General features: G+C 69.8%; 78 protein-coding genes, 2 tRNA genes and 1 other RNA gene. 26 read left to right on the forward strand and 55 right to left on the reverse strand.

The window, feature by feature from the left end:
• Positions 1–692: 692 nt before the first annotated feature.
• On the forward strand, positions 693–881 hold the full coding sequence (locus CKO41_RS06685) for a hypothetical protein (protein WP_200253644.1): 189 nt from the start codon (positions 693–695) through the stop codon (positions 879–881).
• Positions 882–977: 96 nt separating this feature from the next.
• Here the strand turns inward: CKO41_RS06685 and nudB are convergent, their stop codons facing one another.
• From nudB to amrS, 4 genes are all read right to left on the reverse strand, one after another.
• Positions 978–1,517, reverse strand: coding sequence for a dihydroneopterin triphosphate diphosphatase (nudB, locus tag CKO41_RS06690; RefSeq protein WP_200381630.1), 540 nt, complete (start codon positions 1,515–1,517; stop codon positions 978–980).
• On the reverse strand, positions 1,510–3,288 hold the full coding sequence (gene aspS / locus CKO41_RS06695) for an aspartate--tRNA ligase (protein WP_200381631.1): 1,779 nt from the start codon (positions 3,286–3,288) through the stop codon (positions 1,510–1,512). The genes nudB and aspS overlap by 8 nt, the downstream gene beginning before the upstream one ends.
• A gap of 135 nt (positions 3,289–3,423) precedes the next feature.
• The gene (locus CKO41_RS06700; protein WP_200381632.1) at positions 3,424–3,750 is read right to left on the reverse strand and encodes an FmdB family zinc ribbon protein; all 327 of its coding nucleotides are present in this window, start codon (positions 3,748–3,750) and stop codon (positions 3,424–3,426) included.
• Between the two features lie 463 nt (positions 3,751–4,213).
• Complete coding sequence (gene amrS, locus CKO41_RS06705; RefSeq protein WP_200381633.1) at positions 4,214–5,308, reverse strand: AmmeMemoRadiSam system radical SAM enzyme; 1,095 nt, start codon at positions 5,306–5,308, stop codon at positions 4,214–4,216.
• A gap of 162 nt (positions 5,309–5,470) precedes the next feature.
• Between amrS and amrB the strand changes: the two genes are divergently transcribed.
• The 5 genes from amrB (at position 5,471) to CKO41_RS06730 (ending at position 10,488) form a co-directional block, all read left to right on the forward strand.
• A complete protein-coding gene (gene amrB, locus CKO41_RS06710; RefSeq protein WP_200381634.1) occupies positions 5,471–6,262 on the forward strand; it encodes an AmmeMemoRadiSam system protein B in 792 nt (263 codons plus the stop codon).
• Complete coding sequence (amrA, locus tag CKO41_RS06715) at positions 6,249–6,893, forward strand: AmmeMemoRadiSam system protein A (RefSeq protein ID WP_200381635.1); 645 nt, start codon at positions 6,249–6,251, stop codon at positions 6,891–6,893. The genes amrB and amrA overlap by 14 nt, the downstream gene beginning before the upstream one ends.
• 26 nt (positions 6,894–6,919) lie before the next feature.
• Positions 6,920–9,355, forward strand: a complete 2,436-nt coding sequence (locus CKO41_RS06720) for a Lon protease family protein (protein ID WP_200381636.1) — start codon at positions 6,920–6,922, stop codon at positions 9,353–9,355.
• Positions 9,352–10,137 carry a universal stress protein gene (locus CKO41_RS06725; protein ID WP_200381637.1) on the forward strand — a complete coding sequence of 262 codons (786 nt, stop codon included), beginning with the start codon at positions 9,352–9,354 and terminating at the stop codon, positions 10,135–10,137. The genes CKO41_RS06720 and CKO41_RS06725 overlap by 4 nt, the downstream gene beginning before the upstream one ends.
• A 186-nt stretch (positions 10,138–10,323) precedes the next feature.
• Positions 10,324–10,488, forward strand: coding sequence for a hypothetical protein (locus CKO41_RS06730; RefSeq protein ID WP_200254222.1), 165 nt, complete (start codon positions 10,324–10,326; stop codon positions 10,486–10,488).
• 202 nt (positions 10,489–10,690) lie between these two features.
• Here the strand turns inward: CKO41_RS06730 and CKO41_RS06735 are convergent, their stop codons facing one another.
• Positions 10,691–11,209, reverse strand: coding sequence for a hypothetical protein (locus tag CKO41_RS06735; RefSeq protein ID WP_200381638.1), 519 nt, complete (start codon positions 11,207–11,209; stop codon positions 10,691–10,693).
• Between the two features lie 12 nt (positions 11,210–11,221).
• Positions 11,222–11,803 (reverse strand): hypothetical protein, encoded by a 582-nt coding sequence (locus CKO41_RS06740; protein ID WP_200254226.1) that lies wholly within the window; start codon positions 11,801–11,803, stop codon positions 11,222–11,224.
• A gap of 292 nt (positions 11,804–12,095) precedes the next feature.
• On the opposite strand from CKO41_RS06740, the gene CKO41_RS06745 reads away from it, so the two are divergent.
• On the forward strand, positions 12,096–12,350 hold the full coding sequence (locus CKO41_RS06745) for a hypothetical protein (RefSeq protein WP_200254228.1): 255 nt from the start codon (positions 12,096–12,098) through the stop codon (positions 12,348–12,350).
• A 46-nt stretch (positions 12,351–12,396) separates the two neighbouring features.
• A complete protein-coding gene (locus tag CKO41_RS06750; RefSeq protein ID WP_200381639.1) occupies positions 12,397–12,981 on the forward strand; it encodes a hypothetical protein in 585 nt (194 codons plus the stop codon).
• 421 nt (positions 12,982–13,402) lie between these two features.
• Here CKO41_RS06750 and CKO41_RS06755 read toward each other — a convergent pair whose 3' ends face one another.
• The 5 genes from CKO41_RS06755 to CKO41_RS06775 all read right to left on the reverse strand — a co-directional run bounded on the left by CKO41_RS06755 (position 13,403) and on the right by CKO41_RS06775 (position 15,923).
• Positions 13,403–13,726 (reverse strand): type II toxin-antitoxin system RelE/ParE family toxin, encoded by a 324-nt coding sequence (locus CKO41_RS06755; protein ID WP_200381640.1) that lies wholly within the window; start codon positions 13,724–13,726, stop codon positions 13,403–13,405.
• Entirely contained in the window at positions 13,726–13,986 is a 261-nt protein-coding gene (locus tag CKO41_RS06760; protein ID WP_200254232.1) for a type II toxin-antitoxin system ParD family antitoxin, read from the reverse strand. Before CKO41_RS06760 ends, CKO41_RS06755 begins: the two co-directional genes overlap by 1 nt.
• A 478-nt stretch (positions 13,987–14,464) precedes the next feature.
• Complete coding sequence (locus CKO41_RS06765; RefSeq protein WP_200254234.1) at positions 14,465–14,893, reverse strand: type II toxin-antitoxin system VapC family toxin; 429 nt, start codon at positions 14,891–14,893, stop codon at positions 14,465–14,467.
• Entirely contained in the window at positions 14,890–15,129 is a 240-nt protein-coding gene (locus CKO41_RS06770; protein WP_200254236.1) for a FitA-like ribbon-helix-helix domain-containing protein, read from the reverse strand. Before CKO41_RS06770 ends, CKO41_RS06765 begins: the two co-directional genes overlap by 4 nt.
• 717 nt (positions 15,130–15,846) lie before the next feature.
• Positions 15,847–15,923: transfer RNA gene (locus CKO41_RS06775), tRNA-Arg, on the reverse strand.
• A 497-nt stretch (positions 15,924–16,420) separates the two neighbouring features.
• Between CKO41_RS06775 and CKO41_RS06780 the strand changes: the two genes are divergently transcribed.
• On the forward strand, positions 16,421–16,852 hold the full coding sequence (locus CKO41_RS06780) for a hypothetical protein (protein WP_200381641.1): 432 nt from the start codon (positions 16,421–16,423) through the stop codon (positions 16,850–16,852).
• A 22-nt stretch (positions 16,853–16,874) separates the two neighbouring features.
• On the opposite strand, the gene CKO41_RS06785 is transcribed toward CKO41_RS06780, so the two are convergent.
• Positions 16,875–17,933 (reverse strand): 3-deoxy-7-phosphoheptulonate synthase, encoded by a 1,059-nt coding sequence (locus CKO41_RS06785; protein ID WP_200381642.1) that lies wholly within the window; start codon positions 17,931–17,933, stop codon positions 16,875–16,877.
• Between the two features lie 195 nt (positions 17,934–18,128).
• Here CKO41_RS06785 and recQ point away from each other — a divergent pair, with 195 nt between their 5' ends.
• Together recQ and CKO41_RS06795 are read left to right on the forward strand one after the other, a co-directional pair.
• Entirely contained in the window at positions 18,129–19,940 is a 1,812-nt protein-coding gene (gene recQ, locus CKO41_RS06790) for a DNA helicase RecQ (protein WP_200381643.1), read from the forward strand.
• Positions 19,941–20,204: 264 nt separating this feature from the next.
• The gene (locus CKO41_RS06795) at positions 20,205–20,654 is read left to right on the forward strand and encodes a hypothetical protein (RefSeq protein WP_200252539.1); all 450 of its coding nucleotides are present in this window, start codon (positions 20,205–20,207) and stop codon (positions 20,652–20,654) included.
• Positions 20,655–20,846: 192 nt separating this feature from the next.
• Here CKO41_RS06795 and CKO41_RS06800 read toward each other — a convergent pair whose 3' ends face one another.
• The gene (locus CKO41_RS06800) at positions 20,847–21,410 is read right to left on the reverse strand and encodes a cytochrome b (protein ID WP_200252537.1); all 564 of its coding nucleotides are present in this window, start codon (positions 21,408–21,410) and stop codon (positions 20,847–20,849) included.
• A 187-nt stretch (positions 21,411–21,597) separates the two neighbouring features.
• Positions 21,598–22,866, reverse strand: a complete 1,269-nt coding sequence (locus CKO41_RS06805) for an AmpG family muropeptide MFS transporter (protein ID WP_200252535.1) — start codon at positions 22,864–22,866, stop codon at positions 21,598–21,600.
• 215 nt (positions 22,867–23,081) lie between these two features.
• On the opposite strand from CKO41_RS06805, the gene CKO41_RS06810 reads away from it, so the two are divergent.
• Together CKO41_RS06810 and CKO41_RS06815 are read left to right on the forward strand one after the other, a co-directional pair.
• Complete coding sequence (locus tag CKO41_RS06810) at positions 23,082–24,047, forward strand: recombination-associated protein RdgC (protein WP_200381644.1); 966 nt, start codon at positions 23,082–23,084, stop codon at positions 24,045–24,047.
• A 57-nt stretch (positions 24,048–24,104) separates the two neighbouring features.
• Positions 24,105–24,617: a DciA family protein gene (locus tag CKO41_RS06815; protein ID WP_200381645.1), complete on the forward strand. Its 513-nt coding sequence runs from the start codon at positions 24,105–24,107 to the stop codon at positions 24,615–24,617.
• On the opposite strand, the gene lpxC is transcribed toward CKO41_RS06815, so the two are convergent.
• The 20 genes from lpxC to CKO41_RS06915 form a co-directional block, all read right to left on the reverse strand.
• A complete protein-coding gene (lpxC, locus tag CKO41_RS06820; protein ID WP_200252529.1) occupies positions 24,611–25,522 on the reverse strand; it encodes a UDP-3-O-acyl-N-acetylglucosamine deacetylase in 912 nt (303 codons plus the stop codon). The genes CKO41_RS06815 and lpxC overlap by 7 nt on opposite strands.
• Before the next feature lie 211 nt (positions 25,523–25,733).
• Positions 25,734–26,918 carry a cell division protein FtsZ gene (gene ftsZ / locus CKO41_RS06825; RefSeq protein WP_200252526.1) on the reverse strand — a complete coding sequence of 395 codons (1,185 nt, stop codon included), beginning with the start codon at positions 26,916–26,918 and terminating at the stop codon, positions 25,734–25,736.
• A gap of 122 nt (positions 26,919–27,040) precedes the next feature.
• Positions 27,041–28,276 (reverse strand): cell division protein FtsA, encoded by a 1,236-nt coding sequence (gene ftsA, locus CKO41_RS06830; RefSeq protein WP_200381646.1) that lies wholly within the window; start codon positions 28,274–28,276, stop codon positions 27,041–27,043.
• A gap of 5 nt (positions 28,277–28,281) precedes the next feature.
• Positions 28,282–29,073, reverse strand: coding sequence for a cell division protein FtsQ/DivIB (locus CKO41_RS06835; RefSeq protein ID WP_200252520.1), 792 nt, complete (start codon positions 29,071–29,073; stop codon positions 28,282–28,284).
• Positions 29,066–29,989: a D-alanine--D-alanine ligase gene (locus CKO41_RS06840; protein ID WP_200252517.1), complete on the reverse strand. Its 924-nt coding sequence runs from the start codon at positions 29,987–29,989 to the stop codon at positions 29,066–29,068. The genes CKO41_RS06835 and CKO41_RS06840 overlap by 8 nt, the downstream gene beginning before the upstream one ends.
• Complete coding sequence (murB, locus tag CKO41_RS06845) at positions 29,986–30,879, reverse strand: UDP-N-acetylmuramate dehydrogenase (RefSeq protein ID WP_200252514.1); 894 nt, start codon at positions 30,877–30,879, stop codon at positions 29,986–29,988. The genes CKO41_RS06840 and murB overlap by 4 nt, the downstream gene beginning before the upstream one ends.
• A gap of 148 nt (positions 30,880–31,027) precedes the next feature.
• Positions 31,028–32,461: a UDP-N-acetylmuramate--L-alanine ligase gene (murC, locus tag CKO41_RS06850; protein ID WP_200252511.1), complete on the reverse strand. Its 1,434-nt coding sequence runs from the start codon at positions 32,459–32,461 to the stop codon at positions 31,028–31,030.
• Positions 32,458–33,537, reverse strand: coding sequence for an undecaprenyldiphospho-muramoylpentapeptide beta-N-acetylglucosaminyltransferase (gene murG, locus CKO41_RS06855; protein WP_200381647.1), 1,080 nt, complete (start codon positions 33,535–33,537; stop codon positions 32,458–32,460). Before murG ends, murC begins: the two co-directional genes overlap by 4 nt.
• Complete coding sequence (ftsW, locus tag CKO41_RS06860) at positions 33,522–34,712, reverse strand: putative lipid II flippase FtsW (protein ID WP_200249462.1); 1,191 nt, start codon at positions 34,710–34,712, stop codon at positions 33,522–33,524. Before ftsW ends, murG begins: the two co-directional genes overlap by 16 nt.
• A complete protein-coding gene (gene murD / locus CKO41_RS06865) occupies positions 34,709–36,085 on the reverse strand; it encodes a UDP-N-acetylmuramoyl-L-alanine--D-glutamate ligase (protein WP_200381648.1) in 1,377 nt (458 codons plus the stop codon). Before murD ends, ftsW begins: the two co-directional genes overlap by 4 nt.
• Positions 36,085–37,167: a phospho-N-acetylmuramoyl-pentapeptide-transferase gene (gene mraY / locus CKO41_RS06870; RefSeq protein WP_200381649.1), complete on the reverse strand. Its 1,083-nt coding sequence runs from the start codon at positions 37,165–37,167 to the stop codon at positions 36,085–36,087. Before mraY ends, murD begins: the two co-directional genes overlap by 1 nt.
• A gap of 3 nt (positions 37,168–37,170) precedes the next feature.
• On the reverse strand, positions 37,171–38,535 hold the full coding sequence (locus CKO41_RS06875) for a UDP-N-acetylmuramoyl-tripeptide--D-alanyl-D-alanine ligase (RefSeq protein ID WP_200381650.1): 1,365 nt from the start codon (positions 38,533–38,535) through the stop codon (positions 37,171–37,173).
• Positions 38,532–40,073 (reverse strand): UDP-N-acetylmuramoyl-L-alanyl-D-glutamate--2,6-diaminopimelate ligase, encoded by a 1,542-nt coding sequence (locus CKO41_RS06880; protein WP_200381651.1) that lies wholly within the window; start codon positions 40,071–40,073, stop codon positions 38,532–38,534. Before CKO41_RS06880 ends, CKO41_RS06875 begins: the two co-directional genes overlap by 4 nt.
• Positions 40,070–41,833 (reverse strand): peptidoglycan D,D-transpeptidase FtsI family protein, encoded by a 1,764-nt coding sequence (locus CKO41_RS06885; RefSeq protein WP_200249468.1) that lies wholly within the window; start codon positions 41,831–41,833, stop codon positions 40,070–40,072. Before CKO41_RS06885 ends, CKO41_RS06880 begins: the two co-directional genes overlap by 4 nt.
• Positions 41,820–42,113: a cell division protein FtsL gene (gene ftsL / locus CKO41_RS06890; protein WP_200249469.1), complete on the reverse strand. Its 294-nt coding sequence runs from the start codon at positions 42,111–42,113 to the stop codon at positions 41,820–41,822. The genes CKO41_RS06885 and ftsL overlap by 14 nt, the downstream gene beginning before the upstream one ends.
• Positions 42,110–43,042 (reverse strand): 16S rRNA (cytosine(1402)-N(4))-methyltransferase RsmH, encoded by a 933-nt coding sequence (gene rsmH, locus CKO41_RS06895; RefSeq protein ID WP_200249471.1) that lies wholly within the window; start codon positions 43,040–43,042, stop codon positions 42,110–42,112. Before rsmH ends, ftsL begins: the two co-directional genes overlap by 4 nt.
• A gap of 14 nt (positions 43,043–43,056) precedes the next feature.
• Entirely contained in the window at positions 43,057–43,512 is a 456-nt protein-coding gene (gene mraZ / locus CKO41_RS06900) for a division/cell wall cluster transcriptional repressor MraZ (protein ID WP_200249473.1), read from the reverse strand.
• A 278-nt stretch (positions 43,513–43,790) separates the two neighbouring features.
• Positions 43,791–44,168, reverse strand: an RNA gene (gene rnpB, locus CKO41_RS06905) — RNase P RNA component class A.
• A gap of 69 nt (positions 44,169–44,237) precedes the next feature.
• Positions 44,238–44,990: an adenosylcobinamide-GDP ribazoletransferase gene (locus CKO41_RS06910; RefSeq protein ID WP_200381652.1), complete on the reverse strand. Its 753-nt coding sequence runs from the start codon at positions 44,988–44,990 to the stop codon at positions 44,238–44,240.
• Positions 44,990–45,619 carry a histidine phosphatase family protein gene (locus CKO41_RS06915; protein ID WP_200249477.1) on the reverse strand — a complete coding sequence of 210 codons (630 nt, stop codon included), beginning with the start codon at positions 45,617–45,619 and terminating at the stop codon, positions 44,990–44,992. Before CKO41_RS06915 ends, CKO41_RS06910 begins: the two co-directional genes overlap by 1 nt.
• Positions 45,620–45,758: 139 nt before the next feature.
• On the opposite strand from CKO41_RS06915, the gene CKO41_RS06920 reads away from it, so the two are divergent.
• The 3 genes from CKO41_RS06920 to CKO41_RS06930 all read left to right on the forward strand — a co-directional run bounded on the left by CKO41_RS06920 (position 45,759) and on the right by CKO41_RS06930 (position 48,268).
• Complete coding sequence (locus CKO41_RS06920) at positions 45,759–46,223, forward strand: MaoC/PaaZ C-terminal domain-containing protein (RefSeq protein WP_200381653.1); 465 nt, start codon at positions 45,759–45,761, stop codon at positions 46,221–46,223.
• A gap of 122 nt (positions 46,224–46,345) precedes the next feature.
• Positions 46,346–47,233 carry an ABC transporter ATP-binding protein gene (locus tag CKO41_RS06925; protein ID WP_200249479.1) on the forward strand — a complete coding sequence of 296 codons (888 nt, stop codon included), beginning with the start codon at positions 46,346–46,348 and terminating at the stop codon, positions 47,231–47,233.
• A 3-nt stretch (positions 47,234–47,236) separates the two neighbouring features.
• On the forward strand, positions 47,237–48,268 hold the full coding sequence (locus CKO41_RS06930) for an ABC transporter permease (protein WP_200249480.1): 1,032 nt from the start codon (positions 47,237–47,239) through the stop codon (positions 48,266–48,268).
• Between the two features lie 7 nt (positions 48,269–48,275).
• Here the strand turns inward: CKO41_RS06930 and CKO41_RS06935 are convergent, their stop codons facing one another.
• The 5 genes from CKO41_RS06935 to hemA form a co-directional block, all read right to left on the reverse strand.
• Positions 48,276–49,022: a HesA/MoeB/ThiF family protein gene (locus CKO41_RS06935; protein ID WP_200249512.1), complete on the reverse strand. Its 747-nt coding sequence runs from the start codon at positions 49,020–49,022 to the stop codon at positions 48,276–48,278.
• A 43-nt stretch (positions 49,023–49,065) separates the two neighbouring features.
• On the reverse strand, positions 49,066–49,473 hold the full coding sequence (locus CKO41_RS06940) for a hypothetical protein (RefSeq protein WP_200249481.1): 408 nt from the start codon (positions 49,471–49,473) through the stop codon (positions 49,066–49,068).
• A 75-nt stretch (positions 49,474–49,548) separates the two neighbouring features.
• On the reverse strand, positions 49,549–50,406 hold the full coding sequence (gene prmC / locus CKO41_RS06945) for a peptide chain release factor N(5)-glutamine methyltransferase (RefSeq protein WP_338113704.1): 858 nt from the start codon (positions 50,404–50,406) through the stop codon (positions 49,549–49,551).
• Positions 50,407–50,423: 17 nt separating this feature from the next.
• Complete coding sequence (gene prfA, locus CKO41_RS06950) at positions 50,424–51,506, reverse strand: peptide chain release factor 1 (protein ID WP_200249483.1); 1,083 nt, start codon at positions 51,504–51,506, stop codon at positions 50,424–50,426.
• Entirely contained in the window at positions 51,503–52,774 is a 1,272-nt protein-coding gene (gene hemA / locus CKO41_RS06955; protein ID WP_200249484.1) for a glutamyl-tRNA reductase, read from the reverse strand. The genes prfA and hemA overlap by 4 nt, the downstream gene beginning before the upstream one ends.
• A gap of 198 nt (positions 52,775–52,972) precedes the next feature.
• Here hemA and CKO41_RS06960 point away from each other — a divergent pair, with 198 nt between their 5' ends.
• The 6 genes from CKO41_RS06960 (at position 52,973) to pth (ending at position 58,160) form a co-directional block, all read left to right on the forward strand.
• Entirely contained in the window at positions 52,973–54,709 is a 1,737-nt protein-coding gene (locus CKO41_RS06960; protein ID WP_200381654.1) for a tetratricopeptide repeat protein, read from the forward strand.
• Positions 54,706–55,560, forward strand: coding sequence for a 4-(cytidine 5'-diphospho)-2-C-methyl-D-erythritol kinase (ispE, locus tag CKO41_RS06965; protein ID WP_200249488.1), 855 nt, complete (start codon positions 54,706–54,708; stop codon positions 55,558–55,560). Before CKO41_RS06960 ends, ispE begins: the two co-directional genes overlap by 4 nt.
• A 5-nt stretch (positions 55,561–55,565) precedes the next feature.
• A tRNA-Gln gene (locus CKO41_RS06970) sits at positions 55,566–55,640 on the forward strand.
• A gap of 128 nt (positions 55,641–55,768) precedes the next feature.
• Complete coding sequence (locus tag CKO41_RS06975) at positions 55,769–56,722, forward strand: ribose-phosphate diphosphokinase (RefSeq protein ID WP_338113705.1); 954 nt, start codon at positions 55,769–55,771, stop codon at positions 56,720–56,722.
• A gap of 173 nt (positions 56,723–56,895) precedes the next feature.
• On the forward strand, positions 56,896–57,513 hold the full coding sequence (locus tag CKO41_RS06980) for a 50S ribosomal protein L25/general stress protein Ctc (protein ID WP_200249489.1): 618 nt from the start codon (positions 56,896–56,898) through the stop codon (positions 57,511–57,513).
• Positions 57,514–57,572: 59 nt separating this feature from the next.
• A complete protein-coding gene (pth, locus tag CKO41_RS06985) occupies positions 57,573–58,160 on the forward strand; it encodes an aminoacyl-tRNA hydrolase (RefSeq protein WP_200249490.1) in 588 nt (195 codons plus the stop codon).
• 63 nt (positions 58,161–58,223) lie between these two features.
• Here the strand turns inward: pth and pdxH are convergent, their stop codons facing one another.
• The 9 genes from pdxH to CKO41_RS07030 form a co-directional block, all read right to left on the reverse strand.
• Positions 58,224–58,859: a pyridoxamine 5'-phosphate oxidase gene (gene pdxH, locus CKO41_RS06990; protein ID WP_200381664.1), complete on the reverse strand. Its 636-nt coding sequence runs from the start codon at positions 58,857–58,859 to the stop codon at positions 58,224–58,226.
• 202 nt (positions 58,860–59,061) lie between these two features.
• Positions 59,062–60,405, reverse strand: a complete 1,344-nt coding sequence (locus CKO41_RS06995; protein ID WP_200381655.1) for a phenylacetate--CoA ligase family protein — start codon at positions 60,403–60,405, stop codon at positions 59,062–59,064.
• A 109-nt stretch (positions 60,406–60,514) separates the two neighbouring features.
• Complete coding sequence (locus CKO41_RS07000; protein WP_200381656.1) at positions 60,515–60,952, reverse strand: ACT domain-containing protein; 438 nt, start codon at positions 60,950–60,952, stop codon at positions 60,515–60,517.
• A gap of 96 nt (positions 60,953–61,048) precedes the next feature.
• Entirely contained in the window at positions 61,049–62,383 is a 1,335-nt protein-coding gene (locus tag CKO41_RS07005) for a phenylacetate--CoA ligase family protein (protein WP_200381657.1), read from the reverse strand.
• Between the two features lie 10 nt (positions 62,384–62,393).
• Complete coding sequence (locus tag CKO41_RS07010) at positions 62,394–62,894, reverse strand: 2-oxoacid:acceptor oxidoreductase family protein (RefSeq protein WP_200249494.1); 501 nt, start codon at positions 62,892–62,894, stop codon at positions 62,394–62,396.
• 65 nt (positions 62,895–62,959) lie between these two features.
• On the reverse strand, positions 62,960–64,597 hold the full coding sequence (locus CKO41_RS07015; RefSeq protein WP_200381658.1) for a thiamine pyrophosphate-dependent enzyme: 1,638 nt from the start codon (positions 64,595–64,597) through the stop codon (positions 62,960–62,962).
• Positions 64,598–64,688: 91 nt separating this feature from the next.
• Positions 64,689–66,068: an alginate export family protein gene (locus CKO41_RS07020; RefSeq protein WP_200381659.1), complete on the reverse strand. Its 1,380-nt coding sequence runs from the start codon at positions 66,066–66,068 to the stop codon at positions 64,689–64,691.
• Positions 66,058–66,228 (reverse strand): symporter small accessory protein, encoded by a 171-nt coding sequence (locus CKO41_RS07025; protein WP_200249500.1) that lies wholly within the window; start codon positions 66,226–66,228, stop codon positions 66,058–66,060. Before CKO41_RS07025 ends, CKO41_RS07020 begins: the two co-directional genes overlap by 11 nt.
• Before the next feature lie 71 nt (positions 66,229–66,299).
• Positions 66,300–68,138 (reverse strand): sodium:solute symporter family protein, encoded by a 1,839-nt coding sequence (locus CKO41_RS07030; RefSeq protein WP_200249501.1) that lies wholly within the window; start codon positions 68,136–68,138, stop codon positions 66,300–66,302.
• 257 nt (positions 68,139–68,395) lie between these two features.
• Between CKO41_RS07030 and CKO41_RS07035 the strand changes: the two genes are divergently transcribed.
• Entirely contained in the window at positions 68,396–68,713 is a 318-nt protein-coding gene (locus CKO41_RS07035; RefSeq protein ID WP_200381660.1) for a hypothetical protein, read from the forward strand.
• On the opposite strand, the gene mtgA is transcribed toward CKO41_RS07035, so the two are convergent.
• On the reverse strand, positions 68,695–69,378 hold the full coding sequence (gene mtgA, locus CKO41_RS07040; protein ID WP_338113706.1) for a monofunctional biosynthetic peptidoglycan transglycosylase: 684 nt from the start codon (positions 69,376–69,378) through the stop codon (positions 68,695–68,697). The genes CKO41_RS07035 and mtgA overlap by 19 nt on opposite strands.
• A gap of 349 nt (positions 69,379–69,727) precedes the next feature.
• Here mtgA and CKO41_RS07045 point away from each other — a divergent pair, with 349 nt between their 5' ends.
• Together CKO41_RS07045 and CKO41_RS07050 are read left to right on the forward strand one after the other, a co-directional pair.
• The gene (locus CKO41_RS07045) at positions 69,728–70,588 is read left to right on the forward strand and encodes a lysophospholipid acyltransferase family protein (protein ID WP_200381661.1); all 861 of its coding nucleotides are present in this window, start codon (positions 69,728–69,730) and stop codon (positions 70,586–70,588) included.
• Positions 70,582–71,232 (forward strand): GNAT family N-acetyltransferase, encoded by a 651-nt coding sequence (locus CKO41_RS07050; RefSeq protein WP_200249505.1) that lies wholly within the window; start codon positions 70,582–70,584, stop codon positions 71,230–71,232. Before CKO41_RS07045 ends, CKO41_RS07050 begins: the two co-directional genes overlap by 7 nt.
• Positions 71,233–71,567: 335 nt before the next feature.
• On the opposite strand, the gene CKO41_RS07055 is transcribed toward CKO41_RS07050, so the two are convergent.
• Together CKO41_RS07055 and chlG are read right to left on the reverse strand one after the other, a co-directional pair.
• Positions 71,568–72,764, reverse strand: coding sequence for a geranylgeranyl diphosphate reductase (locus CKO41_RS07055; protein ID WP_200381662.1), 1,197 nt, complete (start codon positions 72,762–72,764; stop codon positions 71,568–71,570).
• A gap of 72 nt (positions 72,765–72,836) precedes the next feature.
• Positions 72,837–73,751 (reverse strand): chlorophyll synthase ChlG, encoded by a 915-nt coding sequence (gene chlG, locus CKO41_RS07060; RefSeq protein ID WP_200249508.1) that lies wholly within the window; start codon positions 73,749–73,751, stop codon positions 72,837–72,839.
• 191 nt (positions 73,752–73,942) lie between these two features.
• Here chlG and glgX point away from each other — a divergent pair, with 191 nt between their 5' ends.
• On the forward strand, positions 73,943–76,030 hold the full coding sequence (glgX, locus tag CKO41_RS07065) for a glycogen debranching protein GlgX (protein WP_200249509.1): 2,088 nt from the start codon (positions 73,943–73,945) through the stop codon (positions 76,028–76,030).
• Between the two features lie 152 nt (positions 76,031–76,182).
• Here the strand turns inward: glgX and CKO41_RS07070 are convergent, their stop codons facing one another.
• The 4 genes from CKO41_RS07070 to CKO41_RS07085 form a co-directional block, all read right to left on the reverse strand.
• Entirely contained in the window at positions 76,183–78,336 is a 2,154-nt protein-coding gene (locus CKO41_RS07070) for a heavy metal translocating P-type ATPase (RefSeq protein WP_207143837.1), read from the reverse strand.
• 119 nt (positions 78,337–78,455) lie between these two features.
• Positions 78,456–78,872 (reverse strand): hypothetical protein, encoded by a 417-nt coding sequence (locus tag CKO41_RS18605; protein ID WP_242464034.1) that lies wholly within the window; start codon positions 78,870–78,872, stop codon positions 78,456–78,458.
• A 255-nt stretch (positions 78,873–79,127) separates the two neighbouring features.
• Positions 79,128–79,511: a magnetosome protein MamC family protein gene (locus CKO41_RS07080; protein ID WP_200249510.1), complete on the reverse strand. Its 384-nt coding sequence runs from the start codon at positions 79,509–79,511 to the stop codon at positions 79,128–79,130.
• Positions 79,504–80,256 (reverse strand): hypothetical protein, encoded by a 753-nt coding sequence (locus CKO41_RS07085; RefSeq protein WP_200381663.1) that lies wholly within the window; start codon positions 80,254–80,256, stop codon positions 79,504–79,506. The genes CKO41_RS07080 and CKO41_RS07085 overlap by 8 nt, the downstream gene beginning before the upstream one ends.
• Positions 80,257–81,309: the final 1,053 nt, after the last annotated feature.

Raw genomic sequence — 81,309 nt, forward strand, 5'->3', positions numbered from 1 at the left:
TAGTCGTCGAACGGCGTCCCGCGCTGGCGTTTGGTCGCGGCGCGCTGACGCTTGCCGGCGAGGCGTCGCTCCTTCGCCGCGCGGGTCGGGCGGGTTGGCTTGCGCGGAGTCGGGGCGCGGCCGGCGCGGCGGATCAGGGCCGTAGGTCGGGTTAGGCGCGCTGGCACGGCGGTCCGGACAAAACAAAGGATTGCGCGCGCCGTAACCCGACAGGGGCCTCGGAGTGCGCCACGGTGTCGGCCGTCGGGTTACGCCCCCGCGGGGGGGCTAACCCGACCTACGAGCCGCGGCGCCGTGCGAGGGGGCGGGGTTGGGCGCTCTGGCACGGCGATCCAAATAAAACAAAGGATTGCGCGCGCCGTAACCCGGCAGCGGCGTTACTCGGAGCCGCGTTGCCGGCTTTCGGGTTACGGCGCGCGGGGCTAACCGGGCCGCGTGCGCCGCGCGGTCATTGGCACGGCCGTGCGGGATGGGCCTCCGCGGCCGCCGTCTCGACCGCTGCGAGAGGCGAGCATTCGCCTGAGCGCCAACCCAGTCGAGGATCGACCGCCAACCCTTCACCCTCAACGAAAAAGGCCGCAGAACGGATCAGCCCTGCACCCTCCAAGGCCGGCGCTGGACGCACGGGGGAAAACCCTGCAACATCGCCGCGATCGACGGCCACACCTCGGACCTGACAGGCGCATCGAGACATGAGCAGAACGCCCAAGTTGCACCTCATCCTTCTCCTGGCATCGACCCTGCTCCTGTCGGGGTGTGCGAACCTGAACCGCACCGAGCAGCGCATGGTCTCCGGTGCGGCCATCGGCGGGGTCGTCGCGGGACCGGTCGGCGCCGGCGTCGGCGCCGGCATCGGTTATGTCGTGGAGAGGTTCGATTGAGGGACGGGATCGGCGCGCACCGGAGATCCCTTCGACCTGCCGATGGTACGCTGTGCGGAGCCCGCGCAGAGACGGCCGCGTCGAGCGGGGCGGACCTCAGGGCCGCGCGATGAGGCCGGCGACGACCTGAATGGCCAGACGATTGGTCCAGGAGCCAGTCGAGGCCGCGGCGCGCGCCGCCGGCAACCAACGATATTCGACGTGCTCTCGGGGCCGCAGCCGCACGATGCGCCGCTGCGCGAGCGGCAGTGCGAACCAGTGCTCGCAGTTGTAGTGCACACCGGGGGCGTAGCGGCTACGACGCCACCTGGGCGGGATCGCGAAGCGCTCGGTGTGGTCCAGGTCGATGAGCGCCGCCGGCGCCGAGATCCCGGTCTCCTCGCGGACCTCGCGGATCGCCGCCGCGCGCGGCGTCTCGCCGCGCATCAGGCTGCCGGTGACCGACTGCCAGAACCCCACCGGCCAGGTACGGCGCAGCAGCAGGAACTCGCCGGCCGCCGTGACGATGACGACCAGGACGGACTCCGGGCGCTTGTAGTCGGCGACCGCCCCGCCCTCGGCCGCCGGGCCGGTGGGGAGCGGCCCTGGCTCCGGGGCCTCCTCGACGTCCGGCGCGCCGCCGTTCGGCTCAGGCACGCAGCTTGACCCGCAGCGACAGCTCGTTGAGCTGCACCGGGTCGACCGGGGACGGCGCCGAGGTCAGCGGGCAGGCCGCACTCTGCGTCTTCGGGAAGGCCATCACGTCGCGGATGGAGCTGGCGCCGGTCATCAGCATCACCAGCCGATCCAGACCGAAGGCGATGCCGCCATGGGGCGGACAGCCGTACTTGAGGGCCTTGAGCAGGAAGCCGAAGCGGTCCTCAGCCTGCTCGTCGCTGATGTTCAGCAGGCGGAAGATGCGCCGCTGCACCGCCTCGCGGTGGATACGGATCGAGCCGCCGCCGATCTCGGTGCCGTTGAGCACCAGGTCGTAGGCGCGCGACTGACAGGCCCCCGGGGCCTCCTCGAGCAACCCGAGCTGGTCCTCCTTCGGCGCCGTGAACGGGTGGTGCAGGGCCATCCAGCGCCCGGTCTGGGCGTCGCGCTCGAACATCGGAAAGTCCACGACCCACAGCGGGTGCCAGCCCTCGGCCATCAGCCCGCGGTCCTGCCCGAGCTTGACGCGCAGCGCGCCGAGGGCCTCGTTGACGACGCTCGCCTGGTCGGCGCCGAAGAAGATCAGGTCGCCGTCGACGGCGCCGGTGCGGGCCATGATGCCCTCGACCGCGGCATCCGGCAGGAACTTGAGGATCGGCGACTGCAACCCGTCGCGCCCCTTGCCCGCCCAGTCGTTCACCTTGATGTAGGCGAGCCCCTTGGCCCCGTAGATGCCGACCAGCTTGGTGTAGTCGTCGATCTCCTTGCGGGTCAGCTCGCCGCCGCGCGGCAGGCGCAGCGCCGCGACGCGCCCCTCGGGGTCCTGCGCCGGGCCGGCGAAGACCTTGAAGTCGACGTCGCGCACCAGATCGGCGATGTCGACCAGCTCCAGCGGCACGCGCAGGTCCGGGCGGTCCGAGCCGTAGCGGCGCATCGCCTCGGCATAGGTCAGGCGCGGCAGCGGGTCGGGCAGCTCGACGTCGAGGATGGCGCGAAAGAGGGCGCGCATCATCTCCTCCATCAGCCCCATCAGCTCGTCCTCGGTCATGAAGGAGACCTCGATGTCGAGCTGGGTGAATTCGGGCTGGCGGTCGGCGCGCAGGTCCTCGTCGCGGAAACAGCGGGCGACCTGGTAGTAGCGATCGAGACCCGACATCATCAGCAGCTGCTTGAAGAGCTGCGGCGACTGCGGCAGGGCGTAGAACTCGCCCGGGTGGACGCGGCTCGGCACCAGGTAGTCGCGGGCGCCCTCGGGCGTGGACTTGGTCAGGATCGGCGTCTCGATGTCGAGGAAGCCGTGGCCGTCGAGAAAGCCGCGCAGGACCTGGGTGACGCGACTGCGCAGGCGCAGCCGCTGCTGCATCTCGGGGCGGCGAAGGTCCAGATAACGGTAGCGCAGGCGCAGCTCCTCGGAGACCTCGACGCCGTGCTCGTCGAGCTGCATCGGCGGGGTCTCGGCGGCGTTGAGGACCGTGAGCTCCGTCCCGAGCACCTCGACCTCGCCGGTCGCGAGGTCCTCGTTCTCGGTGCCGGCCGGGCGGCGACGCACGCGCCCGACGACGCGCAGCACGTACTCGCTGCGCACCTGCTCGGCGGTCGCGAAGACCTCGGCGCGGTCCGGATCGAAAACGACCTGCACGAGCCCCTCGCGATCGCGCAGATCGACGAAGATCACGCCGCCGTGGTCACGGCGCCGGTGCACCCACCCGCACAGGACCACCTCCTGATCGACCTGTTCGCCCCTCAATTGCCCGCAATAGTGACTGCGCATGGTCTCCGCCCGCCCGTTTCAAAATGGAGCGGCCACGGCATCCGCCGTGGCCGCTGCAAAACGATTTACGATACCGACGCCCAGCCGGGCAGGCAAGCGGGGGCGACGGCCCCGACTGGCCCGCCTCGGCGCGCCTCAGCCGGAGGCAGCCGGCGAGGCGGCGGCCGGCTTCGCATCGGCCGTCTTGGCGGCGTCTTTCTTCTCGCCGCCCGCCTTCTTCTCGGACGCCTTCGCCGCGTCCGCGGGCTTCTCGCCGCTGTCGTGGAGATTCTTGCGATTGGCGTTCTTGAAGTCCGTCTCGTACCAACCGCCACCCTTGAGGCGGAAGCCGGCCGCCGAGATCTTCTTCTTCAGCGTCGCCTGACCGCAGGCCGGGCAGTCCGTCAACGGCGGGTCGCTGATCTTCTGCAAGGCCTCGAGCTCGTGACCACAGGACTCGCACCTGTATTCGTAAAAGGGCATTTGGGCACCTCTGACAGCGCACTTGATAAGGGAGAGACGGCGGCGAATTATGCGACAGCGCGGGGAATTTTCAAGTAACGCACACCATATCGCATGCAAATCCGATGCCCCATCGGACGCGCAAAGGCCCCGCGCACTGCCGGATCCCGAGGCAAGCAGGCAAGGCCGGGCGGGCGCCCCGAACACGCATGCAAGCGTGGCGGCACGCCCGCATGCTCGTTAAGCGAAGTCGCGCAGCGCCGTAGGTCGGGTTAGCCCTTCGGGGCCTAACCCGACAGCCGGCAACGCGGCTCCGAGCAAGGCCGCCGTCGGGTTACGGCGCGCGCAATCCTTTGTTTTCCTGGACCGCCGTGCCGGCGCGCCTAACCCGACCTACGGGCCTGCCGGATCCCGAGGCAAGCAGGCAAGGCCGGGCGGGCGCCCCGAACACGCATGCAAGCGTGGCGGCACGCCCGCATGCTCGCTAAGCGAAGTCGCGCAGACGCACGGGCACGCGGCGGCTGCCCCAGGTGCCGGGCCGCCCGCCGAAGACGCCGGCACAGACCGCCCCGCATCGATTGCAGCAGCCGCCCTCGGTGAGGTTCCACTCCGAGAGCTCGTACCAGTCCCGTCCGATGAGCCGTTGACCGCACTGGTGGCAGTAGGTGCTGCCGCCGTCTTCGTCGTGGACGTTGCCAGTGTAGACGTAGCGCAGACCGTTCTCGCGGGCGATCGCCCGGGCGCGGTTCAGGGTGCTCGCCGGGGTGCTCGGGGAGTCGCGCATCTTGTAGTCGGGGTGGAAGGCGGTGAAGTGGAGCGGGACGTCGGGCCCCAGGTGCTCGCGGAGCCACCGCGTCATCGCGTCCAACTCCTCGTGCGAATCGTTCTCCCCCGGGATCAGCAGCGTCGTCAGCTCGACCCAGACATCGGTCTCGCGGACCAGGTACTCCAGGGTATCGAGCACTGGCTCAAGGTGGGCGCTGCAGAGCTCGTGGTAGAAGCGCTCGCTGAAGGCCTTCAGATCGACATTGGCCGCATCCATCCAGCGGAAGAATTCGGCGCGCGGTTCCGGACGGATGTAGCCCGAGGTCACAGCGACGGTCTTCACGCCCCGCGCCCGGCAGGCGCGCGCGACATCGACCGCGTACTCCAGGAACACGATCGGGTCGTTGTACGTGAAGGCCACGCTGCGACAGCCGAGCGACTCGGCGGCCCGGGCGATCGTCTCCGGGGCCGCCGCGTCGGCGAGCGTATCCATCTCGCGCGACTTGCTCATGTCCCAGTTCTGACAGTAGCGGCAGGTCAGGTTGCAGCCGGCCGTGCCGAACGAGAGCACCGCCGTCCCGGGCAGAAAGTGATTGAGCGGCTTCTTCTCGATCGGGTCGATGCAGAACCCCGACGAGCGCCCGTAGGTCGTCAGCACGATCTGCCCGCCCTCGCAGGCGCGCACGAAGCAGAGTCCGCGCTGACCCTCATTGATTCGGCAAAGGCGCGGGCACAGGTCGCACTGGATCCGCCCATCGTCGAGACGGTGCCAGTAGCGGGTTGGCACGACGGAGTTGACCACCTCGGCCATCATGAACGCCTCCCCCCCGGCGAACACCGGAGACAAACGCAGCCACCGCTGTCTACAAGTGTGGGATACGGGACGTCGATTGCAACTCGCCGTCGCCGGCACCATCCCGACCTATACTGTAATCAGCGCGAGGCGAGGCCTCGCCCAGATGCGGAGAGCAACACCATGTCAATGGTACGACCGGCCGCCGTGGCGGGTCGCTTCTATCCCGGCGATCCGCGCGAACTCAAGCGCGTGGTGGACGACTACCTGACCGAGGCGATGCCGCAGACGCAGGCACCGCCGCCGAAGGCCCTGATCGTGCCCCACGCCGGCTACATCTACTCGGGCGCCATCGCGGCCGAGGCGTATGCCTCGCTCGCGGCGGCGCGCGCGACCATCTCCCGGGTCGTCCTCCTCGGCCCGGCCCACCGCGTCTTCGTCCGCGGGTTGGCGGCGAGCGGTGCCGAACGCTTCGAGACCCCCCTCGGCGCGGTGCCCCTCGACCGGGCCGCGATCGACCGCGCCCTGACCCTGCCCCAGGTCACGATCATGGACGCGGCCCACGCCGAGGAGCACAGCCTGGAGGTCCAACTGCCGTTCCTCCAAGAGGTGCTCGCGGCCTTCACGCTGGTGCCCTTCGTCGTCGGCGATGCGAGCCCCGAGGAGGTCGCCGAGGTCCTCGAGCTGCTCTGGGGCGGCCCCGAGACCCTGATCGTCGTGAGTTCCGATCTCAGCCACTACCACGACTATGGCACCGCGCGGCGCCTCGACACCGCGACCTCGCACGCGATCGAGACGCTGCATCCGGAGGACATCGGCGAGGAACAGGCCTGCGGCCGCCAACCGGTCAACGGCCTCCTCGAGGTCGCCCGCCGGCGGGGGCTGCGGGCCGAGACGCTCGACCTGCGCAACTCGGGCGACACGGCTGGCCCGCGCGACCAGGTCGTCGGATACGGCGCCTATGTCTTCCATTGATCGGCCGGGCATCCCCGGCCCCGCCGGGGATGCCTACGCGGCCGCCGACCGCCGCCTCCTGCTCGGGCTCGCGGCCCGCTCGATCGCCCACGGACTCGACCGGCGCGTCCCGCTCGTGCCCGACCCGCGCGACTATCCGAGCGCGCTGCGGGCGGCACGCGCGACCTTCGTGACGCTCGAGATCGGCACCGCGCTGCGCGGCTGCATCGGCGCCCTGGTCGCCCGCCGTCCGCTCGTCGAGGACACCGCCCGCAACGCCTTCGCGGCCGCCTTCGAGGACCCCCGCTTCCCGCCGCTCGCGGCGGGCGAACTGCACCGGCTCAGCATCCAGGTCTCGGTGCTGAGCCCGCCCGAGGCCCTGCCCTGCACCTCGCGGGCCGACCTCCTCGCGCAACTGCGCCCCGGCCTCGACGGCCTGATCCTCGAGGAGCGCGGACAGCGCGCGACCTTCCTGCCCTCGGTCTGGGAGCAGCTCCCAGACCCGGGCGAGTTCCTCGCGCACCTCTGCCGCAAGGCCGGTCTGCCGAGCACTCACTGGTCGGGCAGCCTCGCGGTCTCGCGCTACACGACCGAGTCCTTCGCGGCCCCCGCCGCCGAGTTGCTCGAAGACAACCACGGGCAGTTGGAGTAGGCTGTCCCCATCGTCGGACCCGCCCCATGCCCGTCACGCCGCTCTCCCCGAACGCTCTCTATCGCCGCTGCGATCCCGACCAACTCGGCTTCGCGACCACCGCCGAGCTCGAGGCCGGCGACGCCCTGATCCCCCAGGAGCGCGCGCGACACACGATCGAGTTCGGCATCGGCATCCGCCACTCGGGCTACAACCTGTTCGCCCTCGGCCCGTCGGGGACCGGCAAGCTCGCCCTGATCCGCCGCACCCTCGAGGAACGGGCCACCGCCGAGCCCGTGCCGTCCGACTGGTGCTACGTCTTCAACTTCGCCAACGCCCACCGGCCGCGTGCCCTGCGCCTGCCGCCAGGCCGCGGCAACACCCTGCGGCGCGACATGGAGCAGCTCGTCACCGACCTGCATCGCGCCATCCCGGGCGTCTTCGAGAGCGACGAGTACCGCACGCGCTCTCAGGCCCTCGAGGAGGAACTCGAGGAACGCCAGGAACAGGCGATGGGTGCGCTCCGCGAGATGGCCAAGGAGAAGGATGTCGTCCTGCTCCAGACGCCGACCGGCTTCACGCTGGCGCCGATCCGCAACGGCAAGCCGCTCGGCCCCGAAGAGTTCCACGCCCTGCCGAAGAAGGAGCAGACCCGCATCGAGGCCGACATCGACGCCCTCCAGGCGGAGATGCGCAAGGTCATGCACCAGATGCCGGTCTGGAAGAAGCGATCCGACGAGCAGATCGAGGAACTCAACCGCGAGATGGCCGGCGGCGCCGTCCGCTCGCTGATCGAGACGCTCGGCGAACGGTACCAGGACCTGCCGGCCGTCGTGGCCTATCTCGACGAGGTCCAGGCCGACGTCGTCGAACACTTCCGACAATTCCTGCCGACGCAGGATAAACAGCCGCCGTTCCTCGCCGGCTGGACGCCACCGAACGGCGACGGCCCGCCCTGGCACCACCGCTACCGGATCAACGTGCTGCTCGGCCACGATCAGAACGGCGGTGCACCCGTCGTCTACGCCGACCTACCGGCCCATCACCAGCTGGTCGGGCGCATCGAGCACCGCGCCCACCTCGGGGCGCTGGAGACCGACTTCACGATGATCCGCGCCGGTGCCCTGCACGAGGCCAACGGCGGCTACCTGATCCTCGATGCGCTGAAGCTGCTGCTCCAGCCCTTCGCCTGGGAGACCCTCAAGCGGCTCCTCCAGGCCGGCGAGATCCGCATCGAGTCGCTCGCCCAGATCACCAGCCTGATCAGCACCCTGTCGCTCGAGCCCGAGCCGATCCCGCTCGATGTGAAGGTCGTGATGCTCGGCGAGCGCCACATCTACTACCTCCTCTGCCAACTCGACCCCGAGTTCCGCGAGCTCTTCAAGGTCGCCGTCGATTTCGACGACGAACTGGTGCGCGACCCGGCCAGCGCCCTCGGCTACGCCCGCTTCGTCGCCGCCGAGGTGCACCGCGCGGCGCTGCGTCCGTTCGAGGCCGCGGCGGTCGCGCACGTCGTCGAGCACGGCGCCCGGCTCGTCGACGACAACGAGCGCCTCACCAGCCACATGCGCTCGATCGGCGACCTGCTGCGCGAGGCCGACTACTGGGCCGGCGCGAGCGATCACGCGCTCGTCACCGCCGCCGACGTCGAGCAGGCCATCAGGGCCCGCATCGAGCGCGCCGATCGCATCGCCCGCCGCCTGCGCGAGGAGACGACGCGCGGCACCATCCTGATCGATACCGACGGCGAACGGATCGGGCAGGTCAACGGGCTGGCCGTCATGGCGCTCGGCGACTTCGCCTTCGGCCACCCCAGCCGGATCACGGCCCGCGTGCGCCTGGGCAAGGGCGAGGTGATCGACATCGAGCGCGAGGTCAAGCTCGGCGGCCCGCTGCACACGAAGGGGGTGCTGATCCTCCAGGGCTTCATCGCCGGACGCTATGCCCTCGAACACCCGCTGTCGCTCTCGGCCAGCCTGGTCTTCGAACAGACCTACGGCGGCGTCGACGGCGACAGCGCCTCCTCGGCCGAGCTCTACGCCCTGCTCTCGGCCCTCGCCGAGCTGCCGATCTGCCAGTCGCTGGCCGTCACCGGCTCGGTCAACCAGCGCGGCGAGATCCAGGCGATCGGCGGGGTCAACGAGAAGATCGAGGGCTTCTACGACACCTGCGCCGCGCGCGGCCCCGTCACCGGCCAGGGGGTCCTGATCCCGGCGGCGAACGTCAAGCACCTGATGCTGCGCGCCGACGTGCGCGAGGCGGCCGCCGCCGGCCGCTTCGCCATCTACCCGGTCACGACCGTCGACGAGGGGATCGAGCTCCTCACCGGGATGCCGGCCGGCACGCGCGGCGCGGATGGGCGCTGGTCGCCGGGGAGCGTCAACGCGCGGGTCGAGGCACGGCTGGTCGGATTCTCCGAGCGGCTGCGCGCGCTGCGCGGCGGCGACACCCAAGCGCCACCGACCGCCGAGCCGCCGCGATGAACGACGCCCCGGCCCGAATCCGGCGCATCGCGGTCGCGCTCGATGCCTCGCCGCACAGCCTGCGGGGTCTCGCCCTCGCGGCGCACATCGCCGCTGCCTTGGGCGCCGAGATCGAGGGGGTCTTCATCGAGGACACCGAGCTCTTGCGCTCGGCCGGCCTGCCCTTCCTGCGCGAGGTCCGGGTCACCACCCTGGGCGAGAGCACGCTCGACGCCGCGCGCCTGGAACGGGAGTTGCGCGCCGGCGCGCGGCGGATGCGGACGCAACTGGAGCGCTCGGCCGCCGAGCTCGGCATCGCCTGGTCGTTCCGCGTCTGGCGCGGCGACCTGGCCGCCGAAATCCTCGCCGCGGCCGTCGACGCCGAGCTCTTCGCGCTGGCGCGCATCGGCCGCTTCGCCCCACTGCGCCGGCCCAGGCCGCCGCGGGCCGCCGGCACCCTGATCGGCGTCCTCGTCGAGCACCACCCGGCGGCAAGCCGGGCGCTGGCCACCGCGATCGCACTCGGCCGACGGGGCACGGCGAACCTGATCGTGGTCCTCCAGGCCGCCGACGTCGACGAACTCGAATCGCTCCGCGCTCAGACCCTCGCCGAGCTCGGCGACCTCGGCGCCGACACGCGGCTGATCGCCTGCGACGCCGATGCCGCCGCGGCCCTGCCCGCGATCGTCGCGCGCACCGGCATCGACCTGCTGCTCCTCGACGCCGCCAGCGGGCTCTTGGCCCGACCATCCCTTTGGACCAGCCTCGAGGCACTCGACTGCCCGGTCTTGATCGGGCGCTGAGGGTCGCGCCCGGGAACTCGGCTCGGGAGGTCGGGAGGCATGACCTCGCAGACGCCGAGGTCGCACGAACGCCAAGGGAAGCGGCTGGAGCGAGGGAACCAACATGATGCCGAGGATCAGGCCGTCGCGGGCAGCAGGATATCGATCTCGAAGGGGCCTGGAGACGCTGGCCGAGTCCTGCGCCCCGTGACACCCGACACCGCAGAAAGCCCTTTCTCGGCGAACACCGCTTCAGACGCGGCCATCACCAAGATCACCTTCGACAGGTTGAAGTTCGCCCGCTCACCTGGAAAAGGGGCCAGGGTTCAAGATCTCGATCCGCCGGGCGGACGATTCAATAACGACCGGTAGATCCTCTCGGAACAAAAAAACGCGACACACGCGATAAGGCTGAATAGACACAGGAGCATTTGCTGTATCGTCGCAACCTTCGTGTATTTCGTGGTTTCTTGTCGTCCTCGCCCTCGTCTCCGGCATGCCGCTGGCGCTCCGCACCCCGGGCTCCGGGCCTCGCACCTCGGACATCTTCAAGGCATGAAGGGCCTCATGCCGCTCATCGGCCGCGCGAACTGGCCATATTCTCTCGCATCACGGACACGCCGCCGGCCATGGCCCCCACCCGCTGGTCGATGATGCCCATGCCGTAGGCGACCTCCTGCATGCTCTGCTGGATCTGGTCCATGTCCACCGCGATGCCGTCCATGTTGGCGCGCACCGCGGGCATGGTGTCCGCGAGCGAGCCCATGTGGGCATCGATGCGATCCATGTGCTCCATGTGGCCCTCGAAGGCCTGCATGTGCAGGGTGATGATCGCCATGTCGGCGTCCACGTTGACCAGATGGGCGTGCATGGACTCCATGTTGCTCACGATGCCGTTGAAGTCCTGGTACAGGACGCGGACGTAGTAGACGTTGAACACCGCCAGGATCACCAGCAGGATGGAGGTGATGACGATCACCGTGTCGGTGATGCGGAAGTGGCGTAAGCGCTGGTCGAGGTGGTACTGGGTCTCCCGCCCCAGGCCGGCGATCACGTCGACGACCGCGCGTCTGGGGTCTTCGCGCTGGGGCATGGTCGCGCCCTCCTACGGGAAGGGAATCATACGGTTCATGGTCCGGGCGGGGCGGGAGATGTCGATCATCTGCCCGCTCATCGTCTGGACCTCCAGGTTCATCAGGTCCATGTTGACCGAGATGTTGCGCACGTTGGTGCGCACCGCGGACAGGGCCATGTCGATGTCGTCCACGCTGCCGTGCATCGCATCCATGTCGCGGCGGATGCTGGTCATCTCTCGGTCCATCAGGGCCATTCGCGCCTCGACCGAGGAGAGCAGGGCGACGCGCTGCTCCATGGAGCCCATGTGGCCCTCGATGCGGTGCATCTGGTCCGACACCGAGATGAAGTGCTTGTTCATCTCCGCCACCACGCCGGAGATGCGGGTGATCTGGGAGCTCAGCGTCAGGAGCAGGACCAGGATGGAGACGGCGATCAGGCCGAGGACGATGATGCCGGCCTGGATACTGTAGTTCAGCCGGTCGCCGAGCCGGTTCTTGATGTCGATCTGGCTGAGGATGATGCCCTCGAACGAGCTCAAGGCCCGCCGGAACTGCTGCTGGAGGATGATGTCGTCCTCCGGCATCTTCGACGACCGCGTTTCCTCTGCCATCTAGACGACTTCTCCTCGGTGACCCGTCTCACTGTCGTGCTCGGCCGGGTCGTGCTCGGCCGGCGTTTGGCCGATAAGCGAAGTGTAGAGGATACCGCCCCGGGCGTGCGGGAGGCTTGCTCGTTTTTCTGAGGCGACGTCGATGATCGGCCATCCCGGTCGAGATCGGCACGCGGGCCGAGTGGCGCGATGCTCGGACCGCTTCAGGACAGCCGGCAGCGGAAGTCCTCGAAGCCGAAGCGCCTGATGATCCGCAGCGCGTCCGTCTCGGAATTCCAGCTGTTCATAAGTCTTGAAGGATTGCCCGGATCGCAATTTTTCAAGGTCCCCTCAGGATTTCGAGGCCCGCTCGGAGGCCAAGTACGAAGGGCAGCGCGTCGACGGCACCCATGCCGTTAACGGCACCATCTACCTCGAGACCCGCAGCGAGGACTTTCAGTGCTCTTACAACCCGGCCGGCGACACGATGGTGGACTTCTACGCCGAGGGCAAGTCCCAGCCGACCTTCGTCAAGGGCGGCGGCAGCCCGCACATGAGGGCACCTTGAGTCGCTGAGGACGCGCCCCGGCAACGCCCGCAACACCGGGCGCGACTTGCCCGTCTATCGCAAGTACCGCCTCGGCGACAAGGGCGTGATCTTCGACTTGCCGAACGAGACCATCCGCGTCTACCGCTCTGTCTATCTCGCGCTTGCCGTCGGGATGCCGCTTGCGGGGTGCGCAGATCAGGTCGGCGAGTACCTGCCGGTATCGGCCATCGCTCAGGGCCGCTTCGTCACCGACCAAGCGGCGCTGGCCGAGTGGCGCGGACAAGAGGTCCACCTCTGGGGCTTCGTCGACCAGGGCAACCTCTACGGGGACGCGGACGCCAAGCGGGTCCTCGGCGAGTGGTGGAGCGGGGACGGACCGGACCCCGATCACTGGCGCTTCGACCTCAAGGCGCAGGCCGATGATCCGGTGGGACGCTCGTTGCCGGTGCTCGTCCCCAACGATGCGGGGCGGGAGGACCTCCTCGAACGCTTCGTGGCCGATGCGCGTGCGCGCAGGGCCACGAAGATCTTCCTGACGGGCAGGCTGTTCACGTACCTTGCGCCCACGCAGATCCTCGACCGAACTGGCCTATACCTCGAGCTGCGCGCATCCGACGACATCCGGCTCGATCCACCGAACGCCAATTGAGAAGCGGACGGCGCAGGCATCGGACTGAACGATATGCCCTTCCCTGCCACAGGAAGGGGTATTGACCTGCCCGAGCGATGTCGGCCGCTGGCCGACTCCAAGCCCCTGAGAAGACGCTCGGCCGAACCCCTCAGCTGAACGTCGGGACCTGTCAAGGGTTATCCGAGCATGGTTGTGTTCGCGACGGCTAAGGGACGTCAAGCGGCCGCCCGACAGATCGAAGTACTTGACCCTGGCCCCTTATACCCCACGAAGAAGGCGCCGGCTTCGCTCGGATCATCGAGCGGCTCGTCGCGGAAAGCGGGAAAGCAGACATGGCAGTCGACCGGGCGGTGCCGTCGGACACCAAGGATTGGAACGCGGCTCTGTGCGCGAGGGCTCCGACCTCGGCTCCCATGCAGCGAGGGGGGAGAGGCCGAGCCTAATCCGTCTCGATCCCCAACAGGTCCCACCAGTCCCGCGAGCCGTGCAGTACCCGAACCACGGAGATCCCGTCCGTGCGCGGCAGATAGAAGATCAGATAGCCCCTGAAGTCTCGGACCGGCCACTTCCTCATCCCGGCCAGGGCGGGATCATGTGTCCGAATCTGGGAGCCCATCATCGGCTGCTTGGCCAAGACCTCGAAGCTGGACCGGGCACTGTCCAGAAATCGCTCGGCGGTGTCCTGCCCGGCCATCTCGGCCAGATAGACGAAGTGCTCGACCAGATCCCGCCGTGCCGTCGCCCGCCGATAGACCCGGCCCATCAGCCTCGTTGCTTGCGCGCGGCCAGGCGGTTCGTGGCCTCCGCGCGGATCGCCGTCCAGTCCTCCGCGGCCAGTGGCGCCTCGGGACTGTTCAGCCCTTCGAGAAGCGCCGACTCCAGCGCCTCCTGAGCCTTGCGCCGCTCGTCGGCACGAATCAGCTCGCGCACGTACTCGCTCGCGCTGCTATAGCGCCCCTGGGCCACCTGCCCGTCAACGAACGCCTTGAGCGGTTCGGGCAGGGAAATGTTCATGGTCTGCATCGGGCACCTCCTTTTGCCCTCAGGTTGGCACTGTCGCCAAGGGTTGGCAAGTCTTGCCATGTGACGCGGGTTTTCGGTTAGGCAGGCGTCGAAGACGGCGGCGCCCCGTACTTTCGCATGCGAAAAATCCCCGCCACCACGCCGGAGATGCGGGTGATCTGGGAGATCAGCGTCGGGAGCAGGTGTTGCTTCCAACATTATCTCGTCACGGATAAGATTCGCTCACCTGACTTTCGCTGATCTTTTCGCACTGCGGCACCGGCCGACAGGCGGTGCAAGGGTCCGGAATCGAGAACCATCGCTCCCGCTGACAACAAGGGACTGAGCGGCCGCTCCGGACGCATAGCGGCCTGTCGCAGTCAACCCTGTGACTCTGGCCGGCCATTTGCTGCCGCCCAGCCGCGTTGATTCAGCGGCAGGTCGCAAGCGCACAGCGGACGCTGGAGTTGCGCTCCGCGGGCAGGTGCGAACCGCTGGATCAATGAGCCTGCCAAGTCCAGGGGTTGATGACGACAACACCCGCCGCTTCGAACGGTTGGATGTCGCGCGTCGCCACCGCGAATCCATGGGTAGCGGCGATCGCCGCGATGTAGCCGTCGGCTGGTGCGATGGCTATGCCGGTGGCCCGCGCCCAGGCACGCAGGCGCGCATAGGACTGGGATGCAGGCTCATCGAAGGCCAGGATACGGCCAGCGAATAGAGGCACGACACGCGTTTCGAGACTGGTCTGAAGCAGTTCCCGGCGCTTGCCATCGGGCAGCACCGCAATGCCAAAGCGCAGTTCCGCGAGGCTGATCGTGGAGAGGTAAAGCGTCTCAATGGCCTGTGCATCGAACCATGCCCGCACATTCGGGTTACCTGATGCCTTCAAGGGCTCGGAAACCACGTTGGTATCGATCAGGATCATCCCAGATCCACCGGCTCGCCCCTTGTCCTGTCGCGTTCGATTTCCAGGTCCGCGCCACCCACTTCGCGGCCGATTTCAGCCAGCAGGGAACCGAGCTTGACCCGCTCATCCGGTCTGACAGCACTTTCGAGGATGGCTCGGATTTCCGCCTCGGTGCTGCGGCCATGGGCCGCCGCCCGCGCCCGCAAGGCGCGATGCGTTTCTTCGGGCAGGTTACGAACAGTGAAGGATGCCATGGTCTTCGGTACCCAGGTTGAGCAAGAGTGATTGCACTATAGCGCAAACGATATCACTCGTGGACAAGAGGGCTCTACCCGGCCCCAAACTGCCGTCTCGCTTCACGTTTCGGCAACGTGCGCTGGTATCTCGGCCCCGCGTGCCGCCCCAACGTCACTCCTCTGCAGTCCCTCTTCCATTTCCTCGCGCCCTTCACGGCCACGCCTAGTGCCATGTCCGTTGTCGAACCCTCAGCTGTCGCTCGGAGCCGTCGGCTCAGCGACAGCAACGGGTCGTAAGCACGCGCCTAGGCTCAGGGTCGTGGGTGACCGCAAAGCGCGTTTACCGGACGCTCAGGTCCGATGAGTCAGTGACGGGAATTGGCCGGTTGCTGCCCTTCGGGTAACCACCGGCTAGGAGATCCATGTGACATCAACCATCAATCATCATGGCGCACGAATCCACTAGGGGTAGTCACGATCCGCTCAGGCACGCCTTCGGTATATCTGGCGTTCTCCAAGGCTGGACGAAAGCCGCGCATGCTGAGCTTTCAGGGACATGGTTTCCCTACCCCGCCGCCGTCCCGAGTTCGATTGGCGTTAGCCCGACATCCTCGTCAGTGAGATCCTCATCGACGGGGACGACGCAATGCTTCGCGGAAGCCGTGACCGCTCGGTCGGGGCGGGCGATGGCCGAGGGGAATCGGATCGGTTCAGGCGCCCGTCTTCCTCGGTGAATGGTGCCCTCGGCGGGATTCGAACCCACGACCTATCGCTTAGGAGGCGATCGCTCTATCCTGCTGAGCTACGAGGGCGGCTGAGGTCTGCGCGGCGCGCGGGGCGGTGCGACGGGGAGGCCATCGGTCGACGGGCCGTCGCGCAGCGCGTGGGCATCAGTATATGCCAGGAGCCGCGACCGGTCACGGCAGGGCGGCGGCAGGCCAGGGCCGAGCCGTGCTCCGCCCTTGTCGCGAGGGGCCTGGACGGTTGACGGGGGATCCTCGGCGGGGTGCGCTGGCGACCCCGCCTCGCAGCGTGTGGGGGCCGGCTTGCCGGCGATCGCCCGCAAGCGGGCTCCTACCCGCGCCGGCGAGGCCTGCCGAGTCCGCCGGCACACCTCGTCTGCGTTCTCCCGCAGATCAGAATGGATCCGCACTGGACGGCCGGCGCTTGTTGCGAATCCGCATTGCCGCCGGCGGGCACACGCAGATAATCGTTATCAATCCCAAACCCTACCTCCGGCCTCGGTCTCGGCCACCGCGCGATCGCCCGCGCCAGTGCCGGCCGGCCCATCGCAAGAAGGTCGTACACCATGGATCGATTCACGCGCAACTATACGATCGCCCTCGGGGCGATCGTCGTCGGCCTGCTCCTGTTCTGGCTGTTATCGAGCTGGAATCCGCGTGTCGGCGAGCTCAACAAGGTCCTCGCCGCCGACGCCGAACTCGCCACCTATCCCTATCCGTTTCGGGTCGTGGACTTCGACGACGGCGTGGCGACCCTCTCCAGCCCCCGCTCGTTCGATCTGCCGGCGATCACCTTCCTCGGCGTGATCGAGCCGTCGCTCGCGAACAAGGCCCAGGACGACCCGGCGATGATCGCCGCCCAGAACCGGCTGATCCATCACCAGAAACGCGCCCAGGCACTGGTCGAGGGACAGCCCGATGTCGCCAGCGTGCGCTGGGAGCTCGATCGCAACTGGTATGTCCAGCGGGGGATCGATATCGCCTCCCTGTTGCGCTGACCGCGACAGGGGCGGGCGTGGCTCAGCGCACCTCCCGCCGCCGCGCCGCCGCCTGTGCCAGCTCCTGCAGGAGCGGCGCAGTGTCGGGCCAGCCGATGCAGGCGTCCGTGATGCTCTGCCCGTAGACCAGGTCCTCGCCGGGGTTGAGGTCCTGACGGCCGGCGACCAGGTGGCTCTCGATCATCACGCCGATGATCCGGCGGTCACCGCGGGCGATCTGCCCGGCCACGTCCCGGCCGATCTGGAGCTGCTTCTCGGGGCGCTTGCGGCTGTTCGCATGGCTGAAGTCGATCATGATCTTGGGCACGAGCCCGGCCTCGACGATCTCCTCGGCGGCGATGTTGACGCTCTCGGTGTCGTAATTCGGCCGCTGGCCACCGCGCAGGATGATGTGCGTGTCCTCATTGCCGCCCGTCGTGAAGATCGCCGACTGGCCCTCCTTGGTCACGGACATGAAGACGTGCGGGCGTGCGGCGGCGTGGATCGCGTCGATGGCGACCTTGACGGTCCCGTCGGTCGCGTTCTTGAAGCCGATCGGGCAGGACAGCCCCGAGGCGAGTTCGCGATGGCCCTGGCTCTCGGTCGTGCGCGCCCCGACCGCCCCCCAGCTGATGAGGTCCGCGACGTACTGCGGGCTGATCAGATCGAGGAATTCGGTCCCCGCCGGGATCCCCGTCTCGGCCAGGTCGAGCAGCAGCTTGCGGGCGAGGCGCAGCCCCTTGTTGATCTCGAAGCTGCCGTCCAGGTTCGGATCGTTGATCAGGCCCTTCCAGCCGACCGTCGTGCGCGGCTTCTCGAAGTAGACGCGCATGACGATCATGAGGTCGGCGGCGAGCGCCTCGCGCACCGGCCGCAGGCGCTCGGCATACTCGATCGCCGCGAGCGGATCGTGCACCGAGCAGGGGCCGACGACGACGAGCAGCCGGTCGTCCTCGCCGTGGAGGATCCGCTGGATCTCCTGACGGGCAGAGAAGACGGTCTCGGCCGCCGTCTCGCTGACGGGCAACTCCTGCTGGAGGACCTTGGGCGGCACGACTTGGGTGATGTCGCGGATACGCAGGTCGTCTGTTTCGCGTCGCATGCTCGGGGCCGGGAAGTGGAGATGAGGCCCCAAGGATAACCGAATCGGGTCCGCACCTGGCGGCCCGCGGCTCGCGAGGCCGGTCGCCCTCCCGTAGAATGCCCGCCACCAGGGGCGCCCGCGCGTCGGCAGCGCAGGGATCCCATCCGGCCCGCACGCCGCCCCGAATCCGTCCCTCGCTCCCTTGCGTCCTCGATGGCACCCACACCGCGCGACATCCTGCACTCGGTCTTCGGCTACCAGGGCTTTCGCGGCCAGCAGGAGGCGGTGGTCGCGCACGTCGTCGCCGGCGGCGATGCCCTGGTGCTGATGCCGACCGGCGGCGGCAAGTCGCTCTGCTATCAGGTCCCGGCCTTGGCACGGGCCGGCACCGGCATCGTCGTCTCGCCGTTGATCGCGCTGATGCACGACCAGGTCGAGGCCCTGCGCCAGAACGGCGTGCGGGCCGCCTGCCTGAACTCGACCCTGGGCCTCGAGGAGGTGCGCGCGACCGAGCAGGCCCTCCTGCGCGGCGAACTCGACCTCCTCTACATGGCCCCCGAACGGCTCGTCACCGAACGGACGCTCGACCTCCTCGGGCGCGCCCGCCTGAGCCTCTTCGCGATCGACGAGGCGCACTGCGTCTCCCAATGGGGGCACGACTTCCGCCCCGAGTACACCCAGCTCGGGCGGCTGGCCGAGCGCTTCGCCGGCGTCCCGCGCCTCGCCCTGACCGCCACCGCCGACGAGCCGACCCGCCGCGACATCCGCGCCGGGCTGCGCCTGGAGCAGGCCCGCGCCTTCATCGGCGGCTTCGACCGCCCCAACATCCGCTATCGAATCGGCCAGTTCCCGGATGCCCGTGGCGCCCTGCTGCGCCTGATCGAGGACGAGCACCCGCGCGATGCCGGCATCGTCTACTGCCTGTCGCGGCGCAAGGTCGAGGCCATGGCCGCCTGGCTCCAGGAGCGCGGCCTCAGGGCCCTGCCCTATCACGCCGGCCTACCCGCCGAGACCCGCCGCCGCCACCAGGAGCGCTTTCTGCGGGAGGACGGCGTCATCATCGTCGCGACGATCGCCTTCGGCATGGGCATCGACAAGCCCGACGTGCGCTTCGTCGCCCACCTCGACCTACCCAAGAGCATCGAGGCCTACTACCAGGAGACCGGCCGGGCCGGCCGCGACGGCCTGCCGGCGACGGCCTGGATGGCCTACGGCCTCCAGGGCGTGCTGACCCTGCGCCAGCTGCTCGAGGCCTCGACCGCCGAGGAGCGCCACAAGGCGATCGAGCGGCGCAAGCTGGAGGCCATGCTCGGCCTCTGCGAGATCACGAGCTGCCGACGCCAGGCGCTCCTGCACTATTTCGGCGATCCCCTCGATGCCCCCTGCGGCAACTGCGACAACTGCCTGGAGCCGCCGGCGACCTGGGATGGCACGCTCGCCGCCCAGCAGGCCATGTCGGCCATCTACCGCACCGGCCAGCGCTTCGGCGTCAACTACCTGATCGACGTCCTGCGCGGCTCGGACAACGCCCGCATCCGCGACCTCGGCCACGATCGGCTGAAGGTCTTCGGCCTGGGGCGGGATCTCGCGGCGACGAGTTGGCGCTCGGTCTTCCGCCAGCTCGTGGCCCGCGGGCTGGTCAGCGTCGACGTCGAGGGCCACGGCTCGCTGCGCCTCAGCGACGCGGCCCGCCCCGTCCTGCGCGGCGAGGAGACGCTACAGCTACGACGCGACCCCGCGCCCGGCAAGCGCCGCCGCGGCGAGCGGGCGGCGCCGCCCGACGAGACCGACCGCCCGCTCTGGGATGCGCTGCGCGCGCGGCGCCGCGAGCTCGCCGCCGAGCAGGGCGTGCCGCCCTACATGATCTTCCACGATGCGGTCCTGATGCAGATGGTCGAGCTGCGCCCGCGCGACCTCGCCCAGCTCGCCCGCCTCGACGGGGTCGGCGAGCGCAAGCTCGCCCAATACGGTGCGGACTTCCTCGCCGTGCTGAGCGCGCACGAGGCGCCCGGCGCACACCGATGACCGAAGGCGGCCTTGAATTTCCCGGCGCGCCCCTTCAGAAAGGGTTCAGAGATATTCGATCCGGCACCGCGATATTGCGAGTCCGGGTGCCCTGCCCTGTTGATCGCGCCCTCGGTATGTCGTAATGTCTCAATCGTTCGCCCTGGCGTAGGCATAAGTATTCGTTAATAAAACGACATCCTACGCCGGTCTCGCGGCTCGCCCCGAGCCGCCCCTCGCCCCAGGACAGCCGATATCGACGTGCCCCTTCTTCTGGAGAACGACATGGGCATCTTTGCCGACTTGCACGAACAGAATCACAAGATCACGGAGCTTTCGAACGTCTTCTTGTACCTGATCCAGGATCGCGCCATGTGCGATACCCGGATCGCCTGCGACATCTTCTTGGATTATTCGAAGACCGTGAAGGAGCACATCGAGCTGGTCGACCGCAAGCTCTGCGGCAAGCTCATCTCGCACCCGGACCAAGCCGTGAAGAACACGGCCGATCGTTTCCTGTCGGGTTCGTCCGAGATCAAACGCATCTTCGCCGCATATCTGAAGCAATGGTGCTCGGAGTCGCGGCGGGAGCTGACGATCCGGCGTCACTACGACAAATTCGTCGCGGACACCCAGCTCATGTTCGCACTGGTCCTCAACCGCATCGAGCGCGAGACCGAGCACCTCTACCCGTTGATCCGCCGGCTGGAAGGGGACGACCAGAAGGCGGCCTGAGTCGGCCGCCGGCTCATTCCCGACCTGCGCCGGGGGACCTGTCTCGCGAGCATCCGCCGACGATCGGGGCGCTGATCGGCGGCCATCGGCGCCTGCCCTCGCGCGAGACACCCGCCGTCGACGACGGCGAGGTCCCGCGAGACCGCTCGGCCGCAACCCCCCAAGATCGGGTGCCCGGCCTCTTTCGCCCGCCTATTCGGCCGACGCCTCCGGCTTCGGGTTGCCGACCATCCGGCCCATCAGCGCCTGCCGGTCGAAGACGAGGTGCTTGAACATCCCCAGGATGTGCAGGGCCAGAGCACCCATCAGGACGTAGGCGATCACCATGTGGGCCTGTTCGAGGATCTCGTGCAGGTTCGGCATCTCACCGGTCGGGCTGGCGATGCTGAACAGCCCGAACGGCGCGATCGCGACACCCTTGGTCCAGACCGTCAGGGGCCCGGTGATCACCATCAGGACGAGCGCGAGCATCAGGATGCCGTGGACGATATCGGTGGTGACCTGGAACAGCCGCGCCTGCGGAAACGGCTGGGTGCGTCGGCTGACGGCACGCCAGAGCACGCGCAAGACGACGAAGACCGCGGTCAGCGCACCGATGGCCATGTGCATCTGGAACCAAAAGGTCTTCTGATCACCTTTTGGCAAATCGGCGAAGTACAGCCCGATGCCGAGCATGACGAGCACGAGCAGCGCGACGAACCAGTGGTTGAAGCGCGAGATCAGACCATAGCTGGTCGGTGTATCGGTCAGGGTCATGGCTGGAAGACCTCCCTTCGGGTTGAGGAGATGGGGCAACACACGGAGAATCGGAGACCACTGCGACGTTGGGTTACGGCGCGCATCCAGCGCTTTACCAAGACCTTGAGGCCCGAGATGGCGCGCCTAACCCAACTTACGTGGCTCGTTACTTCGCGGGCCTTGCCTAGGATCTGGCGTCGCTATTCTAGCCGGAAACTACATCGCCACGCGGGCTGCGCGGCGCCGCCCAGGCTTTGAAGTGGCGCAGGATCAGAAGCCCGGGGATCGCGATCAGGGTGCAGAAGACGAAAAACCCGACCCAGCCGAACCCCTCGGCGAGATAGCCGGTCGGCGCCGAGGCCAACACCCGCGGCACCCCCATCAGGCTCGAGAGCAGCGCGTACTGGGTGGCCGTGAAACGCCGGTCGGTCAGGGCCGCCATGAAGCCGACGAAGGCCGCCGTGCCCATGCCACCGCTCAAGTTCTCGAAGGCGATCACACCGGCGAGCGCCCACGTGTCGGGGCCGATCACCGCGAGGAGCGCGAAGCCCGCGGTCGAGACCGCCTGCAAGAGACCGAAGTGCCAGAGCGAGCGGTAGAGGCCGATGCGCAGGATCAGGAGCCCGCCGAGCAGACCACCGCCGATCGTGGCCCAGAAGCCGAACAGCTTGACCACGGCCCCGATCTCGCTCTTGGAGAAGCCGATGTCGAGATAGAAGGGCGTCGTCATCGCGCTGGCCATCGAGTCGCCGAGCTTGTAGAGCAGGATGAAGGCGAGGATCCAGAGCGCCCCGTCGCGGCGGAAGAACTCGACGAACGGCTCGACGACGGCGGCGCGCAGCGAGCGGGGCCGCCCCTCCAGCAGCGGCGGCTCGGGGGCCAGCAGGGTCGTGACGATGCCGATCGCCATCGTCAGACCGAGCAGCAGGTAGACGGTCTGGAACGACACGAAATCGGCGAGGATCAGACCCCCGCCGCCGGCGAGCAGCATCCCGAGGCGATAGCCGTTCACATAGAGCGAGGCGCCGAGCCCCAGTTCGTCGTCGGCCAGGGCCTCGCGCCGGTAGGCGTCGACGACGATGTCCTGCGAGGCCGAGAAGAAGGTCACCGCCAGCGCACAGCCGGCGACCAACCAGGGGTCGGCGGCCGGATTGGTCAGACCGAGGGTGACGATCGCGACCATCAGCAGGGTCTGGAAGACCAGCAGCCAACCGCGCCGGCGCCCGAGGAAGGGCGGCGTGAAGCGGTCGGTCAGCGGCGCCCAGAGGAACTTCAGCGTATAGGGTAGCTGCACCAGGGCGAAGAGGCCGATCGTGCCCAGATCGACGCCCTCCTCGGTCATCCAGGCCTGCAAGACCGAGAGGGTCAACAGCAGCGGCAGCCCGCAGGAGAATCCCATCACGGCGGCGACGGCCATGCGTCCGCTGAAGACGGTCTTCCAAACGGACGGCGAGCGGGCCAGGGTCTCGGTCATGACGGGTCCTTGCAGCAGTGGAGGTGGCGAGATCGTCGGGCCGGGCGACGCACGGCGGCGATGGACCGACAATCGTCCGTCGCGACGCCATGGTAAGGCCCTCGCCCGCTCCGGGGCGAGCGCCCCGAACGGAGGCGCGATCGCCGAGCGAGATGACCCGAGCGCGCGCCGGCCGTTTTCGCGATAATGGCGGGTTTTCCGCCAAGGGGATCGAGATGCTCAAGAATGCCCGACTGTTTCGCCTTCAGGAGCCGTTCGCATTGGACGCTGCGGCCCTGGAGGAGCAGCTCGCCAGCCGCCGCTTCCGACCTTGCGGCCCGCTGGAGACGGTCACCCTCGGCTGGACCGCGCCCTGTCCTGCGCAGGACGGCGACGGGGCGCTGGTCCACACCCTCGGTGGGCGGGCGCTGCTGATCTGCGCCCGGCGCCAGGAGCGGCTCTTGCCCGCCAGCGTCGTCGCCGAGGTCCTCGACGAGCGAGTCGCCGAGATCGAGGCCGAGGAGGTCCGAAGCGTCGGGCGGGCCGAGCGCCGCCGCCTGCGCGAGGCGATCATGACCGAATTGCTGCCGCGCGCCTTCACCCGCTCACGGCGCGTCCTCGCCTATGTCGATCGCAGCGCCGGCTGGTTGGTCGTCGACGCGGCGAGCGACAAGGTCGCCGAGGAGTTGGTCAGCCTGCTGCGTGAGACGCTCGGCTCGCTACCGGCCACGCCGCCGCGCCCGGATGAGGTGCCGACGGCGCGCCTGACGGGCTGGGTGGCCGGCGGCGCCGGCCCGGACGGCTTCGAGCTCGGCGACGCCTGCGAGTTGCGCGACCCGCAGGACAGCCATTCGGTCGTGCGCTGCCGCGGCCAGGACCTCGCAGGCGAGGAGATCGCCGCCCACCTGCACGCCGGCAAGCAGGTCGTCCAGCTCGCCCTCGCGTGGGCCGAGCGGCTCGACTTCGTCCTCACCGACGACCTGGCACTGAAGCGCCTGCGCCTCGCCGATGGGCTGCTCGATGACGTCGCGGACGGCGATGACGAGGACCCGGTGGTGCGCTTCGAGGCCGAGCTGACGATCCTCGTCGCCGCGCTCGGCGAGGTCATCGAGCAGCTCGCGGCCCTCTTCGCACTCGGCCACGCCGCCGGGACCGCGGGCGAACCCGCCCCGCCGGCCAATGAGCCCCGACCGCCGCACTGACGCCTGCCCTGGCCAAGCGATCATCACCGCACCCCGTCCCGCCCGAGCCAACCCAGAATGACCAAACCGCTGCGCCACGTATCGGGCTTCCTGCGGCCGAGCGCCGCCCTGGTGGCCCAGCTCGAGGAGATCCGCCGCGATCAGGCGATGCTGCGCGAGGCACGGCGCGCGCTACCGCCGTCGCTGCGCGAGCACTGCCGACGGGCCGTCTTCTCGGGGGATTCGGTGACGCTGGTCGCGGAATCGGCGGTCTGGGCGACCCGCCTGCGCTTCATGGGCCCGGAGATCCTCGCCCGGCTGGCCGAGGTGCACCCCGGCCTGCGGCGTTGCCGCGTGCGGATCGCCCCGGAAGCGAGCCCGATGCGCGATGCGCGCCGGGCACTGCCCCGACCGCGGCCCTCGCCGGGCACCGCGCACCACCTGGCCGCGACCGCCGAGATGCTGACCGACCCTGGACTGGCCGCGGCCTTCCGCCGGCTGGCCGCGAGCGCGGCCCGGGCGACGGCCGCCGCGGCGGCGGCCGGGGCGAGCGAGGCCCGCCCCGGCGACGGATCGGCTGAGGATCAGTAGGCCGGAACCGGCCGCCGATAGGCGCTCGGCACGACGGCCTCGTCGTCGAAGGTGACCTCCTCCCAGGCCGCGCGGTCGGCAAGCAGCGTCCGCACCAGGCGATTGTTCAGCCCATGGCCGGTCTTGTGACCGCGGAAGGCACCGATCAGCGGCCGGCCGAGCTGATAGAGATCGCCGATGGCATCGAGGATCTTGTGCCGCACGAACTCGTCGTCGTAGCGCAGCCCTTCCTCGTTGAGGACCCGGTAGTCGTCGACGACGACGGCATTGTCCAGGGTGCCGCCCAGGGCCAGGTTCTGTTGGCGCAGCGCCTCGATGTCGCGCAGGAAGCCGAACGTGCGCGCCCGGCTGACCTCCTTGATGAAGGAGGTCGTCGTGAAATCGATGCAGGCACGCTGCGCGCGCGAGACGAAGGCCGGGTGATCGAACGCGATCGACAGATCGACCCGGAAGCCCTCGTAGGGCTCGAAGACCGCGTACTTGTCGCCGTCTTCGACGACCACGGGCCGCTTGATGCGGATGAAGCGCTTGGGCCGGTCCTGTTCCTCGATCCCGGCGGACTGGATCAGGAATACGAACGGACCGGCGCTACCGTCCATGATCGGCACCTCCGGTGCCCCGACATCGACATAGGCGTTGTCGATGCCGAGACCGGCGAACGCCGACAGCAGGTGTTCGACGGTCGCGACCCGCACCCCGTCGCGCACGAGCGTCGTCGACAGCCGGGTGTCGCCGACGTGTTCCGGGTGTGCCCCGATCAGGACCGGGGGATCGAGGTCCACGCGGCGAAAGACGATCCCGGTGTCGGGCGCCGCCGGGCGCAGGGTCAGATACACCTTGTCACCGGTGTGCAGCCCCACCCCCGTCGCCCGGATCACGTTCTTCAGTGTTCTTTGCCTGATCATCGCGCGCCAACTCCCATCGCCGCCTGACTGTGCCGAACGTCCCAACCGGCATCTCGCGCCGTGCGCGAGCACCGATCGAGGACGCATCACCCCACGACGGACGGCGCCTCGCGCCGGGCCTTAGGGTTTTCCCTAGCTTTTATCAGCAACCGAAGCGCAATGCAAGCAAATGGACTGAATTGTTTTGTAATCCCGCTCGAGGGGTTTCCCGTCAATCGGCCTGGCGCCGCAGGAAGGCGGGGATGTCGAGATAGTCGAGATCCGAATCGCCGCCGTTCCCCTCGGCCACTCGGTGGCCCTCGCTGAATTGGCCGCGCCGATAGACGGCCGGGCGATCCATGTCGCGGTAGTCGGGACCGGCGGCCGAGGGCCGCCCTTCCTTCGCGACCAGGCGCACCGGGCGCTCCTTCTGGCCCGCGGGACGCCGGGCCGCGCCACGCTCACGCCCGAGCCCGGTCGCGACGACGGTCACGCGCAGTTCCTCGTCGAGGGACGGGTCGATGACGGTGCCGACGACGACGTTGGCCTCGTCGTCGGCGAAGTCGCGCACCGTGTTGCCGACCTCGTCGAATTCACCGATGGAGAGGTTGGTCCCGGCGGTGATGTTGACGAGGATACCGCGCGCCCCGGAGAGGTCGATATCCTCGAGCAACGGGCTGCTGATCGCCGCCTCGGCGGCGAGCCGGGCACGGTTCTCGCCGGAGGCGGCACCGATGCCCATCATCGCCTGGCCCATCTCGGCCATGACCGTCTTGACGTCGGCGAAGTCGACGTTGATCAGGCCGGGCCGCGTGATCAGCTCGGCGATGCCCTGGGTGGCGTTGAGCAGGACGTCGTTGGCCGCACGGAAGGCGTTCAGCAGGCTGACCTCCTTGCCGAGTACGGCGAGGAGCTTCTCGTTGGGGATCGTGATCAGCGAGTCGACGTGCTCGGCGAGCTCCAGGATACCATTGTCGGCGACCTTGCGCCGCCGACCGCCCTCGAATGGAAAGGGCTTGGTCACGACGGCGACCGTCAGGATGCCGAGTTCCTTGGCCACCTCGGCGACCACGGGGGCCGCGCCCGTGCCGGTACCGCCGCCCATGCCGGCGGTGATGAAGACCATGTCGGCCCCTTCGAGCGCGTCATGGATGCGTTCGCGGTCCTCGACGGCGGCCTGCTTGCCGATGTCCGGGTCGGCACCGGCACCGAGCCCCTTGGTGATGCCGGCGCCCAGTTGCAGGACCGTCTTGACGTTGCAGCCACGCAACGCCTGGGCGTCGGTATTGGCGCAGATGAACTCGACGCCGTCGATGGCCGCCTCCACCATGTGGTTGACGGCGTTGCCCCCGCCGCCACCGACACCGATGACCTTGATAACCGCATTCTGACTATGAGTATCCATCAGCTCGAACATGATCAGTCTCCTCTTGCGCTCGCGTTGACCTTGTTGCGTTGCCCCTTCACCCGACCCGCCGGATCCGCAGGATCCGACACACCAACGAACCACCGTATCCCGCCGCCGTCGGGCGGCGACCGTCAGAAGTTGCCCTGGAACCAGCTGCGCATCCGCGTCCAGATGCGCTTGAAGCCGAGCGGCTGCCCCATCTCGGCGTGCCGCACGAAGCGGTGCTGGCGTGCATACATCAACAGCCCCACCCCCGTCGCATAGCTCGGATCGCCGACCACCTCCTGCATGCCCAGGAAGTGCTGGGGCACGCCGAGGCGCACCGGGATGTGGAAGATCTCCTCGGCCAGCTCGACGAGCCCGTCCATCTTCGAGCTGCCGCCGGTCAGGACCACGCCGCCGGCGACCAGGTCCTCGAAACCGCTGCGCCGCAGCTCGCCCTGGAGCAGCGACAGGAGTTCTTCGTAGCGCGGTTCGACGACCTCGGCCAGCGTCTGGCGCGAGAGGCGCCGCGGCGGGCGCTCGCCGATGCTCGGCACCTCGATGTACTCGCTGCCCTCGGCGAGCCGCGACAGGGCGCAGGCGTGGCGCACCTTGATCGATTCGGCATACTGGGTCGGCGTGCGCATCGCCACCGCGATGTCGTTGGTCACCTGGTCGCCGGCGATCGGGATCACCGCGGTATGGCGGATCGCCCCGTTCGTGAAGACCGCCATGTCGGTCGTGCCCCCGCCGATATCGACCAGGCAGACCCCGAGCTCCTTCTCGTCCTGGGCGAGGACCGAGTAGCTCGAGCTCAGCTGCTGGAGGACCAGGTCGTCGACCTCCAGGCCGCAGCGGCGGATGCACTTGACGATGTTCTGCGCCGCGCTGACGGCGCCGGTGATGATGTGCACCCGGGCCTCGAGGCGCACGCCGCACATCCCGATCGGCTCGCGGATCCCCTCCTGGCCGTCGATGATGAACTCCTGCGGCAGGATATGAAGGATCTTCTGGTCCGCCGGGATCGCCACCGCGCGGGCGGCATCGATGCAGCGGTCCACGTCCGCCTGGGTGACCTCGCGCTCCTTGATCGCGGTGACGCCGTGCGAATTCAGGCTGCGGATGTGACTACCGGCGATGCCCGCGTGGACCGAGTGGATCTCGCAGCCGGCCATCAGCTCGGCCTCCTCGATCGCCCGCTGGATCGACTGCACCGTCGACTCGATGTCGACGACGACGCCGCGCTTCAGCCCGCGAGACGGGTGCGTACCGACGCCGATGATCTCGATCTGCTCGTCGGCCTTGAGCTCGCCGACGAGGGCCGCGACCTTCGAGGTCCCGATATCCAACCCAACCAACAGATTCTTGTCGTTTCTACGTGCCATCTGGCTCAGCTCCGCCCCCGTGAGATTCCCTCGCCCGTGCCCGCCGCCGCGGAGCGCACCCTCGCACCGCCCTCGACCCAGCGGACCGCCAAGCCGTTGGCATAGCGCAGGTCCACTGCGACCGGCAGCCCGGCGAGGCGCAGCGACGGATAGGCCTGTATGAAGCGCGCCACGCGCTCGTCGATCGCGCGACTGCCGAGCGCCAGCTCCATCCCGTTGTGCAGACCCATCCGCCAGGCCCCGCGGGCATCGAGGGCCAGCGCCGCGATCTCCAGATTGAGCGGCGCGAGCCGCTCGCGCCATTCGAAGTACCGCGCGACGACGCGCCCCGCCTCCCGATCATCGCCGACGAGCAGCGGCAACCCGTCGGGGATCGTGTCCGGATCCGGGCGAAAGACCTCGCCCGTGGCCGTGACCAGCCCGTCGGCCCCCCAACGCGCCATCGGCCGGTGCTCGATCACCCGCAACTCCAGTCGCTCGGGCCAGACCCGGCGCAGGCTCACTGCGGCGACCCAGGGCAGGGCCTCGACCGCCTCCTTGATCGCCGCCAGGTCCACCAGGACGATGCCGCCCGTCAGCTGGGCAGCGACCGTCTCCTGGAGCACCGATAGCGAGTGGCGGTGGACCTCGCCGTCGATGATGACGGCGCGCACCGGCAAGACCTGCGGCTCGGCCCAGCGGAGCAGGGCGAGGCCCTGGACGCTGACGGCGATCAGCCCCGCGACGAAGAGCCAGCGCAGCGCCGCCCGGCGCCGCCCGAGTCGGTTGTCGTGCGCGATGTCGTCTTCTTCAGTCATGGCCGAGCGTCGTCTCCAGGATGCGCCAGGTCAGCTCGTCGAACGACAGGCCCCGCGCCCGGGCCGCCATCGGCACCAGGCTGTGATCGGTCATCCCCGGGATCGTATTGATCTCCAGCAGGAACGGCCGGCCTTGGTCGTCGACCATCAGGTCGACCCGCCCCCAACCGCGCGCACCGACCGCGTCGAAGGCCTCGAGCGCAAGGTGTCGCAGCACCGCCTCCTCGGCCTCGGGCAGCCCGCACGGGCAGAGATAGCGGGTCGTCTCCGCCTGGTACTTGGCCTCGTAGTCGTAGAAGGCGCGCGGCGTCTCCAGGCGGATCAGCGGAAGCGCCTCGTGCCCGAGGACCGCGCAGGTGTATTCGGCGCCCGTAATCCACCGCTCGGCGAGGACCTGAGCATCGAAGACCGCTGCCCCCCGCCAGGCCTGCACCAAGGCTTTGCGATCCTCGACCCGGGCCATGCCGATGCTCGAACCCTCGTGGACCGGCTTGACCATCAACGGGAAGCCCAGATCGGCCGCGGCAGCGAGATCCGCCTCCTCGCGCAGCAGCGCGAAGTCGGCCGTCGGCAGACCGAGACCGCGCCAGAGGAGCTTGCAACGGTACTTGTCCATGCCGAGCGCCGAGCCGAGGACGCCGGAGCCCGTATAGGGCAGACCGAGCGTCTCCAGGGCACCCTGGATCTGGCCGTCCTCGCCGCCGCGCCCGTGCAGCGCGATGAAGGCCCGCGCGAAGCCGCCCTCGCGCAGCCGCTCCAGGACGTCGGGGCCCGGGTCGAGCGGCTCGGCGTCGACGCCCCGTTCGCGCAGCGCGGCCAGCACCGCATGCCCGCTCTTCAGCGAGATCTCGCGCTCCGCCGAGCGCCCGCCGAGCAGCACCGCGACCTTGCCGAAGACCGCCGGATCCTGCGTCATTCCCCGTCGCCTCCCACCTGATGGACCTCGGGCACGAGGCGCACCCCTGCGGTGCGCTCGACCTCGTCCTGGACCAGCTGCATCAGCGCGCGGATGTCGCGGGCACTGGCACCGCCGGTGTTGATGATGAAATTGGCATGCTTCGCCGACACCTCGGCACCGCCGATGCGCCGCCCCTTGAGACCGGCGCCCTCGATCAACCGCGCCGCATGGTCGCCGGCCGGATTGCGGAACACCGAGCCGCAGCTCGGCAAGCCGACCGGCTGGCGGCGCGCGCGCGCCACGAGGAGTTCGGCGATCCGCGCCCGAGCCGCCGCGCCATCGCCGGGGGCGAGGCGCAGTTCGCAGGCGACGAACCATTCTCCGGGCGGCCCCTGCACCTGCCGATAGCCGACGACATAGTCCGCCGGCGTGCGGGTGCGCAGCTGGCCGAACCGGTCGATCGTGCGCACCTGCGTGACGCTCGACCAGGTCTCGCCACCCCAGGCCCCGGCGTTCATCGCCAGCGCCCCGCCGAGCGTGCCGGGGATCCCGGCCAGGAACTCGATCCCCACCAGGTCGTGGCGGATGGCGAAGCGCGCCGCCTGGGCCGAGGCGACCCCGGCCTCGGCATAGAGCCCGTCGCGCTCGGCGCTCAGCGCAAGCCCCTTGAGCGCCCCCTGGGTCTGAATCACGGTCCCGGGGAAGCCGGCATCGTCGACCAGCAGGTTGCTGCCGAGCCCCAACCACAGCAGCGGCTCGTCTGGATCGAGCCGACCCAGAAAGGCGGCCAGGTCCTCGATGTCCGCCGGACGATAGAAACGCCGCGCCGGACCACCGACCCGCCAACTCGTGTGGCGGGCCAGTGGCTCGTTCTCACGCAGCTCCCCCCTGAGATCCCTCTCGCTCATCGCTTCCTCGTACGCCCCAGAAAGACACGGTACGGGTCTGTGACCCGCACCCTCGAGACAGCGCGGCGCGGGGCCGGCGCGAGCGACCGAATCCCAGTGCACAGCGGCTCGCCGCAGCCCATCCGCAACGCTACCCGGCAGCGCTCGCTCATGATGCGTCCCCCTCGATCAGCCGCCCCGGCAGCCGGCCCATCAGGGTCCCGATGTCGCCGGCCCCCATGATCAGGACCAGATCGCCGTCGACGATCAGGTTGTCGAGGAGGCGCAGGACCTCGTGCGGATCGCTGGCATAGACGGGGTCGAGCTCGCCGCGGGCGCGGATCGCACGCATCAGCGTGCGCCCGTCGGCCCCGGGGATCGGCGCCTCGCCGGCCGGATAGACCTCGCAGAGGACGAGCAGATCGACGCTGGAGAGTACCTGGACGAAGTCCTCGAAGAGTTCCTGCGTGCGCGTGTAGCGATGCGGCTGGAACACCAGCACGAGACGCCGCTCGGGCCAGCCGCCACGGGCCGCCGCGACGGTCGCGGCGACCTCGCGCGGGTGATGGCCATAGTCATCGACCAGGACCAGGTCACGCCCCGCCCGGTCGGTCAGCGCGCGGGTCACGAAGCGCCGGCCGATGCCCTGGAAACCGGCCAGGGCGCGAGCGATCGCGTCCTCGTCGACGCCCAGTTCCAGCGCCACCGTGATCGCCGCCAGCGCGTTCAAGACATTGTGGCGCCCCGGCAGGTTGAGCTCGATCGGCCACCCCCCGGGCAGGTCGGCGCAGTGCACCTCGAAGTGCATCCGCAGACCCTCCTGACGGATCCCGACGGCCCGCACGTCGGCCTCCGCACGGGTGCCGTAGGTGCGCACCGGGCGCGAGATCGTCGGCATCAGCGCGCGCACCTCCTCGTCGTCGATGCAGAGCACCGCCAGACCGTAGAAGGGCAGGTGGTGGAGGAACTCGCCGAAGGTCCGCCGCAGCCGTTCGAAGTCGTTGCCGTAGGTGGCCATGTGATCGGCATCGATGTTGGTCACGACCGCGATCGTCGGCTGCAGGTGCAGGAACGAGGCATCGCTCTCGTCGGCCTCGGCGATCAGGTACTTGGTCGTGCCGAGCCGGGCATTGGCCCCGGCGCTGTTGAGCCGTCCGCCGATGACGAAGGTCGGGTCGAGCCCGCCCTCGGCGAGGATGCTCGCGATCAGACTCGTCGTCGTCGTCTTGCCGTGGGTGCCGGCCACCGCGACGCCATAGTAGAAGCGCATCAGTTCGGCGAGCATCTCGGCGCGGCGCACGACCGGCAGGCGCGCGGCGCGCGCCGCGCGGATCTCTGGGTTGGTCTCGTCGATCGCCGAGGAGACGACGACCGCGTCGGCGTCAGCGACCTGCTCGGCACGGTGGCCGATCGAGACCGCCACGCCACGCTCGGTGAGCCGCTCGGTGACCTCGCCCGCGCGCAGGTCCGAACCCGAGACCTCGTAGCCCAGGTTGGCCATCAGCTCGGCGATGCCGCTCATCCCCGACCCGCCGACGCCGACGAAGTGCAGGCGCCGGATGCGACCCATTCGCGAGGCATCGTGTTGGCAATGCGGATTCATCGTCTCGTCACCTCCCAGCAGGCCGCCGCGATCCGCTCGACCGCCTGCGGCGCGGCACAGGCGCGCGCCGCCTCGGCCATCGCCAGCAGCGTCGCCCGATCGGCGAGCAGCGTCGCGAGGAGTTCGGTCAGCGCCGTGACCGTCAGGTCGCGCTGGCGCACGAGGCGCGCCGCGCCCGCCTCGCTCAAGACGCGGGCATTGGCAACCTGATGGTCGTCGACCGCGAACGGATAGGGCACCAGGATCGCGCCGACGCCGGCCGCGGCGAGCTCCGAGACGGTCAGGGCCCCGGCCCGACAGACGACCAGATCGGCCCAGCCATACGCCTGCGCCATGTCATCGATAAAGGGCACGAGCTCGGCCTCGACGCCGGCGGCCGCGTAGGCGGCGCGGGCGACATCCAGCGTGCGCTCGCCGCACTGGTGGCGCACGACGGGTCGCCCGAGGGGCGGCAGGCCGGCCAGGGCCGGCGGCAGCGTCTCGTTCAGGGCCTTGGCCCCGAGCGAGCCACCGAGCACGAGCAACCGCGGCGGGCCGGCGCGCCCGGCGAGGCGCTCGGCCGGTGGCGCCAACGCGACGATCTCGGGGCGCACCGGGTTGCCGCACGGCTCGGCCCGGCGTTCGGCGGGAAAGCTCCCCGGAAAGGCCTCGAAGACCCGATCGGCGAGGCGGGCGAGCCACTGGTTGGTCAGCCCCGGAATGCGGTTCTGCTCGTGGATCACGAGCGGACGGCGCAACAGCCAGGCCATCAGGCCGCCCGGCCCCGAGGCGAACCCACCCATGCCGAGGACCACGTGCGGGCGGCGCCGTAGCAGGACGCGCCCGGCCGCCCAGAGGGCGCGGGCCAGGCGCAGCGGGGCCGTCAGCAGCGCGATCCGCCCCTTGCCGCGCAACCCCGAGACGGGGATGCAGTCGAGATCGAAACCGCGCGAGGGCACGAGGCGTGCTTCCATCCCCTGACGGGTGCCGACCCAGGTCACCTCCATCCCCTGCTCGCGCAGCCGCTCGGCGACCGCCAGGGCCGGAAAGACGTGGCCGCCGGTGCCCCCGGCCATGACCATCAGGCGCGTACCCATCGCAACCCCTTCTCCGGTCCGCTCGCACGCGCCCGGCGTCGCAGGTCGCCGTCGATGCGTAGCAGCATACCGATCCCCATGCAGGCGACGATCAGGCTGTTGCTGCCGTAGCTCAGGAACGGCAACGTCAGGCCCTTGGTCGGCAGTACGCCCAGGTTCACGCCGAGGTTGACGAAGGCCTGGAGGCCGAGGGCCAGGCCGATGCCATAGGCGAGGAAGGCCGCGAAGCGTGCCTCGCTGGCGAAGGCCCGGGCGCCGATGACGAAGGCCCGCCAGATGATGAAGGCGAAGGCGGCGATGACGGCGAGCACGCCGGCCAGACCGAGCTCCTCGCCGACGACGGCGGCGATGAAGTCCGTATGCGGCTCCGGCAGGAAGAACTGCTTCTGGATGCCGTTGCCGAGGCCGACCCCGAGCCACTCGCCGCGGCCGAAGGCGATCAGCGCCTGGGAGAGCTGGTAACCGCTGTCGAAGGCGTCCGCGAACGGATCGAGGAACGACAGGACCCGCGCGACACGATAGGGTTCGATCACGACCAGCGCCGCGAGCGCGAGACCGACCAGCGTCACGAGGACGACGAAGTGGCGCGCCTGCACGCCGCCGAGGAACAGGAGCCCGATGACGGTGGCCATGATCACGGCCACGGTGCCGAAGTCGGGCTGGGCGATGATCAGGGCGCAGACCAGGCCCACCAGGACCATCGGCCGGACGAAACCCATGACGCTGCCCGTGACGGCCTCGCTGTGGCGGACGAGGTAGCCGGAGACGTAGATGATCGCAAAGAGCTTCATGAACTCGGAGCTCTGGAGATTGAGCGGCCCGAGCGGGATCCAGCGCGTCGCCCCGTTGACCGTGTGACCGACGCCCGGGACCAGGACCAGGACCAGCAGCGCCACGCCGACGAGCAGCAGGGCCGTGCGCGCCCGTTCCCAACCGGCGGTCGGCACGGCATAGGCGGTCAGGCCGGCGGCGAGCGCCAATGACAGGGCGATGCCGTGGCGGACCAGGACGTGGAGCGGGTCGTCGTAGAGGCGCTCGGAGAGGGGCATCGAGGCCGACGCGACCATGACGACCCCGAGACCGAGCAGACCGACGACGCAGGCCAGCAGGCCGTAGTCGAGGGCCATCTCCGGGCGCGCCTGACGCCGGCGCGGGAGCGGCAGGACCGCGCTCATCCGATCAGCCTCCCCACCGCGGCGGCGAAGACCCGCCCGCGGTGCTCGTAGTTCTCGAACATATCGAAGCTGGCGCAGGCCGGCGAGAGCAGCACGCAGTCGCCCGGCTCGGCCAGGGCGGCCGCCTGGCGCACCGCCTCATCCATATCGCCAGCTCGGTAGATCGGCACCAGCCCGTCGAGGACCGTGGCGATCTGCGGCGCATCGCGGCCGATCAAGACGACGGCCCGCGCGGTCCGGGCGGCGACCGGCGCCAGCGGTGCGAAGTCGGCGCCCTTGCCGTCACCGCCGGCGATCAGCACGACCCGATGGCCCGAGCCGGGCGGCGCGAGGCCGTCGAGGGCCGCGACCGTCGCCCCGGGATTGGTGCCCTTGGAATCGTCGTACCAGCGCACGCCCCCCTGCTCGGCGACCAACTCGCTGCGGTGCGCCAGGCCCTGAAAGAGGCGCAGCGCCGCGACCATCGCCTCGCGCGGCAGCCCCGCCGCGGCGCCGATCGCGAGCGCCGCGAGGGCGTTGGCCTGATTGTGTCGCCCGGGGATCCGCAGTTCGCCGACCCGCAGCCAGGGGCGCATGCCCTGGCAGAGCCAGTCCTCGCCGGCCTGCTCGCGGAGCCCGAAGGCCCCCTCCCCGGGCACCCCGAGCGTGAAGCCGTGGCGCACGGCAGAGCCGGTCGCCATCGCCGCGACGATCGGGTCGTCGAGGTTGACGACCGCCGCCTCGGCGCCGGCGAAGATCCGCTCTTTGGCCGCCGCGTAGGCCGCCAGGTCGGGATAGCGGTCCAGGTGGTCGGGCGAGACGTTGAGGACGGCCGCGACCCGCGGGCGTAGCGAGGCCGTCGTCTCGAGCTGGAAGCTGGAGAGCTCCAAGATGTAGAGCTCGGTGGCCGCGTCGAGCAGGTCGAGGGCCGGCTCGCCGAGGTTGCCGCCCACCGCCGTGCGCCAACCGGCCTGGCTGGCCATCAGCCCGAGCAGCGTGGTCACGGTGCTCTTGCCGTTCGAGCCCGTGATCGCGACGATCGGGGCGCGCGCGGCCTGGGCGAAGAGTTCGATGTCGCCGATCACCGGCACGCCGCGGGCCGCGGCCGCGCGGATCTCGGGCAGGTCGCCCGGGACCCCGGGGCTGACGACGAGCCGCTCGGCGGCGGCGAAGACCTTGGGGCTGAAGCCCCCGAGGAAGAGCGCGACGTCGGGCAGTTCGGCGCGCAGGGCGGCGAGCCCGGGCGGGTGCTCGCGCGAGTCCGTGACGGCGACCTGCACGCCCTGCGCATGCAGGAAACGGGCGCAGGAGAGCCCCGTCTTGCCGAGCCCGACGACGAGGGTCCGCCCGGGCGCGACACCGCCTTCTGTGGCCTTGTGGGTCGGCGACCTCATCAGCGAATCTTCAGGCTCGCCAGACCGATCAGGACCAGGATCACGGTCGCGATCCAGAAGCGCACGATGACTCGCGGCTCGGGCCAACCCTGGAGCTCGAAATGGTGGTGCAGCGGTGCCATCCGGAAGATGCGCCGCCGGGTGAGCTTGAACGAGGCGACCTGGAGCATCACCGACAGCGTCTCGGCGACGAAGACCCCGCCCATGATGAAGAGCACCAACTCCTGCCGGGAGATCACGGCAATGGTGCCGAGGGCAGCGCCGAGGGCCAGCGCGCCGACGTCGCCCATGAAGACCTGGGCCGGATAGGCGTTGAACCAGAGGAAACCCAGACCGGCCCCGACCAGGGCACCGCAGAAGACGACGACCTCGCCGACGCCGGCGATGTACGGAATCTTGAGGTAGTTGGCGAAGTCGACATGGCCCGAGGCGTAGACGAAGATCCCGAGCGCCCCGCCGACCAGCACCGTCGGCATGATCGCCAGCCCGTCGAGACCATCGGTCAGGTTCACGGCGTTGCTCGAGCCGACGATGACGAAATAGGTCAGCAGGATGAACCAGGGGCCGAGCTGGAGGGAGACGTCCTTGAGATAGGGAACCAGCAGGGCCGTCTCGGCGGGCGTCGCCGCGACCAGATAGAGGGCGACGGCGGCGATCAGACCGCAGACGGTCTGCCACAGGTACTTGTAGCGCGAGGCCAGACCACGCGGGTCCTTGAGGACCAACTTCTTGTAGTCGTCGACGAGGCCGATCGCACCGAAGGCGAGCGTCGTGACCAGCACGATCCAGACGTAGCGGTTGGCGAGATCGGCCCACAGCAGTGTGCTGATGCCGATCGCGACCAGGATCAGGGCGCCACCCATCGTCGGCGTGCCGGCCTTCGACAGATGGGTCTGGGGGCCATCCTGGCGCACCGTCTGGCCGATCTTGTAGGCGGCCAGGCGCCGGATCATCGGCGGACCGACGACGAAGGAGATCAGCAACGCCGTCAGGACGCCGAGGATAGTGCGCAGCGTCAGGTACCTGAATACGGTGAAGCCGCTCAGGTGCTCGGCGAGCCAGTCTGTCAGCAGAAGCAACATGTCTTATCGTGACTCCGACCGGCGCAAGGCCGCCACGACCCGATCCATCCGGGCCGCACGCGAACCCTTGACGAGGACCAGATCCCCGGCGCCGAGCGCCCCCTGCAAGGCCGCGATCAGCGCAGCCTGATCCGAATGATGAACCCCGCCCGGGCCGAAGGCGGCGACCGTGTGGGCACTGAGCGCGCCGACCGCGTCGAGGCGTTCGACCCCGGCCGCACGCGCCACCTCGCCAATCTCCTCATGCAGCCGAGCGGCCTCGGGTCCCAGTTCGCCGAGATCGCCGAGGACCAGCCGATGGCGCCCCGGCAGTGCGATCAGCACGGCGATCGCGGCCGCCACCGAGTCCGGGTTGGCGTTGTAGCTGTCGTCGATCAGGCGGCTGTCGGCGAGACCCGCGAGCGGCGCGAGCCGCCCCGGGACCGGGACGACACGTGCCAGGCCGGCCGCGATGGCCGCCGGCGCCACCCCCACGGCGAGCGCCAGGGCCGTCGCGGCCAGGGCGTTGCGGACATTGTGGTGCCCGGCCAGGCGCAGCGCGATCGGCAGGCGCAACGCGCCGTGGCGCGCCTCGAACTCGGTGCGGAAGCCGTCCTCGTCCCAGCGCGCCCGAACCCGCGCCGGGTCGGCGGCGACGTCCGCGGTCGCGTCCAGGCCGAAGGTCATGACCCGCCGCCCACCGGCCAAGTCGCGCCACAGCGACAGGAACGGCGAATCGCCGGGCACGACGAGCGTGCCGTCCACGGGCAGGCCGGTGACGATCTCGCCCTTGGCCCGCGCGACGCCCTCGAGGCTGCCGAAACCCTCGAGGTGGGCACGACCGACGCTCGTGATCAGCGCCGCCTCGGGCCGCGCGAGGCCAGTCAGATAGGCGATCTCGCCGGCGTGATTGGCGCCCATCTCGAGGACCAGATGGGACTCCGCACGGGCCGCGAGCAACGTCAGCGGCAGGCCGATATCGTTGTTCAGATTGCCGGCCGTGGCCCGCACCGAACCGACCTCGGCGAGGATCGCCGCGACCATCTCCTTGCAGGTCGTCTTGCCGTTGCTGCCCGTGATCGCGAGCACGCGCCCCGGCAGCCGATCGCGCCAGGCCGCCGCGAGCCCCCCGAGGGCGAGGCGGGTGTCGGCGACGACGCACTGGGGCAGTGCGATCGGCAGGGCCTCCTCGACGAGGGCCGCAACGGCCCCCCGGGCGACCGCCTCGGGGACGAACGCGTGGCCATCGTGATTCCCCCCGCGCAGCGCGACGAACAATTGACCGGCACAGTCACGCCGACTGTCGGTGCCGACCGCGGCGAAGGGGACATCGGTACCGACCAGGCGGCCGCCGATCTGCGCGCAAGCCGCCGCCAGTTGCCACCTCATCGCACGCCCTCCCACTCGCGCAGGGCCTGCACCACCTGCGCCCGGTCGCTGAAGCGGACCTTGAGGTCGCCCAGGTCCTGGGTCGTCTCGTGGCCCTTGCCGGCGACCAGGACGACGTCGCGCCGATCGGCGAGTGCGATCGCGCGGCGGATCGCCAGGGCCCGCTGCCGCTCGACCCGCGCTGCCTCCGGGGCGGTCATGCCGGTGCGGATCTCGGCGATGATGTCGGCGCCGTCCTCGTGCCGGGGGTTGTCGTCGGTGAGGATGACCAGGTCGCTCAGCCGCTCGGCGACCGCCCCCATCAGAGGGCGTTTGCCGCGGTCACGCTCGCCGCCGCAGCCGAATACGGTGAGCACCCGCCGCCCGCCGTGCTGACGGATGTTGACGAGGGCTTGCTCCAGGGCATCCGGGGTGTGGGCATAGTCGACGATCACGAGCGGCGCGGCGCCCCCGCCGAAGCATTCCATCCGGCCCGGCACGCCCCGCACCTGGGCGAGCGCCCGCAGCGCCTGGGCCAGCGGCTGGCCGCGCGCGAGCAGGACGGCGAGGACGGCGAGCAGATTGGCGGCGTTGAAGCGGCCGATGAGCCCGACCTCCAGGGTCCCCTCGCCGTGCGAGCTGGCGATCGTCAGCCGCAACCCGCGGGGGCTCGGCTCGATGGCCCGGGCGCAGACCCAGAGGTCGCAGGTCCCGGCCGCGGGCGGGTGCGGTTCCAGGCTGTAGAGGGCGCGGGCGACGCCGGGGGCCAGGCCGCGCAGGATCTCGCCGCTGAAGGCATCGTCACGGTTGAGGACCGCCCACGCGAGCCCGTCGGCCGCGAACAGCCGTCGTTTCGCCTCGCCGTAGCGGACCATGTCGCCGTGGTAGTCGAGGTGGTCGCGGGTCAGGTTCGTGAAGACGGCGGTGCGCAGGCGCACCGCAGCGGTCCGGCCCTGATCCAGGGCGTGGGAGGAGACCTCCATCGCCGCGGCGCGTGCCCCGCCCGCGCGCAGCCCGGCCAACTGCTGCTGCAGCGTTACCGGGTCCGGCGTCGTGTGGCCGCCCTCGGCCAATTCGCCCGGGAAACCGACCCCGAGGGTGCCGATCAGGCCGCAGCGTGCCTCGGCCGCAAGGGCCTGGGCGAGGAAGTGGGTGACGCTCGTCTTGCCGTTGGTGCCGGTGACGCCGACGACCTCCAGCGCACGGCTCGGGGCGCCGAAGAAGCGGTCGGCCAGCGCGCTCGCCCGACGGCCGAGGTCCGCAAACGGGATCAGCGGGATGCGCAGCCGGTCGGCCAGCTCGGCGAGGGCCACGGCATCCCAATCGGCGCTCGGCTCGGCGAGGATCGCCACCGCCCCGGCGCGCTGCGCCGCCTCGGCGAAGGCGAGGCCGTGCGCGGTGCCCCCCTTGCAAGCGAGAAACAGGCTGCCCGGGCCGACGCGACGGCTGTCCAGCGTCAGACCGGCGATCTGAGGATCGACCCCGCCGCGCCACTGAACGAAGCCGGCGAGGAGACCGGAGAGGCTCCATGCAGGAGGGGTGTGGGCCAACGCCATCATGGCGCGCCCTCGGCCGTCGCCGCGAGCAGCAACGCATGGGTCGGGTCGTCGGGGGGCACGTTGTAGAGGCGCAGCGCGTTCTCCATGACCCGCGAGAAGACCGGGGCCGCGACCAGACCGCCGTAATAGGACTTGCCGTGCGGCTCGTCGACCATCACGACCATGACGAAGCGCGGCGCACCGGCCGGCACCATGCCGGCAAAGACCGACTGGTAGCGCCCCGCGCTGTAGCCCTCGCGGCCGGCCGATTTCTTCGCCGTGCCCGTCTTGCCGGCCACTCGGTAGCCGTCGATGGCGGCCCGCCGGCCCGTCCCCTGATCGGAGACGACCGTCTCCATCATGGCCCGGACCTGGCGCGCCGTCGTCGCACTGAACACCCGCACCCCGTCGCGCGGGCGGGCGTCGCCCTGGAGCAGGGTCACGGGCCGCCGGACCCCGTCGGCGGCCAGCACGGCATAGGCGCGGGCGAGCTGGAGGGTCGTCGTCGACAACCCGTAGCCGAACGCGAGCGTCGCCTGCTCGAACTCGCTCCATTGCCCATGATGGGGCAGGACCCCCCCACTCTCGCCGGGAAAGCCGCACTGCGTGCGAGTACCGAAGCCGAGGTGGCCGTAGAACTGCCACATGGTCGCCGCGTCCATCCGCAACGCGAGCTTGACGATGCCGACGTTGCTCGATTTGGTGATGACCCCCGTCGTGTCGAGCAGGCCATAATCGTGTACATCGCGCACCCGGTAGCGGCCGATGGCCAGGGTACCGGGGCGCGTATCGATCGGCGTGTTGGGCCCGACCAGGCCGTTCTCGAGCGCGAGCGCGACGACGAACGGCTTCATCGACGAACCCGGTTCGAAGACATCGGTCAGGGCGCGATTGCGGCGCCGATCGCCGTCGCCGCCGAGGACCGCGTTGGGGTTGTAGCCCGGCTGATTGACCATCGCCAGGATCTCGCCGCTCGCGACGTCGAGGATCACCGCCGAGCCACCGACTGCCTGGTGTTCCTCGACGGCCCGCTTCAGCTCGCGGTAGGCGATGAACTGGAGGCGCCGATCGAGGGTCAGGGCCAGATCCGCGCCGTCGCGTGGCGCGCGCACCTGCTCCAACTCGGCGACCTGATTGTGCAGACCGTCCTGGATCACGCGGCGCAGACCGGGGTGGGCACGCAACGATCGGTCGAAGGCGCGCTCGATGCCCTCCTGACCATGGTCGTCGATATTGGTGAAGCCGACCACGTGGCCGAAGACCTCGGCCCCCGGATAGAAGCGACGGTATTCGGTCTCGGTGCCGATACCGGTCAGCCCGACCCGGTCGATCAGCGCGGCAACGGCGTCCGCCTCGCGCGGATGGACGCGGCGCTTCAGATACATGAAGCGACGCCCCGCGTTCTCCGCCAGGCGTTCGCGCAGCCGCGCCGGCTCGATGTCGAGCGCCGCGGCCAGGGCCGCGATGTGCTCGGCATGCCGGGCAAGCAGCGTCGGATCGGCCCAGAGCGTCGTAACCGGGGTACTGACGGCGAGCGGTTCGCCGTTGCGATCGAGGATCATGCCGCGCCGCGCGGGAATCTCGCTCTCGCGCAGGTAACGGCGCGCCCCCTCGCTCTGCAGGTAATCGGTCTCGACCACCTGGCGATAGAAGGCGCCGGCGACCGTCACGACCATCATCGCGAGCATCAAGGTCAGCAACGCCTGTCGGCGCAGTACGTAGTTCGGCGATCGCATGGCCAGCACGCGCCTGGCGCGCCGGCGAGTCTTAACGGTGGCCATCGGCGCCCCCCCAGATCACACGGATATCGCTGCGCCGCGGCAGGTACATCTCGAGCTGGCGTCGCGCCACCTCCTCGACGCGGGCGTGGGTCGTCAGCGTGGCCTCTTCGAGGCGCAGCCGCCCCCATTCGACCGCCAAGCGATTCTCCTCGGCCCGCAGCGCCTGAAGCTCGACGAAGCTCATCCGCGCCAGATACTTGACATAGACGACCCCGACCCCGGAGAGGCTCACGCACAGGACCAGCAGCAGGATCAGGCCATAGGGCACGACGCGCGTCATGGCAGCCGCTCCGCGACACGCATCAGGGCGCTGCGGGCGCGCGGATTCTCGGCCACCTCGGCGCTGCCCGCACGCACTCCCTTGCCGATCGCACGCAGTCGGGGATGGCGTTCGCGATCCATGACCGGAACGCCGCGCGGGAATTGCTCGCCGCGGGCCTGATCGCGGATGAAGCGCTTCACGAGACGGTCCTCGAGGGAATGGAAGCTGATCACGACCAGGCGCCCGCCCACCGCGAGCAGGTCGAGGACCTGATCGAGCAGGGCGGCGAGTTGCTCGAGCTCGCCATTGACCGCGATGCGCAAGGCCTGAAAGGTCCGAGTCGCCGGATGCTTGCCCGGCTCGCGGGTCGGCACCGCGGCCTCACAGATGGCCGCCAATTGGCGCGTCGTCGTGAGCGGCGCGACGGCCCGCTCGCGCACGATCGCGGCCGCGATGCGCCCGGCGAAGCGCTCTTCCCCGTAGTCGCGCAGGACCCGCGCGATCTCGGCCTGCTTGGCATGGGCGAGCCAATCACGGGCCGGCTCGCCGGCGCCCGGATCCATCCGCATGTCGAGCGGCCCGTCGGCGGAGAAACTGAAGCCGCGCGCAGGGTCGTCGAGCTGCGGCGAGGACACGCCGAGGTCGACGAGCAGGCCATCGACGCCGCGCTCGACCCCGGCGGCGCGCGCCGCCTCGGCGACGCGGGAGAAGGGTCCCTGTGCGATCTGGAAGCGCCCGTCCTCGGCGGCCAGTTCGCGGCCAACCGCCACCGCCTGCGGGTCGCGATCCAGGCCGAGCAGCCGCCCCCCCGGCCCGAGACGGGCGAGGATGGCGCGGCTGTGCCCGCCGCGGCCGAAGGTGGCGTCGAGATAGCAGCCGTCGGGGCGGATCGCCAGGGCGTGCAAGCTCTCCTCCAACAGGACGGGCCTGTGATACCCGTGGTTCATTCCAGGTGTCGGATTCAGAGGACCAACGAAGCCAGGTCGGGATCCGAGGCGAAGTCGTCTGGATCGATCGATTCCTGCCAATCCCTGCAGCGCAGATCCCATTTGTCTTCGTCCCAGATCTCGATCTTGTCGACCTGACCGACCATCGCTACCCGCTTGTCGAGCCCCGCGTATTCGCGCAGCTTCGCCGGCAAGAGGACACGCCCTTGACCATCGATGTCCACGTCATGGGCGTTGCCAATCAGCAGACGCTTCAGGTTGCGGACGGACGGCTTGAGCGACGGGAGTTGCCGAAGCTTCTGTTCGATCCGGATCCATTCAGGCTCCGGATAGAGCGCGACACAATGGTCGGGGTCTTTCGTGAAGACGAGCCGGGAGACCTCAGCGGACTGCAAATGCTCGCGAAACCTCGCCGGCACGGCGAGACGCCCTTTCGCGTCGAGGCTGACACTGTAGGTCCCCCGGAACACGGCGCCCCCGCAGGAAGATTCCCCGTTTTCTCCCACTCCCCCCCACTTCGATACCCATGTTAGACACGGCCTTACCTCTCGTCAAGGACAGCATTTCGCTTTTTGGGGTTTTCCCTCAAACACTTATATTCGAGAATCAAGGCACAGTCCCAGCAATCAGCGAGACACGCTTTTCAAGACGATAGACGCATCAGCTCAGGCGAAATCGAGTTTGCGACGGGTCGCCACCGGGTCTGGCCCGACGACGCGGATGGGGCGATGACGGGGTGGGGAGGAGTGGAGGGAGTCAGCCTGTAAGCCGGGTTCTGTCGTGGACAGCCATTCATCTGGGACCCGCGTCACCGCGGGCCTCGAGCGACCTACCCGGGGACACATGCGGGCCGCATGTCGCGACCGAGGCCGCAAGCCCCCCTATTTGGTCTTGCTCCGGGTGGGGTTTGCCCTGCCGGACCTGTTACCAGGGCCGCGGTGCGCTCTTACCGCACCATTTCACCCTTACCGCCCCGTCGCACGACGGGGGTAGGCGGTATCTTTTCTGTGGCACTTTCCGTGGGCTCGCGCCCCCCAGGCGTTACCTGGCACCCTGCCCTGCGGAGCCCGGACTTTCCTCCCCTTCGCGCCGAGGTGGCCGAAGGAGCGACTGTCCGGCCGACTCCCGCCGCTAGTCTACTCTCGGGCGCCGAGCGAATCCACAAGGCCGTAACAATCCCCACGGCGCACACCGCTCACGGCCGCACCAGCACCAGGGCGACGAGCGCCAGGGCCTCGATCAGCTCGACCAGGGCGCCGGCCGTATCGCCGGTGAAGCCATCGAGCCGCCGCATCACGGCCCGGCGCCACCAGAAGAAGAGGCCGACAGCGACGAGGATGGCGAGGTAGCCGGCACCGCCGCCGAGCGCCAGCACGACACCGAGCGAGACCGCAAAGACGACGCGCGCCGGGCCTCGCGGCAGGCAGCGGGCGCTCGCAGCGGCCATGCCCTGAGTGCGGGCGTAGGGGGTCGTGAGCAGCACCAGGAGGAGGACCGCGCGCGCGAGCAGCGGCACCCAGAGCAAGTAGGCGGCCTGCCCGGCGGCGAGCAGTGCCTGGAGCGCGGACCACTTGGTCAGGAGCAATAGCCCGACGACGACGACCCCCATGGCACCGGCGCGCGGGTCGCGCATGATCTCGAGCGTGCGCTCACGGCTGCCCAGGCCGCCCAGCCAGCCGTCGGCGGCGTCGCTCAGGCCGTCGAGGTGCAGACCGCCGGTCAACCAGACCCACAGGCACAGGAGCAGGACCGCGCCGACCACGACCGGGGCCTCGCCCAGGACCAGCCCCGCCAACCACAGCGGGGCGCCGATGAGCAGGCCAGCCAACGGATAGAAGAGGGCCGACCGGCCGACGTCGCGCTCGTCGACGACCCCCGGATCGGGTAGCGGCAGCCGGGTCAGGAAACGGCCGGCAGTCAGGCCGGCGATCAACAGCGTACGCCCCATCAGCGGGCCCTCCCGTGCGCGACCAGGCTCGGCTCGCCGAGGACGGCCGGGATCCGCAGCCGACTCAGGCAGGCGTGGGGCACCTCGAGGAAGAGCAGGTGGCTCGGCGGCATCCCGAGCACGGCGCCGAGCAGGACCCGGATGATGCCACCGTGGGTAATCAAGAGGAGGCGCTCGGCGTCCTGCGCTCGGAGCCGCCGCCAAGCGACGAGGGTCCGCGCCTGGAGCGCCGCGAAGGGCTCCGCACCCGGCGGCGTGTAGCCCACTGGGTCGGCCCAGAAACGCGAGAGGTCCTCGATCGGGATCTCGGCGGCGCTCCGCCCCTCCCATTCGCCGAAATCGCGCTCGCCGACCTCGGGCCAGACCTCGAGCGGGACGCCGAGCCGCCCGGCCAGGTCCTCGCCGAAGGCCGCGCAGCGGCGCGCCGGCGAGGTCAGGATCCGCTCCCAGGCCCCCTCGGCGACGGCCGCGCGCATCTGGGCCCAGCCCGCGGGGCTCAACTGATCGTCCTGTACGCCGCGAAAGCGCGCCCCGCCAAGGGTCTCCCCGTGGCGCAACAGATCGACGAAGCGATCGCCGCCCACCTCGCTCGTCGCCACCGCGGCGGCGCTCGCCTGTCCTGCCGACATCTTGCCCGACCCAACGAAAAGCGCGGAGTATAGCAGCCTTCACGGCACGGTCCGGCGCCGCCCACCGAGCACGGCCACCCCGGCCGGGTAGGTTTCTGGGATAATCCGCCGCTCGTGAGCCGAACGAGGAGGTCTCGCCGTGTCATCGACCCAATGCCTGACGGCCGCCATGCTCGAGGTGGGCATGCGTCACGTCGCCCGCCTGAGCTTCACCCGCGAGCAGGTCGCCCAGTACTGCGCGCTGACCGGCGACCACAACGCGATCCACCGCGATCCCGAGGCGGCGCGCCTGCGCTTCCCTGAGATCGGCGACATCGTCGTGCCAGGCGGCCTGATCCAGACGACCGTCTCGGGCCTCTTCGCCACGCAACTGCCCGGCGACGGCTCGCTCGGACTCACGTTCGTCCCCGAGCGACTGCGCCAACCCGTCTGCCCGGACGAGGAGATCCAGGTCGCACTGGAGATCACGCGGATCCGCGGCGGCATCGTCGAGCTCGAGGTGACCGTCGACGACCGCGCCGGCCGCCGCGTGACCAGTGCCAAGGCCAAGGTCCTCCCCCCGGATGAGACCTACCGGCAATGGTGGCAGGCACAGCATCGATGAGAGGCGAGGGTCGACGGGCCTGACGTACCGATCGCCCACCGACTGCCAGGCGGCGCACCCCGGCACAGGGATGGCTCGTTGCCGCCTGCCTAGCGAGACCCACCGAGACCTTTGAGCACCTCATGACCGCCGACACCCTCATCGAGGCCCGCGACCTGGTCCGCACCTACCCCGGCGTGCGGGCCGTCGATGGGATCAGCTTTCGGGTCCAACGCGGCCAGTGCTTCGGGCTGCTCGGACCGAACGGCGCCGGCAAGACGACGACGCTCGAGATGCTCGAGGGTATCCAGACGCCCTCCGCCGGAACCATCCTGTTCGAAGGCCGCCCGCTCGACCAGGGGTACCGCCAAGTCGTCGGCATCCAGTTCCAGGCGACGGCCCTGCAGGACTTCCAGACGGTACGCGAGTCGCTGCGGATGTTCGCGAGCCTCTACCGGCGCACCGCCGACCTCGCCGAGCTGATCGCGCTGTGCAACCTCGGGGAGATCCTCGAGCGCGACACCCGCCGCCTCTCCGGCGGGCAGCGCCAGCGGCTGCTCCTCGCGATCGCGCTGGTCAATGATCCCGCCCTGATCTTCCTCGACGAGCCGACGACCGGTCTCGACCCCCAGTCGCGGCGCAACTTCTGGGGCCTGATCGAGACGGTGCGCCGCCGCGGCAAGACCATCCTGCTCACGACCCACTACATGGAGGAGGCCCAGCGCCTCTGCGACGAGGTCGCGATCGTCGACCACGGCCGGATCATCGCCCAAGGCCGCCCGCTGGCGCTCGTGCGCCAGCACTTCCCGGCGGCCGTCGTCCGGCTGCCGGCCGCGGCCTGGCCGACCGACGCGCCGTTGCCGGCCGGGGCGGAGCCGCGCGACGGGACGCTGGAGCTCTATACCGACGAGGTCCCACCGCTCTTGGAGCACCTCGAGCGGATCGGCGCCGACCTCAACGAACTCAAGGTCCAGACGCCGACCCTCGAGGACCTGTTCCTCAAGCTCACCGGCCATACCCTGAGGGCCTAGCCAATGTGGCGCCGCATCCTCGCGATCTTCATCGCCCGCAACCGGGAGTTCTACCGCGACACCGCCGGGCTCGCCTGGAACATCCTGATGCCGATCATGATGGTGCTCGGCTTCGCCTTCATCTTCCACGGCGAGCCGGCCGATTCCCTGAAGGTCGGCGTGGTCACGGCCGACGGCGAACTCGGCGGCGCGCCCTCGCCGTTCCTCGGGCTGCGCCATATCCGCTTCGTCCCGCTCACCGACCCGGCCGCCGGCATCGCCAAGGTCGAACGCCACCAACTCGACCTGCTGCTCGATCTGCGCGCCGCCCCGGCCTACTGGGTCAACATCAACTCGGCCAACGGCTACATCGCCGAACGCCTCCTCCAGGCCAGTTATGGGACCCCGTCGGGCGCAGCGGACGAGGCGCCACAGCGCCGCCCGGTGACCGGCGAGGCGCTGCGCTACGCCGACTGGGTCCTGCCCGGGATCCTCGCGATGAACGTCATGTTCAGCAGCCTCTGGGGGGTCGGCTGGGTCGTCGTGCGCTATCGCAAGAACGGCGTCCTGCGCCGGCTCAAGGCGACGCCGCTACGCCCGTTCGAGTTCCTGACCGCCCAGGTCCTCTCGCGGCTCGTCGTCGTGCTCGGCGCGAGCCTGATCGTCTATGTCGGCGCCGAGGCGCTGCTCGACTTCCCGATGCGCGGCTCCTACCCGGCGCTCGCCCTCGTCTATACCGCCGGCGCCCTCTGCATGATCAGTCTCGGGCTGATCGTCGCGGCGCGCCTGCGCACCGAGGAACTCGCCGACGGGATCCTGAACCTGGTCTCCTGGCCGATGCTGCTGCTCTCGGGGGTCTGGTTCTCGCTCGATGGCGCGAGCCCGGCCGCCCAGGCCGTCTCCCAACTGCTGCCGCTGACCCACCTGGTCGAGGCGGCGCGGCGCATCATGATCGACGGCGCCGGCGTCCTGGAGGTCCTGCCCGAGGTGGCCCTCCTCGCCGGCCTCGCGCTCGCCTTGCTCGCGCTCGCGGCCCGCCTGTTCCGGTGGGAATGAGGCGCCCTCAGCGGCGCGCCGCGCAGACCGGGCAGCGCGGATCGGCGCCCAGGCGCAGGCGGCGCCAGTCCATCGTCAGCGCATCGAGGACGAGCAGGTGGCCGAAGAGGGGTTCGCCGAGACCGGCGAGGACCTTGAGCGCCTCGGTCGCCTGGATGCTGCCGATGATGCCGACGAGGGGTGCCAAGACGCCGTTGGCCGAGCAGGTCTCATCCTCGCCCCCGTCGCGCGGGTAGAGGCACTGATAGCAGGGGCCGCCGGGGCGCCCCGAGAAGACGGCCACCTGGCCCTCGGTGCGGATCGCAGCCCCGGAGACCAGCGGCACGCCGGCCGCGCAGCAGGCGTCGTTGACGGCGAAGCGGGTCGCGAAGTTGTCGCTGCCGTCGACGACCAGGTCGACGCCGGCGACGAGCGCGGGGAGGTTGGCCGCGCTCAGGCGCTCGCCGACACCCTCGAGGCGGATCTCGGGATTGAGCGCCGCCAGCGTGCGGCGCGCCGAGTCGACCTTGGCGAGACCGACCCGCTCGGTGGTGTGCAGGATCTGGCGTTGGAGGTTCGAGAGGTCGACCCGATCGGCGTCGGCGAGGATCAGATGGCCGACACCGGCCGCGGCCAGGTACATCGCCACCGGCGAGCCCAAGCCACCGAGACCGACGACGAGCACGCGGGCACCGAGCAGGCGCCGCTGGCCCTCGTAGCCGAGCCCAGGTAGCAGGATCTGACGGGCATAGCGCAGCAGTTGCGCATCGCTCAGCGGCGGCATCACCGCCGCGCCGCCCCCCGTCACGGACAAGGGCTCACAGATAGCGGCGCCAGTGCTCCGGGCGATGGTCGCGCAGCGAGTGGTCGAGATTCTCGTAGCGCGTCACGAAGACTTTCTGTGTGCTGTCCAGCTGGTTGTGCTCGCAGCAGCTATTGGCCCGATAGGTATCCTCCGTGTAATACCAGAGGGCCCGCTTGAGCCGGTAGCCGAGCGGCGCATCCAGGTGCAGCCCAAGGTCGGTCAGCGCCTTCTCGATCTCTTCGAGCTTGGTGTAGACCAGATCGTAGGTCACCTTCAGCAGCAGCGGCGTCGGCGGATGCACCTCGACGATACCCGGGGCCTCGGCAAGGAATTCGGCCGCCGTATGCGCCTGCCGCGGATTCGGGTGCACGGGATCGAAGGCGATCTGCCGATGCTTGATACGGTCGTTGTCGATTTCCATAGTAGGCGTATCCTAATCGAAGATACGAAATAGTTACGATTGAATTTATCTATAAAAGACCAAGGCATTGGCCGATCACGCACGGCCCTCCGCCCACCACCCGCAGGTCACCCGCTCCTGCCCCGCCAGGTCCCGCCGGGTGGCGACCCCCTGCAGCCCGGCCGCGGCGAACAGGGCGCGCACGGCCGGCCCCTGGTCCCAGCCGTGCTCGAGGGCGAGCAGGCCACCAGGGCGCACGATGGCCGCCGCCCGCGCGAGGATCGCGCGGATCGCGTCGAGGCCATCGACCCCGGCCGCGAGGGCCTGGCGGGGCTCGTAGTCCAACCCGCCGCGCCTCAGGTGGGGATCGTCGTCGCAGACGTAGGGCGGGTTGCCGAAGACGGCGTCGCAAGAGGCGGGGGCGAACGGCGCGAGCCAGTCGCCGCGCACGAGGGCGACGTTGGCGAGCCCGTGGGCCGCGACGTTCGCCGCGGCGACGGCCAGGGCCGCCGGGCAGCGGTCCGTCGCCACGAGCTGCCAACGCGGCCGCTCGCTGGCGAGTGCCGCGGCGACGGCCCCGCTGCCGGTGCCGAGATCGACGACCCGCAGCCGCGCCTCGCCGGGCAGCCTCTCGAGCGCCAACTCGACGAGCAGCTCGGTCTCGGGGCGCGGGATCAGGGTGGCAGGCGTGACCTGCAGGTCGAGGGTCCAGAAGGGCTGGCGACCGCGCAGATACGCGAAGGGCTCGCCGCCGGCGCGCCGCTCGAGCAGCGCGAGGAAGTGGCCCGCGACCGGTTCGGGCACAGGGCGCTCGGGCCACGCCATGAGTTGGGCGCGGCTCAGCCGCGTCGCCAGCACGAGCAGCCGCTCGGCCTCCGAACGGGGATCGATGTCGGGCAGATGACCGAGTCGGGCCGCACCCTGGGCAATGGCGTCACCGATGGTCTCGGCCATGGTCATCTCCGGCTGGGTCAGCCGCCCTCCGCGATCGCCGCGAGCTGCTCGGCCTGATACTCCTCGAGCAAGGGGTCGATTACCTGATCGAGCTGGCCGGTCATGATCTCGTCGAGCTTATAGAGGGTCAGGTTGATGCGGTGATCCGTCAGCCGGTTCTGCGGGAAATTATAGGTGCGGATGCGCTCGGAGCGGTCGCCGCTGCCGACCTGGAGGCGACGCGACTGGGATTGGGCATCGACCTGGGCCGCCTGGGCCTGAGACAGGAGCCTGGCCTGGAGCAACGCCATCGCCCGAGCGCGGTTCTTGTGCTGGGAGCGCTCGTCCTGGCACTCGACGACGATGCCGCTCGGCAGGTGGGTGAGCCGGATCGCCGAATCCGTCTTGTTCACGTGCTGGCCGCCGGCCCCCGATGCCCGATAGGTGTCGATGCGCAGGTCGTTCGGGTTGATCTCGACCTCATCGATCAGCTCGGCCTCCGGCAGCACGGCGACCGTGCAGGCCGATGTATGTACGCGCCCCTGCGATTCGGTCTCCGGCACCCGCTGGACGCGATGAGCGCCAGGCTCGAATTTGAGCCGCGAATAGACCCCGCGCCCACTGATGCGGGCGATGACCTCCTTGTAGCCACCCTGCTCGCCCGGGCTCTCGCTGACGAGTTCGCTGCCCCAGCCGCGCACCTCGGCGTAGCGCAGATACATCCGCAGCAGGTCACCAGCGAACAGCGCCGCCTCGGCGCCGCCGGTGCCGGCTCGCACCTCGAGGAACACGTTGCGTTCGTCGTTGGGGTCCGCCGGTATCAGCAGTCGCTGCAGGAGGGGCTCGAGCGCGATGCGCCGCTCGCGGGCCGCGGCCAATTCCTCGCGCGCCAGGGCCGCCATCTCGGGATCGGCGAGCAGCTCCTCGGCACCGGCGACCTCGGCCTCGATCTGCTGATAGCGGCCGAAGCAGGTCGCGACCGGCTCGATCTGGGCATATTCCTGACTCAAGACCCGGAAGCGACCCTGGTCGCCCTGGGTCGCCGGATCGGCCAGGAGTGCGGTGACCTCGATGTAGCGCTCGACAAGCCGCTCCAGCTTGGAGCGGAGGGAGGGGTTCATCTTGCCGACTTGATGTCTTCGCTGAGTTGTAGGAGCTCGTTGGCGGCGTTCAGCAACTCGAGATTCCCCTCGCGGCCGGCCTGGCGCAGCCGGGTGCTCGGGATGTGCAACAGCTTGTTGGTCAGCGTATGGGCCAGGTAGCCGAGCACATCGGCAGCCGGCTTGCCGCCCTCGATCTGTCGCAGCGCCCGAACGAGGACCTCGTCGCGGACCTGCTCGGCGCGCCGCCGGTAGTCCTGGATCAGGCCGACGGCGTCGAGCGAACGCAGCCAGCACATGAATTCTTCGGTGTGGACCTCGATGATCTCGGCGGCCTGTTCGGCGGCCTGCTGGCGCGAGCGCATCCCTTCGTCGACGACCCCCTGGAGATCGTCGACCGTGTAGAGGTAGACGTCGCTGAGCTCGCCGACCTCGGGCTCGATATCGCGCGGCACGGCGATGTCGACCATGAAGATCGGGCGGTGCTTGCGCTTCTTCAGGGCCCGTTCGACGGTACCCTTGCCGAGGACCGGCAGCGGACTCGCGGTCGAGGAGATGACGATGTCGGCCTCGGGCAGGTGGTCGGCGATCTCGGTGAGGCCGATCGCGAAGCCGTTGAACTGCTCGGCCAGCGCGTGGGCACGCTCGATGGTGCGATTGGCGACGATGATCCGCCCGAGCTGATGCTGGCGCAGGTGCCGAGCGGCGAGCTCGATGGTCTCCCCGGCGCCGACCAGCAAGGCCGTCTGGTTGGACAGGTCACTGAAGATCTGACGCGCGAGGCTGACCGCAGCGAAGGCGACCGACACCGGGCTGGAGCCGATCGCAGTGTCGGTGCGGACCTGCTTGGCGACCGAGAAGGTGTGCTGGAACAGCCGCCCGAGCAGCTTGCCGACGGTGCCGCAATCGCAGGCGGTCTGGAACGACGACTTGACCTGGCCGAGGATCTGCGGCTCGCCGAGGACCATCGAGTCGAGTCCGCTCGCGACCTGCAGCAGGTGGCGGACCGCGCCCTGGTCGACGTGGGTATAGAGGAAGGGCGAGATCCGCTCGCTCTCCATGCCGTGAAAACTGCCCAGCCAGGCCTTCACGCCCTCCTCGGCCGGCGGATGGATCGCACAATAGATCTCGGTGCGATTGCAGGTCGAGAGGATCGCGGCCTCGTCGATACCGGCCCGCTCGGTCAGGCTGCGCAGGGCACCTGCGATGATGTCGGGGCCGAAGGTGATCCGTTCGCGGATGTCGATCGGCGCTGTCTTGTGGTTGAGACCGAGGGCGAGGAGCGTCATGGGCAGCTACGTCGGTTGAAACATCCTACGAAATTCTTGGCCATCGGCGCCCAAGATGCAAGCCGTCATTGCGCGGTCACGACGAGGCGCCGCCCCATCGGGGATGCCACGGCGACTTCCGCGCCGCGAAACCCGGCGGTTATACTGGCCGACAATCGATCATCGAACCGGCGCCACCGCCAGACCCCTTCCCGAGCGATGAATCCCCACTTTGGCCTCATCCCCCTGCTCGCCGTCGTCCTAGCCGGCACGCCACCCGGCACCGCGGTCGCGGCAGCGGCAGCGGCAGCGCACGAGGCGCCCGACCCGGCCGGCGACGCCAGACCCCAGGTCGAACTGACCGGCGACCTGCTCTATGCGATCCTCCTCGCGGAGATCGCCGATCAGCGCGCCGACCCCTGGATGGCCTTCGCCCATTATCTCGAGGCGGCAGAGCTGGCCTCGGACCCCCGCCTCGCCGAGCGCGCGACACGCGCCGCGCTCGCGGCCGGCGACCCGGGCGCCGCCCGCAAGGCCTTGGGCCTCTGGCTGAAGCTGGCACCCGAGGCGATCGCCGGACAACTGCTCGCCGCCCATGTCGCGATGCTGCTCGGGGCCGACGCGCAGGCCAAGGGGCACCTGCGCCGCGTCGTCGACCTGCTCCGCCCCGCCGGTCGCGACGGCTTTCTCGGGCTCGCCGCGCTGGTCGCCACGATCGAGCCCGCCACGGCGCGCGTCGCGCTGATGCGCGCCCTCGTCGCCGAGGACGCCGAGAACGCCGCCGCCCAGTACGCGCTCGCGCTCGTCGCCGCCGATATCAGGGACTACGAGCGGGCGGTCGCGGCGACGCGCCGAGCGATCGCGCTCGATCGAGACTGGGATCAGCCGCGCATCCTCCTGGTGCGACTGCTGATCGCCCAGGGCCAGCGGTCGCAGGCGCGCGAGGTCTTGGCACAGTTCATCGATAGCACCCCGAACGACCATGTCCTGCGCATGCTCTATGCGCAACTCCTCGTCGAGGAACGCGAGTTCTCCGATGCCCGCAACGTCTTCGAGCGGATGCTGCGCGATACGCCGAAGGAGCCGGACGTCCTGTTCGCGATCGCCATCCTGTCGCTGCAACTGGAGGACGCGGAGGCCGCCCGCGGCTACTTCGAACGCCTCTACGCGACCGGCCAGCGGCGCGACGATGCGGCCCTCTATCTCGGGCAGATCGCGGAGGCCGCCGGCGAGCTCGACGAGGCGCTGGACTGGTACGCCAAGGTCGAGGGCGAGGCCGCCCTCGACGCCCAGGTACGTAGCGCCAACGTCCAGGTCACCCGCGGGGAGATCGCCAAGGCCCGCGAGGGACTCGCGCAGCTCCGCGACCAACGGCCCGAGCATGCGAGAAGCCTCTTCTTGATCGAGGGCGAACTGCTGCAGGAGGCACACCGGCCCGAGCTGGCGATGGAGGTCTTCGACCGCGCCCTCGCCGAGTATCCGGGCGATCAGGACCTGCTCTACGCCCGCGGGCTCCTCGGCGCGAGCCTGGGACAGATCGAGGTCCTCGAGCGCGACATGCGCGCCATCATCGCCGCCAACCCGGATCAGGCCGAGGCGCTCAATGCGCTCGGCTACACGCTGGCCGACCGCACCGATCGCCACCAAGAGGCCCACGCCCTCATCGAGCGCGCGTTGGCGCTGAAGCCCGAGGACCCGGCGGTGCTCGACAGCATGGGCTGGGTCCTCTTCCGGATGGGCCGCCACCAGGAGGCGCTCGACTATCTGCGCCGCGCTCACGAGCGACTGTCCGATGGCGAGATCGCCGCTCACCTCGGCGAGGTCCTCTGGGCCACCGGCCAGCGCACCGAGGCATGGCGGATCTGGGACGAGGCCCAGGCGGAGCACCCCGGCCACGCCTACCTCGAGGCCGTCATCGAACGCCACCGCTACTCGCGCCCGGACACCCCCAGATGAGAGACCCCGACGCCTGGCAACGGCCCTGGCCGGCCCCAGCCAAACTCAACCTGATGCTGCGGATCCTCGGGCGGCGCCCCGACGGCTATCACCGCCTGCAGACCGTCTTCCAGTTCGTCGACCACTGCGACCTGATCCGCTTCCGCCCGCGCGCCGACGGGCACATCGAGCGGACCAGCACGCTGCCCGGCGTGGCCCCCGAGAGCGATCTGGTCGTGCGCGCCGCGCGCCTGCTGCAGGCCGTCTCCGGCTGTCGTCAGGGCGCTGCGATCGACGTCGCCAAGCGCCTGCCGATGGGCGGTGGGCTCGGCGGCGGCAGCTCCGATGCGGCCACGACCCTCGTCGCACTCGATCACCTCTGGGAGACCCATCTCGGCACCGACGCGCTGGCCGAGCTCGGCCTGCAACTGGGCGCTGACGTGCCGGTCTTCGTGCGCGGGCAGGCCGCCTGGGGCGAGGGGGTCGGCGAGGAGCTGGTGCCGCTGGCCTTGCCCGAGCCCTGGTATCTGGTCGTCAGGCCGCCATGCGAGGTCTCGACGGCGGCCATTTTCGGCGACGAAGACTTGACGCGAGACTCTCCGCCGATCACAATAGACGACTTTCTCTCCGGCGAGTCGAGCAACGATTGCCTAGCCGTGGTCGTCCGTCGCTATCCGGAGGTCGCTGCCGCGATGGGGTGGCTGCGTGGCTGGGGTGAGGCCAAGCTCACCGGCACCGGCGCCTGCATCTTCGCCGCCTTCGCGACGCGGGAGCAGGCCCTGACCGCCCACGCCGACGTGCCGCCCGAATGCTCGGCCTTCGTCGCTCGCGGCAGGAGCCGCTCCCCGCTGTTGGAGCGATTGAACGGTTGATCTCGTGGGGCGTCGCCAAGCGGTAAGGCACTGGGTTTTGATCCCAGCATTCCCAGGTTCGAATCCTGGCGCCCCAGCCAACATCGACGCCGTGCGGCGGGCGGTTGACGCCAGCCGCACGGCCGACGCGACGCAGATCTCGTCGCCGGGCGGCTGTGGCAAGGCTTGGCTCCCCGTTGGCCAACCTGCAGAGTGAGGTTTTAGGACCGTGCCGACCAGCCACATGATGGTGTTCTCCGGGAACGCCAACCCGGCGCTCTCCGCCGAGATCGCCTGGCACCTCAACCTGCCGCTCGGCAAGGCCGTCATCGGTCAGTTCAGCGACGGTGAGGTGATGACCGAGATCCAGGACAACGTCCGGGGTCGCGACGTCTTCGTCGTCCAGCCGACCTGCGCCCCCACCAACGACAACCTGATGGAGTTGTTGGTGATGATCGACGCGCTGCGCTGGGCCTCGGCCAAACGCATCACGGCCGTCATCCCCTACTTCGGCTACGCGCGCCAGGATCGGCGGCCGCGTTCGGCCCGCGTGCCGATCACGGCGCGGCTGGTCGCCAAGGCGATCGGCAACGCCGGGGCGGACCGCGTCCTGACCGTCGACCTGCACGCCGACCAGATCCAGGGCTTCTTCGACATCCCCGTCGACAACGTCTATGCCTCGCCGATCCTGCTCGGCGACGTCTGGCGGCAGAAGTACCCGCGGCTGATGGTCGTCTCGCCCGACGTCGGTGGCGTCGTGCGCGCCCGCGCATTGGCCAAGCGTCTCGACGACGCGGATCTGGCGATCATCGACAAGCGCCGGCCGCGACCGAACGAGGCCAAGGTCATGAACATCATCGGCGACGTCGAGGGTCGCTCCTGCGTCCTCGTCGACGACCTCGTCGATACCGCCGGGACCCTGTGCAGCGCCGCCGCAGCGCTGAAGGGGCACGGCGCCGCGCGGGTCGTCGCCTACTGCACCCACCCGGTGCTCTCCGGCCCGGCGGTGGACAACATCCGCGAATCGCAGCTCGACGAGCTGGTGGTGACCAACACCATCCCGCTGCGCCCTGCGGCGCAGGCCTGCGAGAAGATCCGCCAGCTCAGCATCGGTGAACTCCTGGCCGAGACGATCCGGCGCGTCTCGAACGAGGAGTCGGTCAGCTCCTTGTTCGTCGATTGAAGGCCGACGCAGACCGGCCCGCGTGGCCGCGTTCGGCCGATACCGGTGCGGGGCGTCCCGCCCCGCACCGGCGACCATCCCGGGACCCGCGTCCCGGGGCGTGCACCACGGACCTGGTCGCGGGTCCGCGGCGCGTCCGATCCATCATCCTTGAAGCACAACGGAGTACGCCCATGAGCGTGAGCTTTGACGTCATCGGCCTGCCCCGGCAGGACACAGGTAAAGGTGCGAGCCGCCGCCTGCGTCGGACCGGACAGGTACCCGCCATCGTCTATGGCGGCCACAGGGACCCCGAGATGATCTCGGTGTCCCATAGCGAACTGCTGCGCCACCTCAACAACGAGGCCTTCTACTCGCACATCCTCGACCTCCAGGTCGGCGACGCCAAGACCAAGGTGGTCCTCAAGGACATGCAGCGCCACCCGGCCAAGCCCTTCATCCTCCACGTCGACTTCCAGCGCGTCAGCGCCGACGAGAAGATCCGCATGGTCGTGCCGCTGCACTTCGAGAACGAGCAGCAGGCGAAGGGCGTCAAGCTCGGCGGACGGGTCTCCCACGCGATCACCGAGATCGAGATCAGCTGCCTGCCGAAGGATCTGCCCGAGTTCATCGGCATCGACATGACCGAGATGGACGTGGGCGACATCCTGCACATCTCGGAGATCCCGCTGCCGCCGGGCGTCGAACTCGCGCACGCGCCGGACTCCGATGAGCCCGTCGTGATGGTCCACAGCGGTCACGCCGGCGGCGCGATGGGCGAAGAGGGCGAGGAAGGCGAGCCGTCGGCTTGACGGCCGCCTCCCCCGCGGGCCGGCCGCCGGCCGGCCCGCTACGCACGGACGAGGGGCCCATGGCAGACACCGGCATCCGTCTGATCGTCGGCCTGGGCAACCCGGGCCCACAGTACGAAGCGACCCGCCACAATGTCGGGTTCTGGCTCGTCGAGCGCCTGGCGGCGCGCGCGGGCGCCGTCTTTCGCGTCGAGGCGAAGCTGCACGGCCTGGTCTGCCGCCTGACCCTCGCCGGGCGCGATGTGCGCCTCCTCAAGCCCGCGACCTTCATGAACCGCAGCGGCCAGTCGGTCGCCGCCACCGCCCGCTACTTCTCGATCCCGCCCGAGGCCATCCTCATCGCCCACGACGAACTCGACCTGCCGCCGGGTACGGTGCGCCTCAAGCAGGGTGGCGGGCATGCCGGCCACAACGGGCTGCGCGACACGATCGCGCAACTCGGCAGCCGCGACTTCTGGCGCCTGCGCATCGGCATCGGCCACCCGGGCGACAAGGCCCAGGTGGTCGGCTATGTGCTCAACCGCCCGACCCGTGACGAGGGGACGCTGATCATGGACGCGGTCGACGAGGCCGAGCGCAGCCTCCCCGAGGTCGTCGAGGGCGCCTTCCAGCGGGCCATGAACCGCCTCCACGGCCCGAGCCGCTGAGCGGGCCGATCCTCCCCACGGCAGGCCCAGACAAGGTCAGCCAGGCCAGCAGGCTGGCGTCGCTCAAGGCGCCAACCGCTCGATCGCCCAGCCGCCGGCCTCGCGCCGGTAGCGGAAGCGATCGTGCAGGCGGCTGTCGCGGCCCTGCCAGAATTCGATTGCCTCGGGCACGACGCGGTAACCGCCCCAGAACGACGGCAGCGGCACCTCGCCGTCGGCGAACCGGCGCCGCAGCTCCTCGACCTTCGCCTCGAGCAGCGCGCGCGAGCTGATGACCCGGCTCTGCGGCGACGCCCAGGCCCCGATCTGGCTGCCACGGGGACGGGTCGCGAAATAGCGCAGCGACTCGGCGGACGGGATCCGCGCCGCCCGCCCGACGATCTGCACCTGGCGCGCCAAGGCGACCCATGGAAAGAGCAGCGCCACCCTGGGGTTGGCCTCGATCTGGCGCGCCTTGGCGCTCTCGTGATTGGTGAAGAAGACGAAGCCCCGCGCGTCGTAGAGCTTCAGCAGGACCGTTCGCAGCCAGGGTTGGCCGGCGGCATCGACGGTCGCGAGGCTCATCGCGTTGGGCTCGGCGAGGCCGGTCGCGATGGCCGCCTCGAACCAGTCCTGGAACTGGCGCAACGGATCGGCCTCGAGGTCCTCGCGCGCAAGCCCGCGGGCCATCGCCCGGGCCCGAAACGCCTCTGGGGTCATGGTCACGATCGCCGCCTCCCGCGCGCTCGCCTGCACATGGATCAGTGGTCGGTTATCGGGGGGCGAGTCGGCGGATGCAATGGGTGCGGAGCCAGGCCCGCCCGGTGACACTGCACACCGCCCGCGCCGGACGCAGGCCGCCCCCGGCATCTCTCGAACGTCCGCGCCGAACCATCCGCCCGACGACGGATGCGACCCGAGGTCAGTCCGTCAAGTTGCGCCGGTCGTGGACCCGTTTGGCCTTGCCGACGAAGCGCTCGATATGCTGCGGCTCGACCAGGTCGACATGGGCGCGGATGCCGGCGACGGTCTGGATCTCGCGGCTGATCCGCTCGCAGAGGGCCTGCATCCGGTCCATGCGGTCGGAGAAGAGCTCGGGTCGGATCTCGACCTTGACGTGGACCTCGTCGAGGGTGCCGGGGCGGGCGACCTCGATCAGATAGTGCGGCGTCGTCCCCTCGACCCGCAGCAGCGCCTCCTCGATCTGCGACGGGAAGACGTTGACGCCGCGGATGATCAGCATGTCGTCGGTGCGCCCGGTGACCCGGCTCATCCGCAGCGTCCGGCGCCCGCACGCGCAGGGTGCGCGATCGAGGCGGGCGATGTCGCGCGTACGATAGCGGACCATCGGCATCGCCTCGCGGGTCAGGGTCGTGATGACCAGCTCCCCCGGCTCGCCGTCCGGTACGGGCTCGAGGGTCTCCGGGTCGAGGCACTCGACGAGGAAGTGGTCCTCCTGGATGTGCATGCCGGCGCGCGCCGGGCACTCGCCGCTGACCCCAGGACCGATGACCTCGGAGAGCCCGTAGTTGTTGGTGGCGACGATGTCGAGTTGGTCCTCGATCTCGCGGCGCATGTCCTCGGTCCAGGGCTCGCCGCCGAAGAAGCCGTAGCGGATCGGCAGCGCGCGCGGATCCAGGCCGAGCTCGCGCGCCCCGTCGGCGATGGTCAGGGCATAGCTCGGCGTGCAGATGAGGGCATCCGAGCCGAGATCGCGCATGATCTCGATCTGGCGCCGGGTGTTGCCGGCCGAGACCGGGATGACGGCCGCCCCGACCCGCTCGATCCCGTAGTGCAGGCCGAAGCCACCGGTGAAGAGGCCGTAGCCGAAGGCGACCTGGGCCGTGTGCTCGGGGCGCAGGCCACCGGCGACGAGGAAGCGCGCGCAGAGGTTGGACCAGAGCGCCAGGTCGCCCTTCGTGTAGGCGACGAAGGTCGGCCGCCCCGTCGTGCCCGAGGAGCCGTGGATCCGCGCGACCTGGCCGCGCGGCACGGCGAGGAAGCCGAGCGGGTGCTGGGCGCGCAGGTCGTCCTTGGTCGTGAACGGCAGGCGGCGCAGGTCGGCGAGCGAGCGGATGCTGTGCGGGCCGATCGCCTGGCGGGCGAAATGATCCCGATAGAAGGGCACCTGGGCGACGCGCGCCACCAGGTCGCGCAGCCGCTCCAGTTGCAGGGCCTCCAGGGCCTCGCGAGGCCGGGTCTCGGCCTCGCGGTCCCAGATCAGCGGGTCCTGTTGTCGATGGGTCTGGTGAGGCTGCGCGAGCATGGTCCTGGATCCGTAGTCGATGGGCCGCGCCGATGCGGCGCCGCGGCGGCGGGGAGGTGTGCAAGGCCGCCCGGCCGGGCGGCCGGGCGGAGGACGAGGCGCCAGCGGCTCAGCCGACGTAGCCCATCAGTTCGTCGCCGTCGATGACGTGCAACCCCTGGCCGAGGAGCACCTGGATCGCCTGGTCGGGGTGCTCGAAACGGAAGATCAGCACGGCCTTGTCGTCACGTCGCAGCGAGAAGGCGTAGACGTACTCGATATTCAGTTCCGCCCCCTCGATCACATCGAGCACCCCGGCCAGCCCGCCTGGGCGATCCGGCACCTCGACGGCGACGACCTCGGTGAGGTTCACGATCCAGCCGGCCTGCTCCAGGATCGCCTTGGCCTTGTCCCACTCGCGCACGATCAGGCGCAGGATCCCGAATTGCGCGGTATCGGCCAGCGAGAGCGTCAGGATGTTGATCCCCGCCGCGGCGATCGCCTCCAGCGGCGCGCCCAGCCGCCCCGGACGATTCTCCAGAAAGACCGAGAGTTGTTGCAGCTTCATCGTTGCGAGACCTCGTGGTTGGCATGGGCGTCTCGCGCCCGGCCGCCGGCCTCCGGCCGGCCGTTGATTCGATTGCCCGAACGCGCCGTGCGGCGCTCAGCCGTTGCGCCGATCGATGACGCGCTTGGCCTTGCCCTCGCTGCGCGCGATGCTGCGCGGCTCCACCAGGCGCAGCTCGACACGGATGCCGAGGATGTGCTCGATCGACTTGGCCAGGCGCGCCCGCACGCCCTCCAGGGCCCCGACCTTGTCACTGAAGACCTCGGGGGTCACCTCGACCTCGACGGCCATCTGATCGAGCCCCTGCTGGCGGCTAAGGATGATCTGATAGTGCGGCAGGGTCCCCTCGACCGCGAGCAGGGCCGCCTCGACCTGCGACGGGAAGACGTTGACGCCGCGGATGATGAACATGTCGTCGGAGCGCCGGCCGATGCGCCGCATCCGACGCAGCGTGCGCCCGCACGGACAGGGCTCGGCGATCAGGGCGGTGATGTCGCGCGTGCGATAGCGCAGCATCGGCATCGCCCTCTTGCTCAGGGTCGTGAGGACCAGTTCGCCCTCGGCGCCGTCGGGCAGCACCTCGCCGGTCTCCGGGTCGATGATCTCCGGGTAGAAGTGGTCCTCGAAGATGTGCAGGCCGTTCTGCTCGCCGCACTCGCTCGCCACCCCGGGGCCGATGATCTCGGACAGGCCGTAGATGTCGAAGACCCGGATCCCGGCGGCCGCCTCGATGTGGTCGCGCATCGCGTCGGTCCAGGGCTCGGCGCCGAAGATGCCGATGCGCAACGGCAGCGCCCGCAGGTCGACGCCGAGCTCGCCGGCCCGCTCGACGAGATGAGTGAAGTAGCTCGGCGTGCAGCAGATCGCCGAGACGCCGAAGTCGCGGATCAGCATGATCTGACGATCGGAGTTGCCGCCCGAGATCGGCACCACGGTCGCGCCGAGGGTCTCGGCGCCATAGTGGGCACCAAGGCCGCCGGTGAAGAGGCCGTAGCCGAAGGCGTTCTGCAGGATGTCGCCGCGGTGCAGGCCGCAGGCGGCCAGGGTGCGGGCCATCACCTCGGACCAGACCTCGACGTCCTCGCGCGTGTAGGCGACGACGATCGGCTTGCCGGTCGTCCCCGAGGAGGCATGCAGGCGCACGACATCGCTCATCGGGCTCGCGAAGAGGCCGAACGGATAGGTGTCGCGCAGGTCGGCCTTGACCGTGAAAGGCAGCCGGGCGATGTCGGCGAGCCCTTGGATCGCCGCCGGCGTCAGGCCGCGCTCGTCCATCCGCGTGCGATAGAGGGGCACCTTCTCGTAGGCGTGCGCGACGACCGCCCGCAGCCGGCGCAGCTGCACCTCGCGCAGCGCCTCGGTGGGCAGGAAATCGGGGGCGCTGGCCGGGTGAAAGCCGCCCTCGGCGTCGTTCCAGAGCTCTCTGAGCATGGCTGTCCTCTCAGTGCGGTTGGCCGCCCGCCCGCGCGCGCGCCGCCGCGCGGCCCTGGGCGAACGCCTGTTCGTTGACCTTGTGGAGCCGCTCCGCCAGGTTCGCGTGCAATGCCGCCAGCCAGTGCTCCTCGGGGATGTCGAGGACCGCCGAGGCGGCACCGAGCAGGGCGACATTGAGACTCTTGCGATTGGCCAGGGCCTCGGGGCCGATCAGCTCGGGGCCGATCAGGACCCCGTCCGGGCGCAGCCGCGGACGGTTGATCTCGACCTGGGTCGCCTCGAGGACGACGAGAACATCGGCCTGTGCCTCTGGGACCATCGGGCTCAGGACGCAGGCCCCGTAGCGCACGTCGCTGCTGACCGAGCCGCCGCGCTGGCTCATGCCGTGCAGCTCGCTCTTCTTGACGTCGAAACCGGCGCGGAAGGCCGCCTCGGCGAGCATGTCCGAGGCCGTCAGCACCCCCTGGCCGCCGAGTCCGGCGATGACGATATTCTTCACTGTGTCCACGGAAAAGGGCTCCTGGATTCGGGGTCGCGCAGCGCCGCCGCGCCGGGTGAGGGGACGGGCGGCCTTCAGCCCCCCGCCAGGCGCGGCTCGGCGCCCGGCTCGGGGGTGGCCGCGCAGGTCGCCGCCGCGGCCTTGTCGTAGAGGCGGATCTTCGGCGCAGCGAGCACGCAGGGCTGGCGGGTGATGATCACCGACAGCTCGGACCTGGCCAGCCGCTCGGCGATCAGGTCCTTCAGCGACAGGCCCTTGTCGGTCATGTCGACGACCAGCACATCGGCGATGCCGAGCGCCCTGGCGAGGGCCTCGTAGCAGACCTGGTTGGTCGGGGAGTGATCGAGCGCGCGGCCGGTACCCGGATGCTCCTGGAGGCCGGTCATCGCCGTCGTGCCGTTATCGAGGATCATGACCAAGTGGCCGGTCGGCGGCGGGTTGTAGACCATCTCGGCGAGCCCGGTGAGGCCCGAGTGGACGAAGGTCGAGTCGCCGATCACGCTGACCACGCGCCGCGCCTGCTCCTCGGGCAGGACATGGCGCAGGCCGAGGCCGACGCCGATGCTCGCGCCCATGCAGACGCAGGTGTCCATCGCCGAGAAGGGGGGCAGCACGCCCAGCGTGTAGCAGCCGATGTCGCCGGAGACGATGCAGTCGAGGTCGCGCAGGGCCTCGAAGACCAGCCGGTGGGCGCAGCCCTGGCAGAGCTCCGGCGGCTTGCCCTTGGGCGGCACCGGCTCGGGCGTGTCGTCGCCGGCGAGGATGCGCCGCACGCGGGCGACGTCGAGCTCGCCGAAGCGGTAGCGCTCCGGGCGGCCCTCGGCGGGGAGGCCGGCCGCGCGTAGCGCTTCGCAGACGACCGGATCGCCCTCCTCGATCACGACCAGCCGTTCGACGCCGGCGGCGAAGGCGCGGATGCGCTCCAGCGGCAGCGGGTAGGTCATGCCGAAGCTCAGGTGCCTGGCCTGCGGGGCGGCCTCGCGGGCGTGCACGGCGCTGACCCCGGTCGAGACGATCCCGAGCGCCGCGTCGCCGGCGTCGAGCGCGAACGGCCCCTCGGCCTCGTTCCAGGCCGCGATCTCGGCCAGCTTGGCGCGCAGCCGCTCGTGGGCCGGCTTGGCATAGGCCGGGATCATGACCCGGGCCGGGATGTCGCGCACGAAGGTCGGCTCGGCGCCCGTCTCGCTCGCGCGCGGGTGCACGACCGTCTTGGAGTGACAGACCCGGGTCGTCATCCGCAGCAGGACCGGGATGCGCCAGCGCTCGGAGATCGCGAAGGCGAGACGCGTGTAGTCGTAGGCCTGCTGCGAGTCGGCCGGCTCGAGCGTCGGCACGCCGGCGGCACGGGCATAGTGGCGGTTGTCCTGCTCGTTCTGGCTCGAGGCCATGCCCGGATCGTCGGCCGAGACGACGACCAGCCCGCCCGCAAGGTCCGTATAGGCGGCGGTGAAGAGCGGATCGGCGGCGACATTGAGGCCGACGTGCTTCATCGTGACCAGGGTCCGCGCCCCGGCGAAGGCCACCCCGAGGGCGACCTCGAGGGCGACCTTCTCGTTCGGCGACCACTGGGCCCGTCCGCCCAGGCGGTCGAAGGTCTCCAGGATCTCGGTCGAGGGCGTACCCGGGTAGCCGGTGCCGAGCCGCACCCCGGCATGCAGGGCCGCCAGGGCCACCGCCTCGTCGCCACTCAATAGTTGCCTTGCTTCAGTCATCTCTCGTCGACTCGCTCTGTCGGGGCTGGGCATCGTAGGCGGCGATTATCCCCACCTTTGCTGCTGTGCAGCAACCTGGCCGTCCGCGGGGTCACCAGGTCATGCTGAGCTCGGCGCGGACGAAGTAGGAGTCGTCGCGCCGATTGGCGGCATAGAAATCGCCCGGGTCCAGGTACTCGGCGACCAGGTGGGCGGCGAGGTGCTCGTTCAGCTTCGCCTTGACCCAGCCGGTGATCAGATGCCCGCGGAAGCGGTCCTCGCCGCTGATGTTGGCCATCTGCGCGGCGGTACGCGTGCTCTCCTCGTCGGCCCAGAGGGCATGGTAGTCGAGGGTCACCTGCGTCGTCGGGTGGACCTGCGTCGCCCAGCCGACATTGAGCCGGTGGAGGTTGGTCGCCTCGCCGACGCGGGTCTCCAGCGGCCACTGATAGATCATCAGCTCGCTCCACTGCGGCCAGCGGCCCCAGAGGGGATCGAAGGCCTCGTCGTCGGCGCTGCCGGGATCGTCGCCGGAGAGGTACTCGTAGCCGACGTGCAGGCGGCTCGTGCGACTGTCCTCGAGGTCGTAGGTCAGGCGGCCGTTGAAGGCGAAGGCATCCAGATCGCGGGCGTTGCGGGTGCCCCACTGGTAGGCGCCCTCGGCGAGCACCTGCCAGCGCGGGGCGACCTTGCCGGCGGCGCGCAGCCCGGTGGTGTAGACCTCGCCCGAGTCGCTGGGCGACGGGAAGGGGGCACCGTTGTTGACGCGGATGATGCCGTTCTTGTCGTTGGGGTCGTCGTGCTTGTAGATGAAATAGCCGTCGAGGTCCGACCCGGGGATCAGAGACTTGTTGCGGGCGTAGAGTATCGCGCCCCGCTCGTCCTGCTCGGTCTGGTCCTCGATCTCGTCGTTGAGGGGCTGCGGGAAGCGGTCCGTGTCGGCCGACTGATCGATGAAGATGAGGTCGACCGAGGTATCGAGCGCCTCGATCGCGTAGGTCGCGCGCACGGCGTCGAAGTAGATGGTGCGCGAACCGTCGATCGGGCTGCCATCGAGCACCAACCAGCCGTTGCCTAGGACGATGTCCTGACGGCCGACCTTCAGCGCCAGCGGGACCCCGCCGATCTCCTTGACCTCGATGCTCAACTGATCGAAGAACAGGCCACCGCTGTACCAGGTCTCGAAGCCGATCGGCGGCCAATCCTCGGCGTCCGGCTTGTTGTAATGGCGCCCCTCCCAGACGAGCCGGGCGCTGGCCGAGAGCGTCTCGCTCGGCGCGTAGCCCCCCCACAGGCGGGCGCGATAGCGCTGGAAGGTCCGATCGGCCGTCGCGGCCTCGTCGTTCAGCCCGACATTGCCGATGAAGATCTGGCGCAGCCGCAGGTCGCCGCCCCAGCTGAACGGACCCTCTGCGGCGCCGGCCGCCGCCCCCGTCGCCATGAGGGCGACGACCAGGCCGGCCGCCGCCCGTTGCATTTTCCTAGAGCTCATCGTCCACCTTCTTCTCGTCCAGGGCCCAGAGGCGATCCTCCTGGGTCAACTCGTCGGGCGCGACATTGCGTCGGATCAGCCCGTAGGCGAGGCCGGTCACGGCCATGGCGATGGCGCCGAGAAACGCGGTCACCACCCAAGGATCATCGATGCCAAGCATTGGCGCCCTCCAGTCAGAGGCGGTCCGGCGACCCGGCATGCGCCGGGACCGACCGAGTCAGGGTTCGGAGTTCAGGGCCGGCGCTCCGGGAAGCAGCGCCGCAGATGGGCCTCATCGGGCGGCCGCGTGACGGCACTGACGAGGATCAGCGTCAACGCGGCCGCCGGCAGCGCGACGACGATGGGATCGACCGACGGCCAGTTCGGATAGGCGCTCAAGAGGCTGGTCTTGCCGTCGGTGAGCCGTTGCACCAACCCGATCGCGCCCGCCTCGCGCGCCTTGATGAAGACGAGCCAGAACAGCGAGACCGTCATGCCGACGACCATCGAGGCCAAGGCCCCGGCACGGGTCACGCGCCGCGAGAACAGGCCGCCGATATAGGCGGGCAGGAAGCTGGCCGCGCAGAGGCCGAAGAAGATCGCCGTGAAGCGGGCGACGACGTATTCCTGGCGCACCGTGTAGCTGATCGTCACGGCCAGGACCAGCCCGACCAGGACGGCCAGGCGCATGACCAGGATGCTCGGCTCGCGGCGGCCACCCTTCTCGGCGATGCGTTCGTACAGGTCGCGCCCGGCGGCGGTGCCGATCGTGTGGAACTGGCTCGAGATCGTGCTCATCGCGGCGGCCAGCAACGCGAGGAAGAAGAGGACGCCGAACCAACGCGGCATGGCCGCCGCGATGTAGCTCGGGATGATCTGATCGGCGTCGCCCTTGGTATAGACCACGGTCGCCGAGCGCCCGGCGACGAGTTCGAAGGCCTCGCCATCGGCGTCGGCGGCCGCACGGCGCTCGGAGATGATCAGGGCGGCCTGGGCCGGGGCCTGCGTCTTGGGGCTGATGATGGGTTGCCAGCGCCCGCTCGAATCCTCCTTCATCAGGGTCACCAGGGCGCGCCCCTTCTGGGCGTCGATGACCTCGGCGACCCGCCCCTCGAGCAGGGGCCCGTGCTGGGCGAACCAGACATTGGAGAGGCTGCCGACGACGAACGGGGTGCCGACCATCAGCAGGATGAAGACGGCCCCGATCGGCACGGCGCGGTCGAGTTCGCGGCGGCTGCGCACCGTCATGAAGCGCACGATGAGCTGCGGCTGCGCCAGGACGCCGATGCCGACGCCGAGGACCAGCGCCGTGATCACCGTCCACCAGAGGTCGTAGGACTGGGCGCCCCAGCCGAACGCCGGCATCGCCGTCCAGCCCTGGTGGCCCATCGCCGCCAGCGGCCCCGGCACCAGATCGGCCATGTCGGTGAGGGCGCGGTGGGCCTCGGTCACGCCACCGAGGGTCCAATAGGTGAACACGAGCAGGAAGAGCATCGCGAAGACCATCACGAAGCCCTGCATCGTATCCGTGTACATCACGGCCTTGATCCCGCCGGGGATCACATAGGCCGCCGTGATCAGCGCGAAGATCAGCAGCGCGACGTCGAAGTCGATGCCGAACTGGGTCGCGGCGAAGACGCTGCCGCCGGTCATCACGGCCGCCGAGTACAGCGGCATGAAGAGGACGATGAGGGTCCCGGCGAAGATCTGGATCCCGCGGCTCTGGTAGCGCAGCCCGAGCAGTTCGGGGAAGGTGTGGGCACCCAAGTGGTGGCCGAGACGGCGCGTCGGCTCGCCGAGAAAGATGAACGCGATCAGGATGCCGACGCCGATGTTGAGCACCGTGAGCCACAATAGACTCATGCCGAAGAGCCCCGCCACCCCGCCGAAGCCGACGATCGCCGCCGTCGAGATGAAGGTCGCGCCGTAGGACACGGCCATGACGATCGGATGCGCGGAGCGTCCACCGACCAGGAAGTCGGCCGCCGAACGGGTGCCCCGGTAACCGAGCCAGCCCAGGTAGCCGGTGACGAAGAGATAGGCCAGGATGACGACGATGTCGATCCAGCCGACGGCAGGTGATCCAGCCATGGGTCCCCCTTGTGCAACCCCAAACGCAAGTCGTTATTGGTCTAGCGCAGGCACGCGGGGGCGAACCATACCCTGTGTTCTGGATGATTTTATAGATCTAGCGCAATTAATTGACGGTTTTATGACCGTGACTGGGCTACCATGGGGCCGGCCCAAGCGGATCGAGCCGGCGCCAGACGCCACCGCGAGGGGCGCGACGGACATCGACGGGGCGTGACCGTGCACGGGCGTCCCCGCCTTGGAAACCCACGCGAACCATGCCGAGGAAGCCCGACCCCGCCACCGCCATGCGCCAGCTGATCGGCGAGGCGCGCGCCGCCCTGCCCTTCGACGCACCGGAGGCGCGGGCCTGCACGGGCCGTTGCGAGGCCTGCGCGGCGAAGCTGCTCGAGGCGCTCGAGATCGAGCTCGATGACTGGGAGCGCCGCCTGCAAGCGGGTGCGCCCGCGACCCTTCGCGACCTCTCGGAACTGGCGCAGGCCTGCCGCCAGGTCCGCGACGTCCTGATCGCCGACGGGCTCATCGAGGGGGAGGCGAGGCGCACGGGCGCAACGCCTCAGAGCCGCTCGAGATAGCGCACGCCGCCGAGGCGCTCCATCTGGGCGAGGATCCAGGCCACCCGGCGCTGGACATGGGGCGAGGGCCTGTTGACGCTGTAGCGCTCCGGGTTCGGCAGCACGGCGGCGAGCTGCGCCGCCTCCCGGGTCGTCAGGGTCGCCACCGGCCGCGAGAAGAAGCGCCGACTCGCCGCCCCGACCCCGTAGGTATCCGGGCCGAACTGGGCGATGTTGAGATAGATCTCCAGGATCCGCGTCTTCGTCAGCAGGCCCTCGAGCAACAGCGTGAACCAGGCCTCCAGGCCCTTGCGCACACCGCTGCGGCCGTGCCAGAGGAAGAGGTTCTTCGCGACCTGCTGGGAGAGGGTCGAGGCGCCGCGCAGGCGCCCGCCGGCCTGGTAGTCCTCCCAGGCGCGGCGCATCTGGACGAAATCGAAGCCGGCATGGTCCGGGAAGCGCTGATCCTCGGCGGCGACGACCGCCAAGGCCATGCCCTTCGGGATCTGCGCCCAGGGCACCCATTCGTGATGCACGAACGGGCGCGGCTCGCCGCGCCACCACGCGAGGAGCCGGTGCTGGACGATCACCGACGAGGTCGGTGGATCGACCCAGCGCAGCGCGACGACCGGCGCCACCGAGGCGGTGCAAAGGAGCGCGAGGCCCGCCAACAGGCTCAGCGACAACCGCCTCAGAAGGCCACGCGAGCGACGCGTACGACGGCGCGCCATGACTCAGACGACGGCCGCGGCCGACTGGCCTGGCCGCCCTGCGCGCCCGGCCATCAGATCACCGTGCATCCGCCGAATCCGACCATCGCGAAGCCCCTCCGATAAGCCCCATCGGGGACGAAGATAGCACGGAATCGCGCCCCGGCCGTCCCCCGGCAGACCCCGCGTGTGCGTCTCCAAACGGCAAAGAACTTGTCCGCAGACTGCAATCGGATCGTGCGACCATCCTGAGATCGCCGTATCCTTTCGGCTCCTCGAATGGCCGCCCGCACGATGCGTCGGTCGACCCGGACACCCACTGCCCATGCCGCAGCGCCAGAGCCGATCAGACACGAGCCGGTCCATCGTCCCGGAACGCTTCGGGCCGCACGCCCTCTGGCGCTGGCCGTTGGGACAGATGCCGCACCGCCATGACCGGATCCTCACCCGTCTGATCACGCGGCTCGCGCTGATGCAGATCGTCGAGGTCGCGCACTGGGAACGGCTCCTGCCGGCGCGTGATCCGTTCATCCTCGTCGCCAATCACGGCTCGCATCGCGAGGCCCTCTACCTCGCGGCCCTCTGCCTGCTGCTGCGCTCGGGCAAGCCGGTCAGGTTCCTCGCCGACTGGAACTTCCGCCTCTACCCGGGCGTCGGCTACCTCTACGAGCGCAGCGGCGCCATCACGGTCGCCCGCAAGCCAGCCAAGCCGCGGTTCCTCAACCGCTTCAAGGACCGCTTCGTACTGCCGACCTCGCCGCTCGACCAGGCCCGCGCGACACTCGCCGCCGGCGGCGCCGTCGGCCTGTTCCCCGAAGGCACGGTCAACCGCAGCGCGACGCACCTGCTGCGTGGCCGGCGAGGCGCTGCCCGTCTGTCGCTCGAACTCGGCGTCCCACTGCTGCCGGTCGGATTGCGCTTCGCGCGCTGTCGACGCGACGGGCGCCTCGACTCGAACGCCGCGTTGACCATCGAGGTCGGCATGCCGCTCCAACCCCCGACGGCCATCGCGACGCCGACGCCGGCCTCGCTGCACGACTGGCATCGCCAGATGATGCTCGCGCTCGCATCCTTGTCGGGCAAGGTCTGGACGGGCGAAGATCGGGGCTGCGGCGCGCCACGAAACAGGTCCATCCATCCAATGTCCGGGCCGGCGAATCCTGCCCGAGGAGGCTCCGTATGTTGAATAAGATCAGCGTCATGCGAGTCGCCGATACCACCATGCGGGAGCAGGCCCTGGCCGTGCTGCGCTCGACCTACCAGGACGAGAAGGCCTGGGTCGAGAGCGCCGAGAGCCAACTGCCGCTCACCGACCTGGAGGACCCGACCATCTCCTGGTTCGTCGCCGTGCGCCGCGACCAGCCGGCCGGCGTCTTGCGCGTCTACTACGAGCCACCGGTCCACCAGTACCGCGCCTACAAGGTCACCCTGCTCGATCCCCGCATCGATGTCGACCGCTTCCTGCAGACGAGCCGCATCGCCGAGATCGGCCGCTTCGCCATCGTGCCGGCCCAACGGCGCAATGTCCTGCTCGCCGTCGCCCTGATGCGCGCGGCCACCCGAGAGACCATCGAGCGCGGTTTCACCCACTACATCACCGACGTCTTCGAGAACGATCCCCACAGCCCCTACGGCTTCCACACCCGGGTCATGGGCTTCTCGCCGGTCGCGACGCACGACGACGGCGAACTGCGCTGCGACAGCCGGCGCATCACGCTGATCCTCGACCTGCGCGCCGCCTATCAGCGCCTGCGCCTGCGCCAGAGTTGGATCTTCCGCACCCTTACCGCCGACTGGGACGAAGGACTGCACCGTCAACTCGCGCCCTGAGGCCACGCCTGGGAGACAAGGCGCCACCCGAGTGGCGCGGACAGTCTCCAGCCGCCCGCCTCGATCGGCGGCTCAACCCGGCGGTGAAGAGCGGTGAAGGGCGGCGTAGGTGTGCTGTGTAGGTACGGCTTCAGCCGCGACCGCCAGACGCCCAAGGCCCCGGCCTTCGTGCGGCTAAAGCCGCACCTACCGCGGGCCACCACCCGACAGCCTTGTGATCGCCCCTTTCCCGCGGGGTCGGCCGCTACCTGGTGACGCGGCGCTGGGCTCAGCAACCGCAGGACGGGGCCTTCGATCCAGCCAGCGCCGGGAAGCCCCCTGGGAGGGGGCTTGGGTCAGACCTTCGCGAGACCCAGCAGGTGGGCGAGGTCCTTGAAGAAGATGCGGATGTGGGCACCCGGCTTCGCGCGCGCGAGACGCTTGTTCATGTAGGCGTCCCAGGTGATCTGCTGGATGTCCGGGTCGCGACAGAGGCTGACGAAGCGCTCGCGGCGCTTGTCGCTGCTGTACCAGAACCGCTCCATCACGGCGAGGACCTGGAAGACGCGGCCATGGGCCTTCATGAACCGGGCGCGGGCCTGGGTCAAGGCCCGGGGATCACGGCTCTCGCAGAAGGCCGCGACCGCCTCGGCGGCCATCTGGCCACCGACCATCGCATAGTAGATGCCCTCGCCCGAGGCCGGGGCGACGACGCCGGCGGCATCGCCGGCCAGCAGCACGTTGCGGCCGTCGTCCCAGCGCGGCAGGGGCCGCAACGGCAGCGGCGCGCCCTCGCGGCGCAGGGTCTCGGCCTCGGCGAGCCCCGTCTCCTGGCGTAGCGCATCGACGGCGCCGCGCAGCGAGACACCCGCCTTGGCCGTGCCGACGCCGACGCTGATCGTCTCGCCGTGCGGGAAGATCCAGGCATAGAAGTCCGGCGACAGGCGCCCCTGGTAGTAGACGTCGCAGCGGGTCGGCGAGAAGTCGGCGACATCGCTCGGCGTGCGCAGGATCTCGTGATAGGCGTTGACGGTGACCATGCCGGCGGCGCACGGGACGCACTGGCGGGCGACGCGCGAGCGGGCACCGTCGGCGCCAATCACGGCCCGGGCGCGCACCTGGCGCAGCGACTCGTTGCCGGCGGCGTCGGTGACGCGGTAGTCGACGGTGACCTGCCCGTCATCGTCATGGTGCAGGCGCTCGAAGGTACCGGTCGCCCGCTCGGCCCCGACCTGGACCGCACGGGCGCGCAGCCATTCGTCGAAGACATCGCGATCGACCATGCCGACATAGCCGCCGTCGATCGGCATGTCGACCTTGCGCCCGGCCGGCGAGACCATCCGGGCGCTCGTGACGCGGGCCGCGAGCAGCGACTCGGGGATCGCGAAGTCGCGGATCAGGCGCGGCGGGATCGCCCCGCCGCAGGGCTTGATGCGCCCGTCGCGGTCGAGCATCAGCACCCGCCGCCCAGCCCGCGCCAGCTCGGTGGCCGCCGTCGCCCCGGCCGGCCCGCCACCGACTACCACCGCCTCGTAGGATTCCAGATTGCTCATCGCTGCCCCGTTCGCTTCGGGCGTGCCCAGTCGCCGCCGTCGCTGTCGTTGACGTTGTCCGCGCCGTACCGCTCAGCCGGCCGCAGCCATGCGCAGCGCCCAGGCGCTGATCATCATGCCGCTGACGTAGAGGGTGATGCCGGTCGCGTTGTACCAGGGGGCCAGTTCGCGCGGGCGCTCGAGCAGCCGCACCATCAGGACCACCTGAGCGGCGAGGACCGCGGCGACCCCAGCGGCGTGCCAGGGCTGGCCCCAGGCCACCAGCAGCGCGATGACGACCACCTGCGGCAGCGCCATCACCCAGCAGGCCAGTCGCGCGGCCCGCGCGACCCCCAATTGCACCGGCAGCGAGCGCAGCCCCATCTGGCGATCGCCCTCCACCGATTTGAAGTCGTTGAGGGTCATGATGCCGTGCGCGCCGATGCTGTAGAGACCGGCCAGCACCAGGCTCTGCCAACCCGGCATGGCCCCGCCCAGCATCAGCGCCGAACCCGTGACCCAGGCGAGACCCTCGTAGGAGAAGCCGACCGCGGCGTTGCCCCACCAGCCGTTGCGTTTCAGGCGCAGCGGCGGTGCGCTGTAGGCCCAGGCGAGGACGACGCCGACCGCCGTGGCGCCGAGCACCCAAGGCCCGAGGAAGGCCGAGACCGCGAGCGTCAGCAGGCTGAAGAGGATCGACAGATAGAGCCCCCAGCGGCCCGGGATGCGACCCGACGGGATCGGGCGGTCGGGCTCGTTGATCGCATCGACGTGGCGGTCGAACCAGTCGTTGATGACCTGGCTGGTCCCGCAGGCGAGCGGCCCGGCCAGGATCACGCCAACGAGGAGCAACCACCAGCGCCCGTCGAGCGACACGCCCGAGGCGACCATCCCGCAGGCGAAGGCCCACATCGGTGGGAACCAGGTCACCGGGTGGAGCACCTCCGCGATCGCCGCGGGGCTCGGCAGGCGCGCTGGCGCGGCTGGCTTGGCAAGGGAGTCGGTCATCCGGAAAAAGGTACCCGTCAACCCATCCACCGTCAACTCGGTTTTACGCCCCCGGCGATCCTGGGGGATTGGATTGCGACACGACTTGGACTAATTTGTTGCCGACCCTTGACCACTGGAGCAGACGCGACCTCTCCCGGCGACTCGTGGGCATGCCAGGCGCCGACCTCCATCGTCTTGAAGTAGACCCCATGCCAGCGCGTACCTACTCGACCCGCCCCGGGACCTGGAATCAGGCCGGCGCCGTATTCCTGCCCGACGGCGTCAACTTCTGCGTCTTCTCCCGCCACGCCACCCGCGTGGAACTGCTCCTGTTCGAGCGCGACGACAGCCCCGAGCCGTTTCAGGTCATCGCGTTGGACCCGACCGTCCACCGCACCTTCTTCTTCTGGCACGTCCTGGTCGAGGACCTGCCCGACGGCACCTACTACTGCTGGCGCGCCGCCGGCCCGCAGGACACCCAGTTCAGCGGCTGTCGCTTCGATCCCCGCAAGGCCCTGCTCGATCCCTGGGCGACGACCGTCAGCAGCCGTCTCTGGGAGCGCGCCAAGGCGTGCGACGATCGGGACAACGTCGCCAACGCGATGCGCGCCCAGGCGGTGCGCGACCGCTACGATTGGGGCGGCGACCAGCCGCTGCACATCCCGCTGCAGGACGCGGTGATCTACGAACTGCATCTCGGCGGCTTCACCCGCGACCCGAGTTCGGGCGTTCACCACCCGGGCACCTTCTCCGGCCTGATCGAGAAGATCCCCTACCTGCGCTCCCTCGGCATCACCCACGTCGAGTTGATGCCGCTGATGGCCTTCGACCCCCAGGACGTGCCGCCGCAGACGGCGGCCCTCGGCCTCGAGAACTACTGGGGCTACAGCACCCACAGCTTCTTCGCCCCGCACCCGACCTACAGCGTCGTCCCGTCGCAGGCCCGCGACGAGTGCCGAGAGATGATCAAGGCCCTCCATGCGGCCGGGATCGGCGTGATCCTCGACGTGGTCTTCAACCACTCCGCCGAGGGCGGCGCCGAGGGCCCGACGATCAACTTCAAGGGCCTGAGCAACGAGACCTTCTACCACCTCGACGTCCTCGACAAGCGCCGCTACCGCGACTACACGGGCTGCGGCAACACGATCAACTGCAACCACCCGATCGTCACCCGCTACCTGCTCGACTGCCTGAACTACTGGGTCCGCGCGATGCACGTCGACGGTTTCCGCTTCGACCTGGCCAGCGCGCTGGCCCGCGGCGAAGACGGCACCCCGCAGTACCACGCCCCGGTCCTCTGGAGCACCGAACTCACCCCGGTCCTGGCCGAGACCCACCTGATCGCCGAGGCCTGGGACGCGACCGGGCTCTACCAGGTCGGGGACTTCCCGGGCTTTCGCTGGGCCGAGTGGAATGGCCGGTACCGCGACCTGATCCGCGCCTTCGTGCGCGGCGACAAGGGTCTGGTCTCCGAGGTCGCGACCCGCATCGCCGGCAGCAGCGACCTCTACCAGCACCGCAGCCGGCTGCCGTTCAACTCGATCAACTTCATCACCTGCCACGACGGCTTCAGCCTCTATGACCTGGTCAGCTACGAGGCCAAGCACAACGAAGCGAACGGCGAAGACAACCAGGACGGCCACGACCACAACCTGAGCTGGAACTGCGGTGTCGAGGGCGAGACCGACGACCCGGCGATCCGCGCGCTGAGGCGCCGACAGGCGATGAATCTGGTCGCGATCCTGATCATGAGCCAAGGGGTGCCGATGCTGCTCGCCGGCGACGAGGTGCTGCGCTCGAAGGGCGGCAACAACAACACCTACTGCCAGAACAACCGTCTGTCGTGGCTCGACTGGGGGCTGCTGGAGCGCAACCACGAGATGCTCGACGTCGTGCGCGGCCTGATCGCGCTGCGCCGCCGCCACGCCAGCCTGCGACGCGCCCGCTTCCTGACCGGGCGGCCCGCGGAGGGGCAGTCGCTGCCCGACATCCGCTGGCATGGCCCGGACCTCGACGCCCCGCCCTGGGACGACCCGGAGGGTCAGACGCTGGCCTTCACCCTCGCCGGCACCCGGCCCGAGGAGGGGCCGCTGCACGCGATGCTGAACATGTCCCCCAACGAGGTCGCCTTCGCCCTGCCACCGCTGCCCGGCTACCGCTGGCACCTGGCCTTCGACACCCTGCGCCAACCGCTGCCGCGCCCACCCGAGGACCAGCCACCGGTCGACAGCGATCGCTATGGGGTCGGGCCACACAGCGTCGCCCTCCTGGAGGGCCACCCGTTCCCGCCGAGTTGACGGGCACGACCGGGCGGACAGGCCGCAACCCCCCCGTTCGTCGCCCGCGACGCGCGATGCGGACTCGGCCATCGACGACCCGCGGGCGACCCGCCGCGATGCGGCACACGGCGAACGCCGACCTCGTCGGCGCCCGCCGGGCGGCCGAATCCTCAATCGGCCGAACCTTGGCCGATGCGCTCGCGCCCTCGGCCCGCATCTTGGCGCCGAGCCGGGGCCTCGGGTTCGCCGAGGCGCACGCCCCGCAGTGCGTTGAGCAGGATGCCGATCGTCGTCCCGTTGTGCAGCAGGGCGCTCGCGACCGGTGACGACCAGCCGAGCACGGCGCCGGCCAGGATGCCGGTATTGATGCCCACGGCGGCATTGAAGTTGTTGCGGATCAGGCGCATCGTCCCGGCGGCGATCTCGCGCGCATCGGCCACCGCGCCGAGGCGATCGTCCATCAGCACGATGTCGGCGGTGGCTCGGGCGATGTCGGCCCCGCGCGGCATCGCGATGCCGACATCGGCCGTGACCAGGGCCGGCCCGTCGTTGATCCCGTCGCCGACGAAGGCGACGCGGCTGCCGGCTTCCTGATAGCGACGGACCAGGGCCGCCTTGCCCTCGGGATCGACCTCGCCATAGACGGCATCGAGACCCAGTTCGGCGGCCAAGGCCTCGGCCTTCTCGCGGCGGTCGCCCGAGATCATCACGAGCCGCTCGAGGCCGAGTGCGCGCAACCGCCGCAGCGTCGCTGCGGCCTCCTGGCGTAGCGTGTCGCGCAGCGCGATCAGGCCGAGCGGGCCGTGCTCGTTGCCGACGAAGAGGAGTGTCTTGCCCTCTTCCTCGAGGCGGGCGATCCGCCCCTCGTGCGGCGCGAAGGCGATGCCCGCGTGTTCCTCGAGATAGTGGCGACTGCCGATGACGATCCGCCCGATGCCGATGCGGGCCGACAGGCCGTGGGCGACCAGGTAGTCGACCTCGCCGTGCGAGATGTGCTGCAGGTCACGGTCCTTGGCGGCCTCGACGACGGCCCGCGCCACCGGGTGGTTCGCGTGCTCCTCGACCGAGGCGACCAGGGCCAGCAGCTCTTCCTCGGAACTCGGATCCGGGCCGGCCAGCACGATCACGTCGGTGACGGCCAGTTCGCTGTGCGTCAAGGTACCCGTCTTGTCGAAGATCAGGGTATCGGCGGCCGCCAGGTGCTCCATCGCCTCGCCGCCCTTGATCAGGACGCCGTGGCTGGCGGCCTGGTAGAGGCCGGTCTTGAACGCCATCGGCGTGCCGAGCTTCAGCGCGCACGAGTAGTCGACGAGGAAGACGGATTGCAGGCGGGTCAGATCGCGGGTCGCGGCATAGACCAGGGCGCCGGTGCCGAGCGTGACATAGACCCGCTTCTCGGCCAGGGCGTCGGCCATCCGCTGGGTCGCCGACTCCTTGCTCAGCGACTCCTGGATGAAGCGCGCCACGCGCGCCGTCGTCGTGTCTTCGCCGACCTGGGTCGCGGCAATGCGCAGCCGCCCCTCCACCAGCACCGAGCCCGAGATGACACGACGTGGCGCCTCCTTGGCGACCGGGACATCCTCACCGGTGACCGCCGCCTGATTGACGAGGGCGACGCCGTCGACGACGCGCCCGTCGACCGGTATGGTCTCGCCGACGCCGACGACGACGATCTCGCCAGCGGCCACGGCATCGCCCGCGACCTGGACCAGTTCGCCGTCGCGCTCGACCCAGGCTGGGACCGGCTCGGGCTGGAGGAGACGACGCAACATCCGGTCGGACTGACGCTCGGTGCGCCGCTCCAGATAGTTGCCGGTCGTCAGGAGCAGGCTCGTGACGTTGGCCGTGTAGAGCCGCCCGCGGGAGGCCGCCAGCCCGACGGCGAGGGCATCGAGCACCTCGACCCGAATGCCGCGGCGCACCAGGGTATCGAGGCCCCGGGCCAGCGTGCCACCGACATTGATCAGGGTCAGTATGCGCTGTGCTGGGCGCGGCAAGAACGGCAGCACGAGCAAGGTCGCGAGCGCACTCACGAGCGGCGCGAACTCGGCGTCGGCGCCCTCGCGGGCCAACGGCTTGGCGACGAGGACCGGGCGATAGGCCTCGAGGCGGCGCAACAGATCGGTCGTCGAGCGCCGGGCCGGGTCGTACTCGACGACGAGGCTGCGAGCGAGCGAGTTCACCCGCACGACCTCGACCCCCGCCAGATGCTCCATCCAGGCCTCGAGCGGCGTCGCCTCGAAGCCCGGGCGGCCAATGACCGGCACCCGCAGGCGCAGCCGGCCGGGCACCTCATGAACGATTCGGTAGTCCTGGATCGGCAAGCCGCTCTTCCTTCGGGATCGAGGCGAAACGAGACAGCCCGACCCGGCGTGCGGGTCGGGCCTATCGGGATAGGGCGGGCGCCCGCCGGCCCGGGCGCCCCGCTGGGCCACGGGCCGCCTCAGCCCTCTTTCTGCGCGGCATGACGCTCCGCGTCGTGGTGCAATTCGGCCTCGGCGTCCTCGAAGCGCTCCTTGATCTCCTCGATGCCACCTTGAAGCATCGACCAGGTCCGCACGACCCCCTTGATCACGGCGCGCTGGACCCCCTCGTTCGTCACCAGGTAGGTCGCGGCGGCCCCGATCAGGAGGCCCTTGACGAAGCGGTCGTTCGAGAAGTTGAAGAAGGGGGCCGCCGGGCGGGCCGCGTAGGCACCCTGGGGCGCCCCGCCGTGATACGCCTGCTGCGGATAGCCTGGGTAGGCACCACCCGCCATCGGGCCATGGGCCTGCCCCGGCTGCGGTCCGGCACTGCCCTGGCCGTATGACTGGGGGTAGGACGGGTGGTACGAGTGGTAGGGCGAATAGTGGTTGCTCAAGGGTTGTCTCCTCGGATGGTATCGATTCGTTGCAGTGGCGCCCGCCGCGGGAGCGCCCGTCACGCGTCGTCCGCCGAGCGGACCGCGACCGATTCCCGACGCACGGTGGATTCGCGATGGGCCCGCCCGCTGGCGCCCGCGGACCGCGGTCGCAGCAATTGACGCAAGAGCAGGACGAGGGCGCTGCCGACGATGAGGCCGCCGGCCCCCTCGACAAGAGCCTTCGTGACCCCATGACGTTGGCGCTGGCGATGGTCAGACAAGCTCCTGCCCCCCCTGCGCGGACCACTGCTCGACCCCGTAGAGGACCGCGGTACCGGTCGCGAGCATCACGCCGAGGCGCACCAGCCCCTGCTCGGCGACGACCCCGGCGGCGGCGCCGGCGACGGCCGTCGCCAAGGCGCTCGAGACGGCCGTCTTGGCGGTCTCGGCCAGGGCCTCGTTCACCTGGATCTCGGCGCGTCGAAGGCGCCCGAGGTTGGAGGCGGCAGCGACCGCACCACCGACCACGGCCCCGAGGCCAGCCAACCGCGCCAACGAGACGCAACGGCCGTCCGTCATCGCCTGAACCGAGCTGGCCGCCCCGTACGGGTGATTCGCCGGAGGATAGACGCCCGGGTAGAGGTATCCCTCACTCATCGCCCTGGCCCCCGCCCTTGCCGCCCTTGACGCGATCGATGCCCGTCTTGACCGCATCGGACGTACGGGCGCCGGCCTTGAACAGGGCACCCTGGACCGACTCGTTGGTGAGGAGCAGGACCGCCGCGGCCCCGACCAAGGCCCCCTTCCAAAACTCCGAGTCGTCGAGGCTCAGCATCTTGGTCAGGCTCGACAGGCCATTGCCGCCGTTCGCGATCTCCTCCATCAGGTCGGACACGCCACCGCGTCCCGGCGCGCCGCCGCCCGCGCCGTAGCCCGGGTGTGCGTAGCCCTGTCCCGGATACGAGGGAGGCGGAGGCGGATAACCCATCCCCGGATGGTATTGGCCCGCGAACGGCGGGTACGGATGCCCCTGTTGGCCATAGTAGGCCGCCGCCGGGTGTTCGTACCCACTGCCCGGGTAGTAGCCGCCCCCGGGGTAACCGCCCCAGTGGCCGCCCGGTTGGCCGCCCGGTTGGCCGGCCCCTGCCGACGCCCCCGCGACGCCGGGCGCGCCCCGTTGCGCTGCGCCATCCATCCCCGCCGCCCCCAGACCGCCGGCCTGTGGTGGCCAGGGCTCGCCACCGCTCGCCCCCGACGCGCCATAGCCCGGCTCGCCCGAGTGCCCGACGGACTGCGCGCCTGTCTGCGAGCCGGGACCGGCAACCGCACCCTGGCGCCCCAGCCCCATCCCATCGGCCCCGTGGCTCCCGGCATCTGAGAACTGATGATTCCTATCGTTCACGCTGCTCCACCTCCGCAAAAGCAATGATTCGCCTTGACACCCGTCGCCCACGACGCCGCTGACGGCCACCGCCAGGGCGCCGGACCGGGACGCGCGCCGATCGGCCGCTCGACTCATTCTTTATAATCGGCAATCATTATCATTTCTGTCAACGCCGCACACGCCCCCAACGCCCGGCCGATCCACCCTGATCCGCCATGATCCGCTGGGGGATGCCGACGAGGCGCAGCGCCGGACGCCGCCCGCGTCGCCTGCGCTGGTACGGGCCCGCTCGCGGGCGATTCCGGGGGGCAGGGGGGGCGATCAGGCCGGGCAGCAAATCACGGGGCAGCCGGTAGCCAATCTCCGGCAAGCGGGCGCCTACCAGCGCAGTCGCCCGTCAAGAGAGCCATACGGGCCGGCACGGCGCGGACTGATTCGATCTACCGGAGGGGCCGGGCATTACCCGGCGCCGCCCGTCGAGGATCCACCGGCAACCGGCCGGTCACCTCGAAGAAGGCCGCGGAACAGATCAGATCAGCCCCGCGAAGCACGGCAGAGCCGCTCGGGTTCGCAGGGGTGCGAGGGGGGGCGCACCGCTAGTACAGCAGTGCGGATGTTCCGAGACCACCTCCAACGACTATCGTTGTCGTAATCGACGATCGGACTAGGATCAGGACAACGACAACGAACAGCCTCGGGATTTCTGAAGTGCTGCACGAGCCCGAACGGCCCGCACAGCGGACCCTACAGGGCCCATGCGACCTACGGGCTCGCGCAGAGACGGTAGTAGGCGCAAAGTGAAGAGAAGGCATTGGTCGATGTCACCAATACGCTCCGCCTCTCCTTCTCTGCGCCTTGGCGTCTCTGCGCGAGATCTCTTTTTCGGGTGCGAGGCCGTCGGGTTAGGCGCGCCGGCGCGGCCTTCGATGGGAAAGCAGCGGTCGCGCGCGCGCCATAACCCGACAACGGCCCCGCTGACGCCGCCTGCGCCGGTAGGCGCCCGCTTGCGGGCGGTCGGGGCGCGGATGCCTCGGTGGCCGCCGCGTTGCCGGCCGTCGGGTTACGCCCCGA

Origin of the sequence: Thiococcus pfennigii (assembly GCF_016583835.1) — a bacterium.
GTDB lineage: Bacteria > Pseudomonadota > Gammaproteobacteria > Chromatiales > Chromatiaceae > Thiococcus > Thiococcus pfennigii.

Excerpts from the sequence above, each read along its gene's own strand:
- recQ (WP_200381643.1), top strand. The coding sequence starts at position 18,129 with ATGGCACCCACACCGCGCGACATCCTGCACTCGGTCTTCGGCTACCAG.
- CKO41_RS07000 (WP_200381656.1), bottom strand. The coding sequence starts at position 60,952 with ATGAAGCTGCAACAACTCTCGGTCTTTCTGGAGAATCGTCCGGGGCGG.
- CKO41_RS07055 (WP_200381662.1), bottom strand. The coding sequence starts at position 72,764 with ATGAGCAATCTGGAATCCTACGAGGCGGTGGTAGTCGGTGGCGGGCCG.
- CKO41_RS07020 (WP_200381659.1), bottom strand. The coding sequence starts at position 66,068 with ATGAGCTCTAGGAAAATGCAACGGGCGGCGGCCGGCCTGGTCGTCGCC.
- CKO41_RS06940 (WP_200249481.1), bottom strand. The coding sequence starts at position 49,473 with ATGGAAATCGACAACGACCGTATCAAGCATCGGCAGATCGCCTTCGAT.
- CKO41_RS06810 (WP_200381644.1), top strand. The coding sequence starts at position 23,082 with ATGCTCAAGAATGCCCGACTGTTTCGCCTTCAGGAGCCGTTCGCATTG.
- CKO41_RS06770 (WP_200254236.1), bottom strand. The coding sequence starts at position 15,129 with ATGGCATCCTTCACTGTTCGTAACCTGCCCGAAGAAACGCATCGCGCC.
- CKO41_RS06685 (WP_200253644.1), top strand. The coding sequence starts at position 693 with ATGAGCAGAACGCCCAAGTTGCACCTCATCCTTCTCCTGGCATCGACC.
- ftsA (WP_200381646.1), bottom strand. The coding sequence starts at position 28,276 with ATGGCACGTAGAAACGACAAGAATCTGTTGGTTGGGTTGGATATCGGG.
- murG (WP_200381647.1), bottom strand. The coding sequence starts at position 33,537 with ATGGGTACGCGCCTGATGGTCATGGCCGGGGGCACCGGCGGCCACGTC.
- CKO41_RS06740 (WP_200254226.1), bottom strand. The coding sequence starts at position 11,803 with ATGGCAGAGGAAACGCGGTCGTCGAAGATGCCGGAGGACGACATCATC.
- CKO41_RS06805 (WP_200252535.1), bottom strand. The coding sequence starts at position 22,866 with ATGACCGAGACCCTGGCCCGCTCGCCGTCCGTTTGGAAGACCGTCTTC.
- CKO41_RS06700 (WP_200381632.1), bottom strand. The coding sequence starts at position 3,750 with ATGCCCTTTTACGAATACAGGTGCGAGTCCTGTGGTCACGAGCTCGAG.
- CKO41_RS07030 (WP_200249501.1), bottom strand. The coding sequence starts at position 68,138 with ATGGCTGGATCACCTGCCGTCGGCTGGATCGACATCGTCGTCATCCTG.
- pth (WP_200249490.1), top strand. The coding sequence starts at position 57,573 with ATGGCAGACACCGGCATCCGTCTGATCGTCGGCCTGGGCAACCCGGGC.
- CKO41_RS06815 (WP_200381645.1), top strand. The coding sequence starts at position 24,105 with ATGACCAAACCGCTGCGCCACGTATCGGGCTTCCTGCGGCCGAGCGCC.
- CKO41_RS06720 (WP_200381636.1), top strand. The coding sequence starts at position 6,920 with ATGCCCGTCACGCCGCTCTCCCCGAACGCTCTCTATCGCCGCTGCGAT.
- murD (WP_200381648.1), bottom strand. The coding sequence starts at position 36,085 with ATGAGGTCGCCGACCCACAAGGCCACAGAAGGCGGTGTCGCGCCCGGG.
- aspS (WP_200381631.1), bottom strand. The coding sequence starts at position 3,288 with ATGCGCAGTCACTATTGCGGGCAATTGAGGGGCGAACAGGTCGATCAG.
- CKO41_RS06960 (WP_200381654.1), top strand. The coding sequence starts at position 52,973 with ATGAATCCCCACTTTGGCCTCATCCCCCTGCTCGCCGTCGTCCTAGCC.
- CKO41_RS07045 (WP_200381661.1), top strand. The coding sequence starts at position 69,728 with ATGCCGCAGCGCCAGAGCCGATCAGACACGAGCCGGTCCATCGTCCCG.
- glgX (WP_200249509.1), top strand. The coding sequence starts at position 73,943 with ATGCCAGCGCGTACCTACTCGACCCGCCCCGGGACCTGGAATCAGGCC.
- CKO41_RS06725 (WP_200381637.1), top strand. The coding sequence starts at position 9,352 with ATGAACGACGCCCCGGCCCGAATCCGGCGCATCGCGGTCGCGCTCGAT.
- CKO41_RS06735 (WP_200381638.1), bottom strand. The coding sequence starts at position 11,209 with ATGCCCCAGCGCGAAGACCCCAGACGCGCGGTCGTCGACGTGATCGCC.
- CKO41_RS06835 (WP_200252520.1), bottom strand. The coding sequence starts at position 29,073 with ATGACTGAAGAAGACGACATCGCGCACGACAACCGACTCGGGCGGCGC.
- CKO41_RS06875 (WP_200381650.1), bottom strand. The coding sequence starts at position 38,535 with ATGAGGTGGCAACTGGCGGCGGCTTGCGCGCAGATCGGCGGCCGCCTG.
- amrS (WP_200381633.1), bottom strand. The coding sequence starts at position 5,308 with ATGATGGCCGAGGTGGTCAACTCCGTCGTGCCAACCCGCTACTGGCAC.
- CKO41_RS06980 (WP_200249489.1), top strand. The coding sequence starts at position 56,896 with ATGAGCGTGAGCTTTGACGTCATCGGCCTGCCCCGGCAGGACACAGGT.
- CKO41_RS06780 (WP_200381641.1), top strand. The coding sequence starts at position 16,421 with ATGGATCGATTCACGCGCAACTATACGATCGCCCTCGGGGCGATCGTC.
- murB (WP_200252514.1), bottom strand. The coding sequence starts at position 30,879 with ATGAGCGAGAGGGATCTCAGGGGGGAGCTGCGTGAGAACGAGCCACTG.
- CKO41_RS06885 (WP_200249468.1), bottom strand. The coding sequence starts at position 41,833 with ATGGCCACCGTTAAGACTCGCCGGCGCGCCAGGCGCGTGCTGGCCATG.
- murC (WP_200252511.1), bottom strand. The coding sequence starts at position 32,461 with ATGAATCCGCATTGCCAACACGATGCCTCGCGAATGGGTCGCATCCGG.
- amrA (WP_200381635.1), top strand. The coding sequence starts at position 6,249 with ATGTCTTCCATTGATCGGCCGGGCATCCCCGGCCCCGCCGGGGATGCC.
- rsmH (WP_200249471.1), bottom strand. The coding sequence starts at position 43,042 with ATGAACCACGGGTATCACAGGCCCGTCCTGTTGGAGGAGAGCTTGCAC.
- CKO41_RS06840 (WP_200252517.1), bottom strand. The coding sequence starts at position 29,989 with ATGACGCAGGATCCGGCGGTCTTCGGCAAGGTCGCGGTGCTGCTCGGC.
- CKO41_RS06800 (WP_200252537.1), bottom strand. The coding sequence starts at position 21,410 with ATGACCCTGACCGATACACCGACCAGCTATGGTCTGATCTCGCGCTTC.
- CKO41_RS06995 (WP_200381655.1), bottom strand. The coding sequence starts at position 60,405 with ATGCTCGCGCAGCCTCACCAGACCCATCGACAACAGGACCCGCTGATC.
- CKO41_RS06785 (WP_200381642.1), bottom strand. The coding sequence starts at position 17,933 with ATGCGACGCGAAACAGACGACCTGCGTATCCGCGACATCACCCAAGTC.
- CKO41_RS07050 (WP_200249505.1), top strand. The coding sequence starts at position 70,582 with ATGTTGAATAAGATCAGCGTCATGCGAGTCGCCGATACCACCATGCGG.
- CKO41_RS07015 (WP_200381658.1), bottom strand. The coding sequence starts at position 64,597 with ATGACTGAAGCAAGGCAACTATTGAGTGGCGACGAGGCGGTGGCCCTG.
- CKO41_RS06795 (WP_200252539.1), top strand. The coding sequence starts at position 20,205 with ATGGGCATCTTTGCCGACTTGCACGAACAGAATCACAAGATCACGGAG.
- CKO41_RS07080 (WP_200249510.1), bottom strand. The coding sequence starts at position 79,511 with ATGAGTGAGGGATACCTCTACCCGGGCGTCTATCCTCCGGCGAATCAC.
- ftsZ (WP_200252526.1), bottom strand. The coding sequence starts at position 26,918 with ATGTTCGAGCTGATGGATACTCATAGTCAGAATGCGGTTATCAAGGTC.
- CKO41_RS06930 (WP_200249480.1), top strand. The coding sequence starts at position 47,237 with ATGTGGCGCCGCATCCTCGCGATCTTCATCGCCCGCAACCGGGAGTTC.
- ispE (WP_200249488.1), top strand. The coding sequence starts at position 54,706 with ATGAGAGACCCCGACGCCTGGCAACGGCCCTGGCCGGCCCCAGCCAAA.
- prfA (WP_200249483.1), bottom strand. The coding sequence starts at position 51,506 with ATGAACCCCTCCCTCCGCTCCAAGCTGGAGCGGCTTGTCGAGCGCTAC.
- CKO41_RS06760 (WP_200254232.1), bottom strand. The coding sequence starts at position 13,986 with ATGCAGACCATGAACATTTCCCTGCCCGAACCGCTCAAGGCGTTCGTT.
- CKO41_RS07035 (WP_200381660.1), top strand. The coding sequence starts at position 68,396 with ATGCCGAGGAAGCCCGACCCCGCCACCGCCATGCGCCAGCTGATCGGC.
- chlG (WP_200249508.1), bottom strand. The coding sequence starts at position 73,751 with ATGACCGACTCCCTTGCCAAGCCAGCCGCGCCAGCGCGCCTGCCGAGC.
- pdxH (WP_200381664.1), bottom strand. The coding sequence starts at position 58,859 with ATGACCCCAGAGGCGTTTCGGGCCCGGGCGATGGCCCGCGGGCTTGCG.
- ftsL (WP_200249469.1), bottom strand. The coding sequence starts at position 42,113 with ATGACGCGCGTCGTGCCCTATGGCCTGATCCTGCTGCTGGTCCTGTGC.
- lpxC (WP_200252529.1), bottom strand. The coding sequence starts at position 25,522 with ATGATCAGGCAAAGAACACTGAAGAACGTGATCCGGGCGACGGGGGTG.
- ftsW (WP_200249462.1), bottom strand. The coding sequence starts at position 34,712 with ATGAGCGCGGTCCTGCCGCTCCCGCGCCGGCGTCAGGCGCGCCCGGAG.
- hemA (WP_200249484.1), bottom strand. The coding sequence starts at position 52,774 with ATGACGCTCCTCGCCCTCGGTCTCAACCACAAGACAGCGCCGATCGAC.
- CKO41_RS06755 (WP_200381640.1), bottom strand. The coding sequence starts at position 13,726 with ATGGGCCGGGTCTATCGGCGGGCGACGGCACGGCGGGATCTGGTCGAG.
- CKO41_RS07005 (WP_200381657.1), bottom strand. The coding sequence starts at position 62,383 with ATGCTCAGAGAGCTCTGGAACGACGCCGAGGGCGGCTTTCACCCGGCC.
- prmC (WP_338113704.1), bottom strand. The coding sequence starts at position 50,406 with ATGGCCGAGACCATCGGTGACGCCATTGCCCAGGGTGCGGCCCGACTC.
- mraY (WP_200381649.1), bottom strand. The coding sequence starts at position 37,167 with ATGTTGCTTCTGCTGACAGACTGGCTCGCCGAGCACCTGAGCGGCTTC.
- amrB (WP_200381634.1), top strand. The coding sequence starts at position 5,471 with ATGTCAATGGTACGACCGGCCGCCGTGGCGGGTCGCTTCTATCCCGGC.
- CKO41_RS06880 (WP_200381651.1), bottom strand. The coding sequence starts at position 40,073 with ATGATGGCGTTGGCCCACACCCCTCCTGCATGGAGCCTCTCCGGTCTC.
- CKO41_RS07025 (WP_200249500.1), bottom strand. The coding sequence starts at position 66,228 with ATGCTTGGCATCGATGATCCTTGGGTGGTGACCGCGTTTCTCGGCGCC.
- CKO41_RS06910 (WP_200381652.1), bottom strand. The coding sequence starts at position 44,990 with ATGGGGCGTACGCTGTTGATCGCCGGCCTGACTGCCGGCCGTTTCCTG.
- CKO41_RS06915 (WP_200249477.1), bottom strand. The coding sequence starts at position 45,619 with ATGTCGGCAGGACAGGCGAGCGCCGCCGCGGTGGCGACGAGCGAGGTG.
- CKO41_RS06925 (WP_200249479.1), top strand. The coding sequence starts at position 46,346 with ATGACCGCCGACACCCTCATCGAGGCCCGCGACCTGGTCCGCACCTAC.
- CKO41_RS06765 (WP_200254234.1), bottom strand. The coding sequence starts at position 14,893 with ATGATCCTGATCGATACCAACGTGGTTTCCGAGCCCTTGAAGGCATCA.